Here is a 111,047-nt window from a genome sequence, read left to right on the forward strand (position 1 = left end):
CCGGTCTTCATCAGATGCTGCGCCCGGTACTCGGTGAAGCGGAGGGACTGCCGTCGCGGCAGCGCTCCGCGCTCCGTGCCGTCCTGGGGCTCGAAGAGTGTGCGGAGACTCCCGACGCGATGCTCATCGGTCTGGCGGTCCTGACCTTGTTGTCGGACCTGACGGAAACCGCCCCGCTGCTGGTGGTGGTCGATGACGCCCAGTGGATCGACCGCGGATCACTGGACGTTCTCTCCTTCGTGGCGCGACGCATGGACAGCGAGCCCGTCACACTGCTGCTCGGAGTCCGCACCGCGGACGCACTGCCCGGTTTCGACAAGGGATACGAGCGCCTCGAACTCGGCCCGCTGGACGCTGCGGCGGCCAACCGGCTGCTGGACCGGCAGCCCACGCCGCCCACCGGCCGAACCCGGGTGCGGATCCTCGAGGAGGCGGCCGGCAACCCGCTGGCCTTGGTGGAACTCGCCCACGCCACCGCGATCCGGCGCCCCGAGGGTAGCGGCGTGGAGGGCCCGCTGCCGGTCACCGACCGACTGGAGCGGATCTTCGCGGGGCACGCGGCGGACCTACCGGAACCGATCCGCCGCATCCTGCTGCTGCTCGCGGCCGCCGACGCGGCGGACGCTCAGGCGGCGGCCGTGGGACTTCCCGAGGCGGACGACGAGGCATGGGTACCCGCGGACCGGGCCGGTCTCGTACGCCAGGACGGGTCCAGGATCTCCTTCCGGCACCCGCTTGTCCGCTCCGCCGTCTACCATTCCGCGTCGTTCGAGGAACGCCGCCGGGCCCACCTCGCTCTCGCGGAGTTGCTGCGCGAGGAGCCCGACCGCTGCGCCTGGCACCTCGCCGCCGCAACCGTACGCCCCGACCAGGACGTGTCGGCCGCCCTGCAACAGACGGCGGACCGGGCCCGGCGCCGGGGTGGCTTCGCGGCCGCTGCCGCGGCCCAGGAGCGCGCCGCGGAACTCAGCCCGCGCCGCGAGGACCGGGCGCGTCTTCTGACCGAAGCCGCTGCCACCGCCGTATTCACCGGTCAACTCGGCTGGGTGGAACACCTGGCCGCCGCAGTCCGCGAATGCACCGACGACCAGGCGCTGCTGGACAAGGCCGCGCTGGCCACCGGACAGCTCATGTCCCTGGGCCCCCATCACACAGCAGCCTTCGCCCTGCTCATGCGTGTCGCCGACGAGGCGGCGGACGCCCGGTCGCCCCTCGTACTCGACGCGCTGGCCGCGGCGGCGGTCGTCCGTTACTACTCGGGCGAGGAGTCCCAACAGCGGCAGATCCAGAGCCTGCTCTCCCGCATGCCCGACGATGCCGCCGGAGCGGCGCTGCACGTCTGGGTACTGGCCGTCTCCGACCCCAGCAGCTCAGGAGCCTCCCTCGCACCGGTGCTGCCCGGGCTCATCGCCGAGGCCAAGGGCGACGCCAGTCGCCTGACCGCGCTGGCCATCGTCGCCTGGCTGCTCGACCAGACCACCCTCGCCGCCAGGACCTTCGACGAGGCATTCGACCAGTGGCAGGCCCGTGGGCAGCTCCCGGACGGACTGAGATGCGCGGCTGGCTGGACCCTCCTGGAGCAGGGCCGATGGGCTGAGGCCCGATCGGTGGCGGCTGATATCGCGGCCATGGCATCGTCGGCCGGACTCGACCACGCCGAGGCGTGTGCCCAGGCACTCGACGCCACGGCGCTCGCCCTGCTCGGCGAGTCGGCTGACGCGCGACGGAGAGCCGAGCAGGCGCTGACCCTTGTCGACCCGCTGGAAAGCCGCTCCGTCGCGGTCTTCGCGCGTCGGGCCCTGGGCCTGGCAGCGGTGGCCGACGGCGACTACGACACCGCGTACACCCAGTTCCGCTCCGCGTTCACCGACGCCGGCGATCCGGTTCACTACCACGTCTCCTACACCGTCCTGGCCGAACTCGCCGCGTCGGCCGTCCGCCGAGGCCGACAGGAGGACGCCGCCGAACTGCTGGAACGATCGGCGCGGCGCCTGAGTACGGGCATGTCGGCACGGCTCACCGCACTGCTCGACCGAGGCCGCGCCCTGCTCGCCGAACCGGAGTGCGCGGAACCGTACTTCCAAGCGGCACTGGCGGAGGATGCAGGTGAGCAGTGGCCGTTCGAGCGGGCGCAGACACAGCTCGACTACGGGGAATGGCTTCGGCGGCGGCGCCGTATCGCCGAGGCCCGCCCGCTGCTGAGCGCCGCCCTGGAAATCTTCCAGCGGCTGGGCGCTCGGCCATGGACCGAGCGGGCCAAAGCAGAACTGCGCGCCGCCGGCGTCGAGGCCGCCGGCAGCGTAGTGCCCAGTGCCTTCACCGAACTCAGCCCGCAGCAGCAGCAGATCGTCCAGCTCGCCGCCCGCGGCCTGACGAACCGTGAGATCGGAGAGAAACTGTTCCTCTCGCCGCGCACGGTCGGCTCCCACCTCTACCGGGTGTTCCCCAAACTGGGTATCACCGTCCGATCACAGCTTCGCGACGTGGTCGAAGGCACCCTGTCGGGTGCCAGTGCCCATATCTGAGACGGCAGGGCCCGCTGCTGCACGAGTGCCGGCCCCGCAGGTCGCTTCTCCTGTTCCTGGGCTCACTCGAGGGAGACCACCCCGTCGGGCAGCCATCCCTCCCAGTAACCGTCGAAGAGGTCGAGCAGCACGCGTGGCTCCACCCGCACGTCCGCGTCCCGCCGTTCGGCCGTTGTCCACCACCGCGCGCTGGGCGAAAGCAGGGCGCGGACGTCGCAGGGCCAGCCCTCTGCCGCAGGGACCGCCAGCACGCAGTACCCCCCGCGCCGGCGATCCTTGGAAGCGGGAAGCCGTCATGTGACGGGGGCGATCCGCAGTTCACGGCGAAGGTGGTGCGCCGCGGCCCGGCGGGAGGACTCGCCCGGCCGTATCGGGCACCTGGGAACGCTCCATGCGGATGGTGCGCTACGCGCGGCGCTGGGCGCGGGTGTGCGTGCACCACGGACGGTGGGCCCTGGACGCGGATACCGACCAGCCCCTGCGCTTCGCGCGGAGTTTCGCAGTTCTCAGCCCTATACCACTGGCACCCCGGTGCGTCCTACGCTGGTCTGCATGTCGCAGCACCCCAATATCGAAACCGCCCTGCGCTACCACCAGGCGGTCTCCCAAGGAGCCACGGGCGAGGAGCTGGCCCGCTTCTTCCACGAGGAGGTGGTGCAGCAGGAGTTCCCCAACTCCCTTTTCCCCGACGGCGTCCGCCGCGATCTGGCCACTGTGCTCAAGGACTCTGAGCGCGGCCAGCAGGTCATCAGCCAGCAGCGGTTTGAGGTGCACAACACGGTCGCGGCCAACGACGTGGTCGCCCTCGAAGTCACCTGGACCGGCACCCTCGCGGTTCCGCTGGGCGACCTCCCCGCAGGCCACGAACTGCGCGCCCACATCGCGGTCTTCCTGGAGTTCCGGGACGGCAAGATCCATGCCCAGCGGAACTACGACTGCTACGAGCGCCTGGACCGCGCTGCGGGCACCTGAACCGGCGCCGACACCCAGGTGCCGGGCGGCGAACGACCAGGATGGCGGCCACCGCGCCATCGACGGCCCCATCACCGACAGCGACGCCAAGAACGGCAAAGGATCAGCCGCCCGTCTCCTGGGCCCAGCCCTCCGTTACGCCCCGGTACAGAGCCCCGAGCCTGCGCCAGGGCGAAGCGGTGTCCCGACCGGGACACTTCGGGGCTATCGAGCCCGCCTTTGAACCTCTGTCGATCTCGTACACGCGCCACGCCACCCGAACGGCCAACCCCCACCGCACAAGACGCCCTGCTCCTGGGCGTGGCGAAGGCGGCCGACGCGGACAGCGTCGTCAACAAGGTTCCCTAGGGACTGTCCGATGGGTCAAGCCGGATGTCAGTCTCCCCCCCCCGACCCATCACCACACGCCAGGATCGTCGGCCTCCTCCGGGGCCTTCTGCTACCGGCTTCCCGCTGCAAGGCACACTGCCGGTGGCAGGATGGCATGATCGCCACCCACGGAACCCTCCAGGAGCGTGAAATGCAGCCCGAGTCACCGGAGTTCGACCACCTTCTGCACTGCGTCCCCGATGTCGAGTCGGCCACCGAGGCGTACACGGCGGCCGGCCTTCCAGCACACGCCAATCAGCCGTATCTGGGCTTCCGGAACGGCGCCTGGCGGCTCGACGCCCGCTATGTCGAGATCCTCACCGTGGTGGACCGCGCCGAGTTCACCGACTCACCCTTCGGCCAGGCCATGACCGCATGGATGCCGCACGTCGACGCGCTGCTCGCCGCAGGCGGAGGCGCACTCAATTTCGCCACGCACGTGACGGACGTGAACGCCACCACGGAGCGGCTCCGCCGCGCCGGACACAAGGTGGACCTGCATGTCTTCGCCCGTGAAGGCTCACCGGTGTCATTCACCGAAGCCGTGCTGCAGGAGGCCCCCACATGGGCCCCGTTCTTCATCACGTACACCCCGGACCGACAGGTCATACTCGACCGGTACAGCTCGGGGCGGGTCGCGCGCGGGCCGCACGACCTGGCCGGCTTCGTCATCGAAACACCCGACCCGGCAGCATCCGCCACATGGTTGGGCGAGCTCCTCGGCATCCCGGTCGACCAGGCGAGGAACGTGGTGCCGTTGCCTGGCGGGGAGGTGCACTTCACGCCCGGCCCAGCCGACGCCATCACCACGCTTCTACTGACCGAGGGCGCTCCGCCCTCGACATCCGTCGCGGGTTTGGATCTCCGCCCCCTGGGCTCTGTTCCGCCGGACACGCCCTAGTAGTGCTTCGTTAGGTTCTGGCTCTGGTGAGTGGTCGGCCGCAGGTGGTGGTGCAGGTGCCGGTCCAGCACCGCAGCATGTCCTGCAGAGTGTCGAGGACTTGGTAGAGGCTCAGGCTGGAGTCGGTGCTTTTGGGTGAAGCCGCCGGAGGGTGAGGAAGGCCTGGGCGGCGGTGACGAGGGTGACGTGGTGGTGCCGGCCGCGCCAGGTGCGGGCCTCGAAGTGGTCCAGGCCCAGGCCGTGTTTGAGTTCGCGTAGTCGTGCTCGATGCGCCGGCGCATCTTCGCGAACCGCACCAGGTCGGCGATCGGGGGGCTGGCGGGCAGGTTGCTCAGCCAGAAGCCGGTCGGCTCGCCGGCGTCGTCGGGTTGTTCGACCAGCAAGGTGCGCAGCGGCAGCACGCCGTTCCAGCGGGCACGTCCGCCGGCCTGTTCCTGGGCGGTTGCGCGGGCGAGTTTGCCCGTCGGCCGCACCGGGAGCACGGCGAAACGGGAGGTCATACGGCCCTGGCTGCCTTGGCGTCAGGTCACCTCCTCAAAGCGGGCAGAGGCCTCGACGGAATCGGCCAGAGTCTGGTGTGGTTCGCGGTAGCAGGACCGCGTCGGTGGCCCCAGCCCGCCATAGGGCGGCCGATACGGCTCCGCCGCCTCCGGCTGGACGGCCTCCTTGGCCTCGACGGCCACCACATAGGACAAGCCGCGTTCCTCCAGGGCCTGCCGGAAGCCGACGCGGCGGCCGTAACCGGCATCCGCCACGATCACCGGCACCCGCTCCGCCGAACCGGACAGCTGATCGAGCAGGTCCAGGGCCAGCCGGGGCTTGGGGACATGCCTTACCTCGTCCGGCACCCCCGCCGCCCGCCTCCGGCCGGGTCCTGGTCCCATTCCTCGGGCAGGAACAGTGCCCACTGCAGGGGACACGAGGCCGTGTCGGTGGCAGCCTGCACGCTGACCGTGACCTGGCAGTTGGCCCGCTTGCCTACCGCACCGCAGTACTGCCAACCTGCACCTTGACCCCCGGGGCCACCCGCACCCCCATCGACGCCAGGGCCTCCAAAGGCTCGCGTTCCAGTCGCGCGGCGAAGGACGGGTCCTTCCAGGCCGGGCGGGTGAGTGCCGTCCGTTTTGAGATCCTGGTCCTCGTCCCTCTCGTGTGCCCTGGCGGACGTGCCCGCCTCGGTGTCGGCGTCGGCCGGTACGGCCCGGTCCTGGCTCCCCGGTCCGGGGAGCGCGGCGACCACCTTGACCTCCAGGAGGAACCCCGGCGCGAAGAGCGCGGACACGCCCACCAGCGTGCTCGCGGGTGCTTTCGCGACACCGGCCCGCAGCGGCCCGAAGATCGCGGGCAGCAGTTCCGGGGTGTAGTCGACGACGTAGACGGTCTCGTCGACGATGTCGTCACGGGTGGCGCCGACTGCGGCGAGTGCGGCGTCGAGGTTACGGGCGATCTGTGCCGCCTGGGCCCCGTGGTCACCGAGTCCCACGGGCTGTCCTTGCTCATCCCAGGCGACCTGCCCGGAGAGATGCACGAGCTGCCTTCCGTCGACGGTGACGACCTGGGTGATCTGGTCGGACGGGTTGTGCACGGACGGTGGGTTGACGCGGGTCACCGACATGATCAGCTCCTTGAGGAAGGTGTACCCGCCCAGGCGGTCAGCGCCTGGACCCGCTCGTCGCGGCGCGTGGCGTGGTCGGCGGTCCGGGTGGCCCACGCGATGTGGCCGTCGGGGCGTACGAGCACTTCGGTGACCCCGTCGAGCTCGGCGTGGTCGTCGTACTTGTCGACGGATACGGCCGTGACCCGGGCGGCCCGGTCCGTGCCGACGGCCTCCCGCAGGGCGGGGTCCTTCGCCAGAGCGAGCAGAACGAAGCGGCCCTGGGTGAAGAGTTCGTACACCCGTGTCGCCGCCGAACCGGCGGCGGTCAGTCCCACATCGGGCATACGACGCCCCACCAGCGGGTCGGCGCTCGGGTCCGCCGGCAGGTAATGGGTGCCGAGCGCGGAGACCTGATCGGCGAGCCGGTGGTTGACCTCCGCGATGCCCAGCAGCTGGTCGAGGAGCGACCGCAGGGCCGCGGCCGGGCGCTGGTACCCCGAGGTCAGCGTCAACTCCGCCAACAGTGTCTGGACCTCGGTGTTCTCGGTCACCGACCGGCCGGCCGGTCGGCGCTCCGCGTCGTAACTGTCCAGCAGCCCGGGCGGGGCCCACCCGTGTACCGCGGCGGCCAGTTTCCACCCCAGGTTCATGGCGTCCTGGAGCCCGGTGTTGAGCCCCTGGCCCGCCGCGGGGAAGTGGATGTGGGCGGCGTCGCCCGCCAGCAGGATCCGTCCCGAGCGGTAGCTCTCCGCGAGCCGCGTGGCATTGCCGAAGCGCGACAGCCAGTCGGGCTCGGCGACCCCGCAGTCGGAGCTGGTGAGACGGGTGAGCGACGTACGGAATTCCTCCAGGGTCACCGGCTCCCGGGACGGGACCCGCATCCGCTCCGGATCCAGGCAGACGAACCGGGTGAGCCCGCCCTCCAGCGGCGCGACGATCACGCCACGGGCCCGTGCCGCATCGAGGGCGCCGGGCCGCGGGTCGACAACCGCGAAGTCCCCGAGTATCCCCGTCAGGGTCTCGTCCGTGCCGGGGAAGCCGATCTCCGCGCTCCGCCGTACGAGGCTGCGCCCGCCGTCGCATCCGACCGCGTACAGGGCACGAACGGTCTCGGTGCCGCCGCCAGGAACGCAGGTCTCCACCTCGACCCCGTCGCCGTCCTGGCTCACGCCGAGGATCTCGTGTCCCCGGCTGATCTCCACCCCCAGCTCGTGTGCCCGCTCCTCGAGGATCGCCTCGGTGCGCGCCTGGGCCAAGAAGAGGGTGTAACCGTGCCGGGAGTCGAGGGCACCGAAGTCCAGCTGGGTGGGCAACCCCGCGAAGTGCCAGCCCGGCACGGTCCGGCCGAGCGGGAGGAACCGGTCGAGCAGCCCCCGCTGGTCCATCAGTTCCACGCTGCGCGGGTGCAGGCTCAGCGCCCGCGAATGGCGCTGCGGTTCGGTGCGGCGCTCCAGGACCCGGGTCCGTACGCCCGCCAGTGCCAGCTCGCAGGCGAGCATCAGCCCGGTCGGGCCCGCGCCTACGACGATCACGTCGGGGTTCATCAGAGATGACCTCCTCTATTTAGTGAACGGCGTTCACGTGAACGGTGTTCAATATAGTGGGGTCCATGAGCACACCGTCAAGCCCAGCCAGGGGCCGACCCGCCCGGCTCAACCAGGCCCGCACCGTCCGGACCGCCCTCGACCTGCTGAACGAGTCCGGGCTCGACGCGCTGACCATGCGCCGGCTCGCCGATGCGATGGGCGTCCAGGCCGGTGCGCTGTACCGCTACTTCGCGACCAAACAGGACCTGCTCACCGCCATGGCCGAGCACATGGTCGGTGGCGTCGCCGACGCCACCGGCCCGGCCGGGGACGGCGACTGGAGAGAGGGAGTGGCGTGCCTGGCCCGAGCACTGCGCACAGCCCTGCTCGCCCATCGCGACGGCGCCCGCGTCTACGCCGGTACGCACTCGACCGGCCCTAACACCCTGGGCTTCGCCGACGGCCTCATCGGGGTGCTGCGTGCGGCGGGCTTCAGCGACGATGAGGCGGCGCGGGCGCTCTACACGGTGTCCCACTTCACCGTCGGCCACACCCTGGAGGAACAGGCCGCCCTCCGGCCGGAGGACGGGGGGCCCACCAACGCGGGGGCCCTGCACGAGGCGGTGGTGGAGGCAGGGACGTATCCACACCTTGCCGCCACCCTCCCGGTGCTCACCAGTACGGACTTCACGGCACACTTCGAGTTCGGGCTGCGGCTGCTCCTGGACGGACTGCGTGCCGTCCGGCGGTGAGCCCGGTGTCGGATCTCCCCGCCGCGGTCTCCCTGCGGGGCGTGAGCGTCGGGGCCGGCAGCAGCGAAGCCGCCGCGAGCGGCCTCTTCCCGGCCTGCTCGCGCGCCTGCCCGAAGCAGAACGCGACGAGATCATCCGCACCGAGTCCTTCACCCGGCTCACCCCCGGCCCCGCACCGGGTGCCCCTCACCGGCTCGTCGCCTGACCGACCGCTTTCCCATGGTTCCGCCCGCATTGAAGACGAGACGACCGCCACGCCCTCCCCTGACGCGCCGTCCAGCACGATGATGACCAACGAGGAGTACGGGGCCCTACGCGCCTCGGCCGCCTTGTGGACCGGTACGTCCGTGCTGATCACTGATCAGCGCGGCCGGGTCCTGATCCAGCAAGTCGACTACCGCACGACCTGCCTCCTGCCGGACCGCGCCGTCGACGCGAACGAGTCTCCGGCCCAGGGCACCGCGCGGGAACTACTGGAGGAGCTCGGCGTCACCATGACCGTCGACCGAGGGCTCGCCGTGGACTGGGTCAGCGCCGACAGCCTCAACGCGCCCGCCAGCATGCGCTTTCCTGGCGAGATCCTGCACGTCTACGACGGCGGCACGTGGGACAACGAGCAGATCACCGCCATCCGGCTGCCCACCGCGAGATCAAGTCCGTCGAGTTCGTCGAACCCGCCCGGCTACCGGACCTGTGTCCCCCGGCGACGCCCGCCGGGCCCTGTCCGCCCTGCGCGCCCGCATCAATGCCGCCGGGCCCGCCCTGCTGGAGAACGGCCTCCTGATCGCCCCCACCGTCCTGAACAGGGCTGGCCCCTTTCGCACCGTCCGCGCCCGGCACCACCTGCCCTTCCACGCCGACCCCGCCCCAGAGCAGCCCTCGGTAGGCCAGGTCGGGGGCTGGCTTTTGGGCCCTGACGGCCGCGTCTTGGTGCTTTTCGAACCGGACACCGGCGCGGCTCTCCTGCCGGGCGGCGCCCCCGAACCCCCAGACCACAGCAACCCCCTCATCACACTGCGCCGGGAGGTACGCGAGGGAGCCGCGGCCGAGTTCGGCGAGCCGCTGTTCCTCGGCCACCTCTGCGACCCCGACAAGCCATACGCCCGCCTCCGCTATGCCGCGCCCCTCACCCGCCTCGGCCCGCCCTCCCTCGACCCTGCCACCGGCCGCACCCACATCCGAGCCCTGGCCACACCGAGCAGACCCTGGAGCTCTTCGACTGGGGACTCCCGGCGGCCGACCAACTCGCCGCCGGGCCACCAGGCCCGCGCACGGCTCGGGATCCCCGCGCTGCCCGACAGCCCCTCACCGAACTGCCGCACGCCACCGACCTCACCACCTTGTTGCCCTCCGGCCCATCTCGAAGCGAGAACGCGCACGAGCAACACATCCCCCCAGGCACGCCCTCTGTGGCCGCTCGACCCCTGCCGGCCATAAGAGCCGCATCGGATGCTCCCCCCCCCGCTTCGAACGGGCACTGCCAATGAGGCCGGATCGCCAACCAGGTCACTGGAGTCCCGGATGATCCGCATTTATGCTCACGTGTCCATGAGGCGCGGATCTCCGGCGGGCCGCGGTGAAAGCGGAGTCGAGACGCGTCCATGCATGGCTCGCTTGAGCGTTTTTACCCAAATTCACGTGCCCTTCGACGACGCCGGAACTCCACGGCAGCGTGAGGAGCCGACTCGAAGGCGAGCGACCGCTGCCCGCTCTGCTGTCCCGCTCCTCAGTCACCGTGCCACGGCCACCGCCGACGCGCACAGCCTCCCCATGACCTGGTGCGCGGCTGCCCAGCCTCCGGCACTTCGCCCAACACCTCGAACGCGACCTCGACGCCGTGACCGCCGGCCTCACGCTGCCCTGAAACTCCGGCGTCATGGGCAGGAAGCGGCGACGACACTACGCATCCACTTTTCCGCCTCCGAGCCACGCCAATGCCGCTTGGCCAGCCCGGTTCACGCCGTGGGCAGGTGCCTACTCAGTTCCGAACAGCCGGGCCGCTCCGGAGACGAGGGCGAGGACGAGCATTCCCGCGAGCATCCCGACGCCCATGATCATGAAGACCGCGAAGAGCCGCATGCTGAGGTCGTCCAAGCCGTGGGCGATGGGCTGCCACAGGAGCGGGACAGCGAGGAGCAGAGCCCTCCCAGGCCGGAACACGAGCCGGGGTGGCGGCCCTTCCCGACGCTGCTGGAGCTCGCGCTGCAGGAGCCGAGGGCCGCAGGCACTGCCAGACCCCAGGCCGCGAACGCGAAGCGGCGGTGGGGGGGGCGGGAGGCGTGCATCCAGGCCGGAACCGACGGTTCGTCCTGCACTGTCTCACTCACCGTCCGCTACGACATGGGCAAGACCACCAGAGGCCCTGAAAGCATCACAGAACGCGATCAGCTAAAAGGCGGATCACGACTTCAAAATGGAACGGCCAGCCCCGCCTCGCGCAATCGAAGCAGTGCCATGCCCATGCACTCAGCGACCGAGGCCCCGTCGGCCCTCATCCCACCGTCCAGCGGCCCACCAGAAGCGGCAAACGTCCACGCTGGCTGACCGTCACGCATGCGCTCAGCGTCGACCCGGATCATGGCACCGACCCCCTGTTCGCCAAGCCACTCCAGGATGGACAGCGTCACGTCCTCGACGCCGCTGTCCAGATCCACCTTGGGCCGTCGCCCCATCCCCTTGGCCATGACCACAACCCTACTCAGCATCCGATCAGGTCGCGTCACGCACTCTCGAGGCGGCTCAGACCATGTAGGACAAGCTAAGAAGCTGTTGCGGCAGTAAGGCAACGGGCCTGCGCAGAATCACCACCGTCTCATCGTCGCGGTACAGCTCCCCGGTGTCCTCCTCGACCTCACCCCCGGCAGCGGCGACGAGTGCGTCCGCGAGTGCCTGCGGGGCGTCAACGTGTTCCCGACACAGGGCCTCGGCGGCCTCCAGGTCCACCTGGTCTGAGATCCGGTCGCTGACGAGCAGCACCACGGGAACGTCGCCGGGGATCTCCAGCTGGCGGCACGTCATCTCCCTTGCCTGCGCCAGGCCGAGCCGCGACCAGTTGTCCTGGGTCTCCGCGATCTCAACGGTGATGCCGCCGTTCCAGCGCAGACACTGCCCCATGGTCTGGTCGGTGCTCCACTGGGTGAGCTTCTCGCCGTCCCAGCCGTAGGCCCGACAACCCCCTTCCCTGGCAAGTCCTTCTGTTCAACCCTCTGGAGGTCCTGGCCCTCAGTAGGGAATCGGGGGCCCGCCGCCGACTCCCAAGGCTCTCGACCGCCCGCCCCGCAACCGGCCCTTTCAGTAGACCTTCGGGACGCGGGGGCCCTGGCCCTGACGTTGCCGCTCCATTCATCGCGGTGGCGGCTGTAGCCGTCGGCGACTTTGGAGTTGGGTGACCAGTGGCCCTGGCGGCGGATTGCCGCGGAGGAGGCCGTTGTCGTCGGCGGTAGTGGCACCGGCGGCGCTCGGGCGTTCCCTGGGCCCTGCGTCTTCACCGGTCATCGGTAAATCCGTATTCGCGGTTCAGCCGCTCCATGTCCCACTCGACCTCGTGCAGCAGGTCCTCGGTCCAGGACAGAGTTCCGGGAAAGTCCGGGTCCTGGTCCGTCGCCTCCCACTCCTCGTCGCCGGGTAACATCGCGATCCAGGGGCGCGTCGAGGCCAAGACGTTTCCGGTGAACTCCAGGACGCTGGCAAAAGAACTCCACAATTGGTCCTCGGCCCATGAGTGGCCCTGCACACGGTCCCACTCGCCTAGGCGACCCGTGCGCGGATCGGTGAGGAGCTGCAAGTTCCCGCCGATCTCCCCGACGGGTATGAACGGCCCCGTCTGCGGCTCAAATCTGCGGGCGTCCCGGGCCCACTCCGCGTACCTCTCGGCGATCTTGCCGCAGCTGTGCAGGGTCCACCCGATGGGGAGCACCGTGATCAGACCTGAGCCGTCATGCCGTAGTAGCGACTCCTCGACATCCGGCGGGAGCTGGACCCCGATTCGCTCATACAGCCTCTCCAGATCGGTCTCGGTGCACGGGCCGGGTAATGGCTCCTCATTCGGCGCGTGTTCGGCCAACCAGCGTTCGATCCTCTCCCACGACTGTTCAACCGACATGTGGTTGCTCCTCACTTTCGTCGACGCAGACTTGGGCTGATCGTGACGTCGCTGAACGGCAGATGCCAGAGCCAGCCGGTGGCGTCTCGCCTGTCGGGCAGTCGTTCCGGGGCACATGAAATCCAGCAGCCCCATGTCGACCATGCCACCGGTCGCACACACAGGTTCCCCCGTCCTCAGACCGATCCGGGCCACCGCCTCCGGCAAGTCCCGTACCCCCAGCACTCCCTCGGCTGGCAACGGTCCCCACCGCTCTGGATCCGGCACCCTCACCACTTGCCACGTAATCACCGTCGTCGTGCCCTAAGAGGGCCTTTTACCCGTTGTTTCATCCCGTTCCGCGCGGTTGATGCGGTTCATGCTCCTCGCCAGGTTGGTTCGTGGGTGAGGCGGCGGGCCATGAGGGCGGTCATCGCGATGTAGATCATGGCGGTGGAGCGGGCGGGGAGGGCTTCGTGGTCGCGGGCCAGGCGGCGGTGGTGCATGAGCCTGCCCAGGGCGCGTTCGGCTACCCACCTGCGGGGCAGGACTTTGAAGCCCTTGGTGCCGGGGGCTCGGGGGACGACTTCGAGGTCGACGCCGAGGTGGGCGGCGTGGTCGACGAGGCACTCGCGGTAGCCGCGGTCGGCCCAGCCTCTGCGGAGGCCGGGATGGTCGGCGGCGGAGCGGTTGAGGAGGCGTTCGCCAGCGGCGGAGTCTTGGATGCTGGCGGCGGTGACCAGCACGGTGAGCATCAAGCCGGTGGTGTCGATGATGATGCTGCGCTTGCGGCCGACGATCCGTTTGCCCACGTCAGCGCCCTGTTTCACGGGCGGGAACGTTCGTCGAGGTCTTCACGCTCTGGGCGTCGATCACGAAGCCCGTCGGCTCCGCGTTGCGGCCCTCTTCCTCGCGGATCCGGCGCCTCAGCAGGGTTGTTCCAGTGCCGGGAGTCGTGCGGCGGGTAACGCCAGGGGATGCCAGTGCGGGCGACGTAGAGGATGGCGTCAAGCAGGTCACGCAGATCGTGCTGGGGCGGGGTGCCGATGTTGAGCCCGTGGCGGGCCTTGCCGTCCCGCCAGCTCGTCAACAGCGGTTCTACCAGGGCCCATCGGGCATCGGGCAGGTCGCTGGGATACCGCCGCCGTTCTCTCATACCGCCAGGAGGCGGCAAGCGCGAGCGGGACGGCAGGGCGTGCGAGACCGGAGCTGAGATATTCGGCGTGAACCAGCTCCTGTTGGGATGAAACAAGAGCAGATGGGGCGCAAAAACGACTTCACTGTCTCCTCCACCCCAACCGAACTACCGCCCCCTCCCGCTCCACCAATCACTCACCATTAAACGGTCTTAAGCGCCACAGAAGCGGGCTAAACGCCATCTCAGTGAGTGTTTGAGAACCGACAGATCCCGAGAAGCAGCGCTGTCAGTGGGCTATGCCAGGGTGTGCGGCGTGGACGAACTGGTGGAGCGTGTCGATGATCAGGATTGTGTCCTGGGGGTGGTCAGTCGTCGGCAGGCAGTTCGGGAGGGTTGGCTACACCGGGTCGCCGTTACGGTGTGTCGTGATGAGGGTGGGCGGATCATCGTTACCCGACGGTCGGACCAGCTGTCGCGCTTCCCCGGGTTCTATGAGGCCGTGGTCGGTGGAGCCGTGGGTGTCGGTGAGTCCTATGAGCAGGCCGCCGCGCGGGAGCTGGCCGAAGAGCTGGGCGTTCATGCGCAGCCGCGCTTGCTGTTCACGTTCATCAACCGCAGCGGTTTGAGCCCTCACTGGCTCGGCGTTCACGAAGCCGTGGTGCCGAACGCCGTGGCCGCTGATCCTGATGAGATCGCTTGGCATGGCTGGCTGACCGAGCCGGAACTGCGGCAGGCCCTGCTGGAGTGGAACTTCGCCCCCGACAGCCACGCAGCTTTCAACCGGTATCTCGCGTTCGGACTCCGTCCCAGAAATGCAAGGTCGTAAGCCAAGCGATGCTTAGCGATCTGTCTCTGGCAGCTGGCAGCTGGCAGCTGGCACGATGAGCACCCATGGATGATCAAGAAGCTGTCCAAGCCCATGCTCTCCGTGTAGTCACAGAGCACTCTCCGCATGCCCTGGGTTCCATACTCGGAGGCTCTGCCGCTCAAGGGCGCGCCACTTCGTCCAGCGATCTGGACGTGGCCGTTCTGCTCCCTGACTCGGAGACCAGCCGCCGGGAGGTGATCCGTCATGAGGGCCGCATCGTCGAGTTGTTCCTGAACACCCTCGCGGACGTGCCGGAGTTCTTCGCGTGGGACCGCGCTCGACGTCGCGGAACCGTCCTGTTCATCTATGCCCAGGGTCTACCGCTGTTTGATCCGCACGGGCATGTTGCCGGTGCGCGTCAGCTCGCCCAAGACGTACTCGCCTCTGGGCCTCCCCCGCTCACGAAGGCCGAGTGGGAACACGGTCGCTACGTTCTGACCTGCTTCCTGGACGACCTGATCGATACTCCGGCGGGTAACCGGTATGAACAGCTGTCTCTCGCTGACCAGGTGTTGCGGAAAGCGGCAGACCTGGTCACCGCCCACCACGGAGCCTGGACTGGCATTGGCAAATGGGTTCCCCGCCGGTTGCTGGGTGCGGACCCCGTACTTGGCAAAGCCCTGTTGGACGGCCATCAGGTTGTAGCCGAGCGTGCCGACCCCCTGCCGTTGGCCACCGCAGTGAAGCAGGCGCTCGACCTGTTCGGTGGACCGTTGATGGAGGGGTATGCCCACCGATGGCGAGCCTGAGCTGATGACGGCCACAGCGGGCGCTGGTCTTCCTTGGCTCAACACGTCCGCCGGTACGGGAAGTCCGGCAGGTACGTCCGCCATTCCTGCCGGGTCAGTCCGCCGCGTGTTCGCGCGCACACGCTGTCCGCGGCGCGCCCCGCCGTGACGGAGATGCCACGTACCGCGCCGCGCGAGGTCATGACGCGCAACTCCTCGCCGTTGAAGCCGAGGGCGAGAACGGGGCCGCCCGTACCCGCGTACCGAGCGCCGTCGAGCCGCGGCGTGTCCCTCTCTCAGACCTGGACGGAGCCTTCGGCGGCACTGGCTGCGACGTAGCGGCCGTCCGCGGAGAAGGCCACGACCCGCTGCGGTTCACCCCCTCTCGGCCCGTCCTCCGCCAAAACGGCGAGGGCGCGGCGGGCCCGGCCGTCCCACAAAGTGAGCCTGCCGTTCTCATCGGCGACGGCGAGGAAGCGGCCGTCGGAGCTGAACGTGCCGGACACCAGCGAGTTCTCGCCGCGCAGCACGGGTCGCGAACGCCCGGCCCAAACATCGGTCATCCAGCTGTCCAGGGAGAGGAGTTCACGGCCGTCGGGTGTGAGGACAGGCCTGCCGGTGCCGGGGCGCGTGTCGTCGACGTCCTGCATCCCGGTCGGCCGAGCCCGCCGTCACGGGCGGCTCGCCGGCCCCGGGCAGGACGAGGCTGTCCACCCACGACGCTAGGTCCGTCGGTGACGCCTCCTCCTTGCCGTGCCGCTGGTGCCATCGGCGGATCCTTGTGCCCATGAGTTCCTCGACGCGGTAGGCGAGAGCGGCGCTGTCCGGGGAGAAGGCCAGGGCCGGGCCACCGCAGTCGGCGCACACTCGCCCCGGCAGCGCACGCAGAACCGTGCCGTCGCGACCGTCGCACAGCCGGAACTCCCCTGCCCGGAACGGCATTCCAGGGTGATCAGCGTGCGCCCGTCCGGGTTGAAACGGGCTTCCTCGATGCCGGGCGGCCGCCGCGTTCCGCGCTGTCCCGCCAGGGCGTCGCGGACGACGAGGGTGCGAACCACTCGGGTGCTCACCTGTACGCGGACCGCTCCGGCCCCCTTGGCGGCCTCCTGGGCCAAGCCCAGGAGTTGAGCGGTGTCGACGGCCCGGACGGTGCGGGGAAGGACTCGGTGTCATGCCGCGATGACGCCAAGAAGCCTCTGCGGCGGCGAGAAGTCAGCTGGGCTGGGATGCGATCTGCTGGCGGGCACAGCCCCAGACTTTCTCGAACTCCTCGGAGGTGAGTTGTTCGGGGTCGTGTCCTTCCCATTCCGAGACGGGCAGCTCGGCTGTGATTCCGAACCTGCTGTCGTACTCACCGAGGCGGCCTGCGTCGCGGGCACGCTGCCACACGGCGAGGGAGGCAGCTGTGATCGGGATCAGTTCAGGCCCTTCGAGTTCGACTTGCCGGGTCACCCAGCCTTCGGCGTCGACTTCGAAGTAGAACCAGGTGTCTTCCTCGTCCCAGTAGCAGCGCATCCATGTGGTCACCAGGCCATGATGCCGGGCCAGATGCGCCGCGCTACTCGACCTCGTCTCACGGTTGAGCAGTGAATCCTGCGGATCGGTCGAGCTGGAAAGGAGAACCGAACCGGGTTGGATCCCCGCCTTGCCGCCGTGCCTCGCGAATGCTCTCAGCAACGTGAGCGGGACGAATCGGCTCCGTCTCGACGCTCACCCAGTTGCTGGGATGGGCCTGGCCGCTGGTGACGATCAAGGTCGTGCCCGGCTGGCTGTCGCTGGCCGCTTCGACCGCGTAGGTCATCGGTGTCCAGCAGAGTCCCTGCATGTAGGAGGGCTTCCTGCGGATTCGCCAGCGGTACTCGATCCCGTCGACTGTTATGCGCCTGGAACCCTTTTTATTCAGCGCCATCTTCACCTCCTCCGCTGTTGGACTCTAGCGCCGTGGAACAGGTCCGTCTCGGCCGGAATCCTTCGGGCTGCCGGGCAGCACGCCGAAACCGGGGTGCCGTTCAGGCTGTGGTCGCCGTAGTGTCCCGGGCGAGAGGCGGTTGCAGTGGAGATCACGGTGCAGTGGATCAGGACGTCCTGGACGAAGCACTCCAGGGGCGGTGAGGCTGCTGCCCGCAGGAACGCGGCGCCAACGGGGTTCCTGGTGTCACCGGTGCCGCCTTCCTTCGCCCAGGTCATCCGGATGTCCGAGCACGACGGTTTCGAACCTCGCGAGAGCGAGAGTGACTTGCGCCGGGTCGGACTCAGTTTGCGAGACGAAGGCGGTCGGCTGCGGGTGCTGGCGCGTGTGGAGCCGTTGTTCGGATTGCCGCCGCGCCCGCGGCGGCCGCCGGCGGTGCGCTTGGTCCCGGGGCAGTGGGTTCGATGGCAGTTGAACTACCGGTTCAGCAGCGCCGCCGGAATACGGGACTGGTCGTACTGGCTCGACACGTTCAACGTTGCCTTTGGGCCCGTCGACCCGAACGTGTTCCTGTCGGAACCGACCGTTCTGGTCGACGAGTGCGGTCCTGTTCGATAGCCCTCCGTCGGTGGTCGGTCCGTCAAAGCGTCTGGGCAGGCGGCGACGAGGCGATACGAATGCCGGCCTCAATGGCGTTGCTGCCAGACTCAGTACGCGTCTTGGCACCCTCGAAGTAGGTTCCAAGACGCGTTCTCACTCATAAACGGTGGCGGCCTGAAGCACCAGGCAGGCGAGTCGTGCATCCATGCCGCCAGAGCCTCAAGGAAGTGGTCGAGGGTCTGGTCCTCCCATTCTGGTTCTCCCGTTCGTGTCCTCTGCGCAGGTGGTCCTCACGCAGGCCTTGGCCGAAGAAGACCGGGATGGGACGGCTTCAGTGCACCGGTCGGTGGTCGGCCCGTGCGTACAGGATCCTGCGAAATTCACGTTCTTGGGCTTAGAGGGAGTCGTGGACGCTGTCGAGGTCGGGGCGGCGCCGGGTGGCGTGGATGGAACCGAGCAGATCTAGGGACTGGGCACTGGGACTGCCTGGTTCGGCGTGGTAGATGACGAGCTGCTGGCCGGGGGCGTCGCGTACGTCGAAGGCCTGGTAGGTGAGGGTGAGGGGGCCGACGTCCGGGTGGAGGAATTGTTTGGCGTCCTGGGTCTTGCCGCGCACGGCGTGGGCGTTCCAGAGGCGGGTGAAGTCCGCGCTGTGCTCAGTGAGGGTGCGGACGAGTTCGCGTAGCCGTGGGTTGTCCGGGTCGAATCCGGTTGCCTCGCGAAGGTTGGCGACGGTGGCCTGTGCCGCCCGGTCCCATTCCGTGTAGAAGCTTCGGCCCGCCGGGTCGAGAAAGGTCATGCGGGCCAAGTTGTCCGCCGGCTCGAACGGCGCGTAGAGGGCATCGGCCAGGGCGTTGACGGCGAGGAAGTCCAGGGTCCGGCTCATGACGAACGCCGGAGTGTTCGGGTAGCCGTCCATGAGCTGTCGCAGCGAAGGGCTGACCCGCTCGGCGGCGTGGACGGAGGGCCGGTCATTCGGCGTGGCCCCGGCCAGCCGGTACAAGTGCGCGCGTGCGTCCGTGTCGAGGCGCAGCGCGCGGCTGAGCGCGTCGACCACCTGGGATGAGGGGTTGCGCTCTCGTCCTTGTTCCAGACGGGTGTAGTAGTCGGCGTTCACTCCGGCCAGGACGGCGACCTCCTCTCGGCGCAGTCCGGCGACTCTGCGGGTTCCATGGCTCGCCATGCCGACGTCCTCCGGCCGCAGGCCGTTGCGGCGTGTGCGCAGGAAGTCTCCCAGGTGGTTGTCGTCCATGTGTTCAGGCTAGGCGGCGGCCCGGTGAGCTGCCTGGGTGTGCCACACCCAGGCAGTACGCGTCCTGGTTGATGGCCGCTGACCTGCCCAGACTCGGTGGAGCAGGAAGGACCACACCATTCGAGGAGAGGAGTCCGTCATGGCCGGGACCGTTGAGGGCGACCACGTCGATGTGGTCGGGATGTGGGTGACCGCGGATGGTCACATCCGTCAGGAGTTGCTGCCGGACGGCCGCTACGACGAAGCCCGCGGCGAGCGGCGCAGCGCGTACACCGGCCGGTACACGGTGACCGGCAGCCACCTGGACTACGTCGACGACACCGGGTTCACCGCCACGGGCGACATCCGGGGCGGGGTGCTCTATCACGAGCATCTCGTGCTCTACCGGGAGCGGGAGTCGTCGTAGAGGAGGCCGGGCCACGGGCGCCCCGGGCCGCCGGAGGCGCCGGGGGCGCCAGGGGCGAATCTGCCGCCGGCGGACCGAGAAATCCCGACACGGCAGTCAGCCGGTCAGTCAGCAGCAACGAGAATCAAGGACCATATCCATGACAGGACAACGACTTGACGGCAAGGTCGCGCTGATCACGGGCGCGACCGGCGGCCTCGGCACAGCGACCGCCGAACTCTTCGCCCGCGAAGGCGCCAGGCTAGTGATCACCGATATCGCCGAAGGCCCCCTACGGGACCTGGCCCACCAGATCGGGGCATGCGGTGCGGAGGTCGTCGCTGCTCGCCTCGATGTCTCCTCCGCGCGCGAGTGGGACGAAGTGATCACCGTCGTACGCGACCGGTTCGGAACGCTGGACGTGCTCGTGAACCTCGCCGGCATCCTGGACTGGCCAGGTATCGAGGGCACGCGGGAAGAGGCTTGGGACCGCGTCATCGACGTGAACCAGAAAGGCACGTGGCTCGGCATGAAGGCGGCGATGCCGCTCCTGCGTGCGAGCGGCAACGCGTCGGTGATCAATACGTCGTCGGTTCTCGGCTTGGTAGGAAGTGGTGCGGCTGCGGCCTACCAGGCGTCCAAGGGGGCCGTGCGCTTGTTGAGCAAGACCGCCGCGGTCGAGTACGCGCGGCAGGGAGTACGGATCAACTCGGTGCATCCCGGGGTGATCGCCACGCCGATGATCCAGGACCTCTTGGACGACCAGGGCGACCAGCAGCCGGACATCCGACGCACCCCTATGCGCCGAGCCGGCCGCGCCGACGAGATCGCACCCGCGATCCTCTTCCTGGCCTGCGACGACTCCTCGTTCGTCACCGGCGCGGAGCTGGTGGTCGACGGCGGGCTCACCGCGCACTGAACGATCCAGCCGTACGACGTCCACGTGCCCCGCGGGGTCAGGCCATTTCGACGTAGCGGTGGACCCGGTCGAAGCGCCGGGCCGTCAGGTCCCGGTGGCGGATCACCCAGTGGGCCACGCCGGAGTCCAGTTCCGTGACGTCGTCACCGCACCTCCAGGTGGCCAGGAGGGCCCAGTCGCCGGCGGCCTCTTCGTGGGCCGCACCGCCCTGCTCGCAGTGGTCGGCCTCCTCGGGCGTACGAGCGTAGTGGACGGGGTCGTTCTGGGGTGAGACCGGATGGCCGCCGATCTGCAAGACCCAGGGAGGGCGGTAGCCGCCAACGTGTGCCCAGGCGTCACTGAGTTCGTCGGCGAGTTCGAACTGCTCCTCCTCGGGGAAGGCACCCCATCTGTCGAGGGCGAAGCTCTCCGGCATCTGCGCGCTCGGCTGGTGCCAGACCGTGCGGAGTTCACGCGGCCGGTACGGCTCGCGCCAGCTGTGTTCGAGGAAGGTCGGGGTTGTAGGGGTTCCGGCGGGGACGTACAGCACCGCATCGGGTACCTGTCCCTCGCTGCCTTGCACATCGGTGCCGGAGAAGAAGAGCAGGTAGCCGTCGGCGGGCAGTGGAAGGTTGGTCGCCCCCGGTGGGAGAGCCGCGAGGTCGACGGAGGCCACGAAGGGGTCGGAGGGCTTCGGCACGTCATGCGGCAGCAGGGGGTTGCCACCGACGCGGGCCACGAGGGGGCCGTCACCGCCCTCGGCCAGGTACACCGCCGGCAGGGCGCCACGTATCCATTCATCCACCTCCTCCGACGCCAGGCCTCGGGATGTCGCCTCGGCTCGGAAGTGGTTCAGTCCATCCACGCTCTCGTCGGTCACCGGGCTACCCTAACGGGCCCATGGGCGGGCAGCGCCAGGGCCCAACGCCTTTTGCATGTAGGGGTTTTGCGCTCGCGACCCGGCCCGTGACCGTCTGTCAGTACCGGCGCGTCACCGGGGCGTACACAACAGCCTGCCGGCTCTCGTCACGGTCGACTCGGCCTCCACGGCCACGAACGCGGCACTCGACACGGGCAAGGAGCTGACCTGGCAGAGCATGTCCCTGACCGCAATCAGCTTCACCGTCCCGGTGGCAACAGTTCGCGTCGTAAAGCTGAGCTCGCCGATTGCCCCTGTCAAAGTTCGGTCATCCCGGGAGGGTCAAAGCTCACCCCGTTCTCGTCGAGTGCGTTGAAGACGGTCACTCGACCCGTCTCGAAGGCGAAGCTGACGTCGACGTTTCCCTGAGCGACGTCCCCGCCCACCCATTCGAGCAGTTCGGCCCCCTTGACTGGCAGCCCCTGCGGAGCGTGCAGCTCGGGAAGAGGTTCGGGTCGCCATTGCAGGTCGAAGCCGGGCCATCGGACTGGGTGGGTAGGGTCGATCATGTTCCACGTCAGGGAAAGATCGCCCAGCTTTTGATGGTTGATCTCGACCTGCTGGCCATCGAAGTCGAACAGCACCGGGCAGTCGCAGAACCACTTGTCATCCCTGAGGTCCCAGACCATCCAGGCCCTCGTGAGCGTCCGGCCGGCAAGACCCCGCAGGCGATGTCCATGTTCCCGCACGACGTCACCACAGCCGTCCAACCATGCTGGCTGGTAACCCGCGATGCCGAAATCGAACATGCCGTCATCCTGCCAGAGTCGCCCTCGCTGGTATCCCCTGTCCCTGAACCTAGACCGCTTGCCACTGAAGTCGGTCTGGTAGCGCCCCTCTATTGTGCCAAGCAAGGGACGTTGACCCCTAGCCACCCAAGTTGGCACCGTCCTCCCTCATCCATGCCAAGATTCAAGGGTGGAGATGACCGACGTGACGCGTGCGATCACTGCTGCGACTTCGGTCGCCGCATCGCTCGACCTGCCGACCGACGACGCTATCGTTCTGCACAACTCGAACAAGCTGGCCCTGCGGCTGACGCCATGTGACGTCTTTGCCCGGGTCGCCCCTGTGGGACAAGAGGTTGCAGAGTTCGAAGTCGACCTCGCTCAGCGGCTCACCGGGGCCGGGAGCCCGGTGTGTCCGTTGGAGCCTCGGGCTGACCCGCGTGTGTACACGCGCGATGGCTTCGCAGTGACGCTGTGGACCTACTACGAGCCCGTGACACCTCACACCTCCCCAGCCGGCTATGCCAAGGCACTGGAGCAGCTGCACGCCCGCATGCGCGAGGTCGATGTGCCCAGCCCGAGGTTCACCGACCGGATCACCGAGGCGGAAGAAGTTGTCGCCGATCCGGCTCGCTCGCCGGAACTCGCCGAAGCGGACCGAGCTTTTCTCAGCGGCAAGCTGGCCAGCGTGCGACGAGCGATCGACGACCGCGGCGCCGTGGAGCAGCTGCTCCACGGCGAGCCGCATCCAGGAAATGTGCTCAGCACGGCGAACGGCCCGTTGTTCATCGACCTTGAGACATGCTGCCGCGGACCCGTCGAGTTCGACCTCGCCCATGTCCCCGAGGCGGTCTGCGAGCACTACCCGAACATCGACCAAGGGCTGCTGGACGAGTGCCGACAGCTCGTCCTTGCGATGGTCGCCGCGTGGCGTTGGGAGCTTGGCGACCAGTTTCCGAACGGGAGGCGATTCGGAGAAGAACTGTTGCGCGTACTGCACGACGGTCCTCCTTGGCCGACACTCGACACGATCAACAAGCGACTGGGCGGGCTGTAGAAATCGTCCCGTGCTGCTGTCTCCGGGCGATGAGGTGCGTGTCCTCTGGCCCTGTGCGATGTCGCCATCCGTTGTGTGACGGTGCTGGTGTTCCCGCCGGTGCCCCCGCCCGGACGGCCTGGCGTCGCGAGGGCATATGCCACCGGTCGATGGCGTGCGCCGCCCTGCACGAAGCCTCCTGGGCCCAGTCGAGCGGATCAGACGCCTGTGTGGTCGGCGCACCCTCGACCGTGTCCGTCGTCCGTCCAGTGTGCCGCCTGCAGCGCGTCGGGAATGTATGTCCCGCGCGAGTTCGTAGAACAGTGCGCCGCCGTCGACCGTCGCGTCCTTGCCACCATCATGAATGCTCCTCATCGCACGCTCCACCCACTCCGGTTCCACGCGTCGCCAGTCCGCCGCCAGGCGGCGCAGGAACATCAGGCGGAAGCGTTGTCTGGTCTCGTCGTCGGTGGGCGCGAAGCTGTTGAGGGCTGTCTGCAGACAGACGTCGAAGGCCGCGGTCAGCTCTCGTGCGGTGCAGTCCTCGTCGATGCGCAGCCAGAGGGTGATCATCGCGTGGGCCGCCGAGACGGGCGGGTCGTCTCCGCCGTCGAAGAAGGTGGTGACCGCCGTGTCCCACGGGCCCGCCAGGGGTTCGAGGCCGTGGGCGAGGACGTCGTCGAGAACGTCGCAGAGGAAGTGGGACTGGGCTCGCAGTCTCGTGTTCTGGTGCGTGATCCAGGAGAACCAGCCGCCGTCTCTCCGTGCGGCCTGCCGGTAGTGGTCGTCCCGGTCACGGTCGTACGTCCAGTGCGCGTCCAGTGGCACGGGATCAGGCTCCGAGTCCGGCCGCAGTGACAGTCTGATATCCCGTCGGCGACCGTCCCAGACGCGTTCGAGCGCCAGTGTGGCGACCAGTCCGTGCCACGCCTCCGTGGGGCACTGTGACCGCCACAGGAGTGCGGCGGCCCGCCATGCCGATACGACGTCGTGCTCCAGCGGGAACAGCTCGCTGCCGGTGAGTTCCCCTGCCGTCGCGACGGCGAGCACCAGCAGGTTCACCGAGTACCGGGCGGGCCCGGCGGTCACCGGCAGCGGGTTGGGCACGTAGTCGCTGTACCGGGTGTCGTGTCGTATCTCCCCGGTGTGCCGGAACAGGTCGAGCAGCACGTCGCGCACGCCGCGGCGGCGCGGCTCCGGCAGAGCGCGCAGCCGTTCGCAGGCGAAGGAGAGGGTCGTCCCGCGCGTGGTCAGTGGCATGTGGGAGAGCAGGGCGTGCAGGAATGCGTCGTCGATCACCGCGGGTCGGCTGCGGCGCACCGAAGAGCTCAACTCGGCGGCCAGGTCGTCCAGTTCCTGGGTGACGAGCCGCGCGATCAGGTACTCCCCGAAGGTGGCGTGCAGGAATTCGTAGGTGCGCAGGCGCAGACCGTCACGGTTCGCCCGCGACTCGTGGACGAAATAGAAGCGGCCGAGCACGATGTCCGCCGTGCTGAGACTGGCCCTCAGGCCGCCGAGGCCGGCGCCTGCCGGGTCGATGTCAGGCGCGAGTACGGACAGGTCCCTGTCGAGTTCCGCTACGCCGATCCATTGCCTTCCGCGGTTGAACATGGCGAACGAGACCAGGGACAGCTGGGTCAGCTGTCGTTCCACCGCCGCGTCGAACTCTTCGTCGTCCAGGCCCGCGGCGGCCTTACGGACCTCCCTGGCGGCGAAGCTGGTGAGCAGCCGTTCGTAGAGCTCCCCCTCCCCCAGCGCCTCGTCGCGGCGTTGCAACGCGTTCTCGTCGGCGTCGTAGAGCGCAAGGAGTAACAGCAGCAGTGGCTGGGACGCCAACTCCCGGTAGCGCAAGGCGACTTCGGGCTCCAGGGGGTGGAGACCGCGAGCGGTGAAGCCGGTGGCGTTGGTGCGGTTCCACATCCGCAGCCACCACGTGACCTGGGCGTCGCTGAACGGTTCCAGGCACAGGGCGAGCATGCCCTCCGCAGGCCGCGCCCGGTCGGCGACCGCGGTACGGCTGGTGACGACGACCACGACGGGGCGCCCCTGGGCCATCTCGCGCCGCTGGAAGTCACCGACCTTCTGCAGATAGTCGCTCTGGCTGGCGCCCGTCGCCTGGAGCAACTCGTCGAAGCCGTCGAGGAGAACGACGGGCAGCGCCCCCGCCCCGCGCCGCACCAGCTCGGGCCAGGTCACCGCCTCACCCGTGGCCGACCGCACCGCCTGCTCGATCTGTGTCTGCAGATCCGCCTCGGCGGTCGCGTCGCGCAGTTCCACGCGTACGACGAGGAAGTCCGCGGGCGGCAGGCGTGCTGCGAGGACGTGGGTGAAGACGGACTTGCCCGACCCCGGCTGGCCGAGGACGACCAGCGGGGCGCGGACAGCCCGCGGTGAGGTGAGGTGGCCGAGCAGGAAGTGGTCGAGGTCCTCGCGAACCTGCTGTTCGGCCCACCACCCCTCCTCGGCGAAGCGATCGGTGGGTCCCACTTCGGCAACCCGGAAGTCCGGACTCACATACGCGGCGCCGAGCGGCGGAAGGCTCAGTCCGTCCAGGACGTCCCGCGAGGTGAGGATCGGGCGGTCGAGGACTGCGTGGTGCGCGCGGGCCAGCCCGGTCAGCCAGGGATCGGGGGTCCGGCATGACGCCAACTCGGACAGCGCCCGGCCCAGCTCGTCGAGGCCGGCCCGCAAGGAGCGGAGCTGCGACCGAGTGGCCTGGTGATCGACCAGGTTCGCCCAGAAGGCGACCTCCGGGAAATCCATGGCGAGCTGCCGGAACAGTTCCTCGTACCGTGTGCCGGCCCGGTCCGGCAGGCCGTCGGACATCGTCTGCTGGAAGCGGGTCCGCTGGGTGTCGCCGAGCCGGTCCCAGACCGCGAGTCCGGACACGAAGCGGGTGACTTCCCCCGACAGACGCCGGTAGAACCCGCTGAGCGTCGCAAGGGTCTCCTCGTACGGCCGGTGGGGTGAGGGAATCGGCACGTCCGAACGGAGCAGGGTGTCAGCCAGGGCGTGGAGCCGGTGGGAGTGGGGCTGCTCCCCCGCTGACAGCCCTACCTGTTCGGCCCTGGTCAACTCCAAGTCTTCTGCGCCGCACGGGAGTTCGGTCTCGGCCAGCACCTCGAAGTACGCCGAGAGCACCACCACGGCGTGGGCAGCTGCCATCCGTTCGCCGCGCTCGAAGCGGGTGAGGCCGCGTGCGCGTTCGCCGAGGCCGTGTACGAGACCGGCGCCCAGCCTGGACAGTTCGCCTCTGACGTCGAACAGGCTCGCGGCGAAACCCGCCCCCGTGGCCGACGACGCGAGCAGCAGCCCGCCGGTCAGCCGATCCAGTGCCGCCACCATGGCGTCCTCCCGGCCCCCGAGCAGCCGGACGGCGTCCTGATGGCTCAGCCCCACGTGCCCCATGTGCCTCCCCCTCTGGCGCCCGCTGCCCACCTCACCGGCCAGTCTCCTGGAACGGCCACTGGGTCCCCACCCCTCGCGCGTCAACTACGCACGCGCGAGAGCCATGTGCCGCCGCGATGAGCTCTGTTTCTGAGGCCGCCCGCTCGTGTGCGGCTACCCCTTCCAGGAGGCCGGTGAAGGCCTGCGGCCCGTACCGCGCTCGCGTCGTCGATGTCGCGCTGTCACGCAGGGATGCGGGAGAGGATCGCCTCAAGACCGAAGGTGAAGCGCTCCTCGAAGTTGTGCCGGAGGTGTGGCAGGACCTGTTGCAGTGCAGGGTGCGCAGCGGGATCGACGGCCTGGGCCAGTCTCTTGTCGCTTTCCTCGGCCTCGGGGGCGGCCTGCTCCTCCTGGGTCAGGCCGAGGACGAAGTAGTTCACCGTCCAGGCCGTCCATGCCGCCCGCTGTTCGTCCGCACCGGCTTCCAGGAGTGCGCCGATGAGGCGGTCGGCGAAGCGCAGCGTGTTCGGTTCGGCCGGGTAGGTACCGGTGACCAGGGCGGAGCCGTCACGGTGGGCGAGCAGTGTGCGCCGGTAGCGGCCGGCGAGTTCGCGGGCGCGTTGCAGGGGGGCGTCGGGCAGGTCCTCGTAGCGGATGCCGGCGAGGACGGCGTCGGCCATCAGTTCCAGCATCCGGGCCTTGGTCTTCACGTGCCACAGCACGGTGTTCATGCGTACGCCGAGGCGATCGGCGACCGCCCGGGTCGAGAGCCCGTCCAGTCCCCGCTCGTCCAATACATCAAGGGCGGCATCGATCACGGCGGTGCGAGTGAGCTGCCCCGTGGCGTCTTTCCCGGTTTGCCTCTTGGTCACCGACCTAGTTTACTGCACGGCAAGCATTGGTCATCGACCAAGAGTGCGCGCGTCGAGTACCAGAGCGCGCGCGTCGAGAAAGGGAAAGATCATGAAATACCAGGTCGTCGTCGCCGGTGCCGGACCCGTGGGCCTGTGGCTCGCCGGCGAACTGCGCCGTGCCGGCGTGGCCGTCGCCGTGATCGAGCCCCGCACCGAACGCGATACCCGCTCCCGCGCCCTGACCGTGCATCCCCGCACCATCGAGACCTTCGCCTCCCGCGGCGTGCACGAGCCTTTCGTGAACGAGGGCATACCGCTGCCCGGCGGCCACTTCGGGACCCTCGACTCACGCCTGGACTTCCGCCGCCTGCCCAGCCCCTTCCCCTACACCCTCGCGCTGCCCCAGGAGCGCACCGAGGCACTACTGGAAGGCCAGGCCCTCGGCCTGGGCGCGGACATCCTGCGCGGCCACGAGGTGACCGGCTTCACCGAACACTCCGACCACGTCGCCGTGCACACCACGGGACCCCATGGCACCACCACTCTCCGGGCGGCCTACCTCGTCGGCTGCGACGGCGCCCGCAGCACCGTGCGCACCACGGCCGGCATCGGATACCCCGGCACCCCCTCCACTGTTCTCGGCTGGCTCGGCGACGTGGTCCTCGACGACCCGCCCGCCCCCGGCTACAGCCGCTTCGGCCCCACCGGCTCCCTCATGGTCGTCCCCATGCCCGGCGGCATCCACCGCCTGGTCGGCATCACCCCCCGCGACCTGACCACCACCTGGCCCGGCGACCTCACACTGGAGGAACTGCGCGAGAACGTCGTCTCCGTGGCCGGCACCGACTTCGGTATGCGCGATCCGGTCTGGCTCTCCCGTTACGGCAACGCCACTCGCCTGGCCGACCAGTACCGCAAGGGCCGCGTCTTCCTCGCCGGTGACGCCGCCCACCAGCACTTCCCCGCCGGAGGTGTCGGCATGAACGTCGGCATCCAGGACGCCGCCAACCTCGCCTGGAAGCTCGCCGCCACGCTCAACGGCTGGGCGCCGGATGGACTGTTGGACACCTACCACTCCGAACGGCACCCGGTCGGCGCCGACCTCACCGAGACCAGCCGGGCCCAGGTCGCCCTGATGACCGCCTTCACCCCCGAGGGACGCGACCTGCGCGGCCTGCTCGCCCGGCTGATCACCACCCTGCCCAACCTCAACGACCGCCTGGCCGCCCAGGTCAGCTCCCTCGCCGTCACCTACGCGCCCACATCCCCCGACGCCCACCCGCTGACCGGCACCCGCGCCCCCGACCTCCCCCTCGGCGACACCACCCTGTTCGCTCTGCTGCGCGCCGACAGCCACCTCCTGTTGGACCTCACCGGCAGCGGCGGCCTCGCCGGGTACGCCCGGGCCTGGCTGCGCGTCCACGCCGCCACCCCGTTCCAGCTCCCTGCCGGCTTCACCGGTGTCCGCGCCGCCCTCGTCCGCCCCGACGGCCACATCGCCTGGGCAGGTACGGCACCGGACGACACCGCCCTCGCCGAGGACCTGAGCGCGAGTCTCGCCACCACCCACTCGAGGGCGACGGCACGCAACTGATCAGCGCGTGTCGCCACAACAGCTGCCGAGTCGGCCGCGAAGCGAAGCCCCGAAGGGGGCGGCGCCGCGCACAGGACAACAGGTAGCCGGCAGCTGGCGGTACGTACGGGCAGCCGGCGGCCTCCAGCCTGGGGTATGTACGCGGCAGCAGGCATACCGCCTCAGATCCGGGGCACCAGCACATCAGACAGCTCGGCTCCCCCCTTCCGAGCACGACGGCCCCGCCACCATCCCCCCCCGGTGGCGGGGCCGTCCGTCCTTCAGACCTCGGCCAAGAAGCACAGACGGCGCCGTGTTCTGCCTCACAGGCGGGGACGGCGGTGTGACGAGAGGCAGCCGGGCACCGTCTGGGAGGACATGAACGACATGACCGATGAAGACATCGTCCGTGCGGTGCGCGGCATCGCCGCCATGGAGTCTTCCCGCGAAGCGCTGGCCGACCGCGTCACAGCGCTACGCACCGCCACGACCGCCGAAGACCTGGCCGAACGCGACCGCTGCGGCAACGCCATGGCCGATACCGACGCCCGGATCCTGCTGGAGTCCATCGAAGTACTCGACCAACTCGGAATGACGGCAGCAGCCATGGCCTGCACCCACGTGGCCCAGGAGGAAGGCATCCTGCCACCCCACTGAGCGGTGTACATCGTGGATCTGCGCGCCTGTCGTGGGGACCCACCTACGATCCGTCGCCGGCGGCTGCACCGCCGGATCGCGGGAGGGAGCGGGGAGGTCCGAGCTGGAGCGGATCACGGCGCGCCGGAGCGAGCTGGACGCGCTCGCCGAGGAACTGCCCAAGCGGCTTGCTGGGTGTCTTGGATGAGTTGGGCCCCACAAGGTCGTACAGGCATGCCGCGCAGCCGGCGCACGGTTCTCGCTCACCGTCGCGCTCAGGGCTGGATCTCCGATGCCGAGATCGCCGAAGTCCCCTTCTTCACGGCCTTGGCGTAGGAGCTCCCATCACCCCAGGTCAGCAGGCACCTCTTCTCGCTTCGTCGTCCACGGACCAACTACAGCGCGATGGATGCATGTTCAGGCCCCCACCCGGCCGGTGTCGTACGCCCACATCGCGATCTCGACCCTGTTTCGGGCGCCGATTTTGGTCAGCAGGCTGGCGACATGAGTCTTGGCGGTCGTCAAGCCGATGAACAGCTCGGCGGCGATCTCGGCGTTCGTGCGGCCACGGGCGACCAGCGTCAGCACCTCCTCCTCGCGTTCGGTGAGCGGCTCGATCGGTTGGGTCCGTCGGCTCGACGGTTCCTTGGCGGCGAGGGTGGCCAGCAGCCGCCGGGTGATGTTCGGCGCGATCAGGGCGTCGCCGACGGCGGCGGCATGGACGGCCTGGACGAGCAGCGCCGGTCCGGCGTCCTTGAGCAGAAAGCCTCGGGCGCCGGCCCGGAGCGCGCCCTGGACGTACTCGTCGAGGTCGAATGTCGTGATCACCACCACGGCGATCGGGTCCGGGACGCCCCGCCCTGCGAGGAGCTTGGTCACCTCGATGCCGTCGAGCCCGGGCATCTGGATGTCGACCAGGCACACGTCGGGGCGGAGCCGATGCGCCAGCTCGACGGCGGCGTGGCCGTCGGCGGCCTGACCGACGACCTCGATGTCGGGCTGCGCGTCAAGGATCATCGACAGGCCGGTGCGCACCAGATCTTGGTCGTCGGCAACCAGCACGCGTACCGTCATCGGCGTACCTTCGTCGGCATTTCGGCGTCGACCGCCCACCCGCCCTCGGGCGCCGGTCCGGCACGCAGCGTGCCGCCGAGCAGCTGCACGCGCTCGGTCATCCCCAGCAGCCCGAAGCCGTGGTTCGCCGACCGTGCCGGGTCGATCTGTCCGTCGTCGGTCACGCGTAGTCGCAGCCTTCCCGCGTCTTCTACGACCCGGATCTCCACACGCGAGGCGTTGCGGGCGTGCCGCAGGGCGTTGGTCAGCGCCTCCTGCGCCAGCCGGTAGACCGCCGCGTCGACCTGGGGCGGAAGTTCGTCCCTGTCATCCGGCAACTTCACGTCGACGATCGGGACCGGGGTGCGTCGGGCGAGGGACACCAGGTCGGCAACGCCGGGCTGAGGGGCGCACTCCGCCGGCGCTCCGTCGCGCAGCACGCGGACCATCGCCCGCATCTCCGCGAGCGTTCGCGACGCTTCCCTTTCGACGACCACCAGCGCCTCGAGCGCCGCTTCAGGTCGCTGCCCGGCCATCGCCCGGCCCGCCTGCGCCTGCACAGCGATCGCCGAGACGTGGTGGGCGACGATGTCGTGCAGCTCGCGCGCGAGGCCGACCCGCTCCTGGCTGCGGCTCTGGTCCAGCGCCCGGCGCCAGCTCTCGGCGCGGTAGCGGAACGCCGCTCCGTCCGCCGCCGCCGTCAGGACGGCGAGTCCGCCGATGACGTCGGCCGGCCCGGTGTAGTCGGCGACCGTACCGATTCCCGCAGCGACCGCCACCACCGCCAGCCCGATCACGATGTCGCGCCCTGAACCCCAGCGGACCAGCGCGTAGACGAACACCAGGATGTAGACCATCGTGTCGAGGCCCACGCTCGGGGCCCCGCCCAGCAGGCTCGCCAGCCCCAACGCCATCGCGGTGCCGAAGGCCACGACAACACACGCCAACGGATGGGTACGCCGCCACAACAGTACCGGCGCAAGTCCGACCGCCACGATCGTCGCAAACGGCCGCCAGGCGACGTCGTCCCGGAGAACCCCTTCGAGCAGCGCCGTCACCATCAACACCCCGACCAACACCCAGTCGCGCGGCACCCGTTCGGGAGCGTCCGTGGCGCGGGGCTCGGCCCACAGCGAGCTCAGGGCGTTGGTGGTCACACTCCCAGCTTAGGGACCGCCGAGGCGTCGGGGACCGGCCGAAAGAACGAGACGCCGCTTCTCCCAACGGCCGAGGCGGGTCCGGCCTCGACGCCGATGTGACCGCCGCCGGGCTCGGCAATCGTGGGCCTACCAGTCCTCACCACGACAACGGAGCCCACGATGAGAATGCGTCAACCCACCACGACCGCACTGCAAGACCAGCGGATCCCGGTGAGAGCCAAGCTCGCCGCAGCGTGGACAAGCCTCATGTTCCTGTACGTCTACGTGGACATTCTCGCCTTCTTCAAGCCCGGCGTCATCGATGACATCGAGGCCGGCGTCGTCTGGGAGTTCAACATCAGCCAGACGTTGTTGACCGCCTTCCTCGTGCTCATGGCGATCCCGATCCTCATGGTCGTGCTGTCGATGACGCTGCCCGCCCGGGCGAACCGCATCACGAACCTCATCGTGGCCTCGATACAGGTCCCCTTCGCGGCATTCAACGCGGTGGGTGAGTCCTGGACGTACTTCTACGGCCTTGGCGTCGTACTGGAAGTGATCGTTCTCGCCCTCATCCTGCGCTACGCCTGGACCTGGCCCCGCACCACACCGTCGGCGACCACGGCGACCAGCCCGGACCGTCAAACCGTTGGCCCCCAGCAGCAAGCGTGAACCCGCGCGGTAGGAGCGCGCGCAGAGCGGCCGCCCGCCCCGACGTGGTTTCCCACGGCTCCGGCCGACCGTGTACCGCGGAGTGCCCGGCCCGGATGTGGTCCGCATCCGCCAGATGCCTGTTCGCGGTACGGGGCGGGTCAGCTCTCCCGCTCCGGTGAGGAGCGCTTCCCGGACGGACGGGGTGGTGGGCCGGCGGGACGACGGGGCCTCAGAGGGGGACGGCCTCGTGGACCCGGTGGAGGTGGATGAGGACGTCGTAGGCCTTCTTGACGGCAAGGGTGGGGAGCGGGTCGTTCTTGAAGGACGAGCCGGCGTCGTACACGGGCCGCGGGGTGTCGAGCCAACTGCGGGCCGCGGCCGGGAGTGTGCGCAGGTCGACGTAGTAGTCGCGGTGGTGGACCTGGTCGAGGGTGTACTCCTGCATATCGGGGGTGGCGGGTGGGACAGTGACCTTGTTCCAGGGGCTGCCGAGGGTGGTGGCGGTGAGGAAGGAGCCTCGGTTGAAGGTGAAGCCGATGGCGACGTAGCGGCTGCCCAGGGCGTTGCGCAGGTAGACGCCCTGTGTGGTGGGGTACATCACCGGGTCGGTGGACAGGTAGCCCACGTGCCCGTTGTGCGCCGACAGCAGCATCTTGTCGCCGGTACGTCGCTGCCACCAGACGGTGTTGGCGGCCATGGCCCGGTCGCGGAGGTGCTCCGCCGCAGAGACGGACTCCGGGTCGGAGAGGTCGAGCGAGGCGAACGCGAAGGTCTGGTGGATGTTACGCGCGTGCTGCTCCGCCCACGCATGGTCCTCTCCACCCGTCTTCTTGCCCCTGGCGATGAGGTCGAAGGCCTGCTGGGCGGTGACGGCGTTGCGCCGTCGTTCGTCCAAGGGCTGGCCAAGGTAAGTGAATATGTCGTCGAGCGGCGGCAGTTGGGCGTACAGCGCTTCGAGGCGGGCGAGGTCCTGGGGGCGGTTCACACGGACGTACGAGAGGACCCGCTCGAAGATCGCGCTGCCGAGCTTGGGTGCCCCGACGTCGTTGCCCATGAAGCGGACACGGCGGCTGGGGTGGCGGTCGTTGTGCCCGCGCATCCAGGTGAGGAGGCTGACGAACTCCTCGCGCTCCCAAGGGGACCCGGCCAGCGCCTCCTTGGCGACCTGCCGGGCGGTGCCGGGGGCGCCCTGCAGGTATTCGTCGATGCGCAGGCCGGCCGTCCAGCTCATCTCCAGGGCGAAGGTGGCAAAGCGCTTCTCCTCGACGAGGTAACGGAAGACGCGTTCCTTCATGGCGAAGAACTCGTGCGAACCGTGGGTGGCTTCTCCCAGACCGACGACCTCCGCGTCGCCGATCATCGCGCCCAGTGCGCGCAGGTCGGAAGTACGTCCGCCTGGTTCCGTCGACCTCAGACGATGCGCGGCGCGCTCCAGCCCGCGAACCGCAGCGGCCTGGCCGTTCTTCGCCGCCTGGCCCGCGTGTGCACGACCTTCCGGTCTGGTGGCAGGGGCTGCGTAGGCTGCCGGGGCCAGGAGGGCGGTGGCGGCGAGTCCGGCCGTCGCGGCCAGCAACTTCCGTCGGTCTATCGCCTGCGGGTGCACGGTCATCCTGATCTCTCCTCGCTTCGGTGATCCGCCGGGGGTGCGGTGAAACGATCATGGCTCGGGCGGTCTGCGGGGCGCGCTGGTGCTGTCCGCCAACCTGCCAGGGGGAAAACCCCCGGTACGCCCGGGACCACCCGGCCACGTCTCCGTGCGCGCGGCGACCTAGGGGCATAGGTACGTGCCGGTGCTCGTGGCCGATGCCGGCTGTGGTCACAGTGCCGGCCAGCCGTACGGCCCGGGAACAAGTCGGCGGAGGCGGTCGGTGGGACGGCGTTCCGCCGCTGGAGACGCTGCCGCCGGTCGAACAGCCCGACTCCGAAGAAGCTGTGGAGCCGACCGGATACTGGATGGACAACCTGCCCGCCATCACTCCAACCGACGGACGTGGGCCGGCTGGTCGCGCTGGGCTCCACGGCTCAGAGGCTGGAGGCTGGTCATCGCCTGCCGGCCGTACGGAGCGTGCTGAACCATCGCACTACTTCTGCTGTTGCCCGCACGTTCGAGCCGAGGCGTTCGTCACCTCTGGTGGTCGACGGTGCCGAGGTCGACGACCGACACCCGCGACCCCCTCTTCTGGAAGTCCGCGGCGCAGTTGGCCTGGCCCCGGGGCGGGACGCCGTGTCCTGGGTGCATCGAGGGTGCCCGGGCCGGTGTCGACCAACCCCGTCGCAGGCCCGACGCGGTCATCGCGGACAGGGCGTATCTGTCCGTCCCGGGCGATCTGCCAGGTTCCGCGCGGGCGGGGTATCCGGGGGGCGGAGGCGCGGGCCGACCAACAGGCCAACCCGCCAGCGGCGCGGCCAGGCCGGAGCGCAGGAAGAGATGATGCGTCCCACGGCGCAGGCGAGCCGGTAGGCCGCTGGCCTCGAACCGCGAGCTCTACAAGGCCAGCAACGTGGAGGAACGCTGCTTCGGCCGCCTGAAGCAGCTCCGCGCGATCGCCGCCCGTCTCGTTGAACTCGCCGACTCTACAAGGCCGGAGCCCACCTCACCGCACTCATCCTCATGTCACCCGCTCGTGCAAGGCGCTCCGGCACGTCCCCCTCGTAGGGCCGTACACCCCGGCGGCACCGGAACGGTCTCGCTGTTCCGGTGCCGCGTTCTGAGACCTCAGCCGCGCAGACGCGTCCAGGTCTTGGGGCCGACGATGCCGTCGTCATCGAGTCCCCAGGTGCGCTGGAACTTCTTCACTGCCTTGAGGGTGTCCCCGCCGAATGTGCCGTCGACTCCGTAGCGGCCGATGTTGTACCCCCGGTACTGGAGAATCGCCTGGATCTCCCTGACCTTGTTGCCGCGGTCGCCGTAGTCGGCGTACGTGTTGTTGACGTCGTAACCGCAGTAGTAGCCGAAGTTCGAGTAGTAGGCACAGGCGGCCAGGGTTGCGGACGGTGCTGTCGACGGGGCGGCTTCCGATGGGGTCGCGGCCGACGCGGTGGCGGCCACTCCGGTGACCGCCGTCCCGGCGAGGAGGCCCGCGGCCAGCAAGGTCGCGGCAGTGCGGTGGATGGGCATGTGCGCTCCCTGGTGAAAGGGCGGCGTCGGGGCCGCCTTGGATGGGAATGCCCGGGCACTGCCCACGCTAGGAAGACGGCCACCGCGATACATCAACCGACGGTGTGATTCCTGCCTACCTCCATGGTTTGCGACCCTGCCCTCACGGTTTGCGGCGCGGTCAACCCTCGTCGTAGCGCGAGGTGGCTGCCTCAAACGTGCGCGGTATGGCGACGTCTGACCGTGTGCGGCTGCTCGTACCGCTACAGGCTCGTCGCCTCGATCACCCGTATGAGGCCGTGGCCGCTCGTCTTCACGACACGGTCAACGCGCAACCCGATGTCTGACGGGCAGTCACTTCCAGACCGAGCGGCTGCGTACGCGCCCGTTCAGCATGCCCATCATCGTGAAGTCGCCCAGAGGTCGTGCGGTGTCGGGTGGTGTTCTAGAAGTCGATGCCCCGTCTGGCCGGCTGCCCCTGGAGCGGCCGGGTTCGATGACGATGAACGTGTTGTCCGTGTCGTCGAGTTCACCGATCATTTCGAACAAGGCGTCCTCGGAGGCACCCACAATGTGGTCGCCGTTCTCGCTGACCACGCCGTAGCCTCTGGCCCCCGTCGGCCGATCCTCTCCTCGGGTGGGCAACCGATCAGGTCAGCATCGGACGGGGTCGACTGCAGCCACGCGTTGAGGAGGGGCTTGCACCTCGCGGTCGAACGCCGAAGGCGCCGGGCCTGGGGCGCAGACTGCCCTCGCTCGCGGTCGCTGCGGTACCGGGGGCGGTAGTCGGCCGCGCCTCGGAGATCCATCGAGGCGGCCGGGTGGCGTCGGTGCTGGCGCCTCAAGCAAGCTTGTCGGCTCGCGTCCCCCGACGCGGCTCGGCCGGGCGTTAAGCGGCAAGTTCCGTACCCGTTCCTGGACCTCGGCGGTCTTGGAGCAGGGCCGTGAATGCTGCTTCGTAGGGTGCAGAGCGAGTGCCTGCTGCGTTCCCCACCCCGCGCTGTCTCGGTAGTAACGGGGTAAGTGGAAGGGGCGCGAGGTACGACCGTAGGGGGAGGCGTGATGGCCGAAGGCACGGTCCGGTGGTTCGATGACGTTCGGGGCTATGGCTTCATCGTCCCCGACCGTGGAAGTCGCTGGGTTTACAGCGATCGGGGCTTTGACGTCCCTGTTCCCGACGACTGGGAAGTGCGTGTCGAGCGCATCGATATTCAGTACAACGGGTGGGCGACCCTGGAACCCGGCGAGCGTGTGTCATTCGACTTCCAGCTCGACAAGGGAGGCGAGCTGCGGGCCGTCAAGGTCACTCAGTTGGGAGTACATGCTCCAGTGCGTGAGGTTTCCCCCCGGGCTGTAGCCGACATGCCTGTATGGCTGGGCTGCTGTATTGGCCTTCTCGCGGCGGCTTGTCTTGTGGCGTACGGCATGTGGTTGGTGCGGACGTTGTGATCGGACCTGAATCTGTAGCGCGCGGCAGCAGCATCGTCTGATCCCACCTGGTCCTCACCAGCCGAAGCTCCTGCGCCCAGCCAGGTTCTCGTACGGCGCAGTCAGCATGAGGGCCAGTACGAAGGGGGCAACAGTCAGTCGCGATATCAGCCGGATCCACGAGCGTGGAGTTGTCGTCGAGGGCGTGCCATTGGTGCAATGCGCAGCTATGCGGCCTAGCCGAGGCCGCCCCGGTCCGATGGCTGGACCTGCAACCGACCACGCGGCTAACAGCGCCGCAGCGACGAGAGCACGCCGTACTGCGCTCACACCTGGACAGCCTGATGAGCAGGATCGCCGCTGACGGCAAGGGGCTGTAACGCCCGGAGCATGTCGGTCCCAAGCGCAACGTGAAGGCGTCGGCGGGTCACAGGTCCAGGACGAGGCGCGGGCAGGCGGCGCGCGAGACGCAGATGAACATCGTGTCGTTGCGGGCCTGTTCGGCGGGGGTGAGCAGGGAGTCCCGGTGGTCCACCGTCCCGTCGAGGACCGTGGTCTCGCAGGTGCCGCAGGTGCCCTCCCGGCACGAGGACAGGATCTGCACGCCGGCCTCCTCGACCGTCTGGAGGACGGTCTTGTCCGGCGGGACGGTCACCGTGATGCCGCTCCGGGAGAGTTCTACGTCGAAGGAGGCCGAAGCGGCGTCGTCCTCCCCCGTCTCCCTTGTCTTCGGCGTCTCCCTCGTCTTCGGCATCTCCCGCGTCTTTGGCGTGAACCGCTCTGTGTGGAGCGTGCCTTCCGGCCAGGAGGCACACCGCTGTTCCACCGCGTTGAGCAGGGGTTCGGGACCGCAGCAGTAGACCAGGGTGCCGGGCGCGGGGCTGCCGAGCAGCCCGTCCAGGTCGAGGAGGCCGGTCTCGTCCTGGGGGCACAGTGCCACCCGGCGGGGGTGGTCCTTGGCGAGCTGTCCGGCGAAGGCCATGGTGGCGCGGCTGCGTCCGCCGTACACGAGCCACCAGTCGGCGCCTTGCTGTTCGGCGGCAGCGATCATCGGCAGGACGGGTGTGATGCCGATGCCGCCGGCGATGAACAAGTAGCGGGGCGAGTCGACCAGTGGGAAGTGGTTGCGGGGGACGCTCGCCCGTACCGTGTCGCCCTCGGTCAGGGTGTCGTGCACGTAGTGGGAACCGCCCCGGCTCTCCGGCTCGCGCAGCACGGCCACTTGGAGGAGGAAGGAGTCCCCCGGGTCTCCGCACAGCGAGTACTGCCGTACCAGGTCGGGGCGCAGCACCAGGTCGATGTGGGCGCCCGGGGTCCACGCGGGCAGCCGTTCGCCGCGGGAGTGGGTCAGGCTGAGCCGGACGATGCCCTCGGTGAGGGGCTCCTTGCGCACCAGGGTCAGGTCGAGTTCGACCCCGGCGCGTGGTGGGATCGTGATGGTCATGGTGGTTCTCTTTCAGGACCGGGACCGGGGGTGGGGTCAAGACTGGGACCGGGGTCCGGGTCGGCTTCAGGCGGAGGTCGCGTGCCGACGCTGAGGGCTGGATGCGTGAGTGCCCTGTGGAACAGGGCCGGGTCGGTGGTCCTCGGGATGGCGGAGCAGCCAGTCCCACGACTCGACCGGATCCTCGAACTCCCGCTGTGCTCCGCAGTGGCACACGGCAAGCAGCCGGTCGGTACCCAGCACCCAGTGGATGCGGTGGACGTTCTCGCCGCAGAGGACGGGCGGGTGGAGCCGGGTCATCGGACCGCCGCCCGGACCTGCTTCGCCGCCTCCTCCTGGGCCTTCGCGGCCTGCTCCTCGGCCATACGGGCGAGGATGCGGCGGGCGGCGAGGCCGCCGGTGTCGATGTTGATGCTCAGCTCCTGGTAGCCGGCCGGTTCGGTGTCCAGGGACTTCTGCAGCACGTTGAGGGCCACGACGTCCTGCATGACCACCGTGTGGTTGTTGCCGTGCAGGAAGTCAGTGACCTCTTGGTCGTCGAGGGCGAAGTCGCGGGCCACGGCCCAGAAGTCGTACACCGTCTTCTCCGTCGAAGGGGTGATGCCGTAGACGACCTCCACGTGGAAGGCGTGCGGGTCGCTGCCGTCCGGATCCGGGCCGGGAGCGCCGACGGGGGCGATGCGCGAGTGGAGCAGGTAGAGACCGGGTGCGAGGTACTCGATGTCCTGCCAGCGGGTGATCCGGCCCTCGATGCCCGTGGACTTGGCGTAGAAGGGAGGGCACTCCGCGTCGTCCATGTGGCGGCTGACGTGGACGACGCCTGCGGTGTCGTCGACCTCGGTGGTGATGGGTGTCTCGGCCACCTCGGGGGTGCCGATGTAACCGCCGTGCAGGTACGTCTCGTGGGACAGGTCCATGAGGTTGTCGACGAGCAGACCGTAGTCGCCGTCGATCGGCTCCATGCCCGACACCACCGTGTAGTCGGGCGAGTCCATCCATGGAGCGCGGGGCGGCAGGGCGTCCCCGGGCTCGTGGTCGCCGATCCACACCCACACGAAGGAGTCCTGCTCGACGACCGGGTACGTCTTCAGGCGCGCCGTGCGCGGAATGCGCTGCTGGCCGGGCACGAAGACACAGCCGCCGTCGGGCCCGTAGGTGAAACCGTGGTAGCCACACACCACCCGGTCGCCTTCCAGCCGGCTCGGCGCCTGCGAGAGGGGGAAGCGCCGGTGCACACAGCGCTCCGACATCGCCACCGCCTGACCGCCCTCCGTGCGGTACAGCAGGATCGGCTCGCCCAGTACGGTGCGCCCGAGCAGCTCGCGCCCGACCTCGCGGCCATAAGCGGCGACGTACCACTGATTACGTATGAATGCAGTCATGCTCGTCTCCTTCGGAGTGGGACGTTCAGTGCGAGGTGCCGGCGGCCGGGGTCACCGCGGCGGGCCCCGTGCCCCCTGCCGGGCCCGGACGCAGCAGCAGCACGAGGGCCGCGGCGGCGAGGAAGATCAGGCCGACGGCCAGGTAGAGGTTCTGCGGGGTCCAGCCGGCGTCGAGCATGCTGCCGGCGATGGTCGGGGCGAGGATCGCGCCGATGCGGCCGACCGCGAGGGCGCTGCCGAGACCGGTGGCCCGGATGCCGGTGCCGTACGTGGCCGGGGTGAGCGCGTACAGACCGGCCACACAACCATTGACGAACAGGCCGATCAGCGCGCCGAGGGTGAAGGCGACGCCGAGGGAGGAGGTGGAGACGATGAAGGCGGACAGCAGCACGGCGGTGGCGATCAGGTAGGCCGTGAGGATGGAGCGGAGCGCCAAGCGGGCGGCCAGCGCCCCGAGGACGGCCGAGCCGAAGATGCCGCCGACGTTGAGCAGCGTCCCGCCGGTCAGTCCTTGGCTGCCGGACAGCCCGGCCTCGACCAGCAGCGTCGGCGTCCAGCTGGTCACGAAGTAGAAGCCGGCCATGACGAGGAAGAACGCGGACCACAGCAGCAGCGTCGAGCGGCGCAGCGCGGGCGAGAGCAACTCGCGGAAACCAGCTGCGATTCCACTCGGTACGGCGGTGAGCGCGGGCAGGCTCTCCAGCGGCGGCTGCCCCATGCGCCGGGCCAGGACGTTGATCCTCTCCAGGGCGCGCTTGGGCCTGCGGACAGCCAGGAAGTCCATGGACTCGGGCAGACAGAAGAAGGCCAGCGGGACGGCGCCGACGGTGGCGAGGCCACCGGTCAGGAAGACCGAACGCCAGCCGAACTGGCCGGTCATGGAGACGGCGAGCAACCCACCGACCGTGGCGCCGACCGCGTAACCGGCGGAGTTGAGGCTGACGGCGAGGCCGCGCCAGCGGTGGGAGGCGTACTCGCCGGAGAGGACGTTGCTACAGGCAAGGACGCCGCCGATGCCCGCTCCGGTGAGTACGCGCAGCGCTCCGAGCTGGGCGGGCGACTGGCTGACCGAGGAGAGCAGCATCCCGACGGCGGCCACCGACAGGCAGCCGAGGATGACCGGGCGGCGGCCGATCCGGTCCGCCCAGGGGGCGACGAACATGGCGCCCAGAGCCATGCCGACGAGGCCGGCGCTCAGCAGCAGACCCAGCTCGGAGGAGCTGAGCTCCCAGTCCGCCGACACGGCTTTGCCGGTGAAGGCCATGACGAGTACGTCGAAGCCGTCGAGCATGTTGAGCAGGACGCACACCGCGATCGCGCACCACTGGAAGGGGCTCATCGGCCCCTCGTCGAGGGCGGCTCGCAGAGAAGGGCCGGTCACCGGGGAAATCCGGGAAGGGGGCAGGCGGGTGGCAGAACCATGGCAGCACTCCGTTGTCGACTGCGTGGTCGGTGGGCGGAGACACCCGGTCCGTCAGGCGGGTGCGGCCCCGGCGGGCCGGTGCGCGGGTGTCGACCGGTGCGGACCATCGTGGGGTCGCCGCCCCCAAGTCACCAGGAGTCTTTCCGGATGCCGGGAAACATCTGCCCGGATGCCGGGAAGCAGCTGCGCGGATGCCGGGAAGCAGCTGCGCAAGACCGGCAGCCATGGGCCGGTGCCGATGATCAGGCGCGGGGCGGCGCGGCTCAGACCTGCGGCGTGGTCATGGCGCGGGAGATCGCCCGGGCGCTCGTGGAGACGAGCCGGGCCAGAGCGTGCGCGGAGGTGCTGCCATGGCGTACCACCAGTGAAACCGCTGCGATCACCGCGCCGTTGCCGCCGCGCACCGGTGCGGCGACCGACAGGGCGTCCATCGTGACCTGGCGGTCGCTGACCGCGTGGCCGTTGGTCCGCGTCTCGGCCAGCATGCGCCGCAACACACGCGGATCGGTGACCGTGCTCGGCGTGAAGCGTTTGAGGGGGCCGGCGAGCGCCTGCTCCTGCACCTCCGTGGGGGCGTGCGCGAGCAGCACCAGACCGACGCCGGTGGCCGTGAGGGCGAAACGCCCGCCCACGCGCGTCAGTACGGGTACCGCGCCGGAGCCCGCGATGCGCTCGACGAAGACGACCTCCGTACCCTCGCGCACCGCGAGCTGAACGTTCTCGCGGGTGATCTGGGAAAGGTCCTCCAGGAACGGCAGGGCCCGCTCACGCAGGCCCTGTCCGCGCGGCGCGAGGGAGGCGACTTCCCACAACCGCAGGCCGATGCGGTAGCACCCGTTGTCCGCGCGTTCCAGTGCTCCCCAGGCGACGAGCTCGCCGAGCATCCTGTGCACGGTCGACACCGGAAGCCCTGACCGCCGGGACAGCTCGCTCAACGTCATCTCCGGGCAGTTCGCGCTGAACGCACCGAGGATCTGCAGCGCGCGGCCGAGCACGGGCCTCGGACGCTGCGGACCACGTACGAGCGAGTCCTTCAAGGCGCCCTCACCGATTCCCGACTGTGCGACTCGTCCAAGCCGTAGCGGTCAGTGTGCAAGAAGGTCGCGGCCACGTCGAGAGGTCGGAACGGCCGTACCGGGGCCAGGAGTCGGGGTTCGCGGTAACTACGTATTGCTCACCGCCCATTGACCGTGAGCCGTGTCAGCCCTACGTTGAACCGCATTCCGGCACGATTGATTCGCATCACGGAACCTAGGGGGTTCTCGTGGCACTCACTTCTGTTGTCGCTCCTGATGTCTCTCCTCTCTCCCGCTTCACGGTTGACGGACGTTCCATCGTCATCACCGGTGCCACCGGCGCCCTCGGCAGCGCGGCGGCGCGCGCCCTGAACGCTCTGGGCGCTCGTCTCACCCTCGCCGGTGGCAACGCCGGCAAACTCGACGCGCTCGCCGCGGACCTTGACGGGCCGGGTCCCGTCGAGACCGTCCGGCGCAGGCCGGACACCCCGGAAGACGCCGAGGCGATCCTGTCGGCGGCGGTGCGCGCGCACGGTGGCGTACACGGTCTGCTCGTCGCCTCCGGCACGAACCACGTCGCGCCGATCACCGAGATGAAGGTCGAGGACTTCGACGCGGTCCAGTCGGCGAACGTCCGCGGCTCGTGGCTGATGTGCCGGGCGGCAGGGCGGCACATGCTCGGTCAGGGCGGTGGCGGCAGCGTGGTGCTCGTTTCCTCCACCCGTGGGCGGCTGGGGCACCCCGCCGGGTACTCCGCGTACTGTCCGTCCAAGGCCGCGGTCGACCTGCTCGGCCGCAGCCTCTCCGCGGAGTGGGGTGGCGCCGGGATCCGGGTGAACGTGCTCGCTCCCACGGTGTTCCGCTCGGAACTGACCGCCTGGATGTACGAGGACGACGAGAAGGCCACCGCGACCCGCGACGCCATGCTCGCCCGCATCCCGCTCGGCCGGCTCGCCGAACCGGAGGACTTCGCCGGGGCGTTGATCTACCTGCTCAGCGACGCCTCCTCCTTCGTCACCGGACAAGTGCTGTACCTCGACGGCGGGTACACCGCATGCTGACCGTCGCCGTCGTCGGCGCGGGGCTGATGGGCCGGGGCATAGCCGAGGTGTTCGCGGGCGCGGGCCATCCCGTACGTCTGCACGATGTCGACGCCGACGCCCTGCGCGGCACAGTGGACGCCCTGCGCGGCACAGTGGACGCCCTGCGCGGCACAGTGGGCGGCCTGCGGGGACTCAACGGGGCTGTCGACGGCAGCACCGACCTGGCCGAAGCCGTCACGGGAGCCGGCCTCGTCGTCGAGGCCGTCGCCGAGAACCTGGACGCCAAGCGGGAGCTGTTCGCCCGCCTGGACCGCCTGCTGCCGGACGCGTTGCTGGCCAGCAACACCTCCGTACTGCCGGTGAGCAGCATCGCCGAACACACCGCCCGCCCGGAGCGGGTGGTCGGAACCCACTGGTGGAACCCGCCCGGCCTGATCCCTGTGGTCGAGGTCGTCCGCGGCAAGCACACCAGCGAGGAGACGATGGAGCGCACCACCGCTCTGCTGACTTCCCTCGGCAAACTGCCCGTGCGCGTGGAGCGCGACGTGCCCGGGTTCGTCGGCAACCGTCTCCAGCACGCCCTGTGGCGCGAGGCGATCGGGCTCGTCGCGGACGGAGTGTGCACCGCGGAGACGGTCGAGACGGTGGTACGCAACACCATCGGCCTGCGTCTGGCCGCGATGGGTCCGTTGGAGAACGCCGACTACGTCGGGCTCGACCTCACCCTGGCCATCCACGAGGCCGTACTGCCCGACCTGAACCGCTCCCCGAGTCCTTCCCCACTGCTGAGCGACCTGGTGGCGGCAGGCGACCTGGGCGCCAAGAGCGGCCGCGGCTTCCTCAGCTGGCCCGAGGGCAGCCGCGAACGGGCAGGCGCACGCCTGGCCCGGCACATCGCCCGACTGACCAAACCGTAGTCCCGAGAAGGGTGAACTTCCCATGACCGAGACCCCTTTCACCTGGCCGCTCGGCCCCGACGAGCAGGGGCTGGAGTTCTATGACCTCTCCCACCCGTGGGGGCACGGAACGCCGTGCTGGCCGTACTTCGAGGATGTGAAGGTCGAGCGTCTGCACAGCATGTCCAAGTCCCGCGTGCTGACCCAGAAGGTCACCACAGTGATGCACTCGGGCACTCACATCGACGCTCCCGGCCACGTCGTGGAGAACGCGCCGCTCCTCGACGAGATACCGCTCAGCTCCTTCTTCGGCACCGGCGTGGTCGTGTCGATCCCCAAGAAGAAGTGGGAGGTCGTCACCGCCGCCGACCTGGAGGCTGCCACCCCCGAGATCCGCCCCGGCGACATCGTCATCGTCAACACCGGCTGGCATCACACGTACGGCGACAACAGCGACTACTACGCCTACTCGCCCGGCTTTTACAAGGAGGCCGGCGAATGGTTCGCCGCCAAGGGCGTCAAGGCCGTCGGCACCGACACCCAGGCCCTCGACCACCCCCTGGCCACCGCCATCGGCCCGCACGGTCCTGGTTCCCCGAACGGTCTGCTGCCGTGGGCCTGCGAGGAGTACGAGGCCGAGACCGGCCGCAAGGTCCTCGACGACTTCCCCGAGTGGGAGCCGTGCCACCGCGCCATCCTGTCCGAGGGCATCATCGGATTCGAGAACGTCGGCGGGGACCTGGACAAGGTCACCGGCAAGCGGGTCACCTTCGCCGCGTTCCCCTGGCGCTGGACCGGCGGCGACGGCTGCATCGTCCGCCTGGTCGCCATCGTCGACCCGACCGGTGAGTACCGGATCGAGACGGGGCAGCGCGGATGAGTCCCATGCGGGTCACCCGGCTCGACCAGGCGCCGCCGTACCGGCCGCCGTTGCACCACGGCGTCGGCGGTCTGCGGCTCCAGGGCCACGAGGCCGGGCCGACCGCACGATTCTGGTCCGGACTGTCGTACTACCTGCCCGGCGGAGCGGCGGACGCGGCGCCCACCGTGGAGGAGACCGTGTACGTCGTCCTCGACGGCGAGGTCGTGGTCACCGCCGACGGCCGGGAGGAGACGCTGCGGCGGTACGACTCCGTACACCTGCCCAAGGGTGAGACCCGTTCGGTGAAAAACCGCTCCAAGCGCCCCGTCACCCTGCTCGTCATCATCGCGCTGCCGCCCGGGGAGGACTGACATGGGCGTCGTCATCACCGTCGCGCCCACCGGGCCGATCGCCACCAAGGCCGACAACCCCGGCCTGCCGACCTCGCCGGAGGAGATCGCGGAGGCCGTCGCCGACGCCTACCGGGCAGGCGCGTCCGTCGCCCACATCCACCTGCGCGACGAGCACCAACGGCCGACCGCCGACCTGGACATCGCACGCAGAACCATGGACCTGATCGGCGAACGCTGCCCGATCCTGATCCAGCTCTCCACGGGAGTGGGGCTGAGCGTGCCGTTCGAGGAGCGTGAGCGGCTGGTGGAGCTGCGGCCCCGCATGGCCACCCTCAACCCCTGTTCGATGAGCTTCGGTGACGGCGAGTTCCGCAATCCGCCCGACGCCGTTCGCCGGCTGGCGGCCCGCATGCGGGAACTGCAGATCAAGCCCGAACTGGAGATCTACGACACGGGGCATCTGGAGGCGTGCCTGCGGCTGTGGAAGGAGGGCCTGCTCGCCGAACCACTGCAGTTCTCTCTGGTTCTCGGCGTACGCGGGGGCATGTCGGCCACGGCGGACAACCTCCTCACCATGGTCCGCCGACTGCCGCCGGGCGCGATCTGGCAGGTCATCGCGATCGGACGGCACAACCTGCCGCTCACGGCGATGGGTCTGGCACTCGGCGGCAACGCCCGCGCCGGTCTTGAAGACACCCTGCACCTGCGCAAGGACGAACTCGCCCCCGGCAACCGGCCCCTCGTCGACCGGGCGGTCACCCTCGTCCACGACCTGGACCTGACTGTCGCCGACGTCGAGGAGACGGAACGGCTCCTCGGCCTGTCGGCCCATGCCTGACCGTCGGCGGCCGAGGCGCCACGTCGCCGGGACGCTCGCGCCGCGGACCGTGCCCCCAGCGCGCCGCACTCGACTCCTTCCGAATGGCGTCACGCGGGCCTGCTCCATGTGGTCGCTGAAGCCCGGCCAGGCACCGACCTGCGGCCCGCGCTCACCGCCCCCGAAGCGATACGGCAGGCTGGCCCCGGAGAACGACGGGAGAGGGGAGCAGTCATGCCGGTGACCGAAGAGTCGGTGGGGCAGGAGACCAAACGGGAGACCACCTCGGGGGGCATCCAGGTCATCGCACGGGCCGCGGAGGTGCTGCGCCTGCTCCAGGCAGCCCCGTCCGGCCTGACCCAGGCCGAGGTGGTCGAGCGGATCGGCCTCGCCAAGTCCACGGTCCACCGCATCCTCGGTGCACTGGAGGCGGAAGGACTCGTGACCGTGGCCGGCACCCGCGGGCGGTACCGGCTGGGGCCGGAGATCCCACGCATGGCCGCTTCCGTGCGCTCGGCCATGATCGTCGACCTGCGTCCCTATCTGGAGGATCTCTCCCGCCAACTCGAAGAAACCGTCGACCTGTCGGTCCTTGAGGACCACCAGGTGGTCTTCGTCGACCAGGTCATCGCCGACCGTCGGCTGCGTGCGGTCAGCGCCGTCGGCGCCGGCTTCCCCCTGCACTGCTGCGCACCTGGCAAGGCGCTGCTTGCCGCCCTCCCGACGACCGAGCTCGATGACGCCGTACCGAACCGGCTCACCGCCGAAACGCCGCACACCCTCACCGCACGCCTCGCCCTGCACCGCGAACTCGACGGCATTCGCCGCACCGGCGTGGCCTTCGACCGCGAAGAGCACACCGTCGGCATCTCGGCGGCCGGCGTCGCCATCCGCACCGCGGCCTGGGGTACCGCCGCCATCAGCGTGCCCACCCCGACGCAACGCTTCACCGGATGTGAGCAGGCGATCGCCGATGCCCTGCTGCAGGCCAAGGACCGTATCGAAACGGACTTCGGACCCGTGTAGTCCGCATCGTGGGGCTCGCACCGTGTAGTCCTCATCACCGTGGCGGGTTCCTGTGCCGACACCCTCGGGGCCCGCTGCTAATGGAACTCCTACCTCTTCGCCGCCACCGGATCTCGTCTGTTCCCAACGGGCGTCACCCCACCGGAAGCTCGCCTCGCATCAGACATCAGCCATCAGGCATCAGAAGGAGGAGCACCACCATGAGGAAAATCGCGATCGAAGAACACTTCACCACATCCGCCCTGGCCCACTACAGCCTGCCCGCCGCCACCTTGTTCGACCCGCCCCAATGGGACTCGGCCATGCGGCACTTGCTGGACTTCACCGACGTACGCCTGCCCCAAATGGACGAGTTCGGCATAGACATGGAGGTGCTCTCCCTGACCGCACCGGGCATCCAGGCCGAGGCCGACAGCGCTCTCGCCGCCAAGCGCGCGGCACAGGCCAACGACTTCCTCGCCGAGATCATCCGCAAGCACCCCACCCGCTTCTCCGGCTTCGCGTCACTCGCCCTTCAAGACCCGGACGGCGCCGCGGCCGAGCTGGAACGCGCAGTCTCGCAACTCGGGTTGCGCGGCGCCCTGATCAACGGCCACACGCACGGTGAGTACCTGGACTCTCCGAGATTCTGGCCGGTGTGGGAACGCGCCGAAGCCCTCGGTGTGCCGATCTACCTGCACCCGGCGAACTCCTACGACGTGTGGCACAACCTGCGCGGCCACGAGGAACTGATCGGGCCGATGTGGAGCTGGGGCGTGGAGACCGCCACCCACGCCCTGCGCATACTTTTCGGCGGTGTCTTCGACCGCTTCCCCGGCGCGACCCTCGTCCTCGGTCACATGGGGGAAGGTCTCCCCGGCATTCTCTGGCGCCTGGACAGCCGCTGGAACTTTCTCGACCAACGCGGCATCCGCCTGGCCAAGCCGCGCCCCTCCGACTACATCCGGGACAACATCATGATCACCACCAGCGGAGTGTGCGCCCACGCGCCTCTGCTCGGCAGCCTGCTGGCGCTTGGCGCCGACCGCATCATGTTCGCCACCGACTATCCCCTGGAAAGCAACCACGACGCCGTCCGCTTCATCGAGACCGCACCGATCAGCGAGACCGACCGCGCAAAGATCTGCCACCTCAACGCCGAGAGCCTGCTTCACCTCTGACGTGGCTCACCTCAGGGGCGCAACGCGGGCATGGACGCCACGCCGGCGACTCGACGGCCTTTTCCAGGCGCGACTGGCAGGCCGCCCAGTTGTCGTAGGGGAGCCTGCACAGGTTCGGTCGTGATCGAAGTCCTCAGAGAGTGAAAGGCAGGGGGGTCTTCATCGGCGGCGTGGGGTGAGGGTGAGGTCGACGCGGCCGCGCGGCGGCAGGGCCACGGCCAGCCGCGGGCGCGGGTCACCGGAGATGTGCACGTCGTAACGGCTCAGTACCGTGGCCAGGATCAGCACGGACTCCATGGCGAAGAATGCCTGGCCCACGCACTGGTGGGCACCGTCCCCGAAGGGCAGGTAGGCCATCGAGTGCCGCGCGCGTACGGCCGGCCTGTCGAAGCGGTGGGGGTCAAAGCGCAACGGGTCGGGCCAGAACTCCTCGAGCCGATGGGTGAGATAAGGGGAGATGACCAGCGTGGTCCCGGCCGGCACCGCCACCTCCCCGACGTGATCGTCCTTCCTCGCGACCCGGGGAACGGCCCAGGCCATCGAGTACAGCCGCATCACCTCGGCCATCACCTGCTGGGTGAAGGCCAGTTTGCGTGCGTGCTCCGGCCGCGGCGGTCCGTCCGCCAGCACCTGGTCGGCCTCCTCACGAATCGCGGCCACCACAGTCGGATGCCGCGCCAGGACCGCCCAGGCCCAGGTGAGCGTCAAGGCGCTGGACTCCGACCCGGCCACGAACAAGGCCACGATGTCCTGACTCACATGCTCATCACTCAACGGCCGGCCATCGGCTCCGCTGCCCCGCAGCAGACCGCTCATCAAGTCCGTGCCGCCGGCGTCGTCCTCGCGGCGGGCCGCCTCGATGACCGGCAGCAACGTGGCATTGATACTGCGAGTCGCCCGCAGAAAAGCACGGTCTCCGGGCATCGGCACCCGGTGTGGGACGATAGGCATCGCCATACGCCACAGCAGCGCACCCAGCGCTGTGGCCACATCCTTGCCCAGCCGGTCGCACTGCTCCGCGCTGATCCGGGAGCCGAAGAAGACCGGGTTGATGACCCGGTGCACCAGCCGGGTCATCTGCACCACCGCGTCCACCGGCTGCCGCCGCGCCAGGCCCGCCAACTCCTCCACGCCCTGCTCGACGGAGGCGGCGATGCCCGCCCCCGACTGCTGCAGGTACCCGCCCGACATTCCCCTGCGCAGGATGTCCCGGCTGGCCAGCCACCCCGCCCCCTCCCCCGCGATGCCGCTGCCCGTCAGCCGCCCCAGCGCGTCCCACATCGCCGCCCCGCGCACGTAGTTCTCCGCGCCGTCGCGCAACACGTACTGCAGGTGATCAGGGTGCGTGACCAGCAACGGCCGAAACGGCCCGAGCTCCAGCCGCGCCACCGCCCCCTGCGCCCGCCGCCCGACGTCCTCCACCAGCCCAAGGGGTCCCCCGCGCGCCAACTGGCCCACGATGCGGTGCAAAGGCACGGCCTCCACACGATTGACAGTAGGTGCAGGCATCGCGGCCGCCTTCCGGCATACGGATCGAGTGCTGAACCGGCCCCGTCGAGTGCAGCGCCCGCTACGGACCAGCCAGACACACCGTCATCTTCCGAGGCATACCGGAGGGAGCCTAGAAGTACGGCCGCCTCGCGCTCAACGCACACACGCCCTGTCGGGGCTTGGAGAGCGCTCCTCATCCAGTCCTATATGCACGGCGCGCCCGCACCGCCCGACCCCGCCCTGCCCTGCCCTGCCTGCGAACGACAGTCACCCCCGTGAACAGAGCGCCCAAGTTCACTCCCTGTGTTCTCGATCAGGGAATTCCTGCACGGGACCGGTTCCCAGCGGCACGTTCTCCGCACGGGCCAGCAGTCCGGAGATGGTCACCTCGACCGACTGTCGTACGAGATCGGTGAAGTCCGCCTGCAGCGGCGCGAGCGCCGGACTGGAGGCGTACGCAGCGAGCAGCGCATCGGGAGGGCTGCTGTAGGGCCAGGCTGCGCTGATCGCCAGAATGCTGAGCCCCACGAGCCGGAACACGTCCTGGCCGCCGAGCTCCGGCAGGTACCGCAGAAACAGCTGGGCAAGGGCCTGGAAGGTGCGCAGGCTGGCCTTCTTGTGCTCGATGGCCACCTGGGCGGAGACGTTGTGCTCGAGTACGGCTGCCTGAGCGCTGATCAAATCGCACAGTACCGGCCGCTCGGCCAGGGACTCGGCCAGCACCCTGGCCAGCCGGTCGCCACGCTCGCGCGGCGTTCCCTCGACGGGCGTGAGCGCGTCCTCCAGCTCGGCGAGCCAATCCTGCAGCTCGGCGTCCAGCAGCTGCAGCAGGATCGCCTCTCGCGATTCGAAGTACCGCAGCACGTTCGCCTTCGCCAGGCCCACGCGCCGGCTCAGCTCGTTCAGGCTCAGCTGCGCGACCGGCATCTCCGTCAGCATCCCTGCCGTGATCTCAAGGATGTGGCGCCGCCTCTGCTCCCGCTGGTCGTCGTTGCGAGCACGTTGAAAGTCCACCTGAGCATCGTACATACCACCGGTCCGTTGCTAAGTGACCAGTGGTCCGTTACGGTGGAAGCGGGACAAGATACCGGCAGTACTTAAAAAGGGTGGAGACGCGCGCCGGTGACATGACCTCTCCTGCACCCTCCTGATTTCCCCCAGGCCCCCGACGAAAGAGCCGACATGTACGAGTACGAATACGAGCACTTCTTCATCGACGGCCAGTGGCAGAAGCCGGCCGGCGAATCGATGACCGACGTGGTTTCTCCCTCCACCCAGGAGGTGGTCGGCCGAGCGCCGCTGGGCGTCGCCGAGGACATCGACCTGGCCGTCGACGCCGCGCGCCGCGCGTTCGACGAGGGCCCGTGGCCGCGGATGTCGCCGAACGAGCGCGGGGTGATCCTGCGCAGGCTGGCGGAGAACCTGACGGCAGCCGGGGAGAAGATCGCCGACGTGATGACCGACGAGGTCGGAACCACGCGCACCAACAACCTATGGATCGGCCAGGCCGGCGCCGGCCTGCTCCACCACTACGCCGACATGGCCGAGACCGACGGCGTGGAGGAGGTGCGGACCGGCCTGAGCGGCACCGCGTTCACCGTGCGCCACGAGCCGGTCGGAGTCGTCGCCGCGATCGTGCCGTGGAACAGCCCGCTCTTCCTGCTCATGGCCAAGGTCGCACCCGCGCTGGCCGCCGGCTGCACGGTCGTCGCCAAGGCGCCTGAGGAGACCCCGCTGGAGTTCTACTTCCTGGCCGAAGCGGCGCAAGCGGCCGGCCTTCCGGTCGGCGTGCTGAACATCGTCGCCGCGGACCGCAAGGTCAGCGAGTACCTGGTGCGCCACTCCGGCATCGACAAGGTGTCCTTCACCGGCAGTACCGCCGCCGGCCGTACGATCGGGTCGATCACCGGCAACGACCTCAAGCGAGTGAGCCTGGAGCTGGGCGGAAAATCCGCGGCCGTCGTCTTGGACGACGCCGACCTGGACACAGTGGTCCAGTACGCCCTGGCCGGCGGCATCGTGCCCAACAACGGCCAGGCGTGCATGGCGCTCACCCGCATCCTGCTGCCGCGCGCCCGCCACGACGAGTTCGCTGAGGCCATCACCACCGCCGTCAAGGCGCTGAAGGTCGGCGACCCGTGGGATGAGGACACCCAGATCGGTCCGCTGATCTCCGAGCGGCAGCGGGACCGTGTCGAGGCCTACATCGCGTCCGGTCTGGCCGAGGGCGCGCACATCACCACCGGCGGCGGCCGGCCCGAGGGCCTGGAGCGCGGCTGGTACGTGGAGCCGACCGTGTTCACCGGCGTCGACAACAGCATGAAGATCGCGCAGGAAGAGATTTTCGGCCCGGTCCTGGTCCTGATCCCGCACGATGGCGACGACGACGCCGTCCGCCTCGCCAACGACTCGGCCTACGGCCTGGGCGGAGCGGTCTTCAGCGCAGACGCGGAACGCGCCTTCAGGATCGCCAGGGCAGTGCGCACCGGCACGATGGGCGTCAACGGCTACATGCCGGACTTCGGTGCACCGGGCGGCGGCTTCAAGGCGTCGGGCATCGGCCGGGAGATGGGCGCGGAAGGCTTCGGGGCCTACCGCGAGACCAAGACCGTCCTCGGCGTCGCTCCCCAGAACCCGACTTGAACCGTTCGGCGGCCCGGGCGTCGCATTGCCGGGTGAGGGCGTCGAGGCGGGCCTTAGCGGTGGGGCGGGCAATCGGGGAGGACCTCCGTGGCAGAAGGAGCGTCGTGCGGTGCGCGCTATCGGCGTGCCGGGCCGGGCTCCGGCAGATTCTGGAAGTCCTCGTAAAACCCCTTGCTCAATGGTCAAGAACTGTTGACCATTGCTCGCATGCCTACCGATGATCTCCCTGAGACCTTTCACGTCACCACCGACGAGCAGCTGCGCGCCGTCTCCAATCTCACGCGCCACCGGATCATGGCCGTGCTCCGCTTCGAGCCGGCGACGATCACGCAGATCGCCGAGCGGGTGGGCCTTGCGAAGGGCAGTTCCAGCTATCACGTGCGGCTGCTGGAACGGGCCGGCCTGGTGAAGGTGGTACGGACGCGGAAGGTACGAGGGGTCACCGAGCGGTACTACGCCATGGCCGCGCGGGCGATCACGCTGCCGGATCCGGGCGAGGGCGGGCCGGACGTGCTCATGCGCCATGCGGTGGCGGACCTGGAAGCGGCGCCGCCGGACGCCGAGCGGCACGTACGGATGGCGCATCTGCGGCTCACCGACGAGCAGTTCGCGCAGCTGGGGGCGCGCCTGCAGGCACTGGCGGACGAGTACCAGAAGCTGTCCGATCCCTCGCTGCCGGACGCGTCACTCGTCTTCGCACTGTTCCACCCGGCACCGCGTGAGCAGGCCGAAGGGGACGCCAAGTGACCTCAGATGTCCGGAAGTTGCCGACCGGGTTCGGACGGCTGTGGACCGCGCAGACGGTGTCCTCGCTCGGTGACGGCGTGTCGCACGCCGCGTTGCCGCTGCTCGCTTTGACGTTGACGCGGGATCCGATGGCGCTCGCCGTCGTCACGGCCGCCGGGACGCTGCCGTGGTTGCTCTTCGGAGTGCTCGGCGGTGCCCTGGTGGACCGTTGGGACCGCCGACGCACGATGTGGATCATGGACGCGGCACGTGCGGTGCTGCTCGCGATACCGGCGGCAGCGGCCGCGCTCGACGTACTGAGCATTCCGCTGCTCGCGGCCACCGCCTTCCTGCTCGGCCTCGGCGGACTCTTCTTCGACACGGCCGCCACGGCCTATCTGCCGGATCTGCTCGGCCGCGATCCCGCACTCCTGGAGCGCGCCAACTCCCGCTTGCGCGGCGCCCAGACCGCCATGTCCGGCTTCGCGGGACCCCCTGCGGGCAGTGCGCTGCTCGCGCTCGGGCGGGCGGTGCCGCTGCTCGCCGACGCGGTGTCATTCATGCTCTCCGCACTGCTCGTACGTACGCTGCCCGCCATACCCCCGCCCGTGCCGCTGGCCCGCGAGTCGCTGCTGCGGCAGGCGCGGGCCGGGGCCTCGTACGTCTTCAGGGACCGGTTGCTGCTCGGGCTCGCACTCCGCCCGGCGGTCGGGAACGTCGCCTTCCTCGCCGTGGAGACCGTCCTGGCCCTCTTCGCGCACGAGCGCCTCGGCATCGACACCTACGGCTTCGGCCTGCTCCTCACGGCGGAGGCCACCGGTGGCCTGCTCGGCGCGGGCATCGCCTCCTCCCTCGGCCGACGGCTCGGCACCGGCACCGCGCTGACCTGCACGGCCGCCGTCGAAGGGCTTGCCATCCTGGGCCTGGCCGCTGCCCCGAACCCGTACGTGGCCGGGCTGGCGCTCGCCGTCTGCGGGGCCGGCATGGGTGCCACGATGGTGCTCGGACCCTCCCTCCGGCAGGCGATCGTCCCGGCCCACCTCATGGGCCGCGTCGCCTCCACCTCCCGCATGCTGGCCATGTGCGCCGCTCCCCTCGGTGCCTTCCTCGGCGGCTGGCTGGCCACCACCCACGACATCCGCACCCCGCTCTACGCCGCCGGAGGCCTCCTCCTGGCGATGACGGCCGTCACGGCATCCATGACCAGCAACCGCCGAGTCGAGGCGGCGCTGCGGGCCGCCGCCCCGGTTGGCGGTCCAGATCACCCGACACTCAAGGATCCCGCTGGGGAGAGCGCACCCAACCTGTTGTGACGCCTGCCGCGAAGGCGTCACAGGATGGCACTTGGCTCAGGCATTTCGAGTCCGGGTCTCGCCCGGGCGTCTCCCGAAGTGACGCACATCTGCTGTCGGTTCTGGGGCTGCGGCACAGCTTCCGTGGAGACAACCCGCCGGGGGCGTGCCTGCTTCAGCCCGATGCGCGGCCCAATACGCTGACCTGCCGGTTCCCCGCGCTCAGCAGGCCGTCATGAACCCGTGCAGCCGCTTCCACGTCAAGCCCCGACTTCCCCCCACCCCAGTCGGTCTTTGCCGGGCCAGGTCTCATAGCCACCGCATGGCTGCCTCGACGCTGTCGTCGATGCCGGTGTTGAACGCGATGGCGGCTCCCGGTGCATGCTGCCGGACAAGGTTCACGACCTGCTCGAAGAACGTCAGCAGAGGTTCGGGCTTGCGTATCCCACCGCCGATGACGACGACGTCCCAGTCTCGTTCGGACAGCGCCGCGACCACCGTGGACTCGGCTGATTCGTCCGGCGCAATCAGCGTCATGGAAGCATCGACGCCATGTTCGCCGAAACGGGCCAGTTCCTTGTCCAGGACCGCGCGCACGGCGTCCCCGTCCATACCAGGCACTGCGTGCGGATCGAAACCAAGAATGAGAGCAGAAGGCATGCCTTGCATGACGATCAGCTGCCCGCGCCGGTTCCTGTTGCCTGAAGCTGCCATCTGGGGCCATGGGACATCACCCGAGACTCCGACCACGCGAACGGCTGCTCAAACGGCATTTCGGGCGGATTCAAGGTACGCCCACGCCTTCGTGCCCGACACGAGAGTTACCTCGACGCGCGCGTAGTCGTCGACCTCGTAGTCGTCTGCTGCGGCCAGTTCCTCGCTGCTCAGCTCCAGCACCGCGCCCTCGACCGAGTCGGCGGGGTCGTCCGACGGTACGACCAGCAAGTGCCGGTCGGTTCCGCTGACCGCGATGACGTCGGGGTCCGTGACCCGGAGCTCCGTCGTGTGGTATCTGGGCAGCGCGTCGCGGCGCCCCTCCAGGAGCCGGCCGAAGCGTGAGAGCTGCACTTGCCAGTCCCTCATTACCCCGGACGTAATCGACCACCGTGCGGACTACCGGCAGTCTTGAGTCATCGCCCCGCAAGACGAGAACCACCTCACAGGAGGCTGACCCGCCATGACTACACACAACACCGCCGCGTACGAGACCGCCGTCGCCCGCTACTTCGAAGCGTGGAACGCGGAGGGCGCCGAGAACATCAACAAGGCCGTGGCCGCCGCTTGGACCGAGGACGGCAGCTATACGGACCCGCTGGCCGACGTCTCCGGTTACGAGGGCCTCGCCGCCGTGATCAACGGGGCCCAACAGCAGTTCCCCGGCTTCGAGTTCCGCCAGACCGGCACGGTCGACGGACACCACGACATCGCACGCTTCAGCTGGGAGCTCGTGTCGCTCGCGGACGGGTCCGCGCCCGTCGCCGGGTTCGACGTCATCACACTCGCCGACGACGGACGAATCCGTACCGTTCACGGGTTCCTGGACCGCGTGCCTACAGCCTGAACGAACAAAGTTCGCCCTACGGACCATGTCGGCCCGTAGGGCAAACTCGTGCTGGCGTTGCTTGGGCTTGTCACCGCCGTAGGGGTTCCACCGTCACATCACTCAGTGGGCACTACGGCACGTGTATCTGTCACGCCCGAGAGCCGGATCCGTCAGGAGCGCACGCCGTACACCGAGCGTCACGGAACAAGGGATCGACCATAGCTACTCAGCCTCAACAGCCAGCAGCCACTGTTCGGCCACAACGGGCGACGCAGACAGGCGACTTGGAGGACGATGGGGCGTCAAGAACTCCGACTGTGCCGTGTGAGGGTGGACATGGGAGCCGAACGGGAGAAGCCGCATGGCCACGCGCCTTTCGCATCCACGCTGGCCCTCATCCCGGAACCGCTGCGCCCGAGAGGCGGTCTCGGCTGGGTCGCAGTCCTTGCTGGCGCCGCCTTCCTGGCATCCAGCCTGTTCCTCTTCGTTCCGATGAGCGATGGACCAACGGGTGCAGGCCAGCAGGACTACCAGAACGACGTCGTAGCAGCTCAGGATGATCTCTTTACAGGGCGGCTCGAACACACCGACGCGAGATCTCTGTCTCTGACCCCGGGCGAAGGGACGGCTCTGTTCAGCGCCACGATCAGCGGCACTTGGACGGCAGGCACCGCCTATGAGAAGGCGGCGCCAGGCAATCGTCTTCCGGTCAAGGCGGGGGCCCAGTTGGAGGTGCGGTTGCACTGTTCCGGTGCCGGCGTCCGGTGTCGGCCGTACGGGTCGGAGCGCAAGCCCGTGGTGAGAAGGTCGGATCGGGCGTACTGGTCCTGGCGCGTAAGCGTGAAACGTCCTGGCAAGGTCAAGATCGCCCTCACAGCGACGACTTACTACCGTGACAGTGACAGCGTGCTGGCGGAGACAAAGCCCAAAATCATCAATGTCGTCGTGCCGGAACCTGACCAGAGCGCGACGTCACGCTTGGCCAGTGCGTGGCACTGGCTGGTCGGAGTCGTGACGAGCGCGGCCGTGCTCGCAGCGGCCGTCCCTGTCTTCGTTGCCGCGGGCGCTGCCGTCCTCACGCTACGACGGCGGTCCTCCCGGAGCCCCGAGCGTGCGCCCAGCATCCGCCGGCGGAATCCGGCAGGAGCGGTACGCACTGCGCGATACCGCCGAAGGCGCACAGAGCCTCCCCGCAACTAGGGCCTGTTCTGCGTCGTGGTCACATGGCGGGGCGGAGACTGCGCCACCAGATGACGGTGCCGCGCAGTTCGAGCCAGTTTCCGCAGGTGGGCACGGTTGGCGCGGGAGGAGTACGCCTTGTCGCCGGCCACGGCGTCCGGGCGGGTGCGCGGTCGCCCGGCCGGTCCGCGCGCCCTGACCTTGGCCAGCACTGCCGTGGACCGCGGGCTGTCGGCAGCCTGCCGGGGGTGCTCACGAACGACAGCGGACGGACCCGCAGGTCGGCCGACAGGTGGACCTTGCAGGTCAACCCGCCGCGGGAGCGGCCCAGGGCCGCCGCCTTCAGCCGGGCCCGCCGTCGACGCCGTAGTCGGCGACGGGCCTTGCGCTCCGGATCCGGCTCGGCTTCCTCATCCAGGGTCACTGCCTGGCTTGCGGCCTGCCGCTTGCGTCGCTTCCGACCCTTGCGCGTGCCCTTTTTTCGGTCTCCGCGGCCTTCTCCAGGGCGGCCAGGGCCTCCTCGTCCACGACCATGCCCGCCGCTTCGTGATGGGAGCGGGCAGCGGTGGAATCGACGCTGACCAGCGACAAGTCCACCTGCCCGCGGCAGGCAGCCTCGGCAATCACGGCCTCCGGAATCGCGGCGAACACTCCCGTGTCGCGCCACTGGGCGAACCGGCCGTAAATCCAGGACCAGGACCCGAACGTCTCCGGCACGTCCCGCCACGGACTGCCGGTAAGGAACCGCCAGATGACCCCTTCCAGCTGGTCACACAGGTGCTCCGGGCAGGGCCCATACTCCCCGATCGGCAGGTGAGGGCTGATCAACTCGCAGCCCGCATCGCTCAGTTCACGTCGCGGCATGCAAGTGTTTTACCCAGTCCAACCACCATCGCCGGATCGATCACGAGAACCACGATCACGGCACAGAACAGACCCTAGTCGGACCAGTAGAGGTACTTCCAGGCACCGTGGGTAGTCGAATTCACGTTGTCGCCGGACGAGCCGTTGACGTACGTGGAGCGCATCCGAGCCTTGATGCCTGACTGCCCCGGCCCCTCCAGGGTGATGGCCGACTTGCCGTTCGTGCCGATCAGGAAGTACTGCGAGTCAGCGGAGTGCCACCTGCCGCCCGAGCGGATCTGCAGGTCGAAGCGCTGTTTGCGGTCCTTGTAGTAGCTCATGGTCGTGGTGAGGAGCGGGTCTGTCCTCTTGTGGAACCAGTAGTAGGGCGTCGAGCCGATCTTCGCCTTCTTGTAATGCTTGGAGACGGAGGTGGAGATGTTGACCTTGGCGTACGCCGTCGACTTCGCCGTCTTGGGTGCGGTGCGGGCGTCGCCCTTGTAGACGGCGGTCACGACGGTGTCCCGCTTCATGTCGACCGTGGCGGAGATGTTGCCGCTGGAGTTCACCTTTCCGGTCTTCACAAGCTTGTTGGGCTTGTCGCCGCCGTAGGGGTCCGCCCAGATCTCGACCGTGCGGTTCTTGTACGTCGGGCCGAGGTGCGCGGTGAAGGGGACATCGGCGCCGTGACCGTAGACCTTGCCGTTCTTGTTCACCGTCAGTGTCGCCTTGGTACGGGAGACGTCGACCTTGTCCGATGCGGTGGCTGTCGTGTGCGTGGCGTCGCCCGCGTACGCGACCTGGTACGTCACCTTGCCGCCGGCCGGCGGGGTGTCGGTGAAGCTGTAGGAGCCGTCCGCCTTGGCCGTGACGGCGGTCAGGGCCTTGCCGTCGGGGCTCTCCAGGTCGGTGCGGGTGGCCTGGAGCTTGGTTCCGCTCGGCAGGGGCACGGTCGCCGTGATCTTCCCCTTCACGGTGAGTTCCTTGCCGCGGGTGGCGGTCGAGGGGGCGTTGACCGTGAGGGTCGGCGCGTTCAGGGTCGGGTCGGTGAGCGTCTTGAGGGTGTAGCCGCCGCCCGCCTCGACGAGCGCGAAGATGCGCGAGGAGTCCGGGGCCCACCGCAAAGCCGCCGTGCCGGACGTGCCCGACGTGCCGTTGGCGTACGTACGGACCGGCTGGGCGGCATTGGGGCGGTAGACCGACACCTTGGCGCCGTCGACCTGGGCGACGAGCCCGTTCGGGGCGATGTCGGCGCGCTGTCCGGCGGGGTAGGCACCTGCGGCCTTGAACTTCCCGTCGGCGTAGGAGTCGCGCTGGGCGCCGTTGACCAGGACCTGGGGCGCGCCGGGCACGAGGTCGATGTCACTGATGCCGCCGTTGAGCGTGTAGTCGCCGTTGTGCCAGGCCGTCAGCTGCGGTGTGCTGCCGGTGACGTCGACGACGGCCATCGAGTCCGTGGACAGGCCAGTCTGGCCGACGGCGAGCAGGCCGGGAACTGACGGGTCGGTGTCGAGGAGGGCCGGACCCCAGAGTCCGCCCTGCGGGCCCGCCGGGAACTGCCCGAGAGCCACCGTCTCGTCCTTGGGGTCGAGCGAGCCCAGGTTGCCGTCCCACTGGTCGCCGTAGGTGAACCAGACCTTGCCGCCGGCGAAGGCGATGTGGCGCGGGCCCTTGTCGGTGGTGACGGCGTAGCGGGCCTTGACGCCGAGGGTGGCCGCGTCGATGGCCGCGATCTCGTTGCTGCCTTCGGCGGCGGCGTACAGGGTGGCGCCGTCGTCGGACAGCGCGAGGCCGGAGACTCCTCTGATGCCGCTCACCGAGCCGGTGAGCGCGCCGGAGTAATCGGCGGCCAGCACCTTCCCGGCTGTGCGGTCCCCGACGAAGACCCGCTTGAGGCCGCCGTCCACGACGATGCCGCCGGGCGATGCGACGACGGCGGTGGCGGCCGCCGCGTGCCCGGCGGTGACGACGCTCAGGGCCGCCGAACTGAAAAGAACCGCGAGAGCAGTCGCGGTCGAAAGGGTGCGCGTACGCACAGTGTTGTACCCCCACAGAGAATCCCGGTGGATGGCCGGGAGATGAGAGCGCCGCGCTGCACCTGGACGTGACCGCTGAAGCGTGGTGACGTGCGGGGCGGGTGCGGCTGCTGGGGCGCAGCGTATGACATGGCGGAGACAAGGGGGCCAGGCGGGACCCGCGGGGTGACACTGGGGGGAGCCCACGGGGTGACAGACTTTCGGCTCCTGCTGTCGCCGCGGTCGCGCTGGACGGTGACGGCATGCCCATCAGTTGTTGGCGAGTTCGGTCAGGCGCTCGGTGCCGCCGATGAGTCGAGGCCACCCCGGCCTCGACCTGCTCGGTCAGGCCCCCTCCCCCGCCGGAGGGCCCGCGCCGCGCACGCTGGAACGGGGAGAGCGGAGGTCTGCCGGCTGACGGAACGGTCGGCACTCAGCTCAATTCCTGAGCAGTCCTGCCGTCCGAGGGGAGTCGCTCGGACGGCCTGCGGCGCTTGGACCACCAGGGCTTTCGTCGCCTCCTGGGGCCTGCGGGTGCAGCTGGTGATCTTCTATCTGCAGTCCGGCGTCAGCAGGTTCGGCGTCCCGTCCCGGACTGGCTGAAAGGTCCGGCCGAGTACTCGGTGTTGCGCCCGAGTACTCGGTCTTGCGCGACCCGCTCTTCGGGGTTGCCGGGCCCTTCGCGGCACCCTGCTAAAAATGTCCGGAAACGGACTGCTGGTCAATGCGATGGCCTGGGGTGCGATCATCATTGAGCTGATGATCGCCTCATTGCTGGTTGGCCCGGAGCGCCGACGGAAGCTCGCCTTCCGGCTGGACGTGCTGCTGCGCGGTGCCATCATCGCGACCATCGGCCTGTGGAGCTTCTCCCTGATCATGATCAGTCCCGCACGGTCGCCGCGACGCCGGACCCGTGTGGAGCTCATGAACCCCGAGGAGCACACGCGTTGCGTACCGCGTAAAGCCGGGGACGCCGACGAAGCCGAGAGCCGGCAGAGAACCGACACAGAACAGATCCCCACCCCTCACCCCCACATCGGCTGAAGGAGAGACACATGACCGCGGACAGCATCATCGCGTGCGGCAAGGGCCACGTCTTCCGGGGGACGTGGGTGCCCGGTGCCTCGGTGACCACCATCCGGCTCGGTCCACGCCGCCTGGGCATGTGCAAGGCGGTCCGGCATCTGTCGCTGCTGCGGCGCGTCCACGAGAGCGAGCTGACGCCCGAGCAGCGCGCCGCCCTCTTCGATGCGCCGTGACGGGAGTACGCCTGGACAGGGTCGTCGCCGGGTACCGCAAACGCCCCTCGCCCGGCCCCATCGACACGGACCTCTTCCTTGGCTGCATGTCCTGCTCGCTGCTCGGCCGCGCGGCGCAGCTGTGCCTTGTGCGCGCGCACGCGTACTGCGTACTCGGCCTGCCGGCAGGCATCGTGGGCTTCAGGGCGCGGGTTGCCGATCGCTCCTAGAAGGGGCTCCATATCCCGACCGTAATGACCGGAGTCCTCCCGTCGTAGCACTGATGGCTGCCCTTCTCCGCTCGCTTTCCCACAGGTACCGCCCATGGAGGCCGTCACCGCGCCATACTCGCCCCGTGGACGCGGGCTTAGCAGCAGTACTCGGGGCGCTGGCAGGCGGCATCGGTACCACCCTGGCAGGCATGGCCGCCGGCTGGGCCTCGCGCGAGCAAGCCAGGATCGCAGCGAGAGCGGAGCACCGGCGCGTCAGGCAGGGCCCCAGAGAGAACGCCTACACAGCGTTCATCGGCGCAGGCAGCGCCTTGCGTGATCACGCGCTTCCTATGTTCTTCGGCTACGAGGAGATCCTCGACAGGCCCCCCATCACCGAGGAGTTCCTTCGCGAAGCCCAGCTTCGCCTGCAAGCCGTCGTGACTGCCTGGCTGACCGTAACTCTCGCCGGGCCGCGAAGCGTGCAGAGGGCCGCGACCGACATTTACGACTGCTCAAAGGAGCTCGCAGCCTACGGTCCCGCGATCTACGCCATGTCACAGAGCGGCGACCTCTTGGAAAGCGTTGACAGGCTCCAGCTCGAAGCGCACCAACTGATCGTCAAGCTGAACGATCTCCTGGGTGTGTTTACCGGACTCGCTCAGCAAGTACTCGATGACGACGGCACCATCTGATCCGCCCCAGGACCGATTGCCCAGCAACACCACGCACGCGCGCCATTGTGGGCTGCGGCTGCTACTCGACGACCGAAGGAGCGCAGGCCTGCACGGGGTGAACGAGCGAAGCGGTCCTACGAGGCTGCCGGAGCGCCGAGGTGCGTGCCGCAACAGCAATCGTCGCGGTGCGGGTGCTCTGACCAAGGCTCGGGCAGCTCCACCGCCTCCAGCAGAACCAGCGGTTCCACAAAGCCAATCGCCCTTCCCCTCCTCGCCGGACGAGACGCGCACGGCGGCGGCACAGGTGAGCGCCTCTACTGGATGGGGAGGCGCCCCCGCCGGCGAACCCCTCACCCCCCGCCCGCCGTACGCGCCATCCGGGCCAGCAGTGCGTGCAGCGTGTCCTGTTCGTTCGGGGTGAGGGGGGCGAGGAGTTCGTCGGTGACTCCGCGGGCCACCTCGTCGGAGTCGCGCAGGAAGTCGCTGCCTGCCGGGGCCAGGGCGACGATGCGGCGGCGGCGGTCGTCGGGGGCGGGGCGGCGCTCGACGAAGCCGAGGCGTTCCAGGTCGTCGACCAGGCCGACGATCGCGCTCGGGTCGTAGCCGAGCTGTCGGCTCAACTCGCGCTGTGCGGCGCCCTCCACGGTGGCCAGGTAGCGCAGCAGTGCGTAGTGGCGCAGCCGCAGGCCCGATCTTTCGAGGGCCGCGTTGAAGAGCTGGCCCGAGCGCAGGCCGAGCCGGTACAGCAGGTAGCCCGCGTCCGCGTGCAGGCCGCGCATCCAGGGGGCTCCCTCGTCCACGGACCCTTCCTCCACTGGGGCTGACCTCTCTTTCGCGGGCACGAACCCCTCCTGCAGCCCAGGTACGGACCCCTCCTGCACAGGCACAGACCTCTCCCCCATGGGCTCGGTGGTCGTCTTCCGGGTGGTCATGAAGGGCGCTCTCCCTGCTCGGTGCTCCATGCGTACGTGCGGCGATGGTGGCCCGCCCGCCCAGCATGCCGTACCACCGGTGTCGACAACAACCATTGACGTCGACAACGGTTTGTCTTAGCTTCCTTTCCGCGGGCCGACGCCGCCCGCACCGATCGGGCCCGCCGACACTCCCGGCGCTCGTACGCCCCACAACTCCCCTGCTTCCCATGCCTGTTGACGGCTTTCGACGCCTGTCGGCGCCCGTTGATGCCCCTTGACGCTTGTTGACGCCTATTGAAGGGATCAGTCCGTGCTGGACACCAACACCGTGGACCTGAGCGGCAAAGTCGCTGTCGTCACCGGTTCGGGGCGTGGCCTCGGCCTCGCCTATGCCTCTGCCCTCGCCCGCGCCGGGGCCGCCGTGGTCGTCAACGACGTCGACGCGGCGGCCGCCGACAGCGTCGTCAAAAGCATCGTGGCGGCCGGCCACCGGGCGGTCGCCGAGTGCGTCGCGGTCGGCACGAGCGAGGCCGCCGACCGCCTCGTCGCCCGCGCCGTCGAGGAGTTCGGCCGCCTGGACGTGATGGTGACCAACGCCGGGATCCTGCGCGACCGGGTGCTGTGGAAGATGTCCGACGACGACTTCGACGCGGTCGTCACGACGCACCTGCGGGGCACCTTCACCTGCGCGCGCGCCGCGGCGGTGCGGATGCGGGAACAAGGCGAGGGCGGCCGCCTCATCCTGGTCGGCTCGCCCGCCGGGCAGCGCGGCAACTTCGGCCAGACCAACTACGCCGCCGCCAAGGCCGGTATCGCCGCCATGGCCCGTACCTGGTCGATGGAGCTGGCCAGGGCGGACATCACCGTCAACGCGATCGTGCCGGTCGCCGCGACCGCGATGACCGAGACCATCCCCGCCTTCGCCCCGTATGTGGAGGCGATGCGGAAGGGGCAGCCGCTGCCGGACTTCCTCCGCAAGGGTGAGGGGTTCGGGACGGTGGAGGACTGCGCGGCGCTCGTCCCCTTCCTCGCCTCCGACGCCGCCGGGGACGTGACCGGACAGTGCGTCGGCATCGGTGGCGACCGGCTCACCCTGTGGTCGCATCCCCGCGAGACCTCCGTCGCGTACGCCGACGGCGGCTGGACCCCGCAGGCCATCGCCGCCGCCTGGCACACCTCGGTGGGCAGCGCGCCGGAGACGGTCGGCATCCCCGCGCCGAAGATCCCGGGGAAGTGAGGACGTTGAATCTCCGCGAGCTGACCGCGATCGACGTCCACACGCACGCGGAGGTCTCCTCGCGCGGGCACGCCTCGCTCGACGAGGAGCTGGACGCCGCCTCCAGCGCGTACTTCAAGGTCGAGGGCCGCAAGCGCAAGCCCACCTTGGAGGAGATGGCCTCCTACTACCGCGAGCGCGCGATGGCCGCTGTCGTCTTCACGGTGGACGCCGAGTCCGCCACCGGCACCCCGCCCGTCCCCAACGAGGAGGTCGCCGAGGCCGCGGCCGCCCACCCGGACGTGCTGATCCCGTTCGCCTCCATCGACCCGTTCCGCGGGAAGGCGGGCGTGCGGCAGGCCCGCAGACTGGTGACGGAGTACGGGGTCAAGGGCTTCAAGTTCCACCCGAGCATCCAGGGCTTCTTCCCCAACGACCGCTCCCTCGCCTACGCGCTGTACGAGGTGATCGAGGAGAGCGGCGCCATCGCCCTCTTCCACACCGGGCAGACCGGCATCGGCGCGGGCGTGCCGGGCGGCGGCGGGATCCGTCTGAAGTACTCGAATCCGATGTACGTCGACGACGTCGCCGCCGACTTCCCGCAGCTGAAGATCATCCTGGCGCATCCGTCCTTCCCCTGGCAGGACGAGGCCCTGGCCGTCGCCACCCACAAACCGGGCGTGCACATCGACCTCTCCGGCTGGTCGCCGAAGTACTTTCCGCCCCAACTCGTCCACTACGCCAACACGTTGCTGCAGGACAAAGTCCTCTTCGGCTCCGACTTCCCCGTCCTCACCCCGGACCGCTGGCTCGCCGACTTCGAGCGGCTCGCGATCAAGGACGAGGTCCGCCCCAAGATCCTCAAGGAGAACGCCGCCCGCCTGCTCGGGCTCAAGTAGAGGGGGCATCATGCGCAACGAAGGACTCGGCTCCTGGCCCGCCCGCCGGGCCCGCAAGACCCCGCACCGCACCGCCCTGGTCCACGAGGGCCGCACGATCAGTTACGCGGCCCTGCACTCCCGCGTCCTGCGGCTCGCCCACGCCCTGCGCGCCCGCGGCGTCCGGCGCGGCGACCGGGTCGCCTTCCTCGGCCCCAACCACCCCGCCTTCCTGGAGACCCTCTTCGCGACAGGCGCGCTCGGCGCGGTCTTCGTGCCGCTCAACGCCCGCCTGAGCGCGCCCGAGATCGCCTACCAGCTCACCGACGCGGGCGCCCGCACGCTGATCCACTCCCCCACGCACACCCCCGTCGTGGCCGAGCTGCGGTCGGCAGGGCAGTTGGACGTCGTCGTTGAAGTGGGGCCTGCGTACGAGGAGTTGGTCGAGGGGGCGGTGGAGGAGCCCTTGGACGAGGCCGTCGGGATGGACGACGTCTGTCTCCTGATGTACACCTCCGGCACCACCGGCCGCCCCAAGGGTGCCATGCTCACCCACGCCAACCTCACCTGGAACGCCGTCAACGTCCTGGTCGACACCGATCTCGTCACCGACACCGTCGCGCTGGTCTGCGCGCCGCTCTTCCACGCGGCCGCGCTCGGCATGCTCGCCCTGCCCGTCCTGCTCAAGGGCGGCACCTGCGTGCTCGCCGCGTCCTTCGACCCGGCCGAGACCCTCGACACCGTCGAACGCAGCGCGGTGACCGCGATGTTCGGGGTGCCCACGATGTACGAGCGCCTCACCCGCGAGCCGCGCTGGCCGACGGCCGACCTGTCCTCGTTGCGGATCCTGATGTGCGGCGGGGCGCCCGTGCCCGTCCCGCTGATCGAGACGTACGCGCGGCGCGGGCTCGCCTTCCAGCAGGGGTACGGGATGACGGAGGCCGCGCCCGGCGCGCTCTACCTGGACGCCGAGCACGCGGTGTCCAAGGCGGGTTCGGCGGGGGTGCCGCACTTCTTCACCGACGTACGTGTCGTACGTCCCGACCGCACCGCGGCCGCACCCGACGAGACGGGCGAGGTGCTGGTGCGGGGCCCCCATGTGATGGCCGGGTACTGGCAGTTGCCCGAGGAGACGGCCGCCGCGTTCGCCGACGGCTGGTTCTGCACCGGCGACGCCGCGCGGGTGGACGCCGACGGCTTCGTCACCATCGCGGACCGCCTCAAGGACATGATCATCTCCGGCGGTGAGAACGTCTATCCCGCCGAGGTCGAGAGCGCCGTCCTCGCCCACCCGGACGTGGTGGAGTGCGCCGTCATCGGCGTACCGGACCCGCGGTGGGGCGAAGTGCCGCGCGCCGTCGCCGTGCCACGCGAGGGCAGCGACCCGGACCCGGACGAGGTGCTGGGCTTCCTGGCCGGCCGGCTCGCCAAGTACAAGATCCCCGCCTCCCTGGTGTTCGTGCCCGAACTGCCGCGCACCGCCTCCGGAAAGCTCCACAAACCCAGCCTGCGCCGCGAGCACGGCGGCCCACACCCGACCCCGTACACCCGACCCGAAGAAGGAGAAGCGCGATGACCCGCACGGTCCAAGGACTCGACGAACTGGCCGCCCTCGCCGGAAGCGAACTCGGCCTCACCGACTGGCTCGACGTCGGCCAGGAACGCATCGACACCTTCGCCGACGCGACCGGCGACCACCAGTGGATCCACACGGACCCCGAGAAGGCCGCGCAGGGGCCGTTCGGAGCACCGATCGCCCACGGCTACCTCACCCTCTCCCTGTTCATCCCGCTCTTCACCGACCTCCTCGACGTCCAGGGCGTCACCACGAAGGTCAACTACGGCCTGGACAAGGTGCGCTTCCCCTCGCCCGTGAAGGCCGGCTCCCGGATACGCCTGCGCGCCACGCTCGCCTCCGTCGACGAGGTCGCGGGCGGAGTGCAGATCGCGGTCGACGGCACGATCGAGATCGAGGGCGGCGACAAGCCCGCGTGCGTCCTGCGGAGCCTGTCCCGCTTCTACGCCTGAGGAGCCCGCCACCATGACACACCCGCCCACCGGAAAGCCGGGCTCCCCGCCCGGACCCCAGGACGGCCCCCGGGCGAGACGCGAGGCCGGGACCGGACAGCCGCGCCGCGCCGCGCCGTCCGAACAGGCCGGGTCCGGGCAGCTGCGCCGCGTCGCACTGTCCGGACTGCTCGGCACCGCGGTCGAGTTCTACGACTTCCTCGTCTACGGAACCGTCGCCGCACTCGTCTTCGGTGACCTCTTCTTCCCCGAGGCCGACCCGGCGGTGGGCACGGTGGCCGCCTTCGGCACGTTCGCCGCGGGCTATGTCGCCCGGCCCATCGGCGGCATCGTCTTCGGGCACTTCGGCGACCGGCTCGGCCGCAAGTCGATGATGCTTTTGACCATGCTCCTGATGGGCGCAGGCAGCTTCCTGATCGGGCTGCTGCCCACCTACGACACGATCGGCGTCTGGGCGCCCGTGCTGCTCGTCCTGCTCCGCGTCGTGCAGGGCCTCGCGATCGGCGGCGAGTGGGGCGGCGCGACGCTCATGGTCGCCGAGCACGCGGGCGACCGGCCGCGCGGCCTGTGGACCAGTTTCACCCAACTCGGCGCCCCACTGGGCACGGTCCTGTCCACCGGGGTCGTCGCCCTGGTGAGCATGCTGCCGGACGACGACTTCCGCTCCTGGGGCTGGCGGGTGCCGTTCCTGCTCTCGCTGCTGCTGCTCGGCGCCGGCCTGTACGTACGCCTGAAGGTCGCCGAGAGCCCGCTCTTCACCTCGCTGACGCAGAGCCGGGAGCGGGCACGGATGCCGCTGCTCGACGTCCTGCGCGCGCCCCGCCCCGTCCTGCTCGCCTCGGCGGTCGGCATCGGGCCCTTCACCGCGCAGGCCCTCATGACCAGCTTCCTGATCTCCTACGCCGTCGACGAGGGCTACAGCCGCCCCCAGGTACTCACCGGGGTCACCGTCGCCTCCGCCGTCGCACTGATCGTCCTGCCCTGCGCGAACCACCTCTCCGACCGCTTCGGACGCCGGCCCGTGGTACTGGCCGGCGCCCTGCTCTCGGCCGCTACCGCCTTCCCGGTCTTCGCGCTCGTGGACAGCCACCGGCCTGGACTGCTCATACTTGCCTGCGTGATCGGACACGGGATCGCCCAGTCCGTGATGTACGGGCCGCTGGGCGCGCTGTTCAGCGAGATGTTCTCGACCCGGGTGCGGTACACCGGCGCCTCGCTCGGCTATCAGACCGCGACGCTGCTCGGCGCCGGATTCTCCCCGCTGATCGCCAGCAGCCTGCTGACCGCCCACCACTCCAGCGACGCCGTCGCCCTGCTGCTCACCGCCGGAAGCGCGATCACCGCGCTCGCCGTGTGGCGGGTCAGGGAGACGAACACACGCAACCTCGCCGCACCAGGAGAATCAGTATGAAACGCGCCAACATCCTGCCGAGCGCCGCCCGGCGGCCCGCCATCGGCCTCGCCGCCCTGCTGCTCCTCGCGGCGACGTCGGCCCCCGCCGGCGCCGCGACCTCGTCCCCCGGCAGCCCCGGCCGCCACCTGGAAGGCACCCTGCCCTCCGGCGCCGCCTACATGATCGACACTCCGGCCGACTGGAACGGCACCGTGCTGCTCTTCAGCCACGGCTACCGCCCCCAAGGCTCCCCCAACCCGGCCGTCGACGCTCCCGACGCGGCCACGAAGAAACTGCTCCTGGAGAAGGGGTACGCGCTCGTCGGTTCCTCGTACGCGACGACCGGCTGGTCCGTGCAACAGGCGGTGCCCGATCAGCTGGCCGCGCTCGACACCTTCACCCAGCGGGTCGGCGAGGCCGAACGCACGCTCGCGTGGGGCCAGTCGCTCGGCGGGCTCATCACCACGACGATCGCCGAGCGCCACCCGGAGCGTATCGACGGTTCCCTCGCCATGTGCGGCCTCGTGCACGGCGGCGTGGCCAACTGGAACTCCACGCTGGACGCCACCTTCGCCCTGCGCACGCTCCTCGCCCCGCACTCCGGCATCCGCCTCACCGGATTCGAGGACGCCTCGGACGCCGCCGCGTCCGCGCAACGGCTCGGCGAGAGCCTCGGCGCGGCCCAGCAGACCGCGCGCGACCGGGCCCGCATCGCGCTGGCCGCCGCGCTGCACAACATCCCGGGCTGGAACGACCCGGCCACACCCCGGCCCGCCCCGGACGACCACGCCGCCCGGCAGGCGAACCAGTACACGGCGGTACGTGGCCTGGTCGCCCAGCCCGGCTTCCTGTGGCGGGCGGAGGCCGAGCGCCGCGCGGGCGGCAACATGTCCTGGAACACAGGCGTCGACTACTCGGCGATGCTCGCACGCTCCGCCCACTACAAGCAGGTCAAGGCCCTCTACAAGTCGGCGGGCCTGTCCCTCGGCGGTGACCTCGGTGCGCTCGCCCGGGCGCCCCGCATCGGCGCGGAGCCCAACGCGGTCCGCTACATGGCCGAGCACGCCGCGCCCTCGGGCCGCCTGCGCAAGCCCCAGCTCGACATCCACACCACCGGCGACGCGCTCGTCCCGGTCCAGGTGGAGAGCGCCTACCGCCACGCGGTGGCCCGCGCAGGCCGCACTCCCCTGCTGCGTCAGGCGTACACGGACAACGCCGGGCACTGCACGTTCAGCCCCGCGGAACAGCTCGGTGCCCTGCATACGGTCGAGCGGCGGCTCACGACGGGACACTGGGGCAGCACGTCCCCCGCTGTCCTCAACTCCCGTGCACGACAGGCTGATCCGTCCACTCCGGCGCGGTACACCGCCTACCGGCCCGGGCCCTTCAGCCGCCAGGAAGGGTGAGCGTCCCGGGTGGCTGACCGCGGCCGGGGACGCGGACGGCCACGTACCCCTTCCAACCGGTCGGCAGCCGAGGAGATGACCGCCCAGGCCTGGGGCGGTCACCTCCGGCAAGGCGTGGCTTGCGATCACATGGCAGGGGGAAGCTGCCCGCGCACCCATGAGGGATGGGGGTTGGTGTGGGGGCGGCCCGCCACGACGACGGTCGGCACGGTCTCATTACCGCCGTTGGCTGCCCTGACGGCTGCGGCTGCCGCCGGGTCTCGCCAGATGTCGACCCAGTGCAACCGGCGGGCGTCGCGGCCCAGCCGGATGCGCAGCCGTATGCAGTACTTGCAGCCCGGCCGCCAGAAGACGACCGGCCGCCCGTCGACCGCACTGCGGCGTTGCGCCTCCCGCGCACCAATCGGCCTCGGGAAGGCCAGGGGCGAGTTGACGCCCGCGAGCACCAGGAGCACCGACAGGCATGCTGCGGCTGTGCCGTAGCTCCCCGCGAGGATCAGCCCGGTCGCGACGGCGGCGCCGCAGAGCACAAACAGCGTCGGCAAGATCCAAGCGCGCATCATGGTGACGCAGGCTATCGACAGGCCGACATGGCGTTCTCACTGGCGGGCCCTCGTGTCAGGTCTGTCATGTCTGTCGGGCCTCGGCGAGCCGGTTGCTGCGGTCGATCTCCGGCATGTGTGTCTCGGCCCAGACCCGCAGGGCCGAGAGCGGCCCTTCGAGGGACAGACCGAGCTCGGTGAGTCGATAGTGCACGGCGGGTGGAACCGTGGGCTCCACCCGGCGCGCGACCAGGCCGTCACGGACCAGACTCTGCAGCGTCACAGACAGCATCTTCTGCGAGATGCCCGGAATGCGACGTCGAAGTTCCGCGAACCGGAGCTCGTCGGGGTCTGCCTCGGCCAACACCTTGACCACCATTGACGTCCACTTGGTGCCGATGCGGTCGAGCAACTGGCGGGTCGGGCAGAGCGGGTCCAGCAGATCACCGCGTTCACCCGACCGGCGACCGGGTTCGGCGGGCATGGACGTGGTCACCCGGGGCTCACCACCTGAGGGGAAAGTGCCGTCTTGGAAGGGCCAGGCTAGTTCCCTAGCGTGACCCTGTCACCATTCCTCACCACCCCCTTCCTCCTCTCCCCTCCCCCTGGAGCCCCTCCATGCCCGAACTGCGGCGCGTCCCTGTCAACGGTGTCGAACTCAACGTCGCCCTCGCCGGTTCCGGCCCGGCCGTCCTGCTACTGCATGGCTTTCCGCACACCTGGGAGCTATGGACGGACGTCATGGCCGGCCTGGCCGACCGCTACCGCGTCATCGCACCGGACCTGCGCGGATTCGGCGCGAGCAGCCCGGCCGACTCCGGGTACGACGCCGGCACCCTGGCCGAGGACGCCGCAGCGCTTCTCACCGAGCTCGGCGTGTCTTCTGCCGCGGTAGTGGGCATCGACGCGGGGACCCCGCCGGCCTTCCTCCTCACCCTGCGCCACCCCGGTCTCGTCCGGCGTCTGGTCGTCATGGAGTCCGTGCTGGGCGGCCTACCCGGCGCCGAGGACTTCCTTGCCGACGGGCCGCCGTGGTGGTTCGGCTTCCACACCGCCGCGCCCGGCCTCGCCGAGACCGTACTGGAAGGCCACGAGGCTGCCTACGTCGACTGGTTCCTGCACACCGGCACGCTCGGCGACGGAGTGGCCCCGACTATCCGGGACGCCTTCGTCCACGCGTACACGGGCAGACATGCGTTGAGCCGCGCGTTCTCGTACTACCGGGCCCTGCCCAAAAGCGCACTGCAGATCTCACAGGCCGTCACCACCGCCCATCTGACGGTGCCGACGATGGCGCTGGGCGCCCAACCTGTCGGCACCGCACTGGAACGCCAACTCCGCCCCGTCACCGACGACCTCACCGGCCACGTCATCGAAGACTGCGGCCACATCATCCCCCTGCACCGACCGAACTCCCTGCTCACGCTGCTGAATCCGTTCCTGGCGGGTGAGGACGCGATTGCGGCATGACGGGGGACGGCGGTATCCACCCAAGCAGCGCGCTGGTACGGCCACCCGCACCGGAGGGTGCGGGCGGCCGTACCAACCATGGGGGAAGGGTCAGCCGTTGGCCGCCTGGGTCCTGATCCAGTCGGCATATGTGGCAGTGGCCGTGTACGAGCTGACGGTCTGTCGGTTGCTGGTGGAGGCCACCCCGACCACGGAACCGGCCACCATTGCGGGGCCGCCGGAGTCTCCGCCGGCCGCGACGCCGTTGAGGTGCTGGAGCTGCAAGGCGGTGCCGCCGGAGTGGTCCTGGCCGAAGCCCGTCATGCGCATCGTCGCGGTCTTGAGGACGGGCGACTGGCAAGCACCTTCGTTGCCCCGGCAGGTGGCGCCCCAGCCGTAGATGGACACGTTCGAACCGACCTGCGGCGAACCGGCGGCGAGACGGGCGGGGGCGTTGCCGACCTGCTGGTCGAGCCGGACCATCGCCAGGTCAGCCGACGGGTGGAGGGTGATCCGGGCGGCGGCGGCCACGGTTCCGCCGCTTTCCGCGTAGGTGCTGCCGATCCGGAAGGTGTAATTGCCGGGTGTGTCGACGCAGTGCTTGGCGGTCAGGATGTAGCGGGAGGCCACCAGGGTGGACGTGCACATCCCCTTGTCGTTCAGGAGTACGCGGGCGTGGTACGGCTGCGCCTGGGTCTCACTGCCACCGATGATCGGCCTCGCCTTGCCCGACGACGGTGCCACGGAAGATGCACCGCCGGGAGCTCCGGTCGTGGCCGCGGAGGCCGTGCGATTGATGGTGCTCGGCCGGGCATCGACGGGCGCTGGTGCGGCCGTCGCGGGGCCCGCGGCGACCAGGGCAGCGGCGGAAGCCAGACCGAGGACGCCGACGGTTATGCGCGAGGATGGCGCAAGAAGCTTCATGGGGGGAGGTTCCTCACTGTGGTCGAGGGTGTGAAGTGGTGCGCGACGAGTGTGTGTCGACGTGACGCAGGCCGGGAGAATGCGATCGACGGATAGCCCACGGCTATCGACTGACCTAGCGGCCCAAGTGCCCCCTTGGTGCGCAGCGAGTCCGATCCGTGGTGGTCAAGGACTGGCCCTGAGGTGGTGGCACCCATACGATCACCCCCCATGGAACTGGAGATGCGGCATCTGCAGGTGGTGTGCGCGGTCGCCGACCACGGCAGCCTGCACAAGGCCGCCCGCGCGCTCGGGGTGGCGCAGCCAACCCTGACCGCGCAGCTGCGCCGTATCGAACGGGCTCTGGGTGCGCAGTTGTTCACCCGCCACCAGGAGGGCAGCCGCCCCACCGAGCTCGGGCAGCAGCTGCTGGCCCGGGCCCGTCCCCTGGTGAGCGAAATGACGGCGCTGACCGCCGAAATGCGGTCCGCGGCCGCCCGCGTCGCTCAAGCGCCACGCATCGGCTCCATCATCAGTTGTGCCTTGTCCGGCTGGATAAGCCGACTGCATCGCCGCTACCCCAGCGCGAGACCCTCCGTCCAGACCGAGGTGTCTCCCAATGTCCTGCTCCGGATGCTGGCTACCGGACAGCTCGACATCGCATTCGTCTACGAGGCGGAGGGCGCCCCCCTGCGCTTCCCGCCCGGAGTGCGCCAACGTGTCCTCGTCGAACGCGAGCCCTTGTGCCTGACCCTTCCCGAACACCACCCGCTGGCAAGCCGTACCACTGTCCGGCTGGAGGACCTGGGGGACGAGCAGTGGGTGCTGAATTCGGCGGCGGACGAGGAATGGGAGAGTGTCTGCCGGGCCCTGCACGCGGTCGGACTGTCCCCTCGCCTGTCGCACGGGGACTACCTCACCTCAAACCTCCTGGTCTCAGCCGGCCACGCGGTCACAGTTGCGCAGGCCACCGCGTCGGGCGGCGACGGCAGGGTGGTCCGCCAGATGGAGGGCGAACCACTGGTGCAACGATGGCTGCTGGTGGCACGCGGTGCAGCCGACCTTGACGCCGTCTACGAGGATCTGGTGGCGGCCTACCGCGAAACGGCCGAGAAAGCACCGGCCTACCCGGCGGCCACGCTTCTCACCATCGGCCTGACGCCGTCGGTAGCATCCACCGCTCCGGCTGCCTCGCTCAGCGGCAGCGCCCCATCTTCGCGTTCTGCGGAGTCACTGACTCGCTGAACTGCCCGCGCCCAGCACGCGAGCCGATTCGCCCAACATCCGTCGGTGGCTGACCCGTTGGCGATCGGGAGGACGAGGGCCGCCGGCCCAGATCCACGAACAAGGAGCACACTCATGAGGTTCGACAACCACCGCGTCGTCATCACCGCCGCCGGCCGCGACTTCGGGCGCACTCTGGCGATCCGGTTCGCCGACCTCGGCGCCGAGGTCTTCCTGTCCGCACGCAGCCTCGCTGCCGCTGAGCGTGTCCGCGACGAGATCCGAGACAGAGGCCATCGGCGAGTCCACGCGTACGCCTGTGACTTGACGGATCCCGCCTCGATCCGCGACTTCGCGTCCAACGTCAGCCGGCACACCGACCACGTCGACATCCTGATCAACAACGGCTCGCGCTACCTCGAAGGGCCGGATCTCCAGTCGGTCTCCGACGCCGATGTCGTCGACACCATCGCATCCGGCGCCACGGGCACGGTCCTGACCGTGAAGAACTTCCTCCCTCTCCTGCTCAACTCGGACAAGCCGGATGTGGTGACGATGGTCTCCGCCTGTGGCACGGCTGGGCATCACCGCTCGGACGCACACGACGCCTTTTATGCGGCCAAGAGCGCACAGGCCGGGTTCACCGAGATCCTCTCCAAGCGCCTACGCCCCAAGGGTGTCCGCGTGATATCGCTCTACCCGCCCGACTTCGACAACGCCGACCCGCTCACCGAGGAGTGGAAGTCCACGTCACGGGAGGCCAAGGATGACCTCACCGCGCAGTCGCTCGTGGAGTGCATCTTCTTTGCGGTCACCCAGCCTCGTGACTGCTTCATCAAGGCATTCCACTTCGAACAGGTCTGAACAGGTCTGAACAGGTCTAAATGGGCATGAATAGGAGCGAATAGGACCGAAGAGGTCAGGTCTGAACAGGCCTGAGCGCTAACGCATGGCAGCGGACACGAGACCCTCAAGAGCCTCGCGCGGCACTTCCCCTCCACATACGAGCCGGTCGAAGACCAGGCCGTCGACGCAGGTCAGCAGCGTCTGGGCGCGGTTCGCCACGTCCGTCACGCCGTGCCCTGCGAGGAACGAGCGAACGGCCTCACGGCCGGCGTTCTCGCGGGGTACGAGGATCTCCCGTAGCTCCTGGTCGCGCACGCTCTCCAGGGTGCAGGCGTAACGGGCAAGTGAGCGTCGGCGGCCCTCGCCGGTGAGCCGTTGCCGGGTGAGCAGAGCCAGGCCGTTCACCAGCTCCTCGGCCGTGCGCAGGGGCAGGAGCTGCTCAGCCGTCGTGTGCAGTTCCGCCTGGTCGAGTTCGACGAGGCGTGTGACGAGGCCGGTGAGCAGTGCGGCGCGGGTGCGGAAGTACGCCGATGTAGTGCCGGGCGGCATGTCCGCCCGGCGGTCCACCGCGCGGTGGGTCAGGCCCCGCATCCCTTCGTCGGCGAGTACGTCGAGAGCCGCGTCTGCGAGGAGGGTGCGCCGGTCCGTAGCCATGTTCCCTTTCTACACCTGTAGAGCTTCAGTTAAGATCATTCTTCTACAGGTGTAGAAGAAGTGGGGGCTTGTTATGGGCAAGACGGCTGTGGTTGTCGGAGGGGGCATCGGCGGGCTGGCCGCCGCGATCGGACTGCGCCGCATCGGATGGGAAGTGACGGTCGTCGAGCGCGCATCCGTGCTCGACGACGTGGGGGCGGGCATCTCACTGGCCGCCAACGGCCTCCGGGCGCTGGACGAACTCGGCGTGGGCACGGCGGTGCGGGAAGCCTCGCGAGGCCAGTACAGCGGCGGCACTCGCACGCCGGAGGGCGGCTGGCTGGCCCGGATGGACGGCGCGGCACTGGAGAAGGCGGTCGGCACACCCATCATGGGTATCCCTCGCGCCACCCTGCACCGACTGCTTCGCGAGTCTCTGCCCGCCGAGACGCTGCTGATCGGATCAGAGGCCGGCCCGGTTCGGCAGATCCAACCCGGGACGGTTCGTGTCGACTGCGGCGGCAAGGCCCTGGACGCCGACTTGGTGGTGGCGGCCGACGGCGTGGGCAGCAAGGTCCGCCACCGTCTCTTCCCGTCCCACCCCGGTCCGGTCTACAGCGGCTCGACAGTGCTGCGTGCCATCACCGAGCACACTGTCGAACTGGACACCGACTTCGAGCTGACCTGGGGGCACGGCGCCGAGTTCGGGCACATCGCCTTCCCCGACGGCCGCGCCGAGTGGCACGCGGTCCTCACCCTCTCGGCAGGCACCCGGTTCGCCGACCCCCTGGCCGAACTGCGCCACCGCTTCCGCGAATGGCACGACCCGATCCCCGCCCTGCTCGACGCGACCCACACCGGCGCCGTGCTGCACCACGACGTCAACGAGTTGCGTACCCCACTCCCCACGTACACGGTCGGCCGGATCGCGCTGCTCGGCGACGCGGCCCATGCGATGACTCCCAACCTGGGCCAGGGCGCCTGCCAGGCGCTGGAGGACGCGGTCACCCTGGCCGCCGCGCTCGCCGCAGAGCCCACCACAGAAGCCGGGCTCGCCAGGTACGACGCCGAGCGTCGACCACGCAGCCAAGCCGTCGCACACGCCGCCCGGCAGGCCGGGCGGATGGGCCATCAGCTTTCCCACCCACTGCCCGTCGCCCTGCGCAACACAGCGATGCGGCTGACCCCCTCACGCGCCGCCCTGCGCATGATCCTCAGGCACCACAACTGGGCCCCGCCCCAACTGAATTGACGTCCCCGTCGAGAACCTGACCGCGCTGCGCCTGCCGCCGAGCACTACCAAGTCACTCCCGAGCACCAGGATATGGATCTCGTGTTCTACGCTCTCGTGATGAGCGACGAGCTTCTTCATCTCACGGTCCTGGGCAGCGCTACGCCCTACCCGAGCGTGGGCAATCCGTGCTCCGGCTACCTGGTGTCGAGCGGGGACACCCGTATCTGGATGGACGCGGGCAGCGGGACGCTCGGCCCGCTCCAGCGTCATGTGCGACTGGACGAACTCGACGCGATCTGGATCTCGCATCTGCACGCCGACCACAGCGCGGACCTGCTCACCGCGTACTACGGCGCCCTGTACGCGGACATCGACCTCGCAGCTCCGATCCCTCTCTACGGCCCGCCGGGAATCGCCGACCGGCTGGCCGACTTCCTCACCAACGCTTCGACTCGCAGCCCGGTCGAATCCGCCTTCGCGGTAAACGAGTTGCTCGATGGGCATCAAGCGGTCATCGGCTCGCTCCGACTGACCAGCCGGGCGGTGTCGCACGGCATCCAGGCCTTCGCCGTACGCATCGAGGCGGCGGGCAAGTCGCTGGTGTACTCCGGGGACACGGCACCGTGCCCGAGCCTCACGGAGCTGGCCGAGGGATGCGACGTGCTGTTGTGCGAAGCCGATTACGCGCAGGAGCCAGTCGAGGGCGAAAAGGTGCACCACACGCCCGAGGACGCCGGCGCCACAGCCGGCGCGGCCGGAGCAGGCCGACTGATCGTCACGCACGTCGGCCGCTCCCTCACACCGCAGCAAGCGGTGGCACGCGTCTCGACACGGTTCGACGGTCCCGTCGACTACGCCGCCCCCGAGGCCACCTTCTCGATCGGCTAGGCCGTGTTGCGAAGTGAGCCGAGCGGCGGCGTATCCGGATCGGTCTCCGGTACCTCCGGCAAGAGTTCTGACCGGAGGTACCGCTCCGTCGACTTCGAGGGCCGACCCGACCGCCCGGAACGTCCACATCACCGCCATCAACGAATGGCTTCACCTACGTCGAAAGCGCCCTACTGGTCGCGCTTGGGCCAGATGAGGCCGTGGTCGGTCCAGATGACGCCCTTGTTGCGGCAGAGGCAGAACGGGTGACCGATGGGGTCGGCGTAGACGCGGAAGCCGTAGCCGTCGGGGCCGGTGCAGTCCCGCTGCAAGGTCGCGCCGAGGGCCAGGACGCGGCGCTGCTCGGCCTCGATGTCGTCGACTTCGAAGTCGAGGTGGAACTGCTTGGGGTGCTCGCTGTCGGGCCACTGCGGGGCGCGGTAGTCCTCGACCTGCATGAAGGCCAGTTCGATCTCGCCGAATTGGATACCGGCCCAGTTCTCGTTGCTGTCCTCCTTGACCGGGAGCCCCAGCACCTCGGAGTAGAAGGCTGCCAGCTCCATCGTGTCCGGGCAGTCGATGATGAAGTCGGTTAGTCGTAGCATCCCGCGATCTTGCCACAAGACCGAATGAGCCGAACTGTCAGACAGGCCCTCGTTGTCAGAGGCCGTTCGCCAGAACCTTGGCGAGCACAGCGCTCGGGGCGCCCGACGTCGATGACCTGCGCGGCCGGCTCGCTCACACGCGTACCCGCGCTGCGGCCAGGTGTGCAGCCACAGCGCTGCCCGCAGCCGACGAGGCCGATCATGAAGCTGCAGGCCATGGACACCCGGCCTTCTCCTGAGTGGCCCGTTCGATCTCCTCAGCGGGGATCCCGTCCTCGATCCACGCGTCGCGGTGTCGCCGGATGTCCTGCCGACGAACGCGAATGCCCTCCGTCTCGATGAACCGCTGGGCCCTGCGGCTCAGATCGGCAGGCGCGACCGGGACGGGCGATACGGGCTGGTCAGCCATTACCGCTGCTCGCCGTCTCCGGCATGGAGCACGGCCGACGCAATCTCTCGCACGCGCTCAAGGCTGATTCCTGTGTGCTGCTCCACGGCAAGGGGATGGTCGGTGGGCTCCAGCTCGATGAAAGGGCGCTCGCCGACCGGGCGGGTATGGACGTGTGTCTTCAGGTTGAGCGTCGTCGTCGGGTACACGGGAAGCTCGGTGGTGAGCCAGCCGAAGTACGGCTTCTCTGCCTCACGTCCGGGCCTGTCCCACAGATCTGAGGCCCGGGAAAAGCTCTCTCGGCTGAGCGAGACCCAGACACCCCAGGAAAACACTTCGTCAGTGCCGATGACCGGCATCTCGATCAGGCCCTTGACGAAGTAGTGCTGACCACGGACCACGCAATGGTCCGCGGAGAGCAAGCAGTCGTCGGCTTCGGCGAAGGTCGGATCCCAAACGGCGGGGGCCTCGGCCGTGTAGTTCATCGGAAGCTCAGGGTACTGGGCCCCGCAGCACGAGCAGGTGAACCCAAGATCACTGGTCATGGTGCCGAAGCCTAGCGACGGGCTCCGGTAGTACCTCGATCGGGCGCCCGGCTTGCCTGAGGTGACCTGAGGTGCGGGCCCAGCTGGCGTGTTCAACATCCAACTATCGCGTTTCAGGCACTGCATGCGGCCAACGGCCAGCCACGTAAGTGTCAACGAGCCTGCCTATGCGACAACTACCCTGCTTCGGCTCAACGGATGCGCCGAAGCACCATGGCTGTCACCGACAGAGCCAAGTGAGCTGGCGAAGTGGAGATGTCAAAGCAGCTGGTTGTCACCGACGATGCATGGGGCGCTCGTCACATGCGCTCATTCCGCACTCCTTCTGTCGCCAGAAGCGAATATCAGCTGGCCGGTGCTCACGGGTGCCCCGATGCGGCACTTGACCTGGCGTCTGGGACCAGCGGCATCGTCCTGGCCCAAGGCTCCTGAGCCGGCACCGACCGTCATCACCCGGCGAGAACGTGGAGGAGGGCCGGGTGCTCCCGGCCATGGTCTTTTGCAGGCCAGGCCAACTGCAAGCTCACTGCTCGAATCAGGGACAGCCGAGAAGCCTCGGTCAAGCGAGCTCGGAGTGTCTGGTTCCGGGCCGGAGCGGAGTGAGTATCAGCCGCGACGACCTGTGGAGCGGTGCTGAGACTCGGCAGGAGAAGCTCGTCGAGGCGGCGACCGACGGTGTGCATTCAGCGGGTCTTCTGTCACCAGAAGCGGCGATCGAAAGCTTGGCAGTTGTTCCGAGTGAGATGGTTCAGCCACGACAGCAAGGTTTACGCACTCCATTAGGGGTATGCATGACTCATGCATGAAGCACCCCGTACGGCGAATCTTTTGGGAGCCGCCGCGCTTGCCCTCAGCGACGTGGTGGTCGCCGAGGCGACGCGGGCGGCCGGCACGAGTTCGAGCGGAGCTGCCGCGCTGGTGGTGTTGTCCACAGACCCTGGCTTGAGCGTCACCGAGCTGGGTCGGCGGGTAGGACTGAGCCAGTCCGCGGCGGCCCGCATGGTTGACGGCCTGGCAAAACAGGGGCTGGTACGGAAAGAAGCCAGCTGGGGAGCGTGGGTCCGCCTTCAGCTCAGTGATCTGGGCGTACAGGCAGCACACACTCTCCTGGCCTGCCGCAGCGATGTACTGCGACAGGCGCTGAACCGCCTCGACGACAGCGAGAGGGAGCAGCTTGGCGAGCTGCTGGGCAAGGTATTGACGGGTTTGTACCAGCAGCCCGGTGACGCCGAACGCATCTGCCGGCTGTGCGACCGGTGTGTCTGTGTCCGGGACGGTGCGACCTGCCCGGTGGGCCAGGCGGACCGGGACCACCGGGCGAGCTACGAGCGCGACCATGGGTGAGCTGCTCGCTCTGCTGTCCGCTTTATGTTTCGGTATCACGCACTTCGTCAACGGCTCGGTCTCGCGTAGACACGACGGGCTGACCGTCGCGCTTCACGCCCAACTGGGCGGCACCGTGCTCGGGCTGCTCCTGGCACTGTTTCCGGCCGGTGGAGCCGCCTCGCTCGCCGACTACGGCTGGGGTGGGCTGTCGGGGGCGGGCACAGGACTGGGGGTCGCCTTCCTGTACCGGGCGATGTCACAGGGGGCGATGAGCGTGGTCGTCCCGGTCAGCGATGTCGGAGCTGTGGCCCTTCCGGTCCTGGTCGGGGTGTGTTTGCTCGGGGAACGCCCAGCCATGCCTGCGTGGGTGGGGATCACCGCCGTCTTGCCGGCGCTGTGGCTGGTCTCACAGAACTCGCCGGGCCTCGGTGACAAACAGCGCGGGGCGGTCTCCCCAGGGGTTCCCAGTGCCGCGATCGCCAGTTTGGGCTTCGGCGCGCAGTTCCTCGCGATGGCGCAGGTGGGTACGGACAGCGGCTTGTGGCCGGTAGTGCTGAGTCGCATGGTTTCCGTCGTGGTCATCGCCGCGGTCCTGGGCGCCTATGGCGCCCCGTGGGGTCTGACGGGAAGGCCATGGGGGGCAACGGTGGCGGCCGGCGCCCTGGGCACACTTGCGATCGTGCTGTATCTGGAGGCCACCAGACAACAGCTCATGGCCATCGCCACCGTGCTCTCCGCTCTCTACCCCGCCATCCCCGTCATCCTCGCCCTCGTACTGCTGAAGGAACGCCTGAACCGCCGACAGGCCGCTGGTCTCGTCTGCGCGACACTCGCGATTGGGCTCATCGCACTGCGCTGACCCACTGCCGCCAGCAGGTACGTTCACAATCCCAGGGAGGACATGACGTGCCTGATGCGGGTGTAATCCTCCAGGCTGTAGGGCGTGAAGTCATGGGCGCTGGTGCCAACAAGCCTGTAGCGCGCTGCCTGGTCCGTGCCCTGACCTGCGGTTGCCACTCCAACTCGGTTGCCTGCACCAGCGCCCCCTGAACGCGCTCCTTCGGCTTGGTGGAGGCGCCTGATCGCATGACCTTGCGACTGTTCTCTGTGGATGCCACTTGACCGGACGGATGACACCGGTGCGCAGCCGCGCCAGGTGTGACGAGTGGAGTGATGAGCACGACAGCCAGTCGTGTGTGGGCTGCGGGTGTCCCTGAATCCTGTCGCGCTGACGGCGCTGGCTGCGAGAAGATCGCGATGGCAGGAGGGAACGTCAGGGAGCTCCCAGCGGCGTGCAGCTTGTCCTTCAGAAGCTCCATCTCCGACAGCGTTCCCACCAGGCCATCGCGCCTCAGCTCCCCGGCCAGCTCACGGTTCAGGCCGACCTCGATCGGTAGCCGGCCCGCTCCTCTGGTGTCACCCGTCTGATATCCAGTGAAGTCGCAGACCTGCGGCTTTGCCATCGGAGCTGTACGTTCCAGGGCGGCCTCAACTCGCCGACCGTGCGTCAAAGCCCTGACCCTGCTTCGTCGTTGGTTAGGGGCCGGTGAACAACACAGCTCACGGATGGACGCCCCTCTCAGCGGAAGTCCGCCGCGTGGTCCGCCACCCACTCTCGGAAGGATCGGGCCGGGGTGCCCGTGATGCGCTCCACCTCATCGTTGACCGGCTCCGGATTGTCGAGCATCTGCGCCTGGGCCGGCACCACGGCCTCCACCAGCTCTGCCGGGTAGCCCGCGGCCTTCATCTGCTCGATGGCCTCGTCCAGTGAGACTTCTTCGAACCGTACCGGCCGCCCGATCACCTCACTGATCAGAGCCACCTGCCGTTCCTGGGTGAGCAGTTCGAGGCCGGTGATCAGCGGGCGGGCGCCGAGCAGGGCATCGGTCGTCAGAGCCTGAACGGCTACCGCAGCAATGTCCGCCTCGTGGATCAGCGGGCGGGCCAGCCTTGCCAGTGGCGCCCGGACCGCACCGGTGGTGCGGACCTCCTCCGCCCAGCCCAGCGTGTTGCTCGCGAACCCGGTGGGCCGCAGCGCCGTCCACTCCAGGCCCGATGCCTCGATCAGCCGCTCGAGCTCCGCATGAAACATGGTGATCGCCTCGCCCGGCTTTTCCTTCTCGCTCCCGACCCCGGCGGATGACAGGTACACCACCCGTCGAGCGCGCTTCCCGATCATCTTGATCACGTCCGACGCGCCCGCAGCGCTCAGGAACGGCCATACCAGGAAGACCGAATCGACGCCCTCCAAAGCCGTCTCCAGCGACGCGGGATCACCGAGATCGCCGTGTACCACCTCCACACCCTCCGGGAAATCTGCCTCCCTTCTCACCAGCGCCCGGGCGGGCACGCCTCTCGCGTGCAGTTGAGTCACCACCGAGCCGCCGACTTTTCCAGTCGCGCCAGTCACCAGGATCCTGGTTTGTGTCATCGGAATCTCCTCGTCTCGCCGTTCGATGACACGACTCTCGTACATCAACCAAGGTTCAGGTCAAGCACCGGCCGACCGGATAGGCCGCCTGCTGCCGTGCCAACTCCTGAGGCCACATCGGTCACCGGCTTGCACTGAGCAGCTGGCAGTCGAAGAGACCAACTACGAGCATCCCAATGACGTTCTGCCCTGCACCTCCGCAGTGCGCGCCCCTGTGGCGAACGGGCGTGTAGGTGCCATGGCACAGGCTCAAGAATCAGGCTGGGGTGGGGTGGGCCACTGCTAGACCGAGGTCGGGCGCTGGCGGTGTACCCGTCGGTGAAGTGAATCGTTCCGGATGTGGTGCTGTTGCCCGTAGGCCATGCCGAAAGCCATCACCAAAGCAGCACCTCACCGTGAAAGAGTCGTGTGCTGGGTGTCGCCCCGCGCGCTCAGACGCCGTCGGTCGCGCCCCGCACTCCTCCCCCGGCCCGGTCGGCCCCGCCGTCCGACTCCGCGTAGATGACCAGTGTCTGCTCCGGCTGACCGGCCACGTGGAACGCGGTGTAGGCGTACGTGATCACACCGCGTCCCGGCGGTCGTAGCCGCTTGTGGCCGCCCCTGCGCTGTTCGACGTCGAATCGCGGCCACCACGCCCGCACTTCGGGGCTGCCGAGGTGGAGTTCCTCGACCAGCCGCGTGTACCGGGGGTCGCCCGGATGGGCGCCGGCGAGTGTGCGGATGCGGGCAAGCAGGCCCTGTGCCTCGGGTTCCCAGTCGACCAGGATCTCCCGGGCCACGGGTTCGAGGAAGACCCAGCGTGCGAAGTTGGGCGGGCGGTCCGCGCCGGTACTCAGGCGCGGGAACACCTCTTCGACGGCGGGGTTGTGACTGAGTACGTCGTAGGTGCCGTCGATGACGTACGCGGGGTGCGGCTGGAGCAGCAGCGGAACGGCCGCGACCTCGGCGGCGAGCGATTCCGGCGCCCGCTCCGGCGCCCCGGCCGCAGGGGCGCGTCCGGCGAGCCGCAGCAGGTGGTCGTGTTCGTGCGGGGCAAGGCGCAGGGCGGCGGCGATCGCGTCGAGGACCTGGTCCGAGACGCGGATGTCCCGGCCCTGTTCGAGATACGTGTACCAAGTCGCGCTCATTCCGGCGAGCAGGGCCAGCTCCTCCCGCCGCAGCCCCGGCGTCCGGCGCCGCCGTGTCGACGGCAGGCCCACCTCGCGGGGCGTGATCCGCTCCCTGCGGCTGCGCAGGAACGCGCCCAGCTCCGTGCGCCTGTCCTGCGCCCCTGCCATGAGTACCACCTTTGATTCCAGAATAAGTCGGCTCTGGATACCAGAGTAAGTGCGCCGCAGACTGGCGGTGAAGCAGGACGAATAGCAGCACACCACCAGCAGCACCCCCAGCACCACTGAGGAGCGCATCGCATGACAGGCATCACGGGCAAAGTCGTCGCCATCACGGGAGCCAGCAGCGGCATCGGCGAGGCGACCGCACTGCTCCTGGCGGAACGGGGCGCGCGGCTCGTCCTCGGCGCCCGCCGCACCGAACGCCTCGAGGACCTGGCCGGGCGCATCGTGGACGCGGGCGGCGAAGCCGTCCACCTGCGTACGGACGTGACCCGCGGCGACGACCTGCATGCCCTGGTCGCGCTCGCCGGGGAACGATTTGGTCGCCTCGACGTACTGGTGAGCAATGCGGGAGTGGGCACCATCTCGCCCCTCGACGACCTGCGGACCGACGAGTGGGACCACATGGTCGACGTCAACATCAAGGGCCTGCTGCACGGCATCGGCGCGGCGCTGCCGGTCTTCCGCGCCCAGGGCAGCGGCCAGTTCGTCGTGACCGCGTCCACCGCGGCGTACCGCATCGTGCCGACGATGGCCGTGTACGCGGGGACGAAGGTCGCGGTCCGGGCCATCTGCGAGGGGCTGCGCCAGGAGGCCGGACCCGCGCTGCGGGTGACCACCGTCTCGCCCGGGGTGACGGACACCGGCTTCGCCGACGCGTCGAGCAACGAAAGGGTCCGCGCGGACGTCGCGCGGATGCGCGACGAGCTCGCCATCCCTCCGGCTTCGATCGCGCGGGCCATCGCCTTCGCCGTCGAGCAGCCCGCTGACGTCGACGTCAACGAGATCGTCGTACGCCCGACCGCGCAGAGCTGACCGGATCAGGGCAGCGAAGGGGGCGAGTTCGGTGTGACCAGTCCGCTCTGGTCGGTAACTGCCCCATACATTCCCCGAGTTGGTCGACAGCATCATCGCCGCGGACCATGTGGCCCGGGCCCCCGATTGGGCATGCTGAGGGTGCGCTTACGCTCTGTACGTCGATGGCAGGGGGCCAATCGGTGTTACGCATCCACTTCACGGCGGAAGACCTCGCCCGGACACGGGTGGCCGCGACGATCGGTGTCGCAGCGGAGGTCTATTACAGCCTGGAGTTGCTGAGGGAGAAACGACAGCTTCCCCACTTCCGTTCGTGGCGGTCGGCGGTCGCCGGTCGGATGGGAGCGGAGACCCGCCCCCTGACGTCCCTGATTCCCTTGCGTGGTCCCGGACTTGATCTGCTGGCCCTGATGGGCGATGCGCCCTCTCTGGACCATGCCGTGGACAACCTGCTGCACGTTCCGACGTCCCGGCTGCGACGCGAGTTCGAGGCTCTCGACTTCCACCCCGGACACCTGTCGTGGGCGAGGCAGGTGTCCGAGGGCGACCGCGACGCGCTCCGGGAACTCGCCGAGGCGGTGCGCGCCTGCCACCGGCTGACCGTGGAGCCCTACTGGCATCGCGGCCGCTCCGACCTGGTCGCCCTGTCCACCCGGTGCGCGAACCTGATGCTGGAGGGAGGCATCGACCTGCTGCTGCGTTCGGTCTGCGCACCGCTGGTGCGGTGGCGTCCGCCGGTGCTCGAAGCTCCCTACCCGCGCCAAGTCGAGGTGCGTCTCCAGGGAAGGGGGTTGATCATCACTCCCACGGTCTTCGCGAAGCACCCGGTGAGCTTTCTATGGGACCCGCTCGATACCGCCCAACCGCCCCGACTGACCGTGCCCGCTCTCCGCCGGCCGCTGACCGACGCCGCCGGACCGGCAGAAGCGAACGGCTCCGCCGCGCGGAATCTGGAGGCACTGCTCGGCCGCACACGGGCTGCCGCCCTCCTCGTGACAGCGGAAGGCTGCACGACGAGCGAACTGGCCCGCCGCCTCAACGTCACGGCCGCCGCGGCCAGTCAGCACGCGACCGTGCTGCGCAACACGGACCTCATCACCACGAGCCGCCGAGGCGGTTCCGTGCTGCACCTCATCACTCCCCTCGGGCTGGCCCTGCTTCGGACCGGCACCCTGACGGAACCGTTAGGCCCAGCACGGTGCCGGTGACGCTGCGCCAGCAGCCGGTGCAGGCCGTCCGCGCGGGTTGAACTGGTGCAGTGCCTCAGCTCCCGTAAGGGCGCTGAGGCAGGCACCAGGAGGTGACGATCAGGTCGGGCACGGGCCGGGCCGCACGGAGCTGATCTGGTCATTCATGCTGTATTGGGTGACGTTTCCCGCGTAGGTGGCCGAGACGGGCAGGCATCGCCCCGTGAAGTTGATCCCCGTATAGACGGACCAGATTCGACCGGTGCGATTTCGGAGGGACGACGTGATGTTGTCGAAGTCGTAGGGGAGAGTTCTGCGTTCCCCCTGCAGGCCTATGACGCGCCCCTCTCCGTTGATGTGCTCGAACAGGCAGAAGTTGGGGCTGGCGCACCGGTCGTAACCGCTGGCGTCAGCCCTGGCCGGTGCTGCCGTTGCCGCGGGCGCGGTCAGGGCCGCGAGAATGAGCCCCGCCGCCATGGCCATGGTGGTGGTCGTTGTCCGCAACTTCGATCCGGGCATGGTCGATCCCTCTCCTTCAGTCGGTGTGTTTACGGTGGCGGTGGGCGCCGCAGGGCCAAGTGGTCGCGGTCCCCCATCACAGGCCACGGAGTGAGTGGCGTATGGCTTCGCATCCTGGGTGAGCCGGCCACCCACGGTCCAGCTCTTAAGCCACGGCTTAAAGGGCGACAGCTCATGTGCGGCCGAGCAGAGACTTCGGTGCTACTCAGTGATACTGTGTAGTGGTACTCGGTACTACGTAGTACCGGGGGCGGGCAGTACCCAGGAGGCCGAGGAGGACCTGCTTTGGACGACCTGACGGAGATGCTGAAGGGCACCCTCGAAGGATGCGTGCTCGAAATCATCGGTAGTGAGGAGACCTACGGGTACGCCATCACCCGCCGCCTGAACGAGCTCGGCTTCGCCGATGTCGTCGAGGGGACGGTGTACACCATCCTGCTGCGGCTGGAGAGGAACAAACTCGTCCAGGTGACCAAACGACCCTCTGGGGTCGGTCCGCCGCGCAAGTTCTACGCACTCAACGACGCAGGCCGCGAGGAGCTCGCGAAGTTCTGGACGAAGTGGCAGTACGTGTCATCGCGTATCAACAAGCTCAGGGAGGGCGGGAGATGAACTTCTGGGAGACCGTCACAGGCAGCGATCTCACCAGGGACTGGAAGGCGTTCGAGGTCAGGGCCGCGGCCCTGCCGGACGACCACCGGGCCGCGTGGGAACAGATCAACGCCCACCTCTTTCCGTACGGGGACTTCACCGGCCGCAACCTGATGCCGATCCTCGACGCCGCCCTCGGACTGCTCGAAGAGACCGCGGCGGACGGACAGAGCGTCCACGAGGTGCTCGGCGACGACATCCGAGGCTTCTCCACGGCTCTGGCCGGTGGAGAAGGAGCCCGGACCCATCGCGACCGGTGGCGCGAACAGTTGAACAGGAACGTCGCGAGGAAACTGAAGCGGCTGGGAGGCTGACGTGGGCATCCAGGACATCATCGAGGGCAAGAAGCAGTGGCGGGCACACATGGCCCGGGTCAAGGCGCTGCCGCCGGACTACCGGATCGTCTACAAAGAGATGCAGAGGTACCTCTTCAAGGTCGGACCGGTCGACCTTCACGACGGTCCCCTGCTCCCCGGCATTGTCGACTTCTTCGAGGAGGGCGCCGCCTCGGGCAAGGGGGTGCTGCAACTCATCGGCACCGACGTCGCCGCGTTCTGCGACGATCTGATCAAGGATTCACGTACGTACGCGGAGGTCTACCAGGAGTCCATCGCGCGGAACTCCGGCACGGCCGACAAGTAGGCCCGCAGCCCGCACGCATGGTCCGTTGCCCCGCTTCGGGCGGCGGGCAGGCCCTAGTCCTGCGGCGCCAAGGTGCGGAGGACGTCGAACTCGTTGCCCTCGGGGTCGGCCATGACCACCCAGTTCCTGTCCGGGCCTTGGCCCACGTCCGTCGACGCAGCCGGGACGGATTTCAGCCCCCTCGGCCCAGTGCGTAAGGCCTCAACCCAGTGCGTACAGCCTCAGCCCAGCGCGTCCACTGCCTCCGCGATGCGGGTGAGCCAGCGGTCGACGGGGCCCGTGGTGAGAACTCCGCTGCCCGCACCGGCCAGTTGACCGACGGCGGGCAGCAGGCGTGACCGGACCCTCATGAGTGCGGCCCGGTCGCCCGAGCGCAGGGCCGCCTCTGCCTCCACACAGCACAACGCCTCGTACAGCAGGTCCGGTGGCGGTTCGGGGAGGCCACGCAGTGCCGCGCGGGCCTGGGCGTGGTGGCCGGTCTCCGCGAGGGCGAGCGCCTCGGCCCAGGGACGGTGAGGGCCCCAGTCTGCCGTCAGATCGACGTGGGGCGGCAGCCGGTGTGCCAGGCGCAGGGATACGAGGGCCAGCGGCAGGAGGCCGGTGCTCATTCCCGGCATACCCGCGCTGTCCAGGCTCGCGGCTGCGGTGCGGAAGGTGGAATCGGCTCCGGGCACGTCGCCTGAGGCGGCCAGGCGCAGGGCTTCGTACCACTGGGTGAAAATGCCCACCAGCGGCAGTTCGTGCCGTTGCGAAAGCCGGGTCGCAGCAGCGGCGTGCGCGTCGGCGGCCGGGAAGTCGCCGAGTGCGGCGCGTGCCTGCATGCGGATGAGGTGGCCGAGTACTTCGAAGGTGAACAGGCCATGCCGGGCGGACAGTTCGACGAGTTCGGCGCCGGTCGCGTCGCGCCGCGGGGCGAGGCCGGCGCGGGTGAAGGACTGCATGAACGTGCCGTTGAGCGCGAAGGCGAGGAGCGCCGGGTCGTCGAGGCGGCGCGCGAGCCGCTCCGCCTCGCGCGCGGCGCCAGGTCCGCGAGGTGTCCTGGCGCCGCGCGTCTCCACCGCGACGGTGGCGAGCAGCCGGCACCGCGTCGCCTCCGAGGCGTCCTTGGGCAGCCGGGCCAGGGTCCGCTCGGCGGCCTCGACGATGTGCCGGGCGAGCTCCGGGTCGTCGCCGCGCGTCCAGACCGCGGGGACGTCGAAGGCGCCGATCACGCGGGCCGTCAGTTCCGGATCACCGTACTCCTCGGCCGCTTCGATCGCCGCCATGCGGTGCTTCCTGGCGGCTTCCAGGCCCCCGGCGCCGGTCACGGCGAGGCTGCGGATGAGGCCGACCGTCGACTCGAGGCGGGCGCGGGCTCCGGCTTCGACGGTGCGGTCGTACGATGCGGCCGCCTCGCTCCAGAGCCGGGATGCCGTCGCCGACGGGCCGGATGGACCGGGCTGACCAGGCTGACCGGGTCGACTGGGGAGGTCCAGGGTCGCGTCCTGCGCGAGAATGTCCGCCTCCAAGCGGCGCAGGCCCGGGCCCGGATCGAGGCCCAGCTCCTCCGCCAGCGTGGCGCGTGCCCTCCGCAGCGTCGCGAGGGCGTCGCCCTGGCGGCCCGTGCGGTACAGCGCGAGGATCAGCAGCTGCCAAGCGTCCTCGCGCCACGGGTGGCGGGCCACGTGTGCGTCGAGGTCGGGTACGGCCTCGGCGGCCCGGCCGAGGCCGAGCGCCGCCTCGGCGCGTCGCTCGACGGCCAGTGCGCGCAGCTCGGCGAGGCGCGAGCGTTCCGTGCGCGCCCACTCCTCTTCGGCGAACTCGGCGTAGGCTGGGCCCCGCCACAGCGCCAGTGCCTCGTCGAGGCGGTGCAGCGCTTCCTGCGGCGGCAGCTGTCGGGCCTCGGCCACGGCCGTCTCGAAGCGCCAGGCGTCCACGGCGTCCGGCTCGGCCCGCAACGCGTAGCCGGGGCCCTCGGTCACGAGCAGCCGGGCGGGGGCCCTGCGCGGGCGGTCGGGTTCCAGGGCCTTGCGGAGGGCGCCGACGAAGGTCCGTACCGTTCCCAGAGCGCGTTCCGGCGGGTCTTCCCACAGGTCGTCGATGAGACGTGTGACGGGCACGACATGGCGGCGGGCGACGATCAGGCGGGCCAGGACGGCTCGCTGGCGTGGCCCCCGCAGGGCGAGCGGCCCGTCAGCGTCCCAGGCGCCCACGGGGCCGAGCACCCCGAACACGACCTGCGCCGACCCCGGCCCGCTCCCGGCCCCCGTCTCCGTCCCCGTCATGCCCGACACGTGCGGACCACCGCGCTCTCTCCGTACAGATCTCTTGCTGATGACTACTGAAGGCTGCTGATCACTGCTGATCGCCGCTGATCACTTGCTGATTCAGCGGCGGCAAGCTGAAGGCGTTCGCCGCCCGGCGGGCCCGACCCATCCTCACGGCGGCACACCGCCCACCCCATCTTCCCCTCCCGGAGAGCCACACCATGACACCGATCATCCCCGGCTTCGATCATCACCACGTCACCGTCGCGGACGGCGTACGCCTCCACGTCGCCGTCGGCGGCTCCGGCAGCCCCGTCGTGCTGCTGCACGGCTTCCCGCAGACACACCTCATGTGGCGGCACGTCGCGGCCGACCTCGCGGAACGGCACACCGTGATCTGCCCGGACCTGCGGGGGTACGGTGCCAGCGACAAGCCGACCGACGTCGACGGATCGACGTACGCCAAGCGCACGATGGCGGCCGACGTCGTCGCGCTCGCCCGTGCCCTCGGCCACGACCGGTTCGCCCTGGCCGGGCACGACCGCGGCGCCCTGGTCGCCGTGCGCACCGCGCTCGACCACCCGGAGGCGGTCACGCACCTCATGTCCCTCGACGTGCTGCCGACCCTCGACATGTGGGACGTCATGCACGGTACGACCGCCGCCGTGGGCTTCCACCTGTACCTGATGGCGCAGCCGCCCGGTCTCCCCGAGCAGCTGATCGGGGCCGCCCCTGACGCGTTCTTCGGCCACTTCCTCGACCTCTGGACGCGCGACGCCGCGGCGATCCCCGCCGACGTACGGGCCGCCTACCTCAAGGCGTCCCGCGAAGCCGTGCCGTCCATCGTCGCGGACTACCGTGCCTCGGCCCACATCGACGTCGAGCACGACCGGGCGGACCGGGACGCGGGCAACCGTCTCACCATGCCGGTGACCGTGCTCCAGCAGGACTGGGGGTCGGCTCTCGGCTTCGACGCAGCCGCCCTGTGGCGTGCCTGGGCGCCGGATCTCGACCACCGGACGGTCTCCTGCGGCCACTTCATGGCGGAGGAGGATCCGGCGACGGTCAGCGGTGCCCTGCGTGATCTGCTCACCCGGTGAGCGAGACCCCGCGTCCGTAGGTGTCAGACCGGGCCGGGACAACCGCTGCGCACCCGCCTGAACAGTCCGCCGCGCGGCTCCACGCCGACCCTGCGCTGCACGTCACCGGGCGTACAGGACGACAGCCTGGGCGGCGCGTTCGCTGATCCTGCAGCATGTATCTCTTGCTCGCATTCCGTCTGCGCGGGACGGTGGGATCGCAGAATCGGTGGCTCGGGGTAGCAGGAAGAGGACCTACTCGTACCTCACCGATGCGCTCGGCTGCGTCGTCGCCGTACCGCCTGGAGGAAGCAATGCTCGAAACAATCGCTGCGGGCCGCTGGTATCCCGACGGGGCAGGAGGTCTTGTCATCTTCCTCATCGCCGTGACCGTACTTATTGCCATGGTGTTCTACGGTCGCTCGAAGAAGGGACGTTAGGAGAGGCAACTCGGGCTTCGCGGGTAGCAGAACAATCGCCCACCCAGCGGAACGTCACTGCACAGTGGTGACCATGCTTGAGCGAGTCGCCGTCCTGTCCGACATTCATGGAGTCCTGCCAGCCCTGGAGGCAGTCCTCGCCGAACCAGAGGTGCGTTCCGCGGACCGCGTGGTGCTCACCGGTGACATTGCCGCCGGCCCACAACCAGCCCAGGTTCTGGACTTGTTGACCTCCCTTGGAGACCGTGTCGCCTGGGTCAGTGGGAACGCTGATCGTGAGCTCCTCGAGTACCGCCGTGGCCAGCGCGACACCATCCCCGACCCGATCGCTCCCTGGGCTGCCGAACAACTGCGCACGGATCATCTCGAACTCCTCGCGCGCTTGCCGCAATCGCTCTCCCTGTCCTTGCAAGGCATGGGGCGAGTCATGTTCTGCCACGCCACCCCTCGGGACGACGAGGAAGTCGTCCTGGTCGACTCCCGTCTCGACCGCTGGCAAGAAGTCTTCGGCGAGCTCGATGCAGACGTCCGCACGGTGGTCCTCGGGCACACCCACATGCCGTTCGTCCGCCTCGTCCACGGCCGACTCGTCGTCAACGCCGGCAGCGTCGGCATGCCCTACGGGCACCCCGGCGCCCACTGGGCGCTCCTGGGCCCCGGCGTCGAACTGCGGACCACGAACTTCGATGTCGAAGCCGCGATCACCCAGGTGACCCAGGACTCCTCCTACCCCGAAATCACCTCGTGGGCCGACTACTTCCTTCGAGCGCAGGCAACCGACGCCGACGCTCTCGCAGCCTTCGGCCCACGGGACGGGCGTAGTGACACCACGTGAGACACGTCCACACGGTCGGTGGCCGGCAGCCTCCTCTCGGTCTTCCAGTACACAGGACCCCGGCTGCTGCGAAGCGGACCCCGAGTTATAGTCACAGCGTCGCGAAAAGCGAAGTTCCGGGGGTTCGCCGCCGGACATCGCCCGTACATCGATGCAGATGGTTCTGATCGTTGAGCGTCTCCTGGCCGGAGCCGGACATCTCGTCCGCCGGCAAAGACCGTCGTCGGCCGGTGCCGGCGCAACCGAGGAGCGCCACATGCAGAAGACCATCGCCATTGTCGGAGCGGGGCTGGGCGGGCTGACGCTCGCCCGGGTGCTGCAAGTCCACGGCATCGCCGCGACGATCTACGAGGCCGAGGCGTCGGAGATGACCCGTACGCAGGGCGGCCTGCTCGACATCCACGTAGAGACCGGACAGGTCGCGGTTCGCGCAGCCGGGCTCTACGACGAGTTCCTCACCCTGGTCCGCCCCGGTGAGGACGCCAAGCGCGTGGTCGACCGCCACGGCACGATCCTGTCCGACAAGCCCGCGGACCCCGGTTCGGCCCGTCCAGAGGTGGACCGAGGCGAACTGCGGCGCCTGCTCATCGATTCGCTGGCGCCCGGCACGATCAGGTGGGGGCACAAGCTCGCTGCGATCCGGCACCGTCCGCAAGGCGGTCAGGACCTCACCTTCGCAGATGGTTCCACCACGCGTGCCGACATCACCGTCGGCGCGGACGGCGCCTGGTCGAAGGTGCGGCCACTGCTCACGCCCGCCAAGCCGCTCTACAGCGGCACCTGCTTCATCGAGATCGCTCTCAGCGCAGATGACCATGACTGTCAGGCGAGCGTGGCCGCGATCGGCGGCGGCACGCTGATGGCGGTCGCGCCGGGCAAAGGCATCATCGCCCACCGCTACGCCGACGGGCATGTGCGCGGGTATGTGGCGCTGAACAAGTCTGAGGAATGGATGAGGTCGATCGACTTCGGTGACCCGGCTGCGGGCCTCCGCCGGCTCGCCGACGAATTCGACGGCTGGTCGCCCTTGCTCACCGCCTTTGTGACGGAGAGCGACGCAGAACCGTGGCTCCGGCCCATCTATGCGCTTCCTGTCGGACTCACATGGGACAGGTCACCCGGCGTGACGCTCGTCGGCGATGCCGCGCATCTGATGTCCCCATTCGCCGGCGAGGGCGCGAACCTCGCCATGTTCGACGGTGCGGACCTGGCACACAGGTTGGTGGAGCAATCCGACACCGAGGCCGCGCTCGCTGCCTACGAGGAGCGGCTGTTCCCGCGCAGCAGCGACTCCGCCGGGCGCTCGGCACAGAACCTGAAGGTGTTCTTCGGCCAGGAGGCGCCGCAGAGCGTAGTCAGTCTGTTCGATCGCTTCTGATACCTCAGTCTGGGATCTTGCTGGGGGGCCCGGAGGGCCACAGCTACGGTAGCCGCGTGATCATAGGGTGTTCCGGCTACGTCCTGGTCGTCTCCTGCTCGACGCGGGTGCGGATCAACTCAGGCCGCACCGAGGGGCTCAGGGCCGGGCTCGGGCCCGGCACTCCTTCTCGTAGCAGACCCACAGTTCGAATTGGGTGACACCACCCACGTCCACCGGTCGGCACTGGTAGGCCGTCCATTCGTTGGGCACACCCTCGGCTCCTCGGAGGCCGCAATAGCGGTAGCGGATGAAGGTGCTTTTGTAATGCCATTCCGACCGGAGGTCCGGGACCTCGGCGGCCTGCGTGGTCTCGGCCGGCGCGGCGGCCTGCGTAGTGGTCCCCGCCGCGACGACGAGGGGGAGGGAAAGGAGGGCCACTGCGAGCATGCGACGGAGCATCGAGACCTCGGAACCTCTGGGTTGATACGACACCGACAGGAGCGAATACGTAGCGTAGTTGTCGGTGTGGCGGCACGGGTGCCGGTGGGTGTGCCCGTGAGGTGTACATCGGAGGCGTCGGGTTGACGCGCGGATACCTACATCGGCCCGCTCGCTCGTGCGACCTCGGCCCGGCGGCAACCCATGGCCCCCTGGGAGACACGCATGTGGGTACGCGCCCTTTCCTCACGTGAGGTGGCGCCTGCTCTCGGCTTCGTTGGTGCTCGACTGCCTCTACGTACGTGGGTCGGTCGAGGACCGTGCGTGGCTCGGCGCACGCCTGATCGCTGCGGCGCACCAGCAATTCCGTGCGGACGGTATGGCTGAGGTGCCCGAGTCCGGTCTGCTCTCGCGCGAGGACACCTCCGCACCCGACGCCGCCACCGCGCTCGCGTGGCGTGTCGACGCCGCGGCACGGCGCGGACGCGGCATCGCTCAGGTTTCCTTGGACGGTTTGAATATCAGGCTGGGTCGATCAAAGGAGCTTCCTGTCCGCCGAGTTGTTCCGCCCTCAGGGAGAGTTACGCGGCCTGTCCGATACCGTCGCCTGATCGTTTTCAGGCGGCTCGGCTGACGTCCAGCCGTTCGGGCGACGGCTCGTATCCGGCTGCCCTGTAGGCGGCGACGGCGGCAGCGTTCGCGCTGGGGGTGCTGACGAGTGCGCTTGATGCGCCCAGTTCACGCAGCGCGGCCGCAGCGGCGACGCTGATCGCCGTCCCATAGCCGTGGCCGCGATGGTCGGCGTGTACACCCAACGGCTCCAGGAGGCCGGGCTTGCCGGGCCCGGCCGACCAGACCGTCACCGCGGCCACCGCGTTGTCCTGGTCGTCGTAGCCGACCAGGCAGCGGGCATGGGCGTAGAAGGGCCCGGCCGCGAGGACGTGCCAGATCTCCTCGGTGAACCACGGGCTGCCGAACGCCGAGCGGTGCACCGCGGTCCGCACCCCCGCCGTCTCCGGACCGGCTACTTCGATCCGCAGGCCGGAGTCCTTCACCGGCTCGGTGAGGTCGCGGCGCAGCGGGGTCCACGGCTCGTCCAGATTCCAGCCTGCCTCCAAGAGGACCTCGCGGAGCAGGGCGCCGTTGGGGATTTCGAGGCTGACCTTCCCGGGCGGCAGGACCCCGCGCTCCGGATCGTTGAGGTCCGCCAGCAGCTGACGCGCCAGAGCCTCGTCCTGTCGCAGGTCGGGCGCGGTCGTCAGGCGCAGCACATCAGGGGCGTCCAGGTATCCGACGGCGATGATCCGTCCGTCCACGCTCCAGGTGCGGACGGCCGCGGCCAGCCTTTCCGCGCCCAGCGCCCAGGCCCAGCCGAGGTCTCCCGGGTGCAGTTGCAGCGGCGTGCGGTCGTCCTGCCATACGCGGAGGGCTTCCACGGCCCCGGTCAACCCGTCAACACCGGGCTCGTTCAGAACGATGGTCATGTCCCGTATCTCACACCATGCGGGCGACCGGCCACACCTGGTTTTCCTCAGCCGGTCAGATCGACAGGGGATGCCCTAGGTGTGCCGTCTCACGAACGACATCGGTTCCTGGTTGTCAGGCTTGGCGGGCAGAGGGTGGCGCGAGGGGCGCCGGCGTGGAGGTGCGCGCGGATCCAACACGCGCTGTGCCGTACCAGGCCCCCCGGCCGCTTTGATGCGCCGTCCGCCGCGGTCGGTGTAGCGGATCGAGACCGGTCGGCGGTGGCGCACCGCATCGGTGAGGGTGAGCAGGGCCCGCCGTCTGATGTGCCGTGCGCTCCGTCATCGTCAGCTCTGTGGCCTGGCCCTCTCCGGATTAGATATCGAGATATCGTGGTGTGTCGGATTGTTTGGCGGGAGAGGTGACGCATGGCCGCGACGGCGGGATTGGGTTCGGGGGATCTGGTCGAGGTTTTCAAGGCCCTTGGCAACCCTGCCCGTTTGCAGATCATGGAGTGGCTGAAAGATCCCGAGGCGCACTTCGCCGAGTACGAGCCGATCGCGGATCGCCAGGCGGTCGGCGTGTGCGTCACACACATCCAGGCGAAGTCGGGGCTCGCCCAGTCGACCGTCTCCAGCTACATGAGCACGCTCGAACGGGCCGGGCTCGTACGTCCGACGCGGGTGGGCAAGTGGACGCACTACCGGCGCGATGAAGGGCGGTTGGAGCAGCTGGCGCGGACGATCGGCACCACGCTCTGATCGCACGACCGACTCTTCAAACACATTGACGCATCGTGATACGTCGATATGATCTCCTCATGTCGACCTTCGATGCTGCACCCACCGCCCTGATTGTTCACGCGCACCCCGAGCCTCTCTCGTTCAGCACCGCCCAGATGACCACCGCGGCCCAGGCCCTGCGCGACGCCGGGTACCGGGTAGACGTCCTCGACCTCTACTCCGACGCATGGGCCCCTGTCCTCGCCCGCGAGGAATTCGCGCCGGTGGAAGGCCACTTCAAGCCGCAGGCCGAGCAGCGGCGTGCGGTCAAGGACGGGACACTCGACGCGACCGTCAAGGCCCATCTCGATCGGCTGCTCGCCGCTGATCTGCTCGTGCTGTCGTTCCCGCTGTGGTGGTTCTCGCTCCCCGCGATCCTCAAGGGCTGGGTGGACCGGGTCTTCGTGATGGGCGGGGTCTTCGGCGGGGACTACGGACTCTTCGACGATGCGGCGCTCGCCGGGAAGCGGGCCATGCTGCTGTTCACGACCGGCGGGTCGAGCGATTCGTTCCGGCCCGGTGGAGCCTTCGGGTCGATGGACGACTTCCTGTTCCACATCCACCGCGGAATGCTGGAGTTCGTCGGTTACCAGACCCTCGCCCCTGTCATCACCCATGGACCGGCACGCATGACCGACGAGGAGCGCATCGCTGCGCTGGACACGGTCAGGGAGCAGGTCGCTCGCATCGCGGCTGATGTGCAGACCACCGTGGGGTGAGTGGGTGTTTGAGATCCCGCCGGGATGGTCGGTGCCGTGATGGCGTGGTCGGTCACGCTTGGTGCAACGGGGGGTCAACTTGGTGCTGCGTCCAGCCGATTGCAGAGATAGCCTCCCAGGGTGGATTTACGACTGGCGGCGTACGCCGTTTGCATCGAGGACGGGCGGGTGCTGCTCGCTCATGCCGTGAAGCCGGACGGCGACAAGACCTGGACTCTGCCAGGTGGCAGGGTTGAGCACGCGGAAGATCCGTTCGATGCGGTGATCCGCGAAATCGCCGAGGAGACCGGCTTGGACGCCGTGGTCGAACGCCTACTGGGTGTGGACTCACGGGTGATCCCTGCGGCAGAGCGCCGTTCGCCTGGCCGGCCCGAGCTCCAGAATGTCGGCATCTTCTACCGGGTCCGCATCACTGGCGGCCGACTTCGTCCGGAGCCGAACGGCGAAACCGCCGAGTCGGTCTGGACTCCGATCACCGACGTTGCTCGCCTCGAACGTTCTTCGCTGCTCGATGTCGGCCTCGCCTTGGCGCAGGCCGTTCCGGCGACCGGCCACGTTGCCCCTGTCCCGATCGGCGGCCTGATCCGGCACTGAGTCGGTGGGTCATGAGGTTGATGAGGGTGATGAGCGCTCAGGGCAGGTGGGCTATGGCGGGCACGTCCGCTTCGCCGGCGGCGCCCAGCCGCATCCGGTGGCGCTGAAGGTCGAACCCGGCGGCCTTCACCGTGATCGGCTCGCCTTCATCGACAAGTTGCTCCAGGGTCTCGACCGTCCTCCTGCAGAGCCTTCAACGAGAGCATGGCCTGCCCGGAGCGCGTCTCTGCGATGACCACCTCAGCGGCGATCCGCTGGCCGGCTTCGACTGTCTCGGAGGGATGGCTCGTCCCGCCCCATTTCAGGTCCGGCACTCGGATGAAGCCGGTGCAGAGTCCGTTCGGTTCGCCGTCGATGTGAACGAAGACGCCGAAGTCGTGAACCGCGGCGACCGTCCCCGTCACGACCTGCCCTGGTTCGAGCGAGAGGAGAAAGGACCGCAGGGCCGGGATTTCGCACGCCTTGGCGGAGAGACGGAGCTCACCCTCGTGCCGGCAACCGATCTCTTCGGCATTGATCTCCTGGCCGACCTCGAACAGCTCGGATGCGTGCCCCACCCGGCGCATCGACACCTCGTGCCCGGATATCCGGCCGATCTCGGCTTCCTCGCCTCCGGCATCCACGAGTTGCACCAGGACGTCCTCCCCGTCGAACCCGGTGACCTTCACCGTTCTCACGACCCCCGGCCGGAGCTGGTTGATCAAGGACTGCAGGCGGGGGTCAGGGGCTGGCTCGGACATGGAGGTGAGCTTACTGGGCCGCCGGTCGGACTGCTTCCAGCTCTCGTGACCAGGTGCGGACCAGCGTGTCATGGCCCATGATGGCCGCCGTCGGCCGTGTCAGCGCATGTGGCGCAGGAAGACGTCGGCCGTGCCGTTGGTGTCGTCGGGGACGAGGTTGCCGGCCGGGGAGTCGAACACCACCGCGCCGCCGTCGTCGCTGACGCCGGTCCTGCGGCCCGGTGCGGTGTCCTCGGACACCGGTTCGCTCTCGCCGCTGACGAGGCGTACCTCCCCGGTCACCATGTCCCGCAGGAAGACGTCCGCGCTGCTGTCGCCGTCGTCAGGCGTGAGGTTGGAGGCGGTGGAGGTGAAGGCGGCGTACCGTCCGTCCCGGCTCAGTGAGACGCCGTCGCTGTCGCCGTTGGCCGGGGTGCCGTCCTGGGCGGCGCTCACCAGTCGCATGCGCTTCGTATCGCGGTCGTAGAGGAAGACGTTGTGCGGGCTGGTCGGGGCCGGGCCCTCGGGTCGGAGCACCCTGGAGGCCGACGTGAACGCCACATGGCGGGCGTCGCCACTCAGGGCGGCGCCCCAGGACGGCGTCTTGCGGTTGTAGGCGTGGGGAACGCTGATGAGTTCCGTCGTGCCCTTCTCCCGGTCGCGCAGAAAGATGTCCGTCGCGGAGGAGTGGTCTTCCACAGCAGCCAAGTTGGACGTGTTGGAGGTGAAAGCGAGGTACCGGCCGCCGGAGTCGCCCGCGAACGCCGGGCCGAACGCGTCGCCCGCGCCGTGCTCGCCCGCGTCGGTGAGCTGAGCCAGCTGCGTGGTCTTCTCTTTGCGGTCGTAGAGGAAGACGTCGTCCCGTTCGTTGGCGTCCCCCGGTACGAGATCCTCGGCGCCCGACGCGTAGGCGATGTAGCGGCCGTCGCCGCTGACCGCTGGGTCGTATGTCAGGTGGGAGCGCAGTCCGTCGTAGGACGCGCCCGTGGGGCTGATCCGTTGGGTCCTGCTGGTGCTCCGGTCGTGCAGGAAGACGTCGTCGAGGTCGTTGGGGTCGCCGCGTACGAGATCGTCGGCCGTGGAGGTGAACACCACGTACCGACCATCGGGACTGATCGAGACCTCTCGTACGACGCCGTGGCTCGCCTTGCCGTTGCTCCTGACGCTGACGCGCTCCGTCGTGCCGGTGCGCAGATCGCGGACGAAGGCGTCGGGGGTGCCGTTGGTGTCGTTCTCGACCAGGTTCCGGGAAGCCGAGACGAAGGCGACGTAGCGGCCGTCGGCGCTGACGGCGGGGTTGGTGGAGGCGGCGTTGCCCTGGGCCCCGCCCGGTCCGACACTGATCCGCTCGGTGCGCGGCGCGGAGGTCTGGGCGGCGGACGCGCCCGCGGGTGAGAGCACGGTCACGGCGCAGAGGGCGGCGAGCGCGGCGCCCGCGGCTGTCGCGCGCTGATGAACGGTCATCGGTTCCTCCTGTGTGGAAGGCCGAGCGAACACCGTGCGACTCCGGGGGTCAACGTGCGGCGTGCCCTCCGCGGGTGGGGATGCGTCGGTTGCATCAGTCGAGCAGGGCGTTTCGGCGGACTTTCTGGGCCGTAGTCGCGCGGAATGGGCAACCATTGCTCTCCCCGGGGACCGTCGCATGCCGCAAGCCGCCCGTCTCATGCCGCGTGGCGCCTGCCGCCCGTCGTCTGCCGGGCTGCCGCCCGTCGCCTCGTGCCCGCCGCCTCTCGTCTGCCGCCTGCCGCCCGGTGCCCGTCGCCTGTCGTGGACCGCTCGCTCTTCACTCCACGACACCGGTGATTTCGCCGATGTCCGTACGCGGTCACCGGCGCCACGGTGAGACCCCCGACGAACACGGCGGCCCCGCCGAGAGCCGGGGCGCACCTGCCCCCTCCCCGCTGGTTCCGCCACGAACGAGAGGACCCCTCCGTGCAGCAGCACGTCTTCTCCCGCCCTGTCGTACGCGCCTGTCTGGCCGCCGCGATCGCCACCGCCGGCCTCCTCGGCACCGGCCTCGCGCCCGGCGCCCAGGCCGCCGCGGAGAACCCGTATGAACGCGGGCCCGCACCGACCGTCTCCAGCATCGAGGCCAGCCGCGGCCCCTACGCCGTCTCGCAGACCAACGTCTCCTCGCTCGCGGTGTCCGGCTTCGGCGGCGGCACCGTCTACTACCCGACGTCCACCGCCGACGGCACGTTCGGCGCGGTCGTCATCTCGCCGGGCTTCACCGCCTACCAGTCGAGCATCGCCTGGCTCGGACCGCGGCTCGCCTCACAGGGCTTCGTGGTGTTCACGATCGACACCCTCACCACCGTCGACCAGCCCGACAGCCGGGGGCGGCAACTCCTCGCCGCACTCGACTACCTGACGAAGTCGAGCTCCGTACGCGGCCGGGTCGACGCCTCCCGCCTCGGCGTGATGGGCCACTCGATGGGCGGCGGCGGAAGTCTGGAGGCGGCCAAGAGCCGTACGTCGCTCAAGGCGGCGATTCCGCTGACCGGCTGGAACGTGGACAAGACCTGGCCCGAGCTGCGGACCCCGACGCTGATCGTCGGTGCGGACGGCGACAGCGTGGCACCGGTCTCCAGCCACTCCGAGCCGTTCTACGAGTCGTTGCCGGGCTCCCTCGACAAGGCGTACCTGGAGCTGAACAACGCCACCCACTTCACGCCGAACTCGTCCAACACGACGATCGCGAAGTACAGCATCTCCTGGCTGAAGCGGTTCATCGACAACGACACCCGCTACGAGCAGTTCCTCTGTCCGCTGCCGAGGCCGAGCCTCACGATCGAGGAGTACCGGGGCAACTGCCCTCATGGTTCCTGATGCTGACCTGACGTCAGGTACGGATCGTCGCCCGTCGCCCGGGACCCGGTGCGACGGGCGGCGTGCGCGTCTCCCCCAGCCCCGCAATTGTGCCAGTGCACACCCGGACGCGGGTGTCGCTGGGGGCTCGCCCAGCGCGGCGGACGCGGGGCTTCCGGCGAGTATTACGCGGAAGTAACGTGCGGGCGTGACCCTTTCCCCGCCCATACCCGGCCCGCTCACGCCCGCCCCACTCGTGCCCGGCCCGCTCGCGGTCCCCGAGCTCCACGGCCGCGGCGCGGCGATCGCCGCCGTGAAGTCCCTGGTGGAAGGCGTACGGGCCGGCCGAGGCGGCGTGCTCGTCCTGACCGCGCCACCCGGTCTCGGCCGGACGGCACTGGTGGAGTACGCACGGGCGATCTGCGGCCCGATGCCGTCGGTACAGCCGACCGCAGCATCATCGGCTGTCCTGCCACCGGGGGTGTGGGCTGGGCGAGTGCCGCTGGCATGGGTGTCCGCAGCACCTGAGCCGGAGAGCCCGCAACTGGTCTGCGTCGATGACGCGCACACGTGGGATCCCGCGTCCCGGGCAGCCCTCTCCACAGAGCTGCGTCGCCTGACCACCACCGCGGCACCCGTGGCCGTACTGCTCACTCTCGCTGAACACGCCGTCACGGCGGCCGAGTTCGCGGGGCTGCCGACCCTGCGCCTGGGACCGCTCGACCACAGCGCCGCCGCCGCTCTGCTCGACCGGCTCACCGAGGGCTTCGCCGACCCTGTCGTCGGCGCGTGGCTGATCCGCGAGGCCGTGGGGAACCCCCGCCTGCTCACCGCGCTCGTCGCGGCCCTCACCCCCGACCAACTGGCCGGGCGCACCCCGCTGCCCGACCCCCTGCCCGGCGGGGAGGACCTCCTCGCCGACTACGCCACCGCAATCCGCGTCGACGAGCTGTCCGGCAGCGCCCGTGCCCTGCTGCTGCTCGCCGCGGCGGCCGGTGAGCACGAGCCCGACGGGGCGGGCGCGGATCTCTCCTTGGTGTTGCGGGCCGGCGGTACCGCCGCCGGGCTCGCGTCCGCGGAAGCCGCCGGAGCCGTCGTCGGATCGGGCGGCCGGATCCACTTCACCCACCCGCTGCTCCGCCGGGCCGTCCTGCGCCGAGCCCCCCTCGCGCGCCGAAGAGCCGCCCATGTCCGCCTCGCCGAATTCTGCCGCGACCGCCTCTCCCACCTGGTCCAACTCGCCTGCGCGGCCGAGGGCCACGACGCGCGGCTCGCCGGATCCCTCGCCACGGAGGCGACCGCGAAGACCACCGCGGATCTGCCGCACGCCCAGCGGTCCGCCGCCCTGGCCCGCGCCGCGGCGCTCACCGCCGACGCGGAGTCCCGCACCGACCGGCTCGCCGAGGCCGCGGAAGCGGCCCGGCTCGCGGGGGATCCCGTACGGGCCCGTGCCCTGCTGGCCCGCTCCGGCGCCGTCCCCGCCCACGGTGGCGTCCACCGGGTGCACGGACTGCTCGCCCTCGCCGACGGTCCTGCCGACGACGCCAGGGAGTCCCTGCTCACCGCCGCCGTGCTGCTCCCGCCCGACCAGGCCCGGCACGCGCTGCTCGGCGCGGCGGAGGCGGCCTGGGCGATGGGCGATGCCGCCGCCTACCTGGAGGCCATGACGCGCTTACCGGTCTGCGCCGACGACCCGGCCCTGGAGGCGTACCGCGTCGGGATGTGCGCGGTCCTCTCGGGCCGCACCGCAGAGGGTCACGCCGTGCTGCGCCGCTGCCTTGACGAGCTGCCCGGCCCGGACGAACCCGCCGGACTGCTGCGCGCCGCTGTCGCCGCCCTGGTGGTCGGCGAGGTCGAGACCGCCTGTGAGGCCGGGACCAGGGCCCTCGCGGCCGTACGCGCCTACGGCCCCGACGTCCTCCTGCCTCGTGCCCTGGAGCGGCTGGCCCACGGAGAACTGCGCGCGGGCCGCCACACCCGCGCCCGGGCACACGCCCTCGAAGGCCTCAGGGCAGCGCAACGCCTCGCGCAGTCCAATGTCGCGGTCTCGCTGCACGCCGTTCTCGCCCTGGCCGCGTCCGTGGAGGGCGACGCCGAAGCCTGCGCCGAGCACGCGGCCGCCGCGGCGGCCGGCGCGGGACCGCACGGGCTCGCCCAGGCCGCCACCCTCTCCGTCTGGGCCGTCGCCCGCTCGGATCTCGCCGCGGGGCGCCCGGCCGACGCGGCGGCACGGCTCGCACCGCTGGTCGGCCCCGGGCCACGACGCGGCCACTTCGCCATCAGGATGCTCGCTGTCCCCTGCTTCGTGGAAGCGGCTGTCCAGGCCGGCCGGACGGCGGAGGCCCGGCAGGCCACGGAAGAGTTCACCCGCTGGGCCGAGGCCACGGCGGACCCGCTCACTCCCGCCCAACTGGCGCGCTGTCAGGCCCTCTTGGCACCGCCTCACCAGGCGGCCACGGCGTACGAGCGTGCGCTCGCGCACCACGACCGCATGCCGGGCGAGTTCGAACGCGGCCTTACGCAACTCCTGTACGGCCAGTGGCTGCGCCGCAGGCGCCGTACCCGCGAGGCGCGCGGTCCGCTCCGTGACGCGCTGGTCGCCTTCGAGCGGTGCGGGGCACGGGCCTGGGCGGACCGCAGCCGCGGCGAACTTCGCGCGGCGGGCGAGGCGGTGACAGTGGCAGTGGCAGCCCCGGTGACGGGCGAGACCGGGCCACCGGGGCCGCTGGCCGCGCTGACTCCCCAGCAGCAGCGCATCGCGCGGCATGTGGCGGAAGGCGCCACCAATCGGGAGGTCGCGGTACGCCTGTCGGTGAGCCACCGCACGGTCGACCACCACCTGCGCAATGTGTTCGCCGCGCTGGGTGTACGTTCCCGTGTCGAGCTGTCGCGGTTGCTCGCCGGAAGCGGTTACGCGCCGGTGTGCGAGCGCTGAGGAGCCTGGATCTGGCTACGGCTACGGCTACGGCTACGGCGCGGAGCATGGGGATGCTCGCGGAGGCGGGGCCGGCGCAGCTGCGCACGGCCGGTTGCCCGATACCAGGAGGCGGCCACGACGACGGCGAGCGCCGCTTCCGCCAAGTCGCCGCCGTAGTACATGACTTGCGCGCCGGTCTGGAGATCGGCCGAGGCGAATGAGGTGCCTGGGGGCGCCGCCGCGTACTGGGTCTTGGCCAGTACGGCATGTGCGGCGCCGGCGGCCAGCAGGGTCGCCCCTCGCACGGTAAGGCTCCTACGGTGGCGGACAGGGTCGAGTTGGCAGACGGCGAAGGCGAACAGCAGACCGGCCGCGAGGACATGCGCGTGCACGACGGCGTGCAGCCAAGGCTCGTGCCGCATGGCCGCGAACAGCCCTGTCCGGTACAGCAGCCACAGCCCTCCGATGTCGAGCAGGGCCGCCAGCGGCGGGAAGAGCAGCCACGCGACGGGACGGGAGCGGGCCAGGGCCAGCAGTCCCCTGCGCGCCGTGCCGGGTGCCAGCGTGCGCAGGGTGAGGGTGAGGGGGCGGGCCAGGACGAGCAGTACGGGGGCCGCCATGCCGACGATCAGGTGCTGGACCATGTGGGCGGTGAACGGCCCGCCCGGCAAGGGGCCCACCGCCGCCCAGGCCACACCGCACCCGCCGACGGAGAAAGAGACATCCCGCCACCAGGGCCAGCCGTCTCCGCGCCGTCGCAGCCGGCCCGCGGCCAGCAGGTACGCGGCGGCCACCAGCAGCGCGGCCACCACTGTCACCAGCTCGACGGGTCCTGGGCCCGGGTGCGGCCCCATGGCCGGGCCCGGGTGGGCATGCGCGAGGTTCACGACGCCGAGCCCGCCCTGCCGCTGCCGCTGCCCCTGTCCCTGCCGCCACTGCGGTTGGGGGTGCGGTTGCTGCGGGGCGCGCGGACCGCCAGCACCACGCCGGTCAGCAGCAACGCCAGGCCCGCCAGGTTCCACGCCCAGTCGTACGGGGTGACGTCCACGCCGTAGCGGACCTGGTGCAGGCGCAGCAGCTTGTGGTCCACGATCCCGTCGTACAGCTGGAAGATCCCGAGCCCGAGGAAGAACCCGGCCCAGGCGTGCGCCGGGGCCAGGGCGCCACGGCGGCGCAGATCGGCGTACAGGAAGAAGCCCGCGACGAGCCCCAGCAGCTCACCGGTGTGCAGCAGCCCGTCCGACATCAGGCCCATGCCGGGAGTGGATCGGTCGTAGAAGTGGTGCCAGTGCAGGATCTGGTGGAAGACGATCTCGTCAAGCGCGGCCATCGCCGCCACCCCGAGCACTCCGCACACCACCATCGACCTGCGCGGCTCGGGCCTCGCCCCGGGGGCGGCCGGGTGCGGATGGGCCGATGCGTTCATGGATCTGCCTTTCTGCGTTGCCGGGGTCGTCTCTCTGCTCTGCTGTGGGTCAGTCGGTCTCGCTCCTCCGCTCTGTTCTGCTCCGGGAACCGTCTGCTGCTGACCGGTACGCCTACCCCCGACTCATCGCCCCCGCCCGTGGGCCCCGGCATCCGGGTGAGGCCCCCAGCGACCGGGTGGAGTCCGTCTCGATCCGGTGGGTCGGGGCGCCGACATCGGGTACCCGGAACGGCATGATCAAGCGTGCGGTGTGGCAAGGACTGGTCGCAGGAACGGCCGGGGGTGTCGTGATGACGCTCGGCGAGAAGATCGAGCAGGCCATCACGGGACGGCCTGACTCACACGTGCCCGCGCGGACCCTCCAACGTCTGACCGGCATGCCGGAACGCCCCGGCCGACAGCCTCTCCGGGTGAACTGGGCCATGCACTTCGGCCAGGCCGCCCTCCTCGGTGTGCTGCGGTCGGTCATGGCCCAGTCCGGGCTGCGCGGGCCGACGGCTTCGGCGCAGTTCACCGTCGTACGTCTCACGAACGACCAGATCCTCGAGAACGCCACCGGCGTCGGCGCCCCGCCAACGACCTGGCCCCGAAAGGAACTTGTCGTCGACGTGCTGCACAAGGCCGTCTACGCCTTCGCCACCGGTGCCGTCGCCGACGCCCTGGCCGCACGAGGAGGCCCCGGCCCCGGCCAGCGACACGCCTCCCTCCGCCCGGGCCGCCGCGCCGACGTGGGTCCCCTCCCCCGGCGCAGCCTTTAGAGCACACATCCCTGGCGCTTGCGTGCATTACGCCGACGGCCCTCTCGACGAAGCAGGTGGGGCTGGGTCTCCGGTGCCGGCACAGCCGTCTGGACGCGCATCAGCGCAGGGAACCCGCTCCAGGCCACGGCAGGCAACACTTCACGTCGGGCGATGACGCGGTGTATTCACTGCGCGGAGTTTCTCGGCGCCCTCTGACGCTTCAGTCGCCCAACTCAGTCGCCCAACTCAATCAACCGAGGTAGTCGACCAAGGCGAAGGGAACGGCGGCCGACACCGATCCGTGCCGTGGTGTTCACTCTTCCGTCGCGCGACGGGCGGCGACGAGCCATGTCCGTGCCAAGACCATCGGGCGTGATCGAGAGCCCCGTTCCGCAGCCGCAGCCGCAGGAGCCAATGCCGCAAGGCGTCGCCATGTGGACTTCGACGGCCGCCGGCCAGTGGCTGAAAGCCCGGCCTGCCGCGTGGTCCCACCCCCTGCCCGCCGCCCTGGCCCTGGTCTGCGCGCTCGTCCCGGCGACCGGTTTCCCGCGCATGGACGCCCACCTCTGCGGCCGAGTCGAGCCATGTGAACCCCGATGGTGGATCACCGCACACCTCGCTCTCGCAGGTGTGGTCGTCTTCCGTTGGATCTGGCACCTGCCGCATCTGGCAGCGTCCGCTCTGCCGCTGATCGCCCTCGGTGTCACGCTGCAGCCACAGACACCGGCGGCGGCCCGAACCGCCGTCGTCCTGGCGGCCGGATACGCGTTCGTGGGCTGTCTGCACCGCTGTTGGGTCGCCCGTAAGCAGCGGACGCTCGCTCTCGACGCGGCCGGCCCCGTGCGGCTGCCGTTGCCGAAGGACGTCGATACCACCGGTCGCGGCGGATCGGACCTCGGCTGCGGCGTCCCTGTCCTCGGATTCGCCCTGCTCGCTCTCGCGCTGTCGGCCGCGGGCAGCGGCTGGCTGCTGAGCACGGAGAACTGGCGGTTCGCCGCGGTCCTCACCCTCGTGGTGGGGCTGCACTGGGGCGGATCGGGCCTAGTGGGATGGCACGGGATCGCAGCCCTGCGCAGGTCACCGGTGCCCGTACTGCGGGTCCTCCTGCGGGCCGGCGGCGGTTCGGACGACCGACGTACGGACGTCTTCGCGACGGACGACACCACGGGCGCATCGCCCGTCTTCTCCTGCCGTACCAGCCTCCCCAAGGACGGCACGTTGCACGAGGTGGTGCTGTACGGAGCTCCGTATGCCGGTGGCGAGCTGGTTCTCCTCACGGGAAGGGGATCCGGGCACACCACGAAACCGGTACGGCCCCAGTACCGTGCTGACCCGCCGGCCGAAACCTGGCAGACCGGTGCGGCACCGATCCGATGGAGGGCGGGGCCCGGGGCGCGTGCGCTCGTCCTGGGGTACCTGGCGGTACTGACGCTCGTAGCCGTAGGCCTCCAACTCCACGAAGCCGAACCCCGGCACGTCCGCGCCCTCGCCTTTCTCGTGGCGGCATCGGCGCTGCCCGTTGTCACCCTGCTGAACTGGCAGGTCGTGGCTGACTGTGACGGTCTCCGGGTCACTGGCACGTTCACGGTCCATCACGTGCCGTGGAACAAGTTCCGTGGCATCAGCGCGGAAGACCGCGGATTCCGCATCCGCTACGCCATCGACCGTGACGTCGACGTCTACGGCGTCCTGCCCCCGCGTTGGCTCGCGGAGCTGCTGCCCCGCCGGTCACGGGCACGGGCCGCGGTGGACGGGATCCGCGCGCTGGCGGCCGACCCCGCACTCCGCCCGACCGAGGTCGCCCCCGCGCCCGGACCGTACGCGCGAGCGACCGGACCGGCGAGCGCCGCCTACTGCTTGGCGCTGGTTCTCACCCTGCTGCTCTCCCCCTGACCCGGCGACCAACTCCTCGGGGCTAGCTCCGGGCATGCAAGGCGTGCGAGAGCGCGCTCATGCTGACGTCGATGACCGTGCGGAGCTGCTTCTGGCTCGCCTTGATCCTGCTCAGCACGGCCAGCGACTGGTTGACCGCCGCCAGGTGAACCGCGAAGTCGTCGGCATCGCCTTCGGCCAACTGCGCGGCGGTCAAAGCGGTCCGCAGCCGCGCCTGCTGAAGGCTTAGGGCCTCGCTCGCGCGTGCGGCGATGACGGGGCTGAGCGCCGGTGCCGCCATCGCGGTCTGGGCGACCAGGCATCCATCAGGTACGTCAGGGTCGGCGATGCGCTGCAGGGTGACCTCGAAGAACGCCCGTACCGCCTGGAGCGGTTCCTCGGACGCCCGCGCCAGCGCCTGGTCGTATCTGCTTCCGTACCGCGCGGCGTAGCGGTCCAGGCAGCGCAGGTAGAGCGCATCCTTGTCGCCGAGCGAGGAGTAGATGGAACTGCGGTTCAGTCCCGTCGCCCTGGAGAGGTCGTCGAGAGACGTGTCGGCGTACCCGTCCCGCCAGAACTGGACCATCGCCGCATCGAGCGCGACGCCCACGTCGAACTGCTTCTTCCCGGCCATCACGCACGCACCTCGTTCTCGGACCAGCCGTTCCGGCCCTGCCCATCCTATCTTGAACTAACCAGTTCAAGATGCAGTAGGCTCAAGCCATGACCGACGACGCCATAGGCCCGAACCGCTCCTGCGACCAGAACCCGGTCCCCGGACTGCCGCTGTACGACCTCGCGGGTTTCACTCACCGCTGGGTCGACGCGGCAGGAATCCGACTTCACGCCGTGGAAGGCGGGCGGCCGGACGGTCCAACCGTCGTCCTGCTCGCCGGTTTTCCGCAGACCTGGTGGGCTTGGCGAAAGGTGATGCCAGGCCTCACCGAGCGATTCCGTGTCATCGCGATCGACCTGCCGGGACAAGGTCACTCCGACCGCCCTCAAGGGGGCTACGACACGCACACCGTCGCTTCACGTGTCCAGGCAGCGCTGACCGCGCTCGACGTGCCGAAGTACTGGCTCGTCGCGCACGACATCGGAGCGTGGGTCGCCTTCTCGCTGGCCCTGAAGTACGAAGAGCGCCTGCATGGTGTCGCTCTGCTTGACGCCGGCATTCCCGGAATCACCCTCCCGGACTCCATCCCAACAGACCCCGAACGGGCTTGGAAGACCTGGCACTTCGCCTTCCACCTGGTGCCCGAACTGCCCGAGACCCTGCTCACCGGCCGCGAGCGTGACTACGTCAGCTGGTTCTTGAAGGTCAAAGCCCTGTCCCCGAACACCTTCGACGACGCCGAGATCGACCATTACGCCGCTGCCATCGCGGCCGACGGAGGCCTTTCGGCGTCTCTCGCCTACTACCGCGAGGCCGCGGAATCAGCGCGCAAGAACCATGACGCTCTCGAACGAGGGCACTTGACCGTTCCGGTCCTGGGAATCTCCAGCTCCCACGGCTCGATCCCCGACATGGCCGCCTCCATCCGCCCGTGGGCAGAGAACACGACCGGCGTCTTCATCCCACAGGCCGGACACTTCATTCCCGACGAGCAGCCCGACGCGACTGTGGAGGCGCTGACCGCGTTCATCGATCACGAGCGTGGCGAGTAGCGCGCAATGCGCCGGCCGGTCCGGCGACCAGCGCCAGAAGAATGAGCGCCGACGGCCGGGGCAAGGGAGGCAGAAGCATCGCGCACGCGACGGGCGCGGTGCTCCAGCCGTTCCAGGGAGGCCGGATGTTCGAAGGGTTCGAGACCGGGCAGTTCGACGTCGGTGATGCTTCCGTCTTCGTCCGCTTCGGTGGGCAGGGCCCAGCCGTGGTGCTGCTGCACGGGCATCCCCGCACGTCCGCTACGTGGCATCGGGTCGCGCCACTGCTCGTGCAAGCCGGGTACACGGTGGTCTGCCCGGACCTGCGGGGATACGGACGTTCCAGAGGGCCACGCTTCACGGCAGATCACGCCGACTATGCCAAGCGGGCGGTCGCCGAGGACGTGGTGGCCGTGATGCGCCGTCTCGGGCATCGTCGGTTCTCACTCGTCGGTCATGATCGTGGAGGCAGCGTCGCTCTGCGTCTCGTGCTCGACCACCCCGAAGTTGTCTCCCGGGTGGCGTTCGCGGATTGTCTGCCACTGACGGAACATCTGTCGCGTATCACCACCGAGTTCGCCACCCAGTGGTGGCACTGGTTCTTCTTCGCGCAACCGGACATCCCCGAGCGGGTCATCACCGCCGACCCCGACAGCTGGTACCGCGGTGATCCCAAGGCCATGGGAGAGGAGAACTACGCCGAG

The 111,047-nt window shown here is 69.4% G+C and carries 106 protein-coding genes and 5 pseudogenes (2 of these 111 cut by a window edge); 61 read left to right on the top strand and 50 right to left on the bottom strand.

Annotated features, from left to right (window positions below):
• Positions 1-2,525, top strand: the 3' portion of a protein-coding gene (locus ACH4D5_RS24120; protein ID WP_398306223.1) for an AAA family ATPase. The gene continues 262 nt to the left of window position 1, outside the view; 2,525 of the gene's 2,787 nt are visible here — the last part of the coding sequence; its start codon lies beyond the left edge, outside the window; its stop codon occupies positions 2,523-2,525.
• 62 nt (positions 2,526-2,587) lie between these two features.
• On the opposite strand, the gene ACH4D5_RS24125 is transcribed toward ACH4D5_RS24120, so the two are convergent.
• Positions 2,588-2,776 carry a hypothetical protein gene (locus ACH4D5_RS24125; protein ID WP_398306226.1) on the bottom strand — a complete coding sequence of 63 codons (189 nt, stop codon included), beginning with the start codon at positions 2,774-2,776 and terminating at the stop codon, positions 2,588-2,590.
• Between the two features lie 301 nt (positions 2,777-3,077).
• Here ACH4D5_RS24125 and ACH4D5_RS24130 point away from each other — a divergent pair, with 301 nt between their 5' ends.
• The gene (locus tag ACH4D5_RS24130) at positions 3,078-3,497 is read left to right on the top strand and encodes a nuclear transport factor 2 family protein (RefSeq protein WP_398306228.1); all 420 of its coding nucleotides are present in this window, start codon (positions 3,078-3,080) and stop codon (positions 3,495-3,497) included.
• 484 nt (positions 3,498-3,981) lie between these two features.
• On the top strand, positions 3,982-4,767 hold the full coding sequence (locus tag ACH4D5_RS24135; protein WP_398306230.1) for a VOC family protein: 786 nt from the start codon (positions 3,982-3,984) through the stop codon (positions 4,765-4,767).
• Here ACH4D5_RS24135 and ACH4D5_RS24140 read toward each other — a convergent pair.
• From ACH4D5_RS24140 to ACH4D5_RS24150, 3 genes and pseudogenes are all read right to left on the bottom strand, one after another.
• Complete coding sequence (locus ACH4D5_RS24140) at positions 4,764-5,267, bottom strand: hypothetical protein (RefSeq protein WP_398306233.1); 504 nt, start codon at positions 5,265-5,267, stop codon at positions 4,764-4,766. The two genes, ACH4D5_RS24135 and ACH4D5_RS24140, sit on opposite strands and share 4 nt — an antisense overlap.
• A 21-nt stretch (positions 5,268-5,288) precedes the next feature.
• Positions 5,289-6,382, bottom strand: a pseudogene (locus ACH4D5_RS24145) (transposase).
• A 2-nt stretch (positions 6,383-6,384) separates the two neighbouring features.
• Positions 6,385-7,908, bottom strand: coding sequence for a monooxygenase (locus ACH4D5_RS24150; RefSeq protein ID WP_398306235.1), 1,524 nt, complete (start codon positions 7,906-7,908; stop codon positions 6,385-6,387).
• 65 nt (positions 7,909-7,973) lie between these two features.
• On the opposite strand from ACH4D5_RS24150, the gene ACH4D5_RS24155 reads away from it, so the two are divergent.
• The gene (locus ACH4D5_RS24155) at positions 7,974-8,642 is read left to right on the top strand and encodes a TetR/AcrR family transcriptional regulator (RefSeq protein WP_398306237.1); all 669 of its coding nucleotides are present in this window, start codon (positions 7,974-7,976) and stop codon (positions 8,640-8,642) included.
• A 287-nt stretch (positions 8,643-8,929) separates the two neighbouring features.
• Entirely contained in the window at positions 8,930-9,559 is a 630-nt protein-coding gene (locus ACH4D5_RS24160) for an NUDIX domain-containing protein (protein WP_398307055.1), read from the top strand.
• Positions 9,560-11,050: 1,491 nt separating this feature from the next.
• On the opposite strand, the gene ACH4D5_RS24165 is transcribed toward ACH4D5_RS24160, so the two are convergent.
• The 4 genes and pseudogenes from ACH4D5_RS24165 to ACH4D5_RS24180 form a co-directional block, all read right to left on the bottom strand.
• Positions 11,051-11,326, bottom strand: coding sequence for a hypothetical protein (locus ACH4D5_RS24165; RefSeq protein ID WP_388368343.1), 276 nt, complete (start codon positions 11,324-11,326; stop codon positions 11,051-11,053).
• A 55-nt stretch (positions 11,327-11,381) separates the two neighbouring features.
• Positions 11,382-11,756 (bottom strand): hypothetical protein, encoded by a 375-nt coding sequence (locus ACH4D5_RS24170; protein WP_398306240.1) that lies wholly within the window; start codon positions 11,754-11,756, stop codon positions 11,382-11,384.
• A 370-nt stretch (positions 11,757-12,126) separates the two neighbouring features.
• Positions 12,127-12,744, bottom strand: a complete 618-nt coding sequence (locus tag ACH4D5_RS24175; RefSeq protein ID WP_398306243.1) for an SMI1/KNR4 family protein — start codon at positions 12,742-12,744, stop codon at positions 12,127-12,129.
• Positions 12,745-13,100: 356 nt separating this feature from the next.
• A pseudogene (locus tag ACH4D5_RS24180) lies at positions 13,101-13,879 on the bottom strand (transposase).
• Positions 13,880-14,165: 286 nt separating this feature from the next.
• Between ACH4D5_RS24180 and ACH4D5_RS24185 the strand changes: the two are divergent.
• Positions 14,166-14,687, top strand: coding sequence for an NUDIX domain-containing protein (locus ACH4D5_RS24185; RefSeq protein ID WP_398307057.1), 522 nt, complete (start codon positions 14,166-14,168; stop codon positions 14,685-14,687).
• A gap of 65 nt (positions 14,688-14,752) precedes the next feature.
• Complete coding sequence (locus ACH4D5_RS24190; RefSeq protein ID WP_398306246.1) at positions 14,753-15,478, top strand: nucleotidyltransferase domain-containing protein; 726 nt, start codon at positions 14,753-14,755, stop codon at positions 15,476-15,478.
• Positions 15,479-15,753: 275 nt separating this feature from the next.
• On the opposite strand, the gene ACH4D5_RS24195 is transcribed toward ACH4D5_RS24190, so the two are convergent.
• From ACH4D5_RS24195 to ACH4D5_RS24205, 3 genes are all read right to left on the bottom strand, one after another.
• Positions 15,754-16,107: a WD40 repeat domain-containing protein gene (locus ACH4D5_RS24195; protein WP_398306249.1), complete on the bottom strand. Its 354-nt coding sequence runs from the start codon at positions 16,105-16,107 to the stop codon at positions 15,754-15,756.
• A gap of 562 nt (positions 16,108-16,669) precedes the next feature.
• Positions 16,670-16,972 (bottom strand): hypothetical protein, encoded by a 303-nt coding sequence (locus ACH4D5_RS24200; RefSeq protein ID WP_398307058.1) that lies wholly within the window; start codon positions 16,970-16,972, stop codon positions 16,670-16,672.
• A gap of 58 nt (positions 16,973-17,030) precedes the next feature.
• Positions 17,031-17,366: a hypothetical protein gene (locus tag ACH4D5_RS24205; RefSeq protein ID WP_398306252.1), complete on the bottom strand. Its 336-nt coding sequence runs from the start codon at positions 17,364-17,366 to the stop codon at positions 17,031-17,033.
• A 144-nt stretch (positions 17,367-17,510) separates the two neighbouring features.
• Here ACH4D5_RS24205 and ACH4D5_RS24210 point away from each other — a divergent pair, with 144 nt between their 5' ends.
• On the top strand, positions 17,511-17,984 hold the full coding sequence (locus ACH4D5_RS24210) for a hypothetical protein (RefSeq protein WP_398306255.1): 474 nt from the start codon (positions 17,511-17,513) through the stop codon (positions 17,982-17,984).
• Positions 17,985-18,360: 376 nt separating this feature from the next.
• On the opposite strand, the gene ACH4D5_RS24215 is transcribed toward ACH4D5_RS24210, so the two are convergent.
• The gene (locus ACH4D5_RS24215) at positions 18,361-19,218 is read right to left on the bottom strand and encodes a helix-turn-helix transcriptional regulator (protein WP_398306258.1); all 858 of its coding nucleotides are present in this window, start codon (positions 19,216-19,218) and stop codon (positions 18,361-18,363) included.
• 139 nt (positions 19,219-19,357) lie between these two features.
• Between ACH4D5_RS24215 and ACH4D5_RS24220 the strand changes: the two genes are divergently transcribed.
• Both ACH4D5_RS24220 and ACH4D5_RS24225 read left to right on the top strand, forming a co-directional pair.
• Positions 19,358-19,624: an Atu4866 domain-containing protein gene (locus ACH4D5_RS24220; RefSeq protein ID WP_398306261.1), complete on the top strand. Its 267-nt coding sequence runs from the start codon at positions 19,358-19,360 to the stop codon at positions 19,622-19,624.
• A gap of 139 nt (positions 19,625-19,763) precedes the next feature.
• A complete protein-coding gene (locus tag ACH4D5_RS24225; protein ID WP_398306264.1) occupies positions 19,764-20,522 on the top strand; it encodes an SDR family NAD(P)-dependent oxidoreductase in 759 nt (252 codons plus the stop codon).
• Positions 20,523-20,559: 37 nt separating this feature from the next.
• Here ACH4D5_RS24225 and ACH4D5_RS24230 read toward each other — a convergent pair whose 3' ends face one another.
• Both ACH4D5_RS24230 and ACH4D5_RS24235 read right to left on the bottom strand, forming a co-directional pair.
• Complete coding sequence (locus ACH4D5_RS24230) at positions 20,560-21,381, bottom strand: DUF1963 domain-containing protein (protein ID WP_398306267.1); 822 nt, start codon at positions 21,379-21,381, stop codon at positions 20,560-20,562.
• Positions 21,382-21,677: 296 nt separating this feature from the next.
• The gene (locus ACH4D5_RS24235; protein WP_398306270.1) at positions 21,678-22,169 is read right to left on the bottom strand and encodes a hypothetical protein; all 492 of its coding nucleotides are present in this window, start codon (positions 22,167-22,169) and stop codon (positions 21,678-21,680) included.
• Between the two features lie 175 nt (positions 22,170-22,344).
• Here ACH4D5_RS24235 and ACH4D5_RS24240 point away from each other — a divergent pair, with 175 nt between their 5' ends.
• On the top strand, positions 22,345-23,205 hold the full coding sequence (locus ACH4D5_RS24240; protein WP_398307060.1) for an aminoglycoside phosphotransferase family protein: 861 nt from the start codon (positions 22,345-22,347) through the stop codon (positions 23,203-23,205).
• A gap of 2,715 nt (positions 23,206-25,920) precedes the next feature.
• Here the strand turns inward: ACH4D5_RS24240 and ACH4D5_RS24245 are convergent.
• Positions 25,921-26,592, bottom strand: a pseudogene (locus ACH4D5_RS24245) (hypothetical protein); the annotation flags it as partial.
• 221 nt (positions 26,593-26,813) lie between these two features.
• Positions 26,814-27,443 (bottom strand): TetR/AcrR family transcriptional regulator C-terminal domain-containing protein, encoded by a 630-nt coding sequence (locus tag ACH4D5_RS24250; protein WP_398306272.1) that lies wholly within the window; start codon positions 27,441-27,443, stop codon positions 26,814-26,816.
• 91 nt (positions 27,444-27,534) lie between these two features.
• Between ACH4D5_RS24250 and ACH4D5_RS24255 the strand changes: the two genes are divergently transcribed.
• Positions 27,535-29,019, top strand: a complete 1,485-nt coding sequence (locus tag ACH4D5_RS24255) for an FAD-dependent monooxygenase (RefSeq protein WP_398306275.1) — start codon at positions 27,535-27,537, stop codon at positions 29,017-29,019.
• 357 nt (positions 29,020-29,376) lie between these two features.
• Entirely contained in the window at positions 29,377-29,655 is a 279-nt protein-coding gene (locus tag ACH4D5_RS24260; RefSeq protein ID WP_398306278.1) for a hypothetical protein, read from the top strand.
• Positions 29,656-30,051: 396 nt separating this feature from the next.
• Here ACH4D5_RS24260 and ACH4D5_RS24265 read toward each other — a convergent pair whose 3' ends face one another.
• Together ACH4D5_RS24265 and ACH4D5_RS24270 are read right to left on the bottom strand one after the other, a co-directional pair.
• Positions 30,052-30,708, bottom strand: a complete 657-nt coding sequence (locus ACH4D5_RS24265) for a response regulator (protein ID WP_398306281.1) — start codon at positions 30,706-30,708, stop codon at positions 30,052-30,054.
• The gene (locus tag ACH4D5_RS24270; RefSeq protein ID WP_398306285.1) at positions 30,705-31,844 is read right to left on the bottom strand and encodes a sensor histidine kinase; all 1,140 of its coding nucleotides are present in this window, start codon (positions 31,842-31,844) and stop codon (positions 30,705-30,707) included. The genes ACH4D5_RS24265 and ACH4D5_RS24270 overlap by 4 nt, the downstream gene beginning before the upstream one ends.
• 168 nt (positions 31,845-32,012) lie before the next feature.
• Here ACH4D5_RS24270 and ACH4D5_RS24275 point away from each other — a divergent pair, with 168 nt between their 5' ends.
• Positions 32,013-32,498 carry a DUF6326 family protein gene (locus tag ACH4D5_RS24275; RefSeq protein ID WP_398306288.1) on the top strand — a complete coding sequence of 162 codons (486 nt, stop codon included), beginning with the start codon at positions 32,013-32,015 and terminating at the stop codon, positions 32,496-32,498.
• A 211-nt stretch (positions 32,499-32,709) separates the two neighbouring features.
• On the opposite strand, the gene ACH4D5_RS24280 is transcribed toward ACH4D5_RS24275, so the two are convergent.
• Positions 32,710-34,089, bottom strand: coding sequence for an erythromycin esterase family protein (locus tag ACH4D5_RS24280; protein WP_398306291.1), 1,380 nt, complete (start codon positions 34,087-34,089; stop codon positions 32,710-32,712).
• 640 nt (positions 34,090-34,729) lie between these two features.
• Here ACH4D5_RS24280 and ACH4D5_RS24285 point away from each other — a divergent pair.
• Positions 34,730-35,136: pseudogene (locus tag ACH4D5_RS24285) on the top strand (hypothetical protein); the annotation flags it as partial.
• A 60-nt stretch (positions 35,137-35,196) separates the two neighbouring features.
• Here the strand turns inward: ACH4D5_RS24285 and ACH4D5_RS24290 are convergent.
• Positions 35,197-35,598, bottom strand: a complete 402-nt coding sequence (locus tag ACH4D5_RS24290) for a peptidoglycan-binding protein (protein WP_398306294.1) — start codon at positions 35,596-35,598, stop codon at positions 35,197-35,199.
• Between the two features lie 333 nt (positions 35,599-35,931).
• Positions 35,932-36,174, bottom strand: a complete 243-nt coding sequence (locus ACH4D5_RS24295) for a hypothetical protein (protein ID WP_398306297.1) — start codon at positions 36,172-36,174, stop codon at positions 35,932-35,934.
• Between the two features lie 465 nt (positions 36,175-36,639).
• Here ACH4D5_RS24295 and ACH4D5_RS24300 point away from each other — a divergent pair, with 465 nt between their 5' ends.
• On the top strand, positions 36,640-37,026 hold the full coding sequence (locus ACH4D5_RS24300; protein WP_398306300.1) for a cold-shock protein: 387 nt from the start codon (positions 36,640-36,642) through the stop codon (positions 37,024-37,026).
• A gap of 406 nt (positions 37,027-37,432) precedes the next feature.
• Here the strand turns inward: ACH4D5_RS24300 and ACH4D5_RS24305 are convergent, their stop codons facing one another.
• From ACH4D5_RS24305 to ACH4D5_RS24320, 4 genes are all read right to left on the bottom strand, one after another.
• On the bottom strand, positions 37,433-38,449 hold the full coding sequence (locus tag ACH4D5_RS24305) for a PDR/VanB family oxidoreductase (RefSeq protein WP_398306303.1): 1,017 nt from the start codon (positions 38,447-38,449) through the stop codon (positions 37,433-37,435).
• 296 nt (positions 38,450-38,745) lie between these two features.
• Positions 38,746-39,831 (bottom strand): Rieske 2Fe-2S domain-containing protein, encoded by a 1,086-nt coding sequence (locus ACH4D5_RS24310; protein WP_398306306.1) that lies wholly within the window; start codon positions 39,829-39,831, stop codon positions 38,746-38,748.
• 25 nt (positions 39,832-39,856) lie between these two features.
• Complete coding sequence (locus ACH4D5_RS24315) at positions 39,857-41,212, bottom strand: MFS transporter (protein WP_398306309.1); 1,356 nt, start codon at positions 41,210-41,212, stop codon at positions 39,857-39,859.
• A 305-nt stretch (positions 41,213-41,517) separates the two neighbouring features.
• Positions 41,518-42,291 carry an IclR family transcriptional regulator gene (locus ACH4D5_RS24320; RefSeq protein WP_398306312.1) on the bottom strand — a complete coding sequence of 258 codons (774 nt, stop codon included), beginning with the start codon at positions 42,289-42,291 and terminating at the stop codon, positions 41,518-41,520.
• Positions 42,292-42,518: 227 nt separating this feature from the next.
• Between ACH4D5_RS24320 and ACH4D5_RS24325 the strand changes: the two genes are divergently transcribed.
• From ACH4D5_RS24325 to ACH4D5_RS24355, 7 genes are all read left to right on the top strand, one after another.
• Positions 42,519-43,331, top strand: a complete 813-nt coding sequence (locus tag ACH4D5_RS24325; protein ID WP_398306315.1) for an SDR family NAD(P)-dependent oxidoreductase — start codon at positions 42,519-42,521, stop codon at positions 43,329-43,331.
• On the top strand, positions 43,325-44,230 hold the full coding sequence (locus ACH4D5_RS24330; protein WP_398306318.1) for a 3-hydroxyacyl-CoA dehydrogenase family protein: 906 nt from the start codon (positions 43,325-43,327) through the stop codon (positions 44,228-44,230). The genes ACH4D5_RS24325 and ACH4D5_RS24330 overlap by 7 nt, the downstream gene beginning before the upstream one ends.
• A 22-nt stretch (positions 44,231-44,252) precedes the next feature.
• Positions 44,253-45,089 (top strand): cyclase family protein, encoded by an 837-nt coding sequence (locus ACH4D5_RS24335; RefSeq protein WP_398306321.1) that lies wholly within the window; start codon positions 44,253-44,255, stop codon positions 45,087-45,089.
• The gene (locus ACH4D5_RS24340; RefSeq protein ID WP_398306324.1) at positions 45,086-45,442 is read left to right on the top strand and encodes a cupin domain-containing protein; all 357 of its coding nucleotides are present in this window, start codon (positions 45,086-45,088) and stop codon (positions 45,440-45,442) included. The genes ACH4D5_RS24335 and ACH4D5_RS24340 overlap by 4 nt, the downstream gene beginning before the upstream one ends.
• Before the next feature lies 1 nt (position 45,443).
• Entirely contained in the window at positions 45,444-46,262 is an 819-nt protein-coding gene (locus ACH4D5_RS24345) for a 3-keto-5-aminohexanoate cleavage protein (protein ID WP_398306327.1), read from the top strand.
• A gap of 213 nt (positions 46,263-46,475) precedes the next feature.
• A complete protein-coding gene (locus tag ACH4D5_RS24350) occupies positions 46,476-47,267 on the top strand; it encodes an IclR family transcriptional regulator (RefSeq protein WP_398306330.1) in 792 nt (263 codons plus the stop codon).
• Positions 47,268-47,467: 200 nt separating this feature from the next.
• Entirely contained in the window at positions 47,468-48,427 is a 960-nt protein-coding gene (locus tag ACH4D5_RS24355; RefSeq protein WP_398306333.1) for an amidohydrolase family protein, read from the top strand.
• A 159-nt stretch (positions 48,428-48,586) separates the two neighbouring features.
• On the opposite strand, the gene ACH4D5_RS24360 is transcribed toward ACH4D5_RS24355, so the two are convergent.
• On the bottom strand, positions 48,587-49,912 hold the full coding sequence (locus tag ACH4D5_RS24360) for a cytochrome P450 (RefSeq protein WP_398306336.1): 1,326 nt from the start codon (positions 49,910-49,912) through the stop codon (positions 48,587-48,589).
• Positions 49,913-50,212: 300 nt separating this feature from the next.
• Positions 50,213-50,932 carry a TetR/AcrR family transcriptional regulator gene (locus ACH4D5_RS24365; RefSeq protein WP_398306339.1) on the bottom strand — a complete coding sequence of 240 codons (720 nt, stop codon included), beginning with the start codon at positions 50,930-50,932 and terminating at the stop codon, positions 50,213-50,215.
• 168 nt (positions 50,933-51,100) lie between these two features.
• Here ACH4D5_RS24365 and ACH4D5_RS24370 point away from each other — a divergent pair, with 168 nt between their 5' ends.
• The 3 genes from ACH4D5_RS24370 (at position 51,101) to ACH4D5_RS24380 (ending at position 54,600) form a co-directional block, all read left to right on the top strand.
• The gene (locus tag ACH4D5_RS24370) at positions 51,101-52,561 is read left to right on the top strand and encodes an aldehyde dehydrogenase (RefSeq protein ID WP_398306342.1); all 1,461 of its coding nucleotides are present in this window, start codon (positions 51,101-51,103) and stop codon (positions 52,559-52,561) included.
• 207 nt (positions 52,562-52,768) lie between these two features.
• Positions 52,769-53,308: an ArsR/SmtB family transcription factor gene (locus tag ACH4D5_RS24375; protein WP_398306345.1), complete on the top strand. Its 540-nt coding sequence runs from the start codon at positions 52,769-52,771 to the stop codon at positions 53,306-53,308.
• Positions 53,305-54,600: an MFS transporter gene (locus ACH4D5_RS24380; protein WP_398306348.1), complete on the top strand. Its 1,296-nt coding sequence runs from the start codon at positions 53,305-53,307 to the stop codon at positions 54,598-54,600. The genes ACH4D5_RS24375 and ACH4D5_RS24380 overlap by 4 nt, the downstream gene beginning before the upstream one ends.
• A 288-nt stretch (positions 54,601-54,888) precedes the next feature.
• Here the strand turns inward: ACH4D5_RS24380 and ACH4D5_RS24385 are convergent, their stop codons facing one another.
• Positions 54,889-55,239: a hypothetical protein gene (locus ACH4D5_RS24385; RefSeq protein WP_398307062.1), complete on the bottom strand. Its 351-nt coding sequence runs from the start codon at positions 55,237-55,239 to the stop codon at positions 54,889-54,891.
• A 102-nt stretch (positions 55,240-55,341) separates the two neighbouring features.
• The gene (locus ACH4D5_RS24390) at positions 55,342-55,647 is read right to left on the bottom strand and encodes a gamma-glutamylcyclotransferase (RefSeq protein WP_398306351.1); all 306 of its coding nucleotides are present in this window, start codon (positions 55,645-55,647) and stop codon (positions 55,342-55,344) included.
• A 109-nt stretch (positions 55,648-55,756) separates the two neighbouring features.
• Here ACH4D5_RS24390 and ACH4D5_RS24395 point away from each other — a divergent pair, with 109 nt between their 5' ends.
• On the top strand, positions 55,757-56,140 hold the full coding sequence (locus ACH4D5_RS24395; protein WP_398306353.1) for a nuclear transport factor 2 family protein: 384 nt from the start codon (positions 55,757-55,759) through the stop codon (positions 56,138-56,140).
• Between the two features lie 1,581 nt (positions 56,141-57,721).
• Here the strand turns inward: ACH4D5_RS24395 and ACH4D5_RS24400 are convergent.
• On the bottom strand, positions 57,722-58,165 hold the full coding sequence (locus ACH4D5_RS24400) for a transposase (RefSeq protein ID WP_398306355.1): 444 nt from the start codon (positions 58,163-58,165) through the stop codon (positions 57,722-57,724).
• 74 nt (positions 58,166-58,239) lie between these two features.
• The gene (locus ACH4D5_RS24405) at positions 58,240-60,180 is read right to left on the bottom strand and encodes a YncE family protein (RefSeq protein ID WP_398306357.1); all 1,941 of its coding nucleotides are present in this window, start codon (positions 60,178-60,180) and stop codon (positions 58,240-58,242) included.
• Between the two features lie 678 nt (positions 60,181-60,858).
• Between ACH4D5_RS24405 and ACH4D5_RS24410 the strand changes: the two genes are divergently transcribed.
• The 4 genes from ACH4D5_RS24410 (at position 60,859) to ACH4D5_RS24425 (ending at position 62,301) form a co-directional block, all read left to right on the top strand.
• The gene (locus ACH4D5_RS24410) at positions 60,859-61,203 is read left to right on the top strand and encodes a hypothetical protein (RefSeq protein ID WP_398306360.1); all 345 of its coding nucleotides are present in this window, start codon (positions 60,859-60,861) and stop codon (positions 61,201-61,203) included.
• Between the two features lie 11 nt (positions 61,204-61,214).
• The gene (locus tag ACH4D5_RS24415; protein ID WP_398306363.1) at positions 61,215-61,418 is read left to right on the top strand and encodes a hypothetical protein; all 204 of its coding nucleotides are present in this window, start codon (positions 61,215-61,217) and stop codon (positions 61,416-61,418) included.
• Positions 61,415-61,627, top strand: coding sequence for a hypothetical protein (locus tag ACH4D5_RS24420; RefSeq protein WP_398306366.1), 213 nt, complete (start codon positions 61,415-61,417; stop codon positions 61,625-61,627). Before ACH4D5_RS24415 ends, ACH4D5_RS24420 begins: the two co-directional genes overlap by 4 nt.
• Positions 61,628-61,752: 125 nt before the next feature.
• Positions 61,753-62,301: a hypothetical protein gene (locus tag ACH4D5_RS24425; RefSeq protein ID WP_398306369.1), complete on the top strand. Its 549-nt coding sequence runs from the start codon at positions 61,753-61,755 to the stop codon at positions 62,299-62,301.
• Positions 62,302-62,633: 332 nt separating this feature from the next.
• Here ACH4D5_RS24425 and ACH4D5_RS24430 read toward each other — a convergent pair whose 3' ends face one another.
• Entirely contained in the window at positions 62,634-63,062 is a 429-nt protein-coding gene (locus ACH4D5_RS24430; RefSeq protein WP_398307064.1) for a MarR family winged helix-turn-helix transcriptional regulator, read from the bottom strand.
• A gap of 448 nt (positions 63,063-63,510) precedes the next feature.
• On the opposite strand from ACH4D5_RS24430, the gene ACH4D5_RS24435 reads away from it, so the two are divergent.
• From ACH4D5_RS24435 to ACH4D5_RS24460, 6 genes are read left to right on the top strand one after another with little or no spacing between them, the layout of a single operon-like run.
• Positions 63,511-64,434 (top strand): SDR family NAD(P)-dependent oxidoreductase, encoded by a 924-nt coding sequence (locus ACH4D5_RS24435; protein ID WP_398307066.1) that lies wholly within the window; start codon positions 63,511-63,513, stop codon positions 64,432-64,434.
• A 5-nt stretch (positions 64,435-64,439) separates the two neighbouring features.
• Complete coding sequence (locus ACH4D5_RS24440) at positions 64,440-65,312, top strand: amidohydrolase family protein (RefSeq protein ID WP_398307068.1); 873 nt, start codon at positions 64,440-64,442, stop codon at positions 65,310-65,312.
• Positions 65,313-65,322: 10 nt separating this feature from the next.
• On the top strand, positions 65,323-66,867 hold the full coding sequence (locus tag ACH4D5_RS24445) for a long-chain fatty acid--CoA ligase (protein WP_398306372.1): 1,545 nt from the start codon (positions 65,323-65,325) through the stop codon (positions 66,865-66,867).
• Positions 66,864-67,319, top strand: coding sequence for a MaoC family dehydratase (locus ACH4D5_RS24450; RefSeq protein WP_398306375.1), 456 nt, complete (start codon positions 66,864-66,866; stop codon positions 67,317-67,319). The genes ACH4D5_RS24445 and ACH4D5_RS24450 overlap by 4 nt, the downstream gene beginning before the upstream one ends.
• Before the next feature lie 13 nt (positions 67,320-67,332).
• Positions 67,333-68,730 (top strand): MFS transporter, encoded by a 1,398-nt coding sequence (locus tag ACH4D5_RS24455; RefSeq protein WP_398306378.1) that lies wholly within the window; start codon positions 67,333-67,335, stop codon positions 68,728-68,730.
• A complete protein-coding gene (locus ACH4D5_RS24460; RefSeq protein WP_398306381.1) occupies positions 68,727-70,118 on the top strand; it encodes an alpha/beta hydrolase family protein in 1,392 nt (463 codons plus the stop codon). The genes ACH4D5_RS24455 and ACH4D5_RS24460 overlap by 4 nt, the downstream gene beginning before the upstream one ends.
• Before the next feature lie 125 nt (positions 70,119-70,243).
• On the opposite strand, the gene ACH4D5_RS24465 is transcribed toward ACH4D5_RS24460, so the two are convergent.
• Complete coding sequence (locus ACH4D5_RS24465; protein WP_398306384.1) at positions 70,244-70,681, bottom strand: glutaredoxin domain-containing protein; 438 nt, start codon at positions 70,679-70,681, stop codon at positions 70,244-70,246.
• A gap of 64 nt (positions 70,682-70,745) precedes the next feature.
• Complete coding sequence (locus ACH4D5_RS24470) at positions 70,746-71,144, bottom strand: winged helix-turn-helix transcriptional regulator (protein WP_398306387.1); 399 nt, start codon at positions 71,142-71,144, stop codon at positions 70,746-70,748.
• Between the two features lie 134 nt (positions 71,145-71,278).
• On the opposite strand from ACH4D5_RS24470, the gene ACH4D5_RS24475 reads away from it, so the two are divergent.
• On the top strand, positions 71,279-72,130 hold the full coding sequence (locus ACH4D5_RS24475; protein WP_398306389.1) for an alpha/beta hydrolase: 852 nt from the start codon (positions 71,279-71,281) through the stop codon (positions 72,128-72,130).
• Positions 72,131-72,220: 90 nt separating this feature from the next.
• On the opposite strand, the gene ACH4D5_RS24480 is transcribed toward ACH4D5_RS24475, so the two are convergent.
• Positions 72,221-72,853 (bottom strand): S1 family peptidase, encoded by a 633-nt coding sequence (locus tag ACH4D5_RS24480; protein WP_398306391.1) that lies wholly within the window; start codon positions 72,851-72,853, stop codon positions 72,221-72,223.
• A 390-nt stretch (positions 72,854-73,243) separates the two neighbouring features.
• Between ACH4D5_RS24480 and ACH4D5_RS24485 the strand changes: the two genes are divergently transcribed.
• Entirely contained in the window at positions 73,244-74,257 is a 1,014-nt protein-coding gene (locus ACH4D5_RS24485; RefSeq protein WP_398306393.1) for a LysR family transcriptional regulator, read from the top strand.
• Positions 74,258-74,371: 114 nt separating this feature from the next.
• Entirely contained in the window at positions 74,372-75,100 is a 729-nt protein-coding gene (locus ACH4D5_RS24490) for an SDR family oxidoreductase (protein ID WP_398306395.1), read from the top strand.
• A 78-nt stretch (positions 75,101-75,178) separates the two neighbouring features.
• On the opposite strand, the gene ACH4D5_RS24495 is transcribed toward ACH4D5_RS24490, so the two are convergent.
• A complete protein-coding gene (locus ACH4D5_RS24495) occupies positions 75,179-75,736 on the bottom strand; it encodes a TetR/AcrR family transcriptional regulator (RefSeq protein WP_398306397.1) in 558 nt (185 codons plus the stop codon).
• A gap of 73 nt (positions 75,737-75,809) precedes the next feature.
• On the opposite strand from ACH4D5_RS24495, the gene ACH4D5_RS24500 reads away from it, so the two are divergent.
• Together ACH4D5_RS24500 and ACH4D5_RS24505 are read left to right on the top strand one after the other, a co-directional pair.
• A complete protein-coding gene (locus ACH4D5_RS24500; protein ID WP_398306399.1) occupies positions 75,810-76,967 on the top strand; it encodes an FAD-dependent monooxygenase in 1,158 nt (385 codons plus the stop codon).
• 99 nt (positions 76,968-77,066) lie between these two features.
• Entirely contained in the window at positions 77,067-77,837 is a 771-nt protein-coding gene (locus ACH4D5_RS24505) for an MBL fold metallo-hydrolase (protein ID WP_398306401.1), read from the top strand.
• Between the two features lie 170 nt (positions 77,838-78,007).
• Here the strand turns inward: ACH4D5_RS24505 and ACH4D5_RS24510 are convergent, their stop codons facing one another.
• Complete coding sequence (locus tag ACH4D5_RS24510; protein WP_398306403.1) at positions 78,008-78,421, bottom strand: VOC family protein; 414 nt, start codon at positions 78,419-78,421, stop codon at positions 78,008-78,010.
• A gap of 408 nt (positions 78,422-78,829) precedes the next feature.
• Positions 78,830-79,294, bottom strand: a complete 465-nt coding sequence (locus ACH4D5_RS24515; protein ID WP_398306405.1) for a DUF2199 domain-containing protein — start codon at positions 79,292-79,294, stop codon at positions 78,830-78,832.
• An 858-nt stretch (positions 79,295-80,152) separates the two neighbouring features.
• On the opposite strand from ACH4D5_RS24515, the gene ACH4D5_RS24520 reads away from it, so the two are divergent.
• Together ACH4D5_RS24520 and ACH4D5_RS24525 are read left to right on the top strand one after the other, a co-directional pair.
• On the top strand, positions 80,153-80,698 hold the full coding sequence (locus ACH4D5_RS24520) for a MarR family winged helix-turn-helix transcriptional regulator (RefSeq protein ID WP_398306406.1): 546 nt from the start codon (positions 80,153-80,155) through the stop codon (positions 80,696-80,698).
• Positions 80,691-81,539 carry an EamA family transporter gene (locus tag ACH4D5_RS24525; RefSeq protein WP_398306408.1) on the top strand — a complete coding sequence of 283 codons (849 nt, stop codon included), beginning with the start codon at positions 80,691-80,693 and terminating at the stop codon, positions 81,537-81,539. The genes ACH4D5_RS24520 and ACH4D5_RS24525 overlap by 8 nt, the downstream gene beginning before the upstream one ends.
• 720 nt (positions 81,540-82,259) lie before the next feature.
• On the opposite strand, the gene ACH4D5_RS24530 is transcribed toward ACH4D5_RS24525, so the two are convergent.
• Together ACH4D5_RS24530 and ACH4D5_RS24535 are read right to left on the bottom strand one after the other, a co-directional pair.
• A complete protein-coding gene (locus ACH4D5_RS24530; protein WP_398306410.1) occupies positions 82,260-83,111 on the bottom strand; it encodes an NAD(P)H-binding protein in 852 nt (283 codons plus the stop codon).
• A gap of 431 nt (positions 83,112-83,542) precedes the next feature.
• Entirely contained in the window at positions 83,543-84,388 is an 846-nt protein-coding gene (locus ACH4D5_RS24535; protein WP_398306412.1) for a helix-turn-helix transcriptional regulator, read from the bottom strand.
• A gap of 132 nt (positions 84,389-84,520) precedes the next feature.
• Between ACH4D5_RS24535 and ACH4D5_RS24540 the strand changes: the two genes are divergently transcribed.
• Both ACH4D5_RS24540 and ACH4D5_RS24545 read left to right on the top strand, forming a co-directional pair.
• Positions 84,521-85,258 (top strand): SDR family oxidoreductase, encoded by a 738-nt coding sequence (locus tag ACH4D5_RS24540; RefSeq protein WP_398306414.1) that lies wholly within the window; start codon positions 84,521-84,523, stop codon positions 85,256-85,258.
• A 164-nt stretch (positions 85,259-85,422) separates the two neighbouring features.
• Positions 85,423-86,466 (top strand): ArsR/SmtB family transcription factor, encoded by a 1,044-nt coding sequence (locus ACH4D5_RS24545; RefSeq protein ID WP_398306416.1) that lies wholly within the window; start codon positions 85,423-85,425, stop codon positions 86,464-86,466.
• A 99-nt stretch (positions 86,467-86,565) separates the two neighbouring features.
• Here the strand turns inward: ACH4D5_RS24545 and ACH4D5_RS24550 are convergent, their stop codons facing one another.
• Positions 86,566-86,964: a peptidase inhibitor family I36 protein gene (locus tag ACH4D5_RS24550; protein ID WP_398306418.1), complete on the bottom strand. Its 399-nt coding sequence runs from the start codon at positions 86,962-86,964 to the stop codon at positions 86,566-86,568.
• Between the two features lie 285 nt (positions 86,965-87,249).
• On the opposite strand from ACH4D5_RS24550, the gene ACH4D5_RS24555 reads away from it, so the two are divergent.
• Genes ACH4D5_RS24555 through ACH4D5_RS24565 form a run of 3 tightly spaced genes read left to right on the top strand, consistent with a single transcriptional unit; the run spans position 87,250 to position 88,257 of the window.
• The gene (locus ACH4D5_RS24555; RefSeq protein ID WP_398306420.1) at positions 87,250-87,576 is read left to right on the top strand and encodes a PadR family transcriptional regulator; all 327 of its coding nucleotides are present in this window, start codon (positions 87,250-87,252) and stop codon (positions 87,574-87,576) included.
• Positions 87,573-87,929: a DUF1048 domain-containing protein gene (locus ACH4D5_RS24560; RefSeq protein WP_398306422.1), complete on the top strand. Its 357-nt coding sequence runs from the start codon at positions 87,573-87,575 to the stop codon at positions 87,927-87,929. Before ACH4D5_RS24555 ends, ACH4D5_RS24560 begins: the two co-directional genes overlap by 4 nt.
• A 1-nt stretch (position 87,930) precedes the next feature.
• Positions 87,931-88,257, top strand: coding sequence for a DUF1048 domain-containing protein (locus tag ACH4D5_RS24565; protein ID WP_398306424.1), 327 nt, complete (start codon positions 87,931-87,933; stop codon positions 88,255-88,257).
• Between the two features lie 53 nt (positions 88,258-88,310).
• Here the strand turns inward: ACH4D5_RS24565 and ACH4D5_RS24570 are convergent.
• Together ACH4D5_RS24570 and ACH4D5_RS24575 are read right to left on the bottom strand one after the other, a co-directional pair.
• Positions 88,311-88,412, bottom strand: a pseudogene (locus ACH4D5_RS24570) (VOC family protein); the annotation flags it as partial.
• Positions 88,413-88,478: 66 nt separating this feature from the next.
• Positions 88,479-90,521: a BTAD domain-containing putative transcriptional regulator gene (locus tag ACH4D5_RS24575; protein ID WP_398306426.1), complete on the bottom strand. Its 2,043-nt coding sequence runs from the start codon at positions 90,519-90,521 to the stop codon at positions 88,479-88,481.
• Between the two features lie 203 nt (positions 90,522-90,724).
• On the opposite strand from ACH4D5_RS24575, the gene ACH4D5_RS24580 reads away from it, so the two are divergent.
• The 3 genes from ACH4D5_RS24580 (at position 90,725) to ACH4D5_RS24590 (ending at position 94,235) form a co-directional block, all read left to right on the top strand.
• Positions 90,725-91,603 carry an alpha/beta fold hydrolase gene (locus ACH4D5_RS24580; protein ID WP_398306428.1) on the top strand — a complete coding sequence of 293 codons (879 nt, stop codon included), beginning with the start codon at positions 90,725-90,727 and terminating at the stop codon, positions 91,601-91,603.
• A 492-nt stretch (positions 91,604-92,095) separates the two neighbouring features.
• Positions 92,096-92,857: a metallophosphoesterase family protein gene (locus ACH4D5_RS24585; protein WP_398306430.1), complete on the top strand. Its 762-nt coding sequence runs from the start codon at positions 92,096-92,098 to the stop codon at positions 92,855-92,857.
• Positions 92,858-93,113: 256 nt separating this feature from the next.
• A complete protein-coding gene (locus tag ACH4D5_RS24590; RefSeq protein WP_398306431.1) occupies positions 93,114-94,235 on the top strand; it encodes an FAD-dependent oxidoreductase in 1,122 nt (373 codons plus the stop codon).
• Positions 94,236-94,373: 138 nt separating this feature from the next.
• Here the strand turns inward: ACH4D5_RS24590 and ACH4D5_RS24595 are convergent, their stop codons facing one another.
• Positions 94,374-94,664 (bottom strand): hypothetical protein, encoded by a 291-nt coding sequence (locus ACH4D5_RS24595; RefSeq protein ID WP_398306433.1) that lies wholly within the window; start codon positions 94,662-94,664, stop codon positions 94,374-94,376.
• A 608-nt stretch (positions 94,665-95,272) separates the two neighbouring features.
• Positions 95,273-96,139 carry a GNAT family N-acetyltransferase gene (locus tag ACH4D5_RS24600; RefSeq protein WP_398306435.1) on the bottom strand — a complete coding sequence of 289 codons (867 nt, stop codon included), beginning with the start codon at positions 96,137-96,139 and terminating at the stop codon, positions 95,273-95,275.
• Between the two features lie 408 nt (positions 96,140-96,547).
• On the opposite strand from ACH4D5_RS24600, the gene ACH4D5_RS24605 reads away from it, so the two are divergent.
• From ACH4D5_RS24605 to ACH4D5_RS24615, 3 genes are all read left to right on the top strand, one after another.
• Entirely contained in the window at positions 96,548-96,880 is a 333-nt protein-coding gene (locus tag ACH4D5_RS24605) for an ArsR/SmtB family transcription factor (RefSeq protein WP_398306437.1), read from the top strand.
• A 59-nt stretch (positions 96,881-96,939) separates the two neighbouring features.
• Positions 96,940-97,620 (top strand): NAD(P)H-dependent oxidoreductase, encoded by a 681-nt coding sequence (locus tag ACH4D5_RS24610; RefSeq protein ID WP_398306439.1) that lies wholly within the window; start codon positions 96,940-96,942, stop codon positions 97,618-97,620.
• Between the two features lie 120 nt (positions 97,621-97,740).
• A complete protein-coding gene (locus tag ACH4D5_RS24615) occupies positions 97,741-98,214 on the top strand; it encodes an NUDIX hydrolase (RefSeq protein WP_398306441.1) in 474 nt (157 codons plus the stop codon).
• Positions 98,215-98,360: 146 nt separating this feature from the next.
• Here ACH4D5_RS24615 and ACH4D5_RS24620 read toward each other — a convergent pair whose 3' ends face one another.
• Positions 98,361-98,954: a S1 RNA-binding domain-containing protein gene (locus tag ACH4D5_RS24620; RefSeq protein ID WP_398306443.1), complete on the bottom strand. Its 594-nt coding sequence runs from the start codon at positions 98,952-98,954 to the stop codon at positions 98,361-98,363.
• A gap of 99 nt (positions 98,955-99,053) precedes the next feature.
• On the bottom strand, positions 99,054-100,397 hold the full coding sequence (locus tag ACH4D5_RS24625) for a TolB family protein (RefSeq protein ID WP_398306444.1): 1,344 nt from the start codon (positions 100,395-100,397) through the stop codon (positions 99,054-99,056).
• Between the two features lie 468 nt (positions 100,398-100,865).
• Between ACH4D5_RS24625 and ACH4D5_RS24630 the strand changes: the two genes are divergently transcribed.
• Positions 100,866-101,762 (top strand): alpha/beta hydrolase, encoded by an 897-nt coding sequence (locus tag ACH4D5_RS24630; protein ID WP_398306446.1) that lies wholly within the window; start codon positions 100,866-100,868, stop codon positions 101,760-101,762.
• A 187-nt stretch (positions 101,763-101,949) separates the two neighbouring features.
• Positions 101,950-104,676, top strand: a complete 2,727-nt coding sequence (locus ACH4D5_RS24635; protein WP_398306448.1) for a LuxR C-terminal-related transcriptional regulator — start codon at positions 101,950-101,952, stop codon at positions 104,674-104,676.
• Here the strand turns inward: ACH4D5_RS24635 and ACH4D5_RS24640 are convergent.
• Together ACH4D5_RS24640 and ACH4D5_RS24645 are read right to left on the bottom strand one after the other, a co-directional pair.
• Positions 104,652-105,545 (bottom strand): cytochrome c oxidase assembly protein, encoded by an 894-nt coding sequence (locus tag ACH4D5_RS24640; RefSeq protein ID WP_398306450.1) that lies wholly within the window; start codon positions 105,543-105,545, stop codon positions 104,652-104,654. The two genes, ACH4D5_RS24635 and ACH4D5_RS24640, sit on opposite strands and share 25 nt — an antisense overlap.
• Positions 105,542-106,084, bottom strand: a complete 543-nt coding sequence (locus tag ACH4D5_RS24645) for a DUF2243 domain-containing protein (protein ID WP_398306452.1) — start codon at positions 106,082-106,084, stop codon at positions 105,542-105,544. The genes ACH4D5_RS24640 and ACH4D5_RS24645 overlap by 4 nt, the downstream gene beginning before the upstream one ends.
• A gap of 233 nt (positions 106,085-106,317) precedes the next feature.
• Between ACH4D5_RS24645 and ACH4D5_RS24650 the strand changes: the two genes are divergently transcribed.
• Both ACH4D5_RS24650 and ACH4D5_RS24655 read left to right on the top strand, forming a co-directional pair.
• The gene (locus ACH4D5_RS24650) at positions 106,318-106,842 is read left to right on the top strand and encodes a hypothetical protein (protein WP_398306454.1); all 525 of its coding nucleotides are present in this window, start codon (positions 106,318-106,320) and stop codon (positions 106,840-106,842) included.
• 414 nt (positions 106,843-107,256) lie between these two features.
• Entirely contained in the window at positions 107,257-108,717 is a 1,461-nt protein-coding gene (locus ACH4D5_RS24655) for a hypothetical protein (RefSeq protein WP_398306456.1), read from the top strand.
• Positions 108,718-108,739: 22 nt separating this feature from the next.
• Here the strand turns inward: ACH4D5_RS24655 and ACH4D5_RS24660 are convergent, their stop codons facing one another.
• The gene (locus ACH4D5_RS24660; protein ID WP_398306458.1) at positions 108,740-109,330 is read right to left on the bottom strand and encodes a TetR/AcrR family transcriptional regulator; all 591 of its coding nucleotides are present in this window, start codon (positions 109,328-109,330) and stop codon (positions 108,740-108,742) included.
• A gap of 89 nt (positions 109,331-109,419) precedes the next feature.
• Between ACH4D5_RS24660 and ACH4D5_RS24665 the strand changes: the two genes are divergently transcribed.
• Complete coding sequence (locus tag ACH4D5_RS24665) at positions 109,420-110,364, top strand: alpha/beta fold hydrolase (RefSeq protein WP_398306460.1); 945 nt, start codon at positions 109,420-109,422, stop codon at positions 110,362-110,364.
• Positions 110,365-110,489: 125 nt separating this feature from the next.
• A protein-coding gene (locus ACH4D5_RS24670; RefSeq protein ID WP_398307070.1) for an alpha/beta fold hydrolase crosses the window boundary here: on the top strand, positions 110,490-111,047 show its 5' portion. Its footprint extends 318 nt past the window's final position; the window shows 558 of its 876 coding nt (coding positions 1-558); the start codon lies at positions 110,490-110,492; its stop codon lies beyond the right edge, outside the window.

The sequence above is a fragment of the Streptomyces sp. NPDC018029 genome (genome assembly GCF_044327655.1).
Taxonomy (GTDB): Bacteria; Actinomycetota; Actinomycetes; order Streptomycetales; family Streptomycetaceae; genus Streptomyces.

Bases quoted from the DNA above. Each gene is read 5' to 3' on its own strand.
- ACH4D5_RS24130 (WP_398306228.1), top strand. From the start codon at position 3,078: ATGTCGCAGCACCCCAATATCGAAACCGCCCTGCGCTACCACCAGGCG.
- ACH4D5_RS24135 (WP_398306230.1), top strand. From the start codon at position 3,982: ATGATCGCCACCCACGGAACCCTCCAGGAGCGTGAAATGCAGCCCGAG.
- ACH4D5_RS24140 (WP_398306233.1), bottom strand. From the start codon at position 5,267: ATGACCTCCCGTTTCGCCGTGCTCCCGGTGCGGCCGACGGGCAAACTC.
- ACH4D5_RS24150 (WP_398306235.1), bottom strand. From the start codon at position 7,908: ATGAACCCCGACGTGATCGTCGTAGGCGCGGGCCCGACCGGGCTGATG.
- ACH4D5_RS24155 (WP_398306237.1), top strand. From the start codon at position 7,974: ATGAGCACACCGTCAAGCCCAGCCAGGGGCCGACCCGCCCGGCTCAAC.
- ACH4D5_RS24160 (WP_398307055.1), top strand. From the start codon at position 8,930: ATGACCAACGAGGAGTACGGGGCCCTACGCGCCTCGGCCGCCTTGTGG.
- ACH4D5_RS24165 (WP_388368343.1), bottom strand. From the start codon at position 11,326: ATGGCCAAGGGGATGGGGCGACGGCCCAAGGTGGATCTGGACAGCGGC.
- ACH4D5_RS24170 (WP_398306240.1), bottom strand. From the start codon at position 11,756: ATGGGGCAGTGTCTGCGCTGGAACGGCGGCATCACCGTTGAGATCGCG.
- ACH4D5_RS24175 (WP_398306243.1), bottom strand. From the start codon at position 12,744: ATGTCGGTTGAACAGTCGTGGGAGAGGATCGAACGCTGGTTGGCCGAA.
- ACH4D5_RS24190 (WP_398306246.1), top strand. From the start codon at position 14,753: ATGGATGATCAAGAAGCTGTCCAAGCCCATGCTCTCCGTGTAGTCACA.
- ACH4D5_RS24195 (WP_398306249.1), bottom strand. From the start codon at position 16,107: ATGCAGGACGTCGACGACACGCGCCCCGGCACCGGCAGGCCTGTCCTC.
- ACH4D5_RS24200 (WP_398307058.1), bottom strand. From the start codon at position 16,972: ATGCGCTGCTACTGGGACGAGGAAGACACCTGGTTCTACTTCGAAGTC.
- ACH4D5_RS24205 (WP_398306252.1), bottom strand. From the start codon at position 17,366: ATGGCGCTGAATAAAAAGGGTTCCAGGCGCATAACAGTCGACGGGATC.
- ACH4D5_RS24215 (WP_398306258.1), bottom strand. From the start codon at position 19,218: ATGGACGACAACCACCTGGGAGACTTCCTGCGCACACGCCGCAACGGC.
- ACH4D5_RS24220 (WP_398306261.1), top strand. From the start codon at position 19,358: ATGGCCGGGACCGTTGAGGGCGACCACGTCGATGTGGTCGGGATGTGG.
- ACH4D5_RS24225 (WP_398306264.1), top strand. From the start codon at position 19,764: ATGACAGGACAACGACTTGACGGCAAGGTCGCGCTGATCACGGGCGCG.
- ACH4D5_RS24235 (WP_398306270.1), bottom strand. From the start codon at position 22,169: ATGTTCGATTTCGGCATCGCGGGTTACCAGCCAGCATGGTTGGACGGC.
- ACH4D5_RS24240 (WP_398307060.1), top strand. From the start codon at position 22,345: ATGACCGACGTGACGCGTGCGATCACTGCTGCGACTTCGGTCGCCGCA.
- ACH4D5_RS24255 (WP_398306275.1), top strand. From the start codon at position 27,535: ATGAAATACCAGGTCGTCGTCGCCGGTGCCGGACCCGTGGGCCTGTGG.
- ACH4D5_RS24260 (WP_398306278.1), top strand. From the start codon at position 29,377: ATGAACGACATGACCGATGAAGACATCGTCCGTGCGGTGCGCGGCATC.
- ACH4D5_RS24265 (WP_398306281.1), bottom strand. From the start codon at position 30,708: ATGACGGTACGCGTGCTGGTTGCCGACGACCAAGATCTGGTGCGCACC.
- ACH4D5_RS24275 (WP_398306288.1), top strand. From the start codon at position 32,013: ATGCGTCAACCCACCACGACCGCACTGCAAGACCAGCGGATCCCGGTG.
- ACH4D5_RS24280 (WP_398306291.1), bottom strand. From the start codon at position 34,089: ATGACCGTGCACCCGCAGGCGATAGACCGACGGAAGTTGCTGGCCGCG.
- ACH4D5_RS24290 (WP_398306294.1), bottom strand. From the start codon at position 35,598: ATGCCCATCCACCGCACTGCCGCGACCTTGCTGGCCGCGGGCCTCCTC.
- ACH4D5_RS24300 (WP_398306300.1), top strand. From the start codon at position 36,640: ATGGCCGAAGGCACGGTCCGGTGGTTCGATGACGTTCGGGGCTATGGC.
- ACH4D5_RS24305 (WP_398306303.1), bottom strand. From the start codon at position 38,449: ATGACCATCACGATCCCACCACGCGCCGGGGTCGAACTCGACCTGACC.
- ACH4D5_RS24310 (WP_398306306.1), bottom strand. From the start codon at position 39,831: ATGACTGCATTCATACGTAATCAGTGGTACGTCGCCGCTTATGGCCGC.
- ACH4D5_RS24330 (WP_398306318.1), top strand. From the start codon at position 43,325: ATGCTGACCGTCGCCGTCGTCGGCGCGGGGCTGATGGGCCGGGGCATA.
- ACH4D5_RS24335 (WP_398306321.1), top strand. From the start codon at position 44,253: ATGACCGAGACCCCTTTCACCTGGCCGCTCGGCCCCGACGAGCAGGGG.
- ACH4D5_RS24340 (WP_398306324.1), top strand. From the start codon at position 45,086: ATGAGTCCCATGCGGGTCACCCGGCTCGACCAGGCGCCGCCGTACCGG.
- ACH4D5_RS24345 (WP_398306327.1), top strand. From the start codon at position 45,444: ATGGGCGTCGTCATCACCGTCGCGCCCACCGGGCCGATCGCCACCAAG.
- ACH4D5_RS24350 (WP_398306330.1), top strand. From the start codon at position 46,476: ATGCCGGTGACCGAAGAGTCGGTGGGGCAGGAGACCAAACGGGAGACC.
- ACH4D5_RS24355 (WP_398306333.1), top strand. From the start codon at position 47,468: ATGAGGAAAATCGCGATCGAAGAACACTTCACCACATCCGCCCTGGCC.
- ACH4D5_RS24370 (WP_398306342.1), top strand. From the start codon at position 51,101: ATGTACGAGTACGAATACGAGCACTTCTTCATCGACGGCCAGTGGCAG.
- ACH4D5_RS24375 (WP_398306345.1), top strand. From the start codon at position 52,769: ATGCCTACCGATGATCTCCCTGAGACCTTTCACGTCACCACCGACGAG.
- ACH4D5_RS24385 (WP_398307062.1), bottom strand. From the start codon at position 55,239: ATGCCTTCTGCTCTCATTCTTGGTTTCGATCCGCACGCAGTGCCTGGT.
- ACH4D5_RS24395 (WP_398306353.1), top strand. From the start codon at position 55,757: ATGACTACACACAACACCGCCGCGTACGAGACCGCCGTCGCCCGCTAC.
- ACH4D5_RS24400 (WP_398306355.1), bottom strand. From the start codon at position 58,165: ATGCCGCGACGTGAACTGAGCGATGCGGGCTGCGAGTTGATCAGCCCT.
- ACH4D5_RS24410 (WP_398306360.1), top strand. From the start codon at position 60,859: ATGTCCGGAAACGGACTGCTGGTCAATGCGATGGCCTGGGGTGCGATC.
- ACH4D5_RS24415 (WP_398306363.1), top strand. From the start codon at position 61,215: ATGACCGCGGACAGCATCATCGCGTGCGGCAAGGGCCACGTCTTCCGG.
- ACH4D5_RS24430 (WP_398307064.1), bottom strand. From the start codon at position 63,062: ATGCGCGGCCTGCACGCGGACGCGGGCTACCTGCTGTACCGGCTCGGC.
- ACH4D5_RS24445 (WP_398306372.1), top strand. From the start codon at position 65,323: ATGCGCAACGAAGGACTCGGCTCCTGGCCCGCCCGCCGGGCCCGCAAG.
- ACH4D5_RS24450 (WP_398306375.1), top strand. From the start codon at position 66,864: ATGACCCGCACGGTCCAAGGACTCGACGAACTGGCCGCCCTCGCCGGA.
- ACH4D5_RS24455 (WP_398306378.1), top strand. From the start codon at position 67,333: ATGACACACCCGCCCACCGGAAAGCCGGGCTCCCCGCCCGGACCCCAG.
- ACH4D5_RS24460 (WP_398306381.1), top strand. From the start codon at position 68,727: ATGAAACGCGCCAACATCCTGCCGAGCGCCGCCCGGCGGCCCGCCATC.
- ACH4D5_RS24465 (WP_398306384.1), bottom strand. From the start codon at position 70,681: ATGATGCGCGCTTGGATCTTGCCGACGCTGTTTGTGCTCTGCGGCGCC.
- ACH4D5_RS24470 (WP_398306387.1), bottom strand. From the start codon at position 71,144: ATGCCCGCCGAACCCGGTCGCCGGTCGGGTGAACGCGGTGATCTGCTG.
- ACH4D5_RS24475 (WP_398306389.1), top strand. From the start codon at position 71,279: ATGCCCGAACTGCGGCGCGTCCCTGTCAACGGTGTCGAACTCAACGTC.
- ACH4D5_RS24485 (WP_398306393.1), top strand. From the start codon at position 73,244: ATGGAACTGGAGATGCGGCATCTGCAGGTGGTGTGCGCGGTCGCCGAC.
- ACH4D5_RS24490 (WP_398306395.1), top strand. From the start codon at position 74,372: ATGAGGTTCGACAACCACCGCGTCGTCATCACCGCCGCCGGCCGCGAC.
- ACH4D5_RS24495 (WP_398306397.1), bottom strand. From the start codon at position 75,736: ATGGCTACGGACCGGCGCACCCTCCTCGCAGACGCGGCTCTCGACGTA.
- ACH4D5_RS24500 (WP_398306399.1), top strand. From the start codon at position 75,810: ATGGGCAAGACGGCTGTGGTTGTCGGAGGGGGCATCGGCGGGCTGGCC.
- ACH4D5_RS24505 (WP_398306401.1), top strand. From the start codon at position 77,067: ATGAGCGACGAGCTTCTTCATCTCACGGTCCTGGGCAGCGCTACGCCC.
- ACH4D5_RS24510 (WP_398306403.1), bottom strand. From the start codon at position 78,421: ATGCTACGACTAACCGACTTCATCATCGACTGCCCGGACACGATGGAG.
- ACH4D5_RS24515 (WP_398306405.1), bottom strand. From the start codon at position 79,294: ATGAACTACACGGCCGAGGCCCCCGCCGTTTGGGATCCGACCTTCGCC.
- ACH4D5_RS24520 (WP_398306406.1), top strand. From the start codon at position 80,153: ATGCATGAAGCACCCCGTACGGCGAATCTTTTGGGAGCCGCCGCGCTT.
- ACH4D5_RS24525 (WP_398306408.1), top strand. From the start codon at position 80,691: ATGGGTGAGCTGCTCGCTCTGCTGTCCGCTTTATGTTTCGGTATCACG.
- ACH4D5_RS24530 (WP_398306410.1), bottom strand. From the start codon at position 83,111: ATGACACAAACCAGGATCCTGGTGACTGGCGCGACTGGAAAAGTCGGC.
- ACH4D5_RS24535 (WP_398306412.1), bottom strand. From the start codon at position 84,388: ATGGCAGGGGCGCAGGACAGGCGCACGGAGCTGGGCGCGTTCCTGCGC.
- ACH4D5_RS24540 (WP_398306414.1), top strand. From the start codon at position 84,521: ATGACAGGCATCACGGGCAAAGTCGTCGCCATCACGGGAGCCAGCAGC.
- ACH4D5_RS24545 (WP_398306416.1), top strand. From the start codon at position 85,423: ATGGCAGGGGGCCAATCGGTGTTACGCATCCACTTCACGGCGGAAGAC.
- ACH4D5_RS24550 (WP_398306418.1), bottom strand. From the start codon at position 86,964: ATGCCCGGATCGAAGTTGCGGACAACGACCACCACCATGGCCATGGCG.
- ACH4D5_RS24560 (WP_398306422.1), top strand. From the start codon at position 87,573: ATGAACTTCTGGGAGACCGTCACAGGCAGCGATCTCACCAGGGACTGG.
- ACH4D5_RS24575 (WP_398306426.1), bottom strand. From the start codon at position 90,521: ATGACGGGGACGGAGACGGGGGCCGGGAGCGGGCCGGGGTCGGCGCAG.
- ACH4D5_RS24580 (WP_398306428.1), top strand. From the start codon at position 90,725: ATGACACCGATCATCCCCGGCTTCGATCATCACCACGTCACCGTCGCG.
- ACH4D5_RS24585 (WP_398306430.1), top strand. From the start codon at position 92,096: ATGCTTGAGCGAGTCGCCGTCCTGTCCGACATTCATGGAGTCCTGCCA.
- ACH4D5_RS24590 (WP_398306431.1), top strand. From the start codon at position 93,114: ATGCAGAAGACCATCGCCATTGTCGGAGCGGGGCTGGGCGGGCTGACG.
- ACH4D5_RS24595 (WP_398306433.1), bottom strand. From the start codon at position 94,664: ATGCTCGCAGTGGCCCTCCTTTCCCTCCCCCTCGTCGTCGCGGCGGGG.
- ACH4D5_RS24600 (WP_398306435.1), bottom strand. From the start codon at position 96,139: ATGACCATCGTTCTGAACGAGCCCGGTGTTGACGGGTTGACCGGGGCC.
- ACH4D5_RS24605 (WP_398306437.1), top strand. From the start codon at position 96,548: ATGGCCGCGACGGCGGGATTGGGTTCGGGGGATCTGGTCGAGGTTTTC.
- ACH4D5_RS24610 (WP_398306439.1), top strand. From the start codon at position 96,940: ATGTCGACCTTCGATGCTGCACCCACCGCCCTGATTGTTCACGCGCAC.
- ACH4D5_RS24620 (WP_398306443.1), bottom strand. From the start codon at position 98,954: ATGTCCGAGCCAGCCCCTGACCCCCGCCTGCAGTCCTTGATCAACCAG.
- ACH4D5_RS24625 (WP_398306444.1), bottom strand. From the start codon at position 100,397: ATGACCGTTCATCAGCGCGCGACAGCCGCGGGCGCCGCGCTCGCCGCC.
- ACH4D5_RS24645 (WP_398306452.1), bottom strand. From the start codon at position 106,084: ATGAACGCATCGGCCCATCCGCACCCGGCCGCCCCCGGGGCGAGGCCC.
- ACH4D5_RS24650 (WP_398306454.1), top strand. From the start codon at position 106,318: ATGATCAAGCGTGCGGTGTGGCAAGGACTGGTCGCAGGAACGGCCGGG.
- ACH4D5_RS24655 (WP_398306456.1), top strand. From the start codon at position 107,257: ATGTGGACTTCGACGGCCGCCGGCCAGTGGCTGAAAGCCCGGCCTGCC.
- ACH4D5_RS24660 (WP_398306458.1), bottom strand. From the start codon at position 109,330: ATGGCCGGGAAGAAGCAGTTCGACGTGGGCGTCGCGCTCGATGCGGCG.
- ACH4D5_RS24665 (WP_398306460.1), top strand. From the start codon at position 109,420: ATGACCGACGACGCCATAGGCCCGAACCGCTCCTGCGACCAGAACCCG.